Source organism: Kribbella amoyensis (genome assembly GCF_007828865.1).
Taxonomy (GTDB): domain Bacteria; phylum Actinomycetota; class Actinomycetes; order Propionibacteriales; family Kribbellaceae; genus Kribbella; species Kribbella amoyensis.
In genome coordinates this window covers 5,398,315-5,513,657 of the sequence record NZ_VIVK01000001.1, presented here as the reverse complement: position 1 = coordinate 5,513,657, position 115,343 = coordinate 5,398,315, and the positions used below count along the sequence as shown (strand labels likewise).

Below are 115,343 nucleotides of genomic sequence, written 5' to 3'. Positions count from 1 at the left end.
GCCGACTCCCTCCGTCACCTCGAAGCCGAGGGCGCGGAGCCGGTCCGCGACGACCCGAGCGGTGCGGACCTCCTGCAGCGACAACTCCGGGTGCGCGTGCAGATCCTTGTACAGCTCGGACAGCTCGATCAGGTCGTACATGGTGACCTCCAGGTTGGTCCCACCGACTTCATCAACTGCTCGCTCGACGGTAACACCGGACGACCTCCCGTGGTCCGCATCGACGAAAGCGCCCTCTTTGTTGCATTAGGCAACTTCCAGCCGACCCGGCGCCCGGGCGGCGGATCGCCGGTGATCCCAGCGCGGAACTCACCCTTATCGGACGAGGCTCGGCACGCCTCCGCTTGCTGGGATGGAGGGGCAGAGGAGGAGCCTTCTCCGCCGGACGGGGCGGTGGAGGCTCCGGCCTCGCGTGCCTGCAGATGTCCTGCGCTCCCGGCGGAGCGGCGGCCAGAGGAGAGCTTGTGAAGACTGCGCCAGACGACTTCGATCCGATCCCCTCGACCAGAAACCGGGCCGAGGTCGGCGTCGGGTCCTTGGACCAAGCGCGCCAGGCGGCGGCGGCCATCGCGGTTCCGGTCTCCTCGGCCCTCGAACCGCCCGAAGAGCTCGGCACGGACGCCGCCGGGCTCGCAGCGGCCGGCTTCACCGGAAAGCGGGGCGAGACACTCGTCCTGGCGGTGTCGCCCGGGTGATGGTGGCTGTCGGTACCGGAGCGGCCGACGAGGTCGATGCGGCCCTGGTGCGCGACCTGGCCGCTGAGTTCGCGCGGGCCGTCCCTTGGCACAAGCGGCTGGCCGTCGAGGTCCCGGCGAAGGTGCCGTCGCTCTCCGCCGCGGACTTCGCCCAAGCGGTCACCGAGGGCGTCCTGCTCGCTCGATGGCGGTACTTCGTCGGCCGCGGCGCTGACGAGCCGACCCTGGAGTCCCTGCTGGTGGTGGCCCCCGACGAGCTCGCCGACGAGGCCCGCCGCGGGGTGGAGCGAGGGCTGGTCGTGGCGCGGGCCTACTCCCTCGGCCGCGATCTGGCGAACTGCCCGGCCGCCACGCTGTCCGCGGTCCGGATGGCCGAGGTCGCGCTGGAGGTGGGCGCGGCGAGCGGTCTGAGCGTCGAGGTCTTCGACAAGGACCAGTTGATCGAACTGGGCTGCGGCGGTCTGCTCGGGGTCAACCGCGGCAGCGTGGATCCACCACGGATGATCCGGTTGCGCTACGAGCCCGATGACCCGACAGGCCGGATCGCGTTGGTCGGCAAGGGGGTCATGTACGACTCCGGCGGCATCAGCCTGAAGCCGAGCGACGAGTCGCATGCGCAGATGAAGAACGACATGACCGGAGCCGCGGCTGTGCTGGCCTCGATGACGGCGCTGCGCGATCTCGGCTGCACCGCGGCCGTGACCGGGTACCTGATGTGTACCGACAACATGCCCTCCGGTTCGGCGATGAAGCTCGGCGACATCCTGCGGATGCGCAACGGCAAGACTGTCGAGGTACTCAACACCGACGCCGAGGGGCGGCTGGTGATGGCCGACGCGCTGGCGCTCGCGACCGAGGAACCGGTCGACGCGATCGTGGACATCGCGACACTGACCGGCGCCTGTCTGCGGACCTTCGGCGTCGAGGTGGCCGGCTTGATGGGGAACAACCCCGCTCTGATCGACCAGCTGAAGCGGGCCGGTACCGCCTCCGACGAGCTGGTCTGGGAGCTTCCGCTGTACCGGCCGTACCGGTCGCAGCTGGACTCGTCGGTCGCCGACTTCACCAACATGGGCGGCGTCAACGCGGGATCGATCACGGCCGCGCTGTTCCTGGAGGAGTTCGTCGACGGCCACCCGTGGGCGCATCTGGACATCGCTGGGACCGCCCAACTGCCCGCGCCGAGGACCTGGCGCAACAAGGGCGCGACCGGCTTCGGGACCAAGCTGCTGATCGAGTTCGCCCTCGGCTTCCGCCGGCCGGCCGACGACCAGGCGGCAAGCTCGTGACCGCCAAGGCCGCCGCCACGAAAGAACCGCGCAAGGGCGGCGTCCAGCGGATGCTCGACGGCATCGAGCGGGTCGGGAACAAGGTTCCGCATCCCGCCCTGATCTTCCTCGCTCTGATCCTCCTCGTCATCGTGCTCTCGCAGATCCTGGCCTGGGCGGGCACCAGCGTGACCACCGAGGTCGCCGAGCCGACCACGGTCGAGGTGATGCCGGAGTACCCGGGCGGCACCAGCGTTCCGGGGTCGGACACGCCACCGGCCCCCGCCGTCCCGGACTTCGAGACCAAGACCGAGACGATCACCGCCGAGAGCCTGCTGTCCGGTGACGGCATCCGCTTCATCTTCACCACGGCCGTGCAGAACTTCAACGACTTCGGCGTCGTCGCGGTGATCCTGGTCGCGATGATCGGCGTCGGGGTCGCCGAGGAGGCCGGCCTGATCGCCGCGCTGATCCGCAAGATGGTCAAGGTCGCGCCGCCGGTGACGATCACGTTCATCATCGTCCTGCTCGGCGGCATCTCCAGCGTCGCGTCGGACGCGGGCTACCTGGTCCTGATCCCGCTCGGGGCAGCGGCGTTCGTGTCCCTCGGCCGGCATCCGCTGGCGGGGATCGCCGCGGCCTACGCGGGTGTCAGCGCCGCCTTCTTCGTGAACATCCTGATCACGCCGGCCGACGGCATCATCACCGAGGTCACCAACGAGACGATCCAGCTGGTCGCCCCCGACGTGACCCTCAACGTCACCAACAACTTCTACTTCAGCATCGCGGCGACGATCTTCTGCGCCATCGTCATGACGATCATCACCGAGCGCATCCTCGAGCCCAGGCTGGGCAAGTACGATCCGGCCGAGGCGCCGCCCGACGCGCCGGAGGACCACCACGCGACCGACGAGGAGATGGCGCTGGAGTCGCGCGGACTGCGGTGGTCCGGGATCTACCTGCTGGTGGCCGTCGTCATCGTCTCGGCCCTGACGTTCATCCCCGGCGCCCCGCTGCGCAACCCGGACACCGGTGAGATCTTCGGGAACTCACCGTTCATGAGCAGTCTGCTCTTCATCATCTCGATGCTGTTCCTGGCCGCGGGTCTGGGGTACGGCCGTGGGTCGAAGTCGCTGACCGGCAGCACGAACGTGATCAACGCGATCGTGAAGACGTTCAACGGCCTCGGCGGCCTGATCTTCCTGATGCTGCTGATCGCCCAGTTCATCGCCTACTTCAACTACTCCAACATGTCGACGCTGGCCGCGACCGGTCTGGCCGACCTGCTCGAGCGGGCCGACATCGGCGCCCTGCCGCTGCTGATCGGCTTCATCCTGCTCGTCGTGGTGATCGACCTGATCATGCCGGGTGTGATCCCGAAGTGGGCGATCCTGGCACCGATCTTCATCCCGCTGTTCTACCGGCTCGGGATCGCTCCGCAGACGGTGATCGCGGCGTACCGGGTCGGCGACGGTCCGGTGAACGTCATCACGCCGTTGATGGTGTACCTGCCGTTCATCGTGCTGGTCTGCCAGAAGTACCGGAAGAAGGCCGGGCTGGGCACGGTGGTATCGATGATGCTGCCGTACACGATCATCGTCCTGGTCGCGTGGACGCTCTTCTACGTCGCCTGGTACCTGATCGGGATCCCGTGGGGCCCCGACGCCCCGGTGCACCTCGGCTAACCGGATATGGACGACAGCACGATCAGCCTGATCATCCTGGCCTGCGTTGTCGCACTGTTCGTCTGGAACCGCCTGCCGGTCGACCTGGTCGCCGTCCTCACGGCCCTGGCCCTCTGGATCAGCGGGGTGCTCGACTTCACCGCCGTGCTGGCCGGTTTCGGCGATCCGGTGGTCATCTTCATCGCGTCGTTGTTCGTGGTCAGCGAAGGGATCGACGCCACCGGGGTGACGACCTGGGCCGGCCAGACCCTCGTCCGGCACGTCGGCACCAACCGGACCCGGCTGCTGCTGGCGCTGACCGGTCTGTGTGCCGTGATGTCGGCGCTGATCACCTTGAACGGCGCGGTCGCAGCCCTGTTGCCTCTGGTCGTGATGCTCGCCGGCCGGATCGGCGAGGTGCCGTCGCGCATGCTGATGCCGCTGGCCTTCAGCGGCAGCGCCGGTGCTCTGCTCGTCCTCACCGCGTCGCCGGTCAACGTGATCGTCTCCGATGCGGCGAGCGAAGCCGGTGAGGGCACGTTCCGGTTCTTCTCCTTCGCTCTGGTCGGCGTGCCGCTGGTCCTCGGAACGATCGCCCTGTCGGTCCTGCTCGGACCACGTCTGCTGCCCACGATCCGGCCGGTCCACACCTTCACCAACCTGGCCCGCCACGCCGACACGCTCGCGCTGCACTACCCGCTGAGCGAGGGCTTCTACCGCCTGCGCGTCGGTGCGCGGTCACCGGTGCTCGGCTCGGTCTCGGGCGAGATCGACCTGACGACGTACCCGGACGTGGCGATCGTGGGAACAGAGGACGGTCGGGGACGCTCACTGGACAACGAGGTGCTCGCCGTCGACGACGTCCTGGTAGTGACCGGACCGCCGGAACAGGTCGACCGACTCGTGGCCGACGCGGCGCTCGCGACCACGATGACCCCGACGCCGATCAGCGAACTGCTCACCGGAGAGACCGGGGTGGCGGAGGCCGTGGTCCCACCGAGGTCTTCCCTGGTCGGAGAGACCGTGTTCCCCGGGATGCGCCGGGACAACGACGTACTGATCGTCGCGGTCCAGCGGATGGGGAAGGATCGCGGCAGCAGGCCGACCGCTCTGGCCGAAGGCGATGCGCTCGTCGTACACGGTCCGTGGCCCGCCCTCGAGGCGCTGGCCCGGGACCGGGATGTCCTCCTGGTGGATTCGCCCGAGCTGGTCCGGCGCCAGGCCGTGGCCTGGGGACCGCGAGCGTCCGTGGCCGTCGCCATCGTCGCCGTCATGGTGATGCTGCTCGCCACCGGTCTGGTACCGCCCTCGATGGCGGGTCTGGGGGCCGCGACCGCGATGGTGCTGACCAGGGTCGTCGGACCGCAGCAGGCGTACCGGGCGGTGTCGTGGCCGATCGTGGTCCTGATCGGCGGCCTGATTCCGTTGTCGACGGCCATCCAGACCAGCGGTGCGGCGGACCGGATCGCCGAGCTGGTCATCGACGCGGTCGGGGCCGGCCGGCCGTACCTGCTGCTGCTGGCGTTCTTCCTGCTCACCGCGACGCTCGGCCAGGTGGTCAGCAACACCGCGACGGTCCTGATCGTGACCCCGATCGCGGTCGCCGCGGCGCAAGGGACCGGTACCTCGGTCCGGCCGCTGCTGATGCTGATCGCGGTCGCCGGCGCCGCGTCGTTGCTGACCCCGGTCGCCACGCCTGCGAACATGATGATCATGAGTCCGGCCGGCTACCGCTTCGGCGACTACTGGAAGCTCGGCCTGCCCGTGATGCTGTGGTGGCTCGCGGTGGCGCTCGTGATCATCCCGCTCGTCTGGCCGTTCTGAGCAAGGAAGCAGCTTCGATGTCGTCCGAGGCCCCGAGGTACGTCTCCACCGGCCACCTGCCCGCGTCGCCGACGGTGAGCGAGCTCGTCGCCTCCGCGTACGAGCGCTTTCGGGATCACCGTGAGGGGCAGGTGTCCCAGGTGTACCCCGCTCTCGCTGCGGTCGAGCCGGACTCCTTCGGCCTGTGCGTGTGCGGAACCAACGGCGAACTGGTCGAGCACGGGGACTCCCGCCGGACGTTCACGATCATGAGCGTGGCCAAGCCGTTCGTGTTCGCGCTGGTCTGCCAGCAGGCGGGGATCGACGCCGTCCGGCGACTCGTCGGCGTCAACGCCACCGGATTCCCGTTCAACTCAGTCGAAGCGGTCGAACGGTCGACGACCGGGCAGACGAATCCGATGGTCAACGCGGGCGCGATCGCCACGACGAGCCTGGCGCCCGGAAGTTCGCGGGCCGAGCGATGGCAGTTCCTCGCCGACGGCCTGTCCCGGTTCGCCGGCCGGCCGCTCGCGCTCGACGTCGACGTCCTGGCGTCCGCACTGGCGACGAACCACCGGAACCGCGCGCTCGCCGCCCTGCTGCGCAGCTACGACGCGTTGGCCGGCGATCCGGACGAGGCCATCGACCTGTACACCCGGCAAAGCTGCCTCAGCGTCTCGGCGGCCGACCTGGCCGCGATGGGCGCCACTCTGGCCGACGGCGGCGTCTGCCCGACCACCAACGAGCGCGTGGTGGACCAGGACGTAGCCCGCGTCACCCTGGCCGTCATGGCGATCGCGGGCCTGTACGAAACCTCCGGCGACTGGCTCCTCGACGTAGGCGTGCCGGGCAAGAGCGGAATCGGCGGCGGCATCGTCACGGTCTCCCCCGGCAAAGGCGCCCTCGGCACCTTCGCGCCCCGACTGGATGCCGCAGGCAACAGCGTCCGCGGGCAACTCGCGGCCCAGTACCTCTCCCGCCACCTCGGCCTTGACCTCCTCGCCTCCCAACCCGTCCACCCGACGAAGAGCGGATCATCCACTGCTGTCCGGTGACCCACGGTCGTGCTGTATTGAGTCACCGTCCAGGCCGTCCAGGTTCTTCAGCTCGAAGGGCAGCGGTTCGAACGGAAGCAGTACGGCGGTGAACGATCGTGAACTGGAGGTCGGACCCGGCTGCATCACCATCGAGAGATCGTCCTTGGCGAGGTGGATCGCCTGAACGCCGAGGCGCGCGAAGGCGGGAAGGGGATCCCAGCGAACATCACCGCCTGGGCGGGAGATCGTGCCCACCAACTTGCGCTTACCTCTCCACCGGTAGGCCCGCGATGGACCATTCGGGGAAGCCGTCTTCGAGCCGATAAGCCGTCCGGCCGTTCTTCGTGAGGAGCCTGACCGCGTCGTCGGCGTAGACGCAATAGGGGCCGCGGCAGTACGCCACAACCTGCGCTCCACTGCGCACTTCCCCCAAACGCTCCTGAAGCTCGTCGACCGGCAGCGAGATCGCCCCGGGCAGATGACCGGACGCGTACTCCGGCACCGGCCGGACGTCCAGGACGACGATGTCACCCGTACGAAGGCGTTTCGCCAACTCGTCGCGGGTCATGGTCTCGAGCGAACCCCGGTCGCCGAGGTAGTCCTGGGCGAGGCGCTCGAGGCCGGAGGCATGATCCTCGGCGGCTTCCCGCATCGCGCTCCACAGCTTCGCGACGGCGGGGCCGGCGAGCGCGTAGTAGATGCGCGTCCCGGACCGGCGAGTCCGGACCAGGCCAGAGCGCAGCAGCCGCTGCAGGTGATGCGACGTGTTCGCGACGGACTGCTGGATCTCGGCCGCGAGTTCCTCGACGGGCCGCTCCCCCTGGGCCAGAACGTCGATCAACTCGGCACGCCGGCCGTTCCCGAGCGCCTGCCCCACCTCCGCGAGTGCGTCGAACAGCCCCGCCTTCGCCGCGTGGTCACCCATCCCAGCCTCCTGACCTGCCTATTCAAGTCCTCACTTGACAATACAGCACACCCCGGGGTCTTATTCAAGTAACTCCTTGAACAAGGACGGAGGAGGGAACGATGGCCACCATGCCGGACACCGCGCAGCTGGTGACGAAGGTCAGACAGCTGTATCGCCAGGTAGCAGAGAATCCGCGCGGCGACTTCCACTTCGAGCTGGGCGAGCAACTTGCTCTCCGCCTCGGCTACGAACCGGTCCGGCTGGCCGCCCTCCCCGGGCCGGCGGTGGAGTCGTTCGCCGGTGTCGGCTACTTCTTCGATCTGGCCAACCTGCAGGCAGGTGAGACCGTCCTCGACCTCGGCAGCGGCTCGGGCATGGACGCGTTCTACGCGGCCGGACTCGTCGGTGCCGCCGGCAGAGTCATCGGTGTCGACTTCACCCCCGAGCAGACCGACAAGGCGCGCCGCCTGGCCGGCGAGGCCGACCTACATCAAGTGGAGTTCCTCGCCGCCCCGATCGAACGCCTGCCCTGGCCCGACGAGACCGTCGACTGCGTGATCTCCAATGGCGTGATCAACCTCTGCGCGAACAAGGCTGCCGTGTTCGCCGAGGCCGCGCGGGTGCTCAAACCCGGAGGCCGAATGGCGATCGCCGACATCATCAGCGAGGCACAGCTCACGGAGTCGATCGTGGGCAACGCCGACCTCTGGGCATCCTGCATCGGCGGTGCCACTCAGGAGCAGCAGTACCTCGCCACGATCGAGGCGGCCGGATTCACCCTCCGAGAGGTTCGGGACAACCCGTACGAGTTCCTCTCCGAACAGGCGCGCACCGCGGGCAAGACGTACGGCGTGAAGAGCGTGTCGGTGCTCGCCGTCAGGAAAGGACCACGATGACCGTCGTCCCCGTGGTCGATGAAGGGCTTGGCAACTCCTCGTACCTCGTGGATCTGGGCGACGGGCGGGCCATGGTGGTCGACGTCAGTGTCGACCTGCGATCTCCGGCGGCGGCACTCGAACGGCGCGGGTTGACGGTCGCGTTCGCGGCCGACACGCACCTGCACGCGGACTTCCTCTCCGGCGCCCGCCGGCTCTCCGTCCAGCAGGGCGCACAGGTGCTCGCGTCGGCGGACGGACATCGCCAGTTCGGGCATCGCGGCCTGCACGACGGCGACGAGGTCGACCTCGGCGGACTGCGGCTCCGTGCTCTCGGTACGCCGGGTCACACGCACGAGCACCTGGCCTTCCTGCTCCTGGACGGCGATCGACCGCTCGGCGTCTTCACCGGCGGCTCACTGATCGTCGGCGCAGCGGCTCGGACGGACCTTGTCTCCCCCGACCAGACCGAGTCGCTCGCGCGGGCCCAGTACGCCTCTCTGCAACGCCTGATCGAGTTTCCCGACGACGTGGCCGTGTGGCCCACCCATGGTGCCGGCTCGTTCTGCTCGGCCCCGCCGGGCGCGGATCGGGTCAGCACGATCGGACGCGAGAAGGCGACGAACTCCCTGCTCCAGGCCGACAGCGAGGACGCGTTCGTGAAGGAGCTGCTCGGATCGCTCGGCAGCTTCCCGCCGTACTTCCTGAAGCTCGCCGAGACCAACCGCCGTGGACCGACCGTGGTCGACCCCTCGATCGAACGGCTGCCGGCCGCCACGGTTCGCTCGATGCTGGCGCAGGACGCGGAGCTGATCGACGTACGCCCGACGTGGGACTTCTCGGCCGGACACATCCCCGGTGCGTTGTCGATCCCGCTCCGGGCGGTGTTCGCGTCGTGGCTCGGTTGGCTGGCGCCGGACGACCGGCCGCTGATCGTCGTTCGGCGACCCGATCAGGACGCCGCGGAGATCGCGTGGCAAGCGGCGAAGATCGGCTATCGCCTGGCTGGAGAACTCGAGGGCGGACTGGAGGCGTGGGACGGGGAGCTCACGCGCACCCGGCTGGTCGGTCCGGGTGAGATCGACGGCGCGGTGCTGGATGTCCGGCAGGACTCCGAGTTCGAGGCCGGCCACCTCCCGCGGGCTCAGCACATCGAGCTCGGCGCGCTCGCCGGCCGGACCGACGAGGTACGAGGTGGGTCGTTGGTGGTCATGTGTGGACACGGCGAGCGGGCGATGACCGCGGCCAGCCTGCTCGAACGCGCCGGCCACCGGGACCTCGCCGTACTCGCGGGTGGCACAGAGGACTGGGCCGCCGTGCGCGGTCGCGACCTGGAGACCACCTGATGCGGCTGGGGATCCGCGCCAATCTCGCCCAGTTCAGTTTGCTGGTCGCGATCAACGCGTTGGTCGGTGGCATGCTCGGCCAGGAGCGGACCGTGCTGCCCTTGCTCGCCGACGAGACGTTCCACCTGACCGGTTACACCTTCCTGCTCACGTATGTGCTCGCCTTCGGCGTGACCAAGGCGGCCGCCAACTACTTCGCCGGCACCTGGTCGGACCGCTTCGGCCGCAAGCCGGTGCTGCTGGCAGGCTGGCTGATCGCCGTCCCCGTACCGCTGATCCTCATCTGGGCGCCGTCCTGGGGCTGGGTGGTCGCCGCGAACGTGCTGCTCGGCATCAACCAGGGCCTGACCTGGTCCACCACGGTGATCATGAAAATCGATCTCGCCGGTCCGGAGCGGCGAGGGCTGGCGATGGGCCTCAACGAGGCCGCCGGGTACCTCGCGGTCGCGGCCACCGCACTCGCCACCGGCTACCTCGCCGCCCACTACGGACTACGGCCGGCACCGTTCCTGCTCGGCCTGTCGTACGCCGCCCTCGGGCTCGGCTTGTCGGCATTCGTCGTCCGCGAGACTCGTGGGCACGCACAGCTCGAGGCCGCCGGACACCTGGCCCCAGGCGAACTCAGCGACCGGGAGGTCTTCGTCCGGACGAGTGTGCGAGAGCCGGCGTTGTCGTCGGCCAGCCAGGCCGGCATGGTCAACAACCTCAATGACGGCCTCGCTTGGGGCCTGTTACCGATCCTGTTCGCCACTGCCGGGTTGCCGGTGTCCCGAATCGGGATCCTGGCCGCCCTGTACCCGGCTGTTTGGGGCCTTGGGCAACTTGTCACCGGACCCCTGTCGGACCGGTGGGGACGCAAGTGGCTGATCACCGCCGGAATGTTCGTCCAGGCGGTCGCGTTGGCCGGCGTCGCCCTGGCCGACGGCTTCACGGGCTGGGCGGTGGCGGCCGTGCTGCTCGGGATCGGCACCGCGATGGTCTATCCGACGCTGCTCGCCAGCATCGGCGACGTGGCTCATCCGGCCTGGCGGGCGCGGGCCGTCGGGGTCTACCGGTTGTGGCGCGACGGTGGCTTCGCGGTCGGCGCGATCCTGGCCGGGGTGGTCGCGGACGTCTGGGGACTACGGGCGGCCGTCTGGGTCGTGGCTGCCGTCACCGCGCTGGCGGGCCTGGTCGTCGCGGTCCGCATGTACGAGACGCATCCGCGCCGTACCAGCGAGCTCCGGGCAGGCACGCGATGATCTACCTCGACCACAACGCCACCACCCCGATCGACCCCGAGGTCACGGCCGCGATCCTCCCCTACCTCGGTCGCGCCTTCGGCAATCCGTCCAGCGACCATCAGTACGGCACCAAGCCACGAGCCGCGCTCGATCAGGCACGCCGGGAGGTCGCCGCGCTCATCGGCGGGATCGACGGCCAGATCGTGTTCACCGGTTCGGGCTCGGAGGCCGACAACCTCGCGATCCGGGGTGCCGTGCTGGCTGCGAAGGCAGAGCGGCCGCACGTGATCACGCAGGTCACCGAGCACCCGGCTGTCCTGCAGACGTGCCGAGCCCTGGAGCGGTGGCACGGCGTGGACGTCACCTACCTACCGGTCGACAGCTCCGGGCTGGTCGATCCGGGAGACCTAGACGCGGCGATGACCACGCGTACCGCCCTGGTGTCGATCATGGCGGCCAACAACGAGACCGGGGCCCTGCAACCGATCGCCGACCTCGCCGGCGTCGCCCGGGACCACGACGCGCTGTTCCACTGCGACGCCGCCCAGTTCCTCGGCAAACTGCCGTTCGACGCCGATGCCCTGGGCATCGATCTGGTGACTGTGGTCGGGCACAAGATGTACGCACCCAAGGGCGTCGGTGCGCTCTACGTCCGGCCGGGCGTACCCCTGGAGCCGCTGGTCTACGGCGGCGGACAGGAGCACGGCCTGCGAGCCGGAACCGAGAACGTCGCTCTCGCCGTCGGGCTCGGCGTTGCCGCCCGGCTGGCGTCCGAACACCTGGGTGATGCGGAACGGGTCCAGGGACTCCGCGACAACCTTCACGACCGCCTCGCCGTGGCGTTGCCCGGCCGGGTGCAGCTCAACAGCCCGTCAGGGGTACGACTGCCGAACACCCTGAACATCAGCATCGACCGCACCGTCGGGTCCGAGTTGCTCCGCAACGCGCCGGACATCGCGGCGTCCACCGGCTCCGCCTGCCACAGCGGCGATCCGGAACCGTCACCCGTACTGTCGGCGATGGGAATCGACCGGCCTCGCGCCCTGGCCGCGATCCGCTTGTCGCTGGGTCGCCGGACCACCGTCGAGGAGGTCGACGTGGCCGTCGACCAACTCACGGCAGCCGCGCTGATCGGCGGCGGCTGATGTCGATCGACGACTGGGTGACCAGGATCCAGGCCGGGCTCCCCCGCCTCACAGCGGTCGAGGCGTACGACACCGTGCGACGGGGCGAGGCGTTCATCGTGGACACGCGACCGGAGTTCCAGCGACGGGCCGGCGGTGAGGTGCCGGGCGCGATCGTCATCGAGCGGAATCACCTCGAATGGCGGCTCGATCCCCGGAGCATCGCCCGGATTCCCGAGGCCGTGTCCTACGACCTCCAGTGGATCGTCATCTGCGAAGGCGGATACTCGTCGAGTCTGGCCGCCGACTCCCTCCGGAATCTCGGGCTGCACCGCAGTACGGACATCATCGGCGGATTTCAGGCGTGGCAGTCCGCCCAGCTGCCGGTCGACCACCCGGACACCCCGCGCCGACCACGCACAGCGGACCCCTAGACCTCAGATCCACCACGGCACGGGCAACTCGGCCAGCCCTCCGGTGAGCACGTCACGCCGCATCTGCAGGTGTACCGCCGTCGCCGCAGCACCTCGAGCAAGCCGCCGCGTTGCCGGAGCCGGCGGTAGGAGGTCTAACGCCTGTGGCTGAGCGCAACTAGGAGCACGGCGAGCGCGACCCCGCTGCCTGCGCGAAACGCGGAGTGGGGAGGCGCCTTCAGCACCTCGTGATCGCCCTCACTGCTCAACAACGACCAGCGAGACCGAGCTGAGAGCGCCGAACCGAAGGAGAGCACCGAGCCTGCGGAGAAGGCGGACAGAGTCGATCCCACCGACCCAATCGACAGCGCAGAACCGACGGACCCGATGCTGAGCACCGATCCAACCGATCCGATCGACAGAATCGATCCCCGACTTGCGATCGAAAGGAACGAGTCCTCCGACTTCAATGACAATCCGCCGCCCATGTTCGGCATTCTGACACGAGCCAAAGCCAAGGGCCTATAGGCGATGTGCCGTCCAGACTGACCAACACCAGCCGCGATCGAGGGCGGAGGCCAACGCGAATGGCAGATGCCGCGTGACGCGCTAGAATCGCGCTCGACGGACGGCCGGCAGTTGCGGGCCCGTTCCTTGAATCCTCGTGGAGAGGCTGATCATGGCGGATGGCGTCTGGGGTCGGGTGCATCGCGACCTACCCGGCCGGCGGGGCACGCGCTGACACGGTAGGTACGGACGTGTTGTCGCGTGCTGCGCAGGTATGCAGCAATGCGATGCCGCCGGGAGCTTCGTGATCGCGGGAAGCCTTGCCCGGTGGCCAATTTGGCGTTGCGTGGCGTTCGTGAGAACCCAGCAAGCTCCGCCGAGGCGTCCTTGATCCTGCCGTGTCGCAGAAGGTCATTTGCCAGCTTCGATACCACGGCGCAGACAGCCCTCAGGTAATCGAATCTGGCACCACTGCGACTCTGCGAGGTGTCATGTACCCCCACGAAACGCAACGCCGCATCGTCGTCACCGGGATGGCTGGATCCGGGAAATCCACGTTCTCCCGGGCGCTTGCGGTCAAGTCCGGCCTGCCGCTCATTCATCTGGACCTCCACTTCTGGAAGGCGGGCTGGACCGAACCGTCGGAGGCCGAGTGGCGCGAGAAACAACATGTCCTCCTTGCCAACGACGCATGGATCGCCGATGGCAACTACACGGAGACGCTCGATCTCCGGCTCGAACGCGCCGACACCGTGGTGGTCCTGGCCACGCCGTGGTGGCGGTGCGCGGGACGAGCGCTGCTGCGCGGCTGCCGAATGCCGGACACGCTGCCTGAAGGATGTGAGTACTCGGCCTGGCAACGGCTGCGCGATGAATGGCGCCTCATCCCCCGGATCTGGCGGAACCGGCGCGCGGAACCCGAACGAGAGAAAGCGATCATCGCGCGACACGGGCAACACGCGACCCGGCACGTGCTCAGGTCCAAACGGGCGATCAGGCAATTCCTCGACGGGTCAGTCGACAGCGCGGGAAGGGGGCACGGAGATGGAAGCAACTGACGCGCGGCGTGCGGTGGCCGCGGCGATGGCGACCGCATCAGAACTCGACTTGGCCGTTGACGACGCGATCGTTCTCAGCGACTCCAACCGACTCGTCATCCGCCTGACGCCCTGCGACACCGTCGCCCGAGTCACGCCCATGACGCATTTCGCAAGCGCCGAGCAAGAAGTTGAACTCGTGCGACGGCTGGCGTCGACGGACAGTCCTGTCGCTCCGCTCGAGCCTCGGGTCGAACCACGCGTCTTCGTGCAGGACGGCTTCAAGATCGCCCTGTGGGCCTACTTCGAACCTGTGCAGTCTCGAATGCTTCCGCCGGCCGAGTACGCGCAGGCGCTCGCGCGCCTTCATGCCGGCCTGCGGCAGATCGAGGTCACGACGCCACACTTCATGGATCGAGTGGCTGCCACTCAACGCGACGTTGCCAGCCGTGAAGTCACTCCCGATCTCGGGGATACGGACCGGGCCCTGCTCGCCAACGCGCTGCACGATCTGGGGCGATCAATCGTCGACCGGCACCGCACCGAACAGTTGCTGCACGGCGAGCCACACCCGTTCAACATCCTCACCACGAAGGACGGACCCCTCTTCATCGACTTCGAAAACACCGCCCGAGGCCCAGTCGAGTACGACCTGGCCTGGGCGCCCAGCGAGGTCAGCCGGCACTATCCCGACGCCGACCAGGACTTGGTCGGCGAGTGCAGGGGCGTCGTCCTCGCGATCATCGCTGCGCATCGCTGGAGTCTCAACGACGAACACCCGAGCGGCAGAGCATCGGGAGTGGCGTTCCTTCGCGCTCTGCGGGACGGTCCGCCGTGGCCGGCACTCGACGAAGTCGTCTGGTAGGCGACAGCCCTACCAACCGTACTCATCGCTGGGCTACCGAACCCCACGTGCCTACGCCGCGATCTGTACCGATTAATCGGCTCTCACGCGTTTGGTGTCGTAGGCCCACATCGCGATCTCGACGCGGTTGCGGGCGCCGAGTTTGGTCAGCAAGGAGGCGACGTGGGTCTTGACCGTGCTCAGGCCGACAAACAGCTCGGTGGCGATCTCGGCGTTGGTGCGGCCCCGTGCCACCAGCGCGAGCACCTCCTCCTCGCGCTCGGTGAGCGGGTCGATGGGCTGGACCGGTACCACCGGCGCCTGGTCGGCGAAGGTCGCCAGCAGTCGGCGGGTGACGTTGGGGGCGATCAGCGCGTCCCCGTTGGCCGCCGCGTGGATGGCCTGCACGAGCAGCTCCGGCCCAGCATCTTTGAGCAGGAAGCCTCGGGCGCCGGCCCGGAGGGCGCCGAGGACGTACTCATCGAGGTCGAAGGTTGTGATCACGACGACCGCCATCGGGTCGGCAACACCCTCCCCGGCCAGGCGCCGGGTCACTTCGATGCCGTCGAGCCCGGGCATCCGGATGTCGACGAGGAGGACATCGGGACGCAGCCGGGTCGCCAGGTCGAGCGCTTCGAGCCCGTCTGCTGCCTCCCCCGCGACCTCGAGGTCGGGTTGGGCACCGAGGATCATGACGAGCCCGGTCCGGACCAGGTCCTGGTCGTCGGCTACGACTACACGGATGCTCATGCCCGCGCCTCCACCGGCAGCACGGCCTCGACCACCCAGCCACCGTCTGGCCCCGGCCCCGCGGAGAGCGATCCGCCGAGGAGCTGGGCGCGTTCGGCCATGCCCTGCAGGCCGAACCCAGGCTCCGGGGCCGGCCCTGGCTCGGTCCGTCCATCGTCGCTGACACGCAGCCGGACGGCGTCGCCCTCCCGGCGTACATCGATCCCGACGCGGGTCGCGCTCCGAGCGTGCCATACGGCGTTGGTCAGCGACTCCTGCGCGAGCCGGTAGAGCGCGGCGTCCACGGGTCGTGCCAGCCGGGTCAACGAACCGTCCAGCGAGACCGCGACGGTGGGTGTCGCGTCGGCGCGCGCCAGAGCAGGCAGGTCCGCGACGCCCAGTTGCGGTGAATAGGCGACGGCTTCCTCGTCACGCAACACTCGCACCATGGATCTCATCTCCGCCAGGGTTCGGGACGCTTCGGACTCGATCGCGGCCAGGACCTCGGCAGCCTTCTCAGGCTGGATGGCGGCGACCACGCCACCGGCCTGCGCCTGCACCGCGATGGCCGAGACGTGGTGGGCCACGATGTCGTGCAGCTCGCGAGCCAGCGCCACCCGCTCCTGATTGCGGATCTCGCGCTGTTGGCGATGCCAGAGGGCCGCGCGGTAGCGGAACACCGCCGCGAGGGCGACGAACAACAGCAAGAGGACGATCCCGCCGAAAGCGTCGGCCCAGCCCGCGGAGGAGACGTACATCCCCAGCACGACGACGACTGTCACGAACGCCGTCCCCACGACGATCTCCCGTCCCGAGCCCCACCGCACCAGGGAGTAGAGCAGGATCAGGATGGCCATCATGGAGTAGAGGCCGAGGTCCCCGGCCTGCGCAGTCAGCTGAATGGCCGAGAGCAGCCCGGCGACGCCCCATCCGACCAGGGCGGCCATCAGAGGGCGGGCCCGCCGCCAGAGCAGGGCAGGGATCAGCGCCAGGGCGAGCACCGTCACGAGGGGCCGCCAGGCCAAGCCCGGCCGAACGATGCCCTCGACCAAGGTGGCGGCCGTGAACACGCCCACCAACAGCCAGTCGAGACGACCGATCGGTGGGGCGTCAGCAGGCCGCGGCTCATGCCAGATGGAGCGCCGGACAGTGTCCACGGCTCCAGGGTAGGGATCGGCGCCCCTCGGCGTACCCACCGAAAGAACTAGACAGAGACCATGCCATCGGCCAGGTGACCTCCAGCCTCCGGGCCGAGGTGCCCGACGCAGGGCTCGGTGATCGTGGACGTACCGATCCTCACCACACACGGAGCCCAGGATGAGTACACGTCAACCCACCACAACGCTGCAAGACCAGCCGATCCCGGTGAGAGTCAAACTCGCCGCAGCGTGGACAAGCTTGGGACTGCCCCGGGTTTAGTTGACTCGCGGGGTGTGGTGGTTCAGGCCGCGTGTGCGGCGGGTTGGATCATCTCAAACTCGATGGGTGTGAGTTTGCCGAGGCGGCGTTGTCGGCGTCGTCGGTGGTAGCTGGTTTCGATCCAGGCGACGATCGCGAGTCTGAGTTCGTGGCGGCTGGTCCAGCGTTGCCGGTCGAGGACATTCTTTTGGAGTAGGGCGAAGAAGGATTCCATCGCGGCGTTGTCGCCGCAGGCACCGACTCTGCCCATCGACCCGCGCAGTGCGTGGGCTTTGAGTACGCGGATGTACTTCTTGGACCGGAACTGGCTACCGCGGTCGCTGTGGACGATGAGTCCGGCAGCAGGTGTGCGTTGGGCGATCGCGTTGCGAAGGGCCGACACCGCCAGCTGTGCCTTCATCCGCGAATCGATGGAGTAGCCGACGATCCGGTTGGAGTAGACGTCCTTGATCGCGCATAGATACAGCTTGCCCTCGGCGGTGGCGTGTTCGGTGATGTCGGTCAGCCAGACCAGGTTCGGTGCCGGGGCGGTGAACACCTTCTTCACATGGTCGTCGTGGACCGGCGGGCCGGCCTTACGGTTCAGGCCGCGTTTCTTGGCGTGGACCGACCAGATCCGCTCCTGGCTGCATAACCTCGCAACCCGGTTCTCGCTGGCCACATGGCCTTGGCCTGTGAGTTCGTCGGCGATGAACCGGTACCCGAACGCCGGGTCGTCGGCATGGATGTCACGGGCTGCGTTGATCAGGTAAGCGTTGTCGAAATCTCTTGGTGTGACAGGATCTTTACGCCATTTGTAGAAGGCTTGCTTGGAGAAGCCGAGCACCCGGCAGGTCACCGCGACAGGGACGCTGTCGGCGGCTAGATCGAGGACCAGCGGGTACATCATTTTGGGTTGATGTCGCGGGCGAAGTAGGCCGCGGCCCGGCGCAGGATCTCGTTCTCCTGTTCCAGTTGCCGGACCCGCTTCCTGGCCTCCCGAAGTTCGTCGGACTCGGCCTGGGTCGCTCCGGGCCGGTTGCCGTCTTCGATCTCGGCCAGTTTCAGCCAGCGCCGCAGGCACGATGGAGAGATCCCGAAGTCCTTCGCGATCTGGCTGACCGGCGCCTCACCTTTGCGGGCCAAGGCGACCACATCGCGGCGGAACTCCTCAGGCAACGCTTTCGGCATGACAGACATCCTTCCAGCAAGGACCCAAGTCCTCACAGATCAGGAGTCAACCGAACCGGGGGCAGTCCCATGTGGTCCAGGTGGCGCTGAACCTGCTCCGCCAACTGGCCCACACCGAGTCGGTATTGCTCGATGCCGGACTCGATCGACTTCACCTCGACATTCACCAGCATCGTGCCGCAGCGAAAGCTCGCGTCCTGACCTACATCCCACACCTCCGTCGTGTGACCGCCACTTCGAGCCGCCTGACGAAGCTCGCGCACCAGACTCATATGCCGGACTGTGCTCGCATGTTGAGCTTCGGGATCAACCAGGGCTGGAGGCGACCTCTGCCGGATTCGGAGTTGTCTCTGGGCTGAAATCACCCAGCCTCCCTGGCCGATCCAGGACCGTTGGCGGCGCGCCATCGGTACTGAGCGGGCGCATCGAAGGCGGTAAGGTTCCGCGGACACGAGCCATTCGGTGCTTTATCGCAGCAGGTGTGAGATCCAGTTGCTGCGCCATCGTGTACGTCGTCACGCCACGCGCCTCACCAGCGAAGTAGATGTTCATCAACTCGCCGAAGGCGCGTCCGACTTCCGAATCCGGAGGTGTCGGCGCTCGGTGGCGAGCAGCGACAGGGATGAGCTCCCGCGCGCGAGCGACCTCCTCAGCTGTCAGCCATGCACGTGGCCGTTCCAGGAGTGGACTTGGCGTCTGACGCATCGTCGATGCGTCCGGCAGGATGTGCGACAGTAACTCGTCAGGCACCTGTTCTGTCTTCTGCCGAACCGCCTCCCGAGACAAGTCAAGAATCTCGGCCATTGCCTGCAAACTGTAACCGCGCCGACGCAACTGTGCGCATAGCAAGTTGAGCGCAGAGCGTGCGCTTGTGTCGCGAGGGGATTCGAGGATCCGCAACTGCAGTTCAAGCATCATGTCTGCGTCTTTGGCCGGAACGGGATGACGCTCCGCTGCGGGCACCCCGAATTGGAGGGGCTCGTTGTGCGGCGCATCCTCGACGAGTCCTGCCAAACTCTCCGCAGGTGCCCGCGCCGCCCACGCAGCTATGGTCTGTGGCGTCACTCTGGCGGCTCGGCTGATTGCGGCGTAGGTGTAGCCCCGCACGACCAACCGTCCTGCTTGGACAGCGGCCGCGGCCCGCTTCTGCTCTGCCTCGTTGCGGTCAGCCTCCGCAACTGCCGTGGACCTCCGGAGCATCTCCTCAGCGTCTCTCGCCGGCAATTGCCGCCGCCAATACTCGCGTCCGCTCGTACTCGCGTGGGCGTTGTGCACTGCGGCCGTGGCGGTGCGCCCGAGTCCTTCGTCGTCGTCTGCCAACTACGCTCCACCCCAGCATCTCCGGCGCGCCAATTCAGTGACCAAGACCACGTACCCCTTCGACGAGGTTCTAGCGACTTGCAAGAGTAGACCCCTTCAGCAGGCCAACGCCGCGCTTCGGGAGCAACTTTCTCTGGCACAGAGACGGCTGATCAGCGAGTTGCCGTGGCCTAGGCGGCCGTATGGATCTTGGACATGACCCTGGCCTGTCGATGCGCTGACCTCGGTATTGGCCCGGCGGGCGTTGGCATAACCCTTTGACCAGGACCGGTTCATCCGAGACAGGCGAAGGGGTTGGCCGAGTCCGTGCCGCCGGCCCTGAGGCACGCGAGAGTTCGACGCGTTCTCCGCCAGCAGACGCGTGTACATCAGAACGCGGTGTGCAGGCCCACTCAACGATGTCCACGCCACCCGGACTCCCGCGGATGGCGCGTATGCGCGAGCGTTGGCAGCCCGAAGTGCTCCGTGGCTGAGGTGAGTCAGTCGTCGAGCCACTCGTCGCCGGCCTTGTCCCGATGCGGTCCGCGGTGATAGCCCAGGAGGCAGGGTTCGTTCGTGCGAGGGTTCCTGCCGTCGCAATCCAACTCGTGGGCTGCACGGAGCACTGGCCAGTCCCGCGCTTGCTGCTCGGTTGCGTTCACTCTTCCTCCGACAGAGCCATTGTTGGAGCGGCCAGGGCGACAGGGCAGGAGAACGCGCTCAACCGCAGCCCTGGCCGATGACTACAACGCTAGGGAGCGGTCCGCGCGAGTTGAAGAAAGTTGCTTGCAATTTCTCGTGAAGGTGTTGACTGTTGCGCGAGCGTTCCCGCACGCTGAGTGAACAGCCGGATCGCCTCACCCAGGAGATTGCACATGGATCACAAGCAGCCCCAACAGCTCGAACACATCGCCACTGACCCGAACACCGGAAAGGACGGCTGCCCGTCGTACTACGCGACCGACGACGGCCGATACATCGTGCAGGGCTACAAGCTCACCAGCGACCACGCCCGCGGCCAACTCGTGAACTTCCCCGACGGCGAGGACGCGGTCATCATCACGAAGGGCCTCGCGGACCTGATCGTTGCTCACCACACCGGTACGACGGCGTGACCGACTCGACCTTCGTCAGCGCCGGACCGGAATTCGTCCAGTTCGCCCGCAGCTACCAGCACACGGCGTACCGGCTGGAGGTGCGGGACAACTACGCCGACCCCGGTGAGGCCGAACACGTCCGGAAGTTCGTCGCAGGACAGCCCGGCGACGACTCCTGGATGGAAGACTGGATGGGCCTGATCCTCCGGCGCACGCTGGAGGGCCAGCGCATCGAGCGCGTCCGCGTCGTCACCGAACCGTGGTCCGACTACACCCGCTTCGGACTCAACCTGTCCCGGCTCAACACCGCAGCAGGCGAAGACATCCGATACATCGCACGCGACCGCGCCGACGAGCTCGGCCTACCGACGTACGACTACTGGCTGCTCGACTCGCACAAGATGTGCATCCTTCGCCATGACGACCAGGACGTCCTGCTCGGCGCCGACGTGATCCATGACCCCGCGGTGCTCGTCGAACACGCCCACTACCGCGACGTCGCGCGGCGCTTCGCGTTGCCCCGGGCCGACTATCTTGGCACCTTCGACGACGAGTTCCTCCGCAAGAACAACATCAACAAGTAAGCGAGCGTGGGTGTCCAGTTTCCAGCGAGCGCGCGAAGCGCTCGGCAACCGACTTCGGGAGATGCGGCTGGACGCCCACCTCACCGGCCGCCGCCTCGCCAGCGAGGCCGGCTGGCCGCCGTCCAAGATCTCCAAGATCGAAGCCGGCAGGCAGACACCGTCCGACACCGACGTCACCACCTGGGCCCGGATCTGCGATCGCGAGCAACTCGTCCCGGAACTCGTCGCGAGCCTGCGGTCACTGGAGCAGCAGTACGTCGAGTTCCGCCGCATGTTCCGGACCGGACTCCCTTCCCGGCAACGATCGATCGGCGAGATCGAGTCGAAAACCGAACTCACCCGCAACTTCGAGCCGTGCTTCGTCCCCGGTCTGCTCCAGACAGCCGAGTACGCCAGGTACCGATTCGCAGAGGGCGATCCCGACGAGTCCGAACGCGGCGTACCCAAGAGCGAAGCTGAACTCGAAGAAGCCATCGCCGCTCGCATGGACCGACAACGAGTCCTGCACCGCGGCGACAAGAGATTCCACTTCGTCATGACCGAAGCCGTACTCCGCTACCAGGTCTGCCCACCCGACGTCATGACCGGCCAGGTCGGCCACCTCATCTCGATGACCACACTTCCGACCATCCGCGTCGGCATCATCCCGTTCGGCGCACCACTAAGCGTCGGCCCACTCCACGGCTTCTACCTCTACGACAACAAACTCGCGATCGTCGAACTCTTCACCGCCGTACTCAACATCAGCCAGTCCGACGAACTCGCAGCCTACGAAAGGGTCTTCGGCCACCTGGCCAATGCAGCTGCCTACGGCAACGACGCCCGAACCATCCTCACGCGAACGCTCGGCCAGTATCAGGAAGCCCACCACACAACCGCCGGCGAGTGAGGAACGAGGGCAGCATCTCACTTACTAAGCCCGAGCCGGCCATGTGGCGTGACTCTGAAAGTACTGTGTGGCCTCCGGTGCCTCTGAGAACTCGAGCAAGCTGCCGACCTTGGCGGCAAGGATCTCTCGCACCTCAGCCGGTGTTGCGAAGAAGAACTCTCGCCGGAGATTGACCTGGTTCAGCCGCCGATCCGCAAATGCTGCGTGGAGTTCGTTCTCCAATGTGACCGCATCATCGGAGAAGTACAGTGCGTGAACGTCGAACGGAAAGGGAACCGAGGCGTCGCCCAGCTCCCGGATCCGGTCGAGCGGCTCGAGCCTCCGCGTGAGCCCGATCTTGACGACATCCTTGCCGAATGCACCGATATTGCTGATGACATAGACGTACCCGGCCCGGATGTTCGCGGCCCGGAAGTCATTCAGCTCGATCGCCTTGTCGATCTCCCCCAGCCGGGCTTCGAGCTCGACGGCCTCCTCGAGCTTGCCCTGTTCCCTCAAAGCCTGCAGCGCGTTCAGGTAGTGGGTTCGCTCCTTGTCGAGGCGTTCACGCTCGGCCGCAAGTTCCTGTTCTGCTTTGCGCTCCTCACGGAGTCGCTCGCGTTCCTCGCGCGCTTGCTCGCGCTCCTCCTGCACCTTCATCAGGTAGTCCGCGGTGAGTTCGATCTCCTCGAGTCTCAGAGCGTGATAGTCCGGGGAGATCCTCATCTCCATCATGCTGCCCAGCCGCGCGATGGTCTCAACCGAGGCTTCGAGACGCTTCTTCGCCGTTGCCACGGCACCGGCTCGCAGGGACCGGACGCAGTTGTCCGCCTCGGCGTTGTAAGCCCGGAGCATCAACTTGGCGAAGTCAGATGTCATCTTCCTCCCCTTCGCCAGGGAGTTGTTGTACGAGAACATGTCCGATGCGAGTACAGCTTCCTTGGAGCGAACGCGCGTCTTGATCTGCTCGCGCAGGCCGGCAAGCCGTTCTCTGTAGGCGTCGGCGTTCTCCAGCGGATGGTGGTACTCATAGATGCCCACTTGCTGCAGCAGCAGCGCATCGTTCAGCTCCACCAACTGTGCGCGGAGATCCGCTGCCGACTGCTCCAACTCGTCGCGCAGATCCGGCGGGTCCTGGCGCTGCAGATTGTCGGCAGACGCACGCAGATCGGCCAGAATCTTCGTTGCTTCAGCGATCTCATCTTGCACCGCAGCCAGTCTGTCGCGCTCAACCGTCAAAGCGTTGTCTGCGGCGAGCGGCGCCGTCGACTCAGTCGCGATGTGCTCTACCGGGACAGGTTCAGCGTTAGCTGGTGGGACTTCGGCGGGCTCGGTCACTGGCGTAGGAGCACGGTGCTTCGCTTCCAGCGAGTCAGCCTGCTCATGATGGTCCGGAACCCAGAATGTCCATTCGGGTGGGGCCGGTGGCCAGGACGGGTCCGGCAACCAGCCGTCTGGCGGCTCCCATCCCTCAGGAGGCGGCGGCCAGCCCGGAGGAGCATTGAACCTGAAGCCTCGCATGTCCCCCTCCTCTCAGTGCCCGCGTACGCCGGCCGAAGTGTCGATGCCTGCGAGGGCATGAGGATTCTTCGAGACGACCGCCTTGAGGTACTTCAACGTCTCCGCAGGCGTGACCCGGGTCAGATCGATCGCGCAGAACGTCGTACGATCCACAGCTACCGCGATGAGCGGCGTAAACGCCTCCTGCCCCGTAGCAGGGTCGATATGCGCGACTCCACCAGCGAGGGAGATGCTGTCGATCTTCCCGTCGCGGTCCGACTCCCAGACCTCGTGCAGCGTCCTCAGAACCATGTTCTCGACCACCGACGAGTACCGGTCACGTTGCTCCTTCACCGTCTGCAGGGACTCGGTGATCTCGTCCTTGGCCTTCACATACTTGTACTGGCGGACCGTAGGGAGGGCACTCGGTTGCGGGAAGGTCAGGCTGACGCGAAGCTCGCGCGATTCCTGGTCGTACTCGTAGTCGACGCCCCAGGGGAAGCTGTCGGGATACACCGAGTTGCCGAATACAATCCCGACGTACTCAGTCACCGCCTCCTGCTTCCCCGCCTGGAAGTTGTGAATCAAGGTGTCGAGCTCAGCATTCGCGGCATCAACCTCGGCCTGGCGGGCCTGGCACTCCTTGTCATATTGCGACCGATCCGAGGCGAGGTGCTGAAGCCTCTGCTCCTCGGCGGCGGTGTGCGCCGTCAGTTGCTCCAGCTGTCGCATCGGGATCGATGCCGAGTACGCCTGCCACTGCCGATGCTGCTCTTCGAACGCTGCCCGCGCCGCAGCCACCGATGCAGCATGCTTTTTCTTGCCGGTGAGTGCGGACAGGCCCTTTCGGGCCTCCGGCTGCACGAACACCGGCTCAGGCGGCACCTGAATCGGAGCCGGCGAAGAAATCGGAGCGAGGTACTTCGATTCGAACGGCGGATGCGAGGCTGACTTCCGCAACTTCTCCAGGTCGACGTAGTCGTCGACCTTCAGCGTCGCTTCGAGGATGCTGTCGATCTCCTCCAACTGCATCTCCAGGTGTGCGTTCATCGCCGCCACCTTGGACTCCTGTGCGGCGATGTGAAGTCGTTTCGCCTCCCGCTCAGCCTCCGCAGCAGCCCTCGCGTCAGCCTTGGCTGCCGCGGCCATGGCCCTCTGAGCAGCATTGAAGGCACGCTCGGCCTCCCGCTGCGCTCGCAACTGCTCCCTAACAGCCGCAGCTTGCGCCCGCTCACGCTCGCGCTGCGCAACCGCAGCCTGGTGTTGCAGCTCCGCGAAGAAACCACGCCTTCTACCCATTTCCACCCCATAGGCACACGCGTCTGACCGACGCTCCATCCCCTAGGCCCACACCCCATGAGCCTCCTGCGCAACGTGCACCATAGTTGCAATCCGTGACCAAATCCACCCTTCAAGCGACCGCTTCAGCCAAAGAGCTCCTTGGTTCTCGATTCCCTCTCCGCTCCGGACGTTGAGCATCCGCACATCGGGGACTGTCCGTCTAACGGTGTTTCTGGCCCGACGCGCCGACTGTGGTGGTTGGTGGGAAAGGTGCGGCAATGACCGCGACACTGCCGGATGTGGCAGGTAAGAAGAAGCAGGGTAAGGCGTCGGCCGAGGAGCTTGCTGCGGCTGAGTTGGTGCGGCTGGCGAAGGAGCAAGGGCTGTCGCTGACGGGCCCGGACGGGTTGTTGAAGCAGCTGAACAAGGCGGTGCTGGAGACCGCGTTGAACGAGGAGCTGACCGAGCATCTGGGTCATGAGAAGCACGGCGAGCCGGTGGCGGGCAATGTCCGTAACGGCACCCGGTCCAAGACGGTGCTGACCGAGACGTCCGGCCAGGTCGAGCTGGAGGTGCCGCGGGACCGGGCCGGCACGTTCACTCCGCAGATCGTGAAGAAGCGGCAGCGCCGGTTGAACGGTGTCGACGAGGTGGTGCTGTCGCTGTATGCCAAGGGCTTGACCACGGGTGAGATTTCGGCGCATTTCGCCGAGATTTACGGTGCCTCGGTCAGCCGGGAGACCATCAGCCGGATCACTGACAAGGTGATCGAGGAGATGACCGAGTGGGCGAGTCGGCCGCTGGACGAGGTGTATGCGGCGGTGTTCATCGACGCGATCGTGGTCAAGGTCCGCGACGGGCAGGTCGCGAACCGGCCGTTCTATGCCGCGATCGGTGTCACGCTGGCCGGGGAGCGCGAGATCCTCGGGTTGTGGGCTGGGACTGCGGGCAGCGGTGAGGGCGCGAAGTTCTGGATGGCCGTGCTCACCGATCTGCGCAACCGGGGCCTGCGGGATGTGTTCTTCGTGGTCTGCGACGGGTTGAAGGGGCTGCCGGAGGTGGTGGCGAACGTGTGGCCGCCGGCGATCGTGCAGACCTGCATCATCCACCTGATCCGCAACACCTTCCGGCTCACCTCCCGCAAGTACTGGCCCGAGCTCAAAGGTGACCTGAAGCCGATCTACACCGCCGTCAACGCCACCGCCGCCCGCGCGGCGTTCGACGACCTGACCGAGAAGTGGGGGCAGCGCTACCCGGCGGTGATCCGGCTGTGGGATAACGCCTGGAACGAGTTCATCCCGTTCCTGGACTACGACGTCGAGATCCGCCGGGTGCTGTGCTCCACGAACGCGATCGAGTCCCTGAACGCCCGCTACCGGCGCGCGATCAAGGCCCGCGGCCACTTCCCGACCGAACAGGCCGCGCTGAAGTGTCTCTACCTCGTGACCCGGTCATTGGACCCCACCGGCACCGGCCGGGCACGATGGGCGATGCGGTGGAAACCAGCACTCAACGCGTTCGCGATCACCTTCGGCGACCGATTCCCGGCAGCCGAAACCTACTGATGAACACCGCCGGAAACACCGTTAGCGAGATAGACCCGCACATCGGCGACGGGCGGAGGCGCGGCAATGGCGTACGTGAAGGATCAGTGGACTCGGGGTGTGAAGCAGGCGGATGGGTCGACGGTGCGGGTCCGGAATGCCAGGTGGGGACATGGGAAGCGATGGCTGGCGGGATGGATCGATCCGGAGGGGCGGGAGCGGACCAAGGCTTTCACCACCAAGGCGCCGGCTGAGCGGCATGCGAATGCTATGGAGACGGACCGGGAGCGTGGGGAGTACATCGATCCGGAGGCTGGGAAGGTTCGGTTCGGGGTGGTTGCCGAGCGGTGGTTGGCGTCGCGGGTGGTGGATCCCGCGACGGCGATCAGGTACGAGTCGTCGCTTCGGTTGCATGTGGATCCGGTGTTCGGTCGGAGGCAACTGCGGACGATCAAGCCGTCGGAGATTGCTGCTTGGCTCGCTGACCTGGGGTTCGCGGTTCGGGCCGTCGACCGCGCGTGCGGCGTTCCTCGTCCTGCACGGAACGCTCGAACTCGCGGTGGATGACGAGGCGATCAAGCGCAATCCGGCCAAGGCGCGGGGGGTCAAGGTGCCGACGGAGAAGAGCGGAAGAACCGTCGTGTGGAGCGATGATGTGGTGCTGCGGATCGCCGAAGGCCACCCTCCCGAATACCGTCCGATCGCGTCGATCGGCGCGGCGTGCGGCCTGAGACAGGGCGAGCTCTTCGGGCTGGCAGGGGAGGATATCGACTTCGGCGAGATGGTCATCCAGGTACGTCGACAGGTGAAGAAGCTAGGCAGCGAGTTCGTGTTCGCGCTGCCGAAGAATGACACCGAGCGGACCGTTCCGATGTCCGATGGGACGGCCCTGATCCTCAAGGAACACATCGAGGCAACCAAGCCGCGTCCGTACACGTTGCCCTGGGAGAAGCTCGACGGCGATGCGCTGACGGTCCGCCTCTTGTTCCGCTGGACTGACGACAAGCACATCCGGGCTCGCACCTACGACGAGTTGGTCTGGAAGCCGGCGCTATCCCCACGCCGGCGTTATCCCGAAGCCGACGAAGGACGCGCGACACAGACGGCACTACGTCTCCAGCCGAGAGAACGGGATGCACGCGTTGCGCCACTACTACGCGAGCATCACGCTCGCAGACGGTGTCAATATCAAGGAGTTGGCTGCGTACCTGGGCCACGGAGATCCCGGTTTCACCCTGCGGCTCTACACCCACATGCTGCCCTCGTCGTACGAGCGGGCGCGGAAGGCTGTGGACTCCAGACTCTCTCGCCTGTTCTCTCTCAAATCTCACGTAGCAGTCACGGAGCAGGCCGCCGTACGCTCTCCCACTACCTCTTGGGAGCCGGACGACGGCCTGTACCCCGACCAGCCTCAAATCACCGTCTGACCTGCACAAACACCTACCTGATGCGCATGCCCGAGATCGCCCGAGCGATCACCAACCTCTGGATTTCGGAGGTGCCTTCGAAGATGGTGTAGATCTTGGCGTCCCGGTGCATTCGCTCTACTGGGTACTCGCGGGTGTAGCCGTTGCCGCCGAGGATTTGGATTGCTTCTTCCGTCACCTTGACCGCGACCTCGCCGGCCTTCAGCTTGGCCATGGAGCCTTCGCCGTTGCGGTAGTCGGGAGTTTCGCCTCGCATCAGGGCTGCTGACATGTTGGCGGCTCGCCAGACCAGGAGGCGGGCGGCTTCGATCTCCATCGCCATGTCGGCGAGTTTGAAGGCGATGCCCTGGTTGTCGATGATCGGGCGGCCGAACTGCTCGCGGCCCTTGGCGTACTCCAGGGCGAACTCGTACGCCGCGCGCGCGATGCCGACGGCCTGGGCTCCCACGATGTGACGGGTCATCTCGAACGTCGCCATCGAGGCGTTCCGGCTCGTCGTCCCTTCGCGGGCCTTCGCCAGTCGCGCGTCCAGCTTCTCCTTGCCACCAAGCACGTTCGCCGCCGGGATGCGGACGTTGTCGAAGAAGACGTCCGCGGTGTGCGACGCCCGCAGACCGTGCTTGCGCAGCTTCGTCCCCTGCTCCAGGCCGTGGACCTCCGAGCGAGGTACCACGAACGCGGCCTGACCCTTGGTCCCCAGCGACGGGTCGACGGTCGCCACCACCACGTGGATGTCGGCGATGCCGCCGTTGGTGGCCCACGCCTTCTGGCCGTTCAGCACCCACTCGTCAGACTTCTCGTCGTACGTCGCGCGCGTGCGGATCGCGGAGACATCAGACCCGGCGCCCGGCTCGGACGAGCAGAACGCGGCCACTCGTACGTCGTCCGGGGTGCCGTAGCAGCGGGGCAGCCACTGGCTCCACTGCTCGGGAGTTCCGTTAGAGAAGATGGCCGAGCTCGCCAGGCCGGTACCGACGAGCGACATGCCGATGCCGGCGTCACCCCAGAAGAGTTCCTCGTGGACCAGGGGCATCAGCAGGCCGGACGGGTCGACGAAGAGGTTCACGTTGGAGTCCAGGCCGTACAGCCCGATCTTGGCGGCCTCCTGGATCACCGGCCACGGGGTCTCCTCGCGCTCGTCCCACTCGGCGGCGGCCGGGCGGATCACGTCGGCGGCGAAGGAGTGGGCCCAGTCGCGGATCTCCACCTGGTCCTCGTTCAGGGCGAGCGAGAAGGTGCTCCAGCCCGGCTTGGACCGCTCGGCGCCGAGTTCGCCGGCCAGCGCCATCACATCGGCGGAGACCACAGGAGACGGCTTCGGGTCGGTCATGGTCATCAAGTCCTCCGGACCGGACGCAGGGGCAGACTGGGTACCACGGAACAGCGATGTTACCCACGAGTGTAACCGTCGTTTGCACCAGGGGGTACCGGTATGACTAAGATCGGTGCATGAGCTCCGCGCTGCTCGCGATCGGACGCCGCCGGACCACGGCGGAGCGTCGGCGCGACCGGGAGCGGGACATCATCCGGGCCACCCGCGAGCTGTTCGACGAGCGCGGCACGATCGACGCCCAGATCGACGACATCGCCAAACGGGTCGGGATCAACAAGGCGCTGATCTACCGCCACTTCGCCGGCAAGGAGGAACTGTTCGCGCTCACCCTCGTCGACTACCTGGGCGAGCTGGACGAGCGACTCCAGGCGGTCGACGCGCCCCGCAAGGCCCCGATGAACAGGTTGCGCGCGCTCAGTGAGGTGTTCGTCGACTTCTGCCTGGAGTACCCGGCCTTCACCGACTGCGCGATGAGCCTGCTCCGGCGGACCGGCGACGAGCTGTTCGGCGAGATCACCGAGCCGGTGATGACCAAGCTCGGCGCCGCGATGGCCCGGGCGCTGGCGCGGATCTCGGCGATCCTGCAGGCCGGCCAGCGGACCGGGGTCTTCGACGAGGTCGACACCGCGTACCTGGCCAACCACCTCTACACCCAGACGCTCGGTTCGCTGCACATGGCCCGGATGGGCCTGATCGTGTCCGGCGCACCCAGCGGCAGCACCCCCAGTACGGACGCCGGGCACCCGGTCGTCCACCATGCCGACGTCGCCACCGTCCGGGCGACCGCGATCACCGCCACCCTCGCGACCGCGGTCGGCCGGAAAGCGCTCACCCCCACCCGACGCTCCAGCAGCCGCAAGGCAGGAGAGAAACCGTGACCGAGATCCGCAAGGTGGCCGTTGTCGCCGGCAACCGAATTCCGTTCGCCCGGCAGGACAAGACGTACCGGCACGCCTCGAACTCCGATATGCTCACCGCCGCCGTCAACGGCCTGGTCGACCGGACCGGCCTCGGCGGCCAGGAGCTCGGCGAGGTGGTCGCCGGGGCGGTGCTCAAACACGCCCGCGACTGGAACATGGTGCGCGAGGTCGTCCTCGGCTCCAAGCTCGCGCCGACCACCCCGGGGTACGACCTCCAGCAGGCCTGTGGGACCGGGCTCGAGGCCGCGATCCTGGTCGCGAACAAGATCGCCCTCGGCCAGATCGAGGCCGGTATCGCGGGGGGCGTGGACACCGCCTCGGACGCGCCGATCGCGGTCAACGACAAGCTGCGCTCGATCCTGCTCGACCTGAACCGGGCGAAGTCGGCGCAGGACCGGCTCAAGGTACTGGCCCGGGTCCGGCCGAAGGACATCGTCCCGGAGATCCCGCGCAACGCCGAGCCGCGGACCCGCAAGTCGATGGGTGAGCACGCCGCCCTGACCGCGCTGGAGTGGGGCATCACCCGGGAGGCGCAGGACGAGCTCGCGTACCGCTCCCACGTGAACCTCGCGGCCGCCTACGACCGGGGCTTCCAGGACGACCTGCTCACGCCGTACCTCGGGTTGGAGAAGGACCAGAACCTGCGCCCGGACACCACGGTCGAGAAGCTGGCGAAGCTGAAGCCCGTGTTCGGCAAGGGCGAGACGGCCACCATGACCGCGGGCAATTCGACGCCGCTCACCGACGGCGCGTCCGCGGTGCTGCTGTCGACCGACGAGTGGGCCGCCGAGCACGGCCTGCGCCCGCTCGCGTACCTGACTCACTCCCAGACCGCGGCGGTCGACTACGTGAAGGGTGCCGAGGGTCTGCTGATGGCGCCCGCGTACGCCGTGCCACGGATGCTGGCGCGAGCCGGTCTGACCCTGCAGGATTTCGACTACTACGAGATCCACGAGGCGTTCGCGTCGCAGGTGCTGGCGACCCTCAAGGCCTGGGAGGACCCGATCTTCTGCAAGGAACGGCTCGGCCTCGACGCCCCGCTGGGCGAGATCGACCGGGACAAGCTGAACGTGAACGGCAGCTCGCTCGCGGCCGGGCATCCGTTCGCCGCGACCGGCGGGCGGATCGTGGCCGCGCTGGCCAAGCAGCTGGACAGCAACGGCGGCGGCCGCGGTCTGATCTCGATCTGCGCGGCCGGCGGCCAGGGCGTCGTCGCCATCCTGGAGAAGTAGGAGCCTGTGACCATGACGGACCGCTACCAGACCTTCACCCGGACCCCGGTCGGCCGGACCCTGGTCAAGAACCTCGGCCTGCCCGACCCGACCCCGCTGCCGCGCTGGACCCCCGGCTCGGCGGTGGTCGACGGCCCGGTGGTGTTCGGCGCGATCGGCGAGACCGACACCGGCAAGGCGATCCAGTCCCTGCTCCGCGACATCGGCGCCTCGTTCAGTACGGCGGCCGAGGGCGTGGCGTCGTCCGAGCTGCGGCCGAAGGCGCTCGTGTTCGACGCCACCGGCGCCCGGAGTACGGCGGATCTGAGCTCGCTGCAGCGGTTCTTCTCCCCCGTGATCCGCCAGCTCGGTCCGGCGGGCCGCGTCATCGTCGTCGGCCGTACGCCGGAGCTCGCGGAGAGCCCGGAGCAGCAGATTGCGCAGCGCGCCCTCGAAGGCTTCACCCGTTCACTCGGCAAGGAGGTGAAGCGCGGAGCCACGGTCAACCTGGTGTACGTCGCCCCCGACGCGCACGACCAGCTCGACTCGACCCTGCGGTTCTTCCTCTCCCCCAAGTCCGCGTACGTCGATGCGCAGGTGACCCGCGTCGGCACGGGCCCACTGGTCGGTACCGATCCGGCGGCGCCGCTCACCGCCAAGGTCGCGCTGGTCACCGGGGCCGCGCGGGGTATCGGCGCCGCGATCGCGAAGACGCTGGCCCGCGACGGCGCGACCGTGGTGGGTGTCGACGTACCGCAGAACGCGGACGCCCTGCGCAAGGTGATGTCGTCGATCGGAGGCAGCGAGCTCCTGCTCGACGTCACCGCGATCGACGCGCCGCAGCGGATCGCGGCCCATGCCGAGGAGCACCACGGTGGCCTCGACATCGTCGTCCACAACGCCGGCATCACCCGGGACAAGCGGCTCGCCAACATGCGTACCGACGCGTGGGACGCCGTCCTCGACGTGAACCTCCGCGCCCCCGAGCGGATCACGGCCCACCTGCTCGAGTCCGGCGCCCTCCACGACGGCGGCTCGGTCATCGGCGTCTCGTCGATCGCCGGCATCGCGGGCAACAACGGCCAGACCAACTACGCCACCTCGAAGGCCGGCGTGATCGGGCTGGTCCAGGCGTACGCGCCGAAGCTGGCCGAGCGGCAGATCCGGATCAACGCGGTCGCCCCCGGGTTCATCGAGACCGAGATGACCGCGAAGGTGCCGTTCGCGATCCGCGAGGTCGGCCGGCGGATCAACTCGCTCCAGCAAGGCGGCCAGCCGATCGACGTGGCCGAGACCATCGCCTGGTTCGCCGACCCGTCGTCGGCGGGTGTCACCGGCAACGTGGTCCGCGTCTGCGGCCAGAGCATGCTGGGGGCCTGACGTGACGACGCGGAAGTACGACGACTCCCCCGGGTTCGGCTCGCTCTACGCCAAGACCGTGAAGGCGACGTTGCGGCGCGCGGAGTACGAGCCGGACTCCGACGGTCTGACCCTGGAGCTCCCCCAGGCGACGGTCGACCAGGACCACCTGGCGGCGTACCGGGAGGTGACCGGGTTCGCGGCCGGGCCGGTGCTGCCGGTGACGTACCCGCATGTGCTGGCCTTCCCGTTGCACCTCGACCTGATGTCCGACCCATCGTTCCCGTACAAGCCGATGGGCATCGTGCACCTGGCGAACACGATCACGCAGCTCCGCCCGATCCCGATGCACGCCGACCTGGACATCCGCGTCCACAGCGGCCCGGAACGCCCGCACCCGAAGGGCACCATCTTCGACATCGAGAGCGAGGTCCGCGTCTTCAACGAGCTGGTGTGGACCGGCTCGACGACGTTGCTGAGCCGATCCCCGGGCGATCCGTCGGCGCACGCGGATCTGCTGCCGGATCCGGAGCTGGACGCGTCGGCCTGGTGGGATCTCCGCGGGAACCTGGGCCGCCGGTACGCCGCGGCGTCCGGGGACCGTAATCCGATCCACCTGTTCAAATTGACCGCGCAGGCGTTCGGCTTCCCCCGCCAGATCGCGCACGGGATGTGGGCGAAGGCGGCGTCGCTGGCCTCGTTGCAGCGGGCCAAGGGTCTGCCGGACGCGTTCGCGGTCCGCGTCGACTTCCGCAAACCGCTGCTGCTGCCGTCGCGGGTGCAGTTCGGGTACAAGGTCGGCACCAACGAGACCGACTTCGCCCTGTACGACGAGAAGCACACCCTCACGCACCTGATCGGCAAGCTGACGGCGCCCTGAGTCAGCCCAACCGGTCCTCCAGCCAGCCCATGAAGGCCGCGTAGTCCGCGCTGACGGACAGGACGATCTCGGTCCCGTCCTCGTCACGAGTCATCCGGGCCAGGTGATCCAGCGCGACGCGTTCCCTGGCGAAGCGGATGCCCGGCCAGAAGGTCGCGGCCGCCAGGGTGAGCGCGTCGTGCTGCATGCTGCCGGGGTACCGCTCCATCCAGCGATCGGAGTGCGTTCGGAGAACCGTCGCCCACGGTGGTGCGTCGGGCTGCGTCCACTTCTTGTAGATCGGCGTCTCGGGCGTGATCTCGATGGCCGGGTTGAACGTCACGTCCGACACGACGAACGTCGGCGACCGCGGCGCGAGTACCGGGAGCAGGTCGATCGCCGCACCAGGATCCATCCGGAAGTTGTGCTCGGCCCGCGACGGATCCCGGTAGTTGATCGCGCCACCCATCTGCGTGACGACCAACTGCGCGACCAGCTCCGGTCGTTCAGCCTGCACGGCCGCGAGATTCGACAGCGGACCCAGCCCCACCCAACGGACCGGCCCAGATGTCGTCGCACAAACGGCCGCCACCGCGGACACCACATCGCCGCCCTGCCGAGGCGTGTCCGACGGGAACAGTCCGTCGACGAAGTACAGCCGGCTGTTCCCAAGATCCGCGCCGGCCACCACGGGGACGTCAGGACGGCCGGTGAGATGCAGCAGATACCGCACGAACCGCGCCCGCTCACCCCCGTACTCGTCGCCGGTGATCACCAACGCAAGCTCCGGCACACTACGAGCCGCAGCCACCAAGGCCACGGTGTCATCCGGATCCCCACCAGCATCCGTATCGATAATCACCGGCGCCCGAACAACCTGTGATGGCCCAACCGCGGGCGGCGGTCCACCGGCCGTCAGCGAATCCGACAGCTCCGAGAACTCTTCAAAGCTCTCTCCCAGCCCCGCGACTGCCAACCACTCGCCGACCGAATCCTTCTCGCCCCGATTGTCGCCCATCCAAACCTCCACTTGTCTGTACCGAGCTGAGCACATTCTCTACGAACACACGCTTGTCGTCGTCGCTGCCCCAGCCGTCGTAGGCAGCCCAGATTGCAGCCCGCTCACCCTCGGAGACTCGGCCCCTCTCCAGCGTTCGTTGCAGGAGCTCAGCCTGGTGCTTATCGCCCCGATGCACGAAAGAGTCGAGAAACTCCTTCAGCCGTGGGTCAGTCTCGTCCTCGCCGATCCACGCACGAACCTCGCTGCGGTACCGGTCGGCGCCGGCCTCCAACCACGATCGATAGTCTCCGCCGGAGTCACGGACTGAGGCCGCCTGTCGCGCACAATCCACGACTGCGAGGAGATTCACCACTTTGACCCCTTCGCGCACCCGGAGCGATCGAAGCCTCCGTGAGATGCGTCCCTCGCTCAAACCCACGAGCAGACCTGGTTCGTTGCGCTGACCGGTCTGTGCCGGACCGCCCGTCCCGATCCTGACAGGACTGGTCATCGGTCCGTCGAGCAACTCTTCGACGCTGTTGATCGCGAGCTAATGGGCGAAGGTTTTCGAATTCTCCGCGGGCAGAACATAGAACGGGCGCCCTTGTCGAGTCTCAGAAGCCGCCAGGTGCAGTTCGTATCCCACCTTGCTGCCGGGATGAGGATCGTGAGGTGACTCGCCGAGGAATGCGTACCTACCTGTGAAGGCAGTCTCCGGATACACAGCCGCCAGCAGCTCCTGAACAGTGCCCTTGAAGCTCGTGTCGAACACGGTGACACGACTTCCGGGCCGACCCACTGGCACCTGGTGTGCTTGAAGGTAGTCGCTGAGCGCCCGCAGCCCACCGACGGAATCTGCGGGATCGACGCGGGGCGCCACGCGTCGATAACCATGGATCTGCGGGAAGTCGAGGCCCTGATGATGCTCCAGGTCCTGCACGGCGTTCTCGACCAATGCGCGAGAAAGCACGACGTTCGAGATGTGCCGGCGGAAGAACGATTGATCGAGTCCCGCCATCGCGAGGGCGAGACTGTGACCATCGCGTCCCAGGGCAACGATTCGGTCGGCACGGCTGGCTCCCACATCGGCACGCAGGTCGGCCAGCATGTCGTCGGCGATCCTGACTATCAATGGCGCAGGAAACTCGTAGGCGACCGAATAGGCATCACACAATGCCTGGTACTCGCGAACGTCAGTAATAGACAGCTTGTCCGCAACTCGTCGAGCTGACGCCGCACCTCTTTGCTGGACGATATCTCTGCTGTTGGGCGCCATGCACCAAGTACCTCATGGTTGGCGATGGCGCGGCGGGAGTTATCCACAGGCCGCAAAAGCGCGAACGGGGACGCCTGGAGCAGGCGTCCCCGTTCGGGGGTCAGGGGCGGGGGCCGCCGGCTGGGGTTGGGGCCGGGGTTGCGAGGGTGGCTTCTTCTTCGTCGATGTCGACGACCGCGCCCGCGAACTGGGCGTTGTACAGGCGGGCGTACGCGCCGTCTGTCGCGAGCAGTTCCTGGTGGTTGCCTTGTTCCACGATCGCGCCGTCCTCCATCACCAGGATGAGATCCGCATCGCGGATGGTGGACAAGCGGTGGGCGATCACGAAGGAGGTCCGGTCGGACCGCAGGGCCGCCATCGCGCGCTGGACCAGGACCTCGGTCCGGGTGTCGACCGAGCTCGTCGCCTCGTCGAGGATCAGCAGCTGCGGGTCGGCCAGGAAGGCTCGCGCGATCGTCAGCAGCTGCTTCTCGCCGGCGCTGACGTTGCTGCCCTCTTCGTCGATCACCGTGTCGTACCCGTCCGGCAGGCTGTGGACGAAGCGGTCCACGTACGTCGCCTTGGCCGCCGCCAGCATGTCCTCCTCGGTGGCCTGCAGGTTGCCGTAGCGGATGTTGTCGCGGATCGTCCCGCCGAACAGCCAGGTGTCCTGCAGGACCATCCCGATCCGGGACCGCAGGTCGCGCCGGGTGAGCTCGGTGATGTCGACGCCGTCCAGCGTGATCCGGCCGCCGTTCAGCTCGTAGAACCGCATGATCAGGTTGACCAGGGTGGTCTTGCCCGCGCCGGTCGGGCCCACGATCGCGACCGTCTGACCTGGTTCGGCGACCAGGCTCAGGTCGGTGATCAGCGGCTTCTCCGGGTCGTACGAGAACGACACGTGCTCGAACTCGACCCGGCCGCGCGCGTCGGTGACCTGCTCCGGGGTCGCGTCGTCCGGGACCTGCTCCTTGGCGTCCAGCACCTCGAAGACCCGCTCGGCCGACGCGACGCCGGACTGCAGCAGGTTCGCCATCGACGCCACCTGGGTGAGCGGCTGGGTGAACTGCCGGGAGTACTGGATGAACGCCTGCACGTCGCCGAGCGACATCCCGCCGGAGGCGACCCGCAGACCACCGATCACCGCGATCACGACGTAGTTCAGGTTCCCGATGAACATCATCGACGGCATGATCAGGCCGGAGATGAACTGCGCGCCGAACGACGCCTGGTACAGGTCCTCGTTCTTCTTCGCGAAGCTGGCCTCGATCTCCTTCTGCCGGCCGAACACCTTGACCAGCTCGTGGCCGGTGAACGCCTCCTCGATCTCCGCGTTCAGCGCGCCGGTGTGCCGCCACTGGGCGACGAACCGGGACTGCGAGCGCTTCGCGATCGCGGCGGTGAGGATCATCGAGATCGGGATCGTGATCAGCGCGATCAACGCCAGCAGCGGCGAGACCACGAACATCAGCGTCACCACCCCGATCACCGTCAGCAGCGAAGTGAGCAACTGGCTCAGGGTCTGCTGCAGGCTGGTGGAGATGTTGTCGATGTCGTTCGTCACCCGGCTGAGCAGTTCGCCGCGCGGCGCACCGTCGAAGTAGCTGAGCGGCAGCCGGTTCAGCTTGTCCTCGACCTCGGAGCGCAGCCCGAAGATCGTCTGCTGGACCACCCCGTTGAGGATGTACCCCTGCAGCCAGGACAGCAGGAAAGAGCCCACGTACAGGCCCGCGACCAGCATCAGGACGTTGCGCAGGGCATCGAAGTCGATCCCGACTCCCGGGACCAGGTCGATTCCGGTGACCAGGTCGGCGAACCGGTTGTTGCCGCTGGCCCGCAGGTTCTCGATCACCTGCTCCTTGCTCACGCCGCTCGGCAGCGTCTTGCCGATGGCGCCGGCGAAGATGATGTCGGTGGCGCGACCGAGGATCTTCGGCCCGAGCACCGACAGCCCGACGCTGCCGATCGCGAGCAGGAACACCCCGAACACCTGGACCCGGTGCGGCCGCAACCGCCGCAGCAGCCGCTTCGCCGACGGGCCGAAGTTCATCGACTTGTCCCCCGGGATCCCACCCGGAGGCCCGAAGGCCCGGCCCGTCGTCGGCCGCTCGGTCGCCTTCACCGTCACGGCCGGCTGCCCGTCCGTCGGGCGTGCCTGTCCGTCGGTCGCCGCGTTCTCCGCTTTCTGGTCGGTCATGCTGCTTCCTCCGCGGACCGCTGGGACTCGACGATCTCGACGTACGTGGGACAGGTCTCGAGCAGTTCGTCATGGGTACCGCGGCCGACGATCGCGCCGTCCTCGAGGACCAGGATCTGGTCGGCGCCGATGATCGTGGAGACCCGCTGGGCCACGATCACCACACACGCGTCGGCGGTGACCGGTGCGAGCGCCGCCCGGAGCCGGGCGTCCGTGGACAGGTCGAGCGCCGAGAACGAGTCGTCGAACAGGTAGATCTCCGGTTTGCGGACCAGCGCCCGGGCGATCGCGAGCCGTTGCCGCTGACCGCCGGACACGTTCGTACCACCCTGGCTGATCGGCGCTTCCAGGCCGGCCGGCATCGCCTCGACGAAGTCCTTGCCCTGGGCAATCTCCAGGGCCTCCCAGAGCTCCTCGTCGGTGGCATCCGGGTTGCCGTAGCGCAGGTTGCTGGCGACCGTGCCGGAGAACAGGTACGGACGCTGTGGCACCAGGCCGATCCGCTCCCACAGCATCTCCGGCTCGATCTCGCGGACATCGGTACCGTTCACCAGGACCTGGCCGCCGGTGGTGTCGAACAACCGCGGTACCAGCGACAGGAGCGTGGTCTTGCCCGCGCCGGTGCTGCCGATGATCGCGGTCGTCTGCCCGGCCGACGCGGTGAAGCTGAGGTCCCGCAGGACCGGCTCGGCCGCGCCCGGGTACTGGAACTCGGCGTACTCGAAGGCCAGCTCGCCACGGCCGGTGAGCTCGCGGATCGGGGTGACCGGCGGCCGGACCGAGGACTCGGTGTCGAGGACCTCGCTGATCCGGTCGGCACACACAGCGGCGCGGGGCACCATGATCATCACGAACGTCGCCATCATCACCGAGAACAGGATCTGGATCAGGTAGCTGAGGAACGCGGTCAGCGCGCCCACCTGCATCGACCCGCTCTCCACCCGGGAGGCGCCGAACCAGAGCACCGCGATGCTCGACACGTTCAGGATCAGCATCACCACCGGGAACACCAGCGCCATCAGCCGGCCGGCCCGGATCGCGGTGTCGGTCAGGTTCGTGTTCGCCTCGCCGAACCGCTCGGTCTCGTGCGGCTCGCGGACGAACGCGCGGACCACCCGGATCCCGGTGATCTGCTCGCGCAGGACCCGGTTCACGCCGTCGACGTTGACCTGCATCTTGCGGAACTGCGGCACCATCCGGCTGGCGATCAGCCCGATCGAGGCCGCCAGCAACGGGACGGCGACGGCGACCAGCCAGGACAGCCCGACGTCCTCGTTGACCGCGGCGATGATGCCGCCGATCATCGTGATCGGTGCGGCCACCAGCAGGGTGCAGGTGGTGACCACCAGCATCTGGACCTGGGTGACGTCGTTGGTGCTGCGCGAGATCAGCGTCGGTGCGCCGAAGCGGTTCACCTCGCGGGCGGAGAACTCCCCGACCCGGTGGAACACCGCGGCCCGGACGTCGCGCCCGAACAGCGCGGCCGTCTTGGCGCCGAAGTACACGGCGGCGAAGATGCAGAGGACCTGGACCAGGCTGACCCCGAGCATCCAGCCGCCGGTGCGGAGGATGTAGCCGGTGTCGCCCTTGGCCACACCGTTGTCGATGATGTCGGCGTTCAGGCTGGGCAGGTAGAGCGAGGCGATCGTCCCGACGAGTTGCAGGACGACCACCATGGACAGGTTGCCGGCGTACGGACGCAGGTGCGTACGCAACAGGCGAATGAGCATCAGCGATCCCCAGAGTGGTGGTGTCGGACACCGTCGAGCGCGAAGTCGACGATCTCCTCGGCGGTCATGGTCTGGCCGCCGGAAATCATTGGGTGGGTGGCGGAGAAGGTGATCATCCGGATCCGGCGGACCGCCTCCTCGGGCGAGCAGGACAGCTGGTCCGCGTCCGGCCGGAGCAGGTCGGCGAAGATCCGGTCGGCCTCGTCGGCGTCGGCCTTCCGCCGGGCCTCGTCCTGCGGGTCCTCGTTGCGGAGCACCGGCGGCCGGGCCACCCGCAGCGCGAACAGCAGCTTGAAGACGGCCCGGAGCCGGCTCTGCGAGGCCTCGACCCCGGCGATCATCCGCTCCCGCAGCGGCAGCGTGGTGTCGATGTCGTGCAGGAGCTTCAGCAGCGGCGCGGAGTCGAACGCCGTCCGAAGTGCCGCGTCGACCAGCGCGTCCTTGCTCCCGAAGGCGCGGAAGATGGTGCCCTCGGCGATCCCGGCCGCCTCGGCGATCTGCCGGGTGGTGACATCGGGTCCGTACTCCTCGAGCAGGGGCAGGGTCGCTTCGACGATCGCGGCGCGGCGCTCGTCGGGCGGTAGCGGGGTGGCACGTGGACTCACGAGATCCGAGATTAACTGAGTGAGCACTCACTCACAAGCTCGTTTCCGTTGCGGTCTCACGGACAGTGATCCCCGTGTACGCCGGGCCTCCAGCGTCCCCGGACAGGCCTAAACGGAGTGAGTCATCGGTTTCCCACTCACTCGTCCAGGCTGACGAATCAGCGTTCCGCGAGCAGTGCCGCGATCCCGTCCAGCACCCGGGCCAGGCCGAACTCGAAAGCGTGCTCTGAGTCGTACGGCGCGCCGAACTCCTGGCCGACCGTGGTCCCGACCCGCGACGCGAGCGGGAACTCCCGGGCGTCGCCGATCCTGTCGAGCAGCGGCTCGTGCGTCTCCCACCACTGCCGGTCCGTGATCCCCGACGACTGGATCACCTGCTTCGCGTCGACGGCGCTGCGGACCGCCCCGTGCACGTACCCGTTGACCAACGCGACCGCGGCGTCCATCTCGACGTCGGACAGCCCGATCCCCTCGACCGCGGCCAGCTCGTACTCGTACTTGGCCATCACCCCCGGGCCGAGCGGCGGCCGGCTCGTCGCGACGTACAACATCCACGGATGCCGCAGATAGACCTCGCGGTTCTCCCTGGCCACCTCGTCGAGGCGAGCCCGCCAATCACCCTCGACGGTGCGGCGCGGCATCTCGGCGTACGCGCTGTCGAGCATCACGTCGAGGAGCTCGCCCTTGCCGGGGACGTAGCGGTACAACGTCATCGCGCCGACCCCGAGTTCGTCGGCGACGCGGCGCATCGACATCGCGGAGAGACCCTCGGCGTCCGCGATCTTCACGGCGGCGCCGACGACGCGGTCGACGGTGAGCGCCGGCTTCGGGCCACGGGTGGGGCGGGCCTGGAGTCCCCAGAGCAACTCGAGGCTCCTCGCCGGATCGCCGCTGCCGCTGTAGTCCTGGTTCACCCGCTCGATTCTTCCCTCATGTGCGTTCGTCCCGCGGATTGGCTACACTCCTGCGGCTACCTCGTACAGCGTACTCAGAAATAATCGACTTGACCTAGAGCAAAGTTGAGGTTCTACGGTCGGAAACTGTCGGTGGTCTCCGCGATCATCGACGGATCCTGGCCGACCGAGACTCCGGAGCACCGCCGTGAGCATGGAAATGACCGCGTGGACGTCGATGTACCACGCGATGCACCAACAGGACGAGAAGCGACCCTTCTCGAAGGCGACGCTGAAGCGCATCCTCGCGTTCGCGCGGCCGCACCGGTCGTTGCTGATCGCGTTCCTCGTGCTGAGCGTGGGGGCGGCGGTGCTGGCCGTGGCCACGCCGGTGCTGGCCGGCCGGGTCGTCGACGCGATCGTCAACGGCACCGACGTCAGTACCGTGCTGTGGCTGGCCGGGCTGATCGCGGTGATCGCGATCGCCGAGGCGGCACTCGGCCTCTTCACCCGCTGGCTGTCCGCGCGGATCGGTGAGGGACTCATCCTCGACCTGCGGACCGCGGTGTTCGACCACGTCCAGAAGATGCCGATCGCGTTCTTCACCCGGACCCGGACCGGCGCCCTGGTCTCCCGGCTGAACAACGACGTCATCGGGGCGCAGCGCGCGTTCAGCGACACCCTGTCCGGCGTCGTGAGCAACCTGGTCATGCTCGTCCTCACCCTGATCGTGATGCTGGGGGTGTCCTGGCAGATCACACTGCTCGCGCTCGTCATCCTGCCGGTGTTCGTGATCCCGGCGCGCCGGATGGGCAACCGGCTGGCCTCCCTCGAGCGCGAGGCGGCGAACTACAACGCCACGATGAGCACCCAGATGACCGAGCGGTTCTCCGCTCCCGGCGCGACGCTGGTGAAGCTGTTCGGGCGGCCGGCGCGGGAGTCGGACGAGTTCGCGGTCCGGGCCGCGCGGGTGCGGGACATCGGGGTCCGGACGGCGATGGTGCAGTGGGTCTTCGTCACCTCGCTGACCCTGGTCTCCGCGCTCGCGCTGGCCGTGGTCTACGGGCTCGGCGGCTTCTACGCGCTGCGCGACCAGCTGGACGCGGGCGACGTGGTCGCCATGGCGCTGCTGCTGACCCGGCTGTACTCCCCGCTGACCGCGCTCGCGAGTGCGCGGCTCGAGGTGATGACCGCGCTGGTCAGCTTCGACCGCGTCTTCGAGGTGCTCGACCTGGAGCCGCTGATCAAGGACAAGCCGGACGCGCGGACGGTGCCGGCCGGTCCGGTGTCGGTCGAGTTCGACAAGGTGCGGTTCGCGTACCCGTCGGCCGACAAGGTCTCGCTCGCCTCGCTGGAAGAGGTGGCGAAGCTGGACACCCGCGGCGGTGTCGAGGTCCTGCACGAGGTGTCGTTCCGGGCCGAGCCGGGTCAGATGATCGCGCTGGTCGGATCCTCCGGGGCCGGCAAGTCGACGATCGCCCAGCTCATCCCCCGGCTGTACGACGTGGACGCCGGCGCGGTCCGGCTCGCGGGTGTCGACGTCCGCGACGTGACCGCGGAGTCCCTGCGCGACACGCTCGGGATGGTCACCCAGGACGGGCACCTCTTCCACGACAGCATCCGGGAGAACCTGCTGCTCGCGCGGCCCGAGGCGACCGAGGACGAACTGTGGGACGCCCTCACCCGGGCGCGGCTCGGCGACCTGATCCGCTCGCTGCCCGATCAGCTGGAGACGGTGGTCGGCGAGCGCGGGTACCGGCTGTCCGGTGGTGAGCGGCAGCGGCTGACCATCGCGCGGTTGCTGCTGGCGCAACCGCGGGTGGTGATCCTGGACGAGGCGACCGCGGCGCTGGACTCGACGTCCGAGGCGGCCGTCCAGGCGGCCCTCGGCGAGGCGCTGGCCGGCCGGACCGCTGTGGTGATCGCGCACCGGCTGTCCACGATCCGCGCCGCCGACCTGATCCTGGTGATCGAGGAAGGCCGCGTGATCGAGCGCGGTACGCACACCGTGCTGCTGGCGGCGGGCGGACGGTACGAGGAGCTCTACCGCACGCAGTTCGACCAGCCGGGAGCGGCGTCGTCCTCGGCGGAGGAGGTTGCTGTCGGTCGGTCGTAAGTGCGGTGGGTCGGGAATCACGGGGCGAGGAAGGTAGCGGGTTGGCGCAGGTAGGACTGGACGGGCTGACGGGATCTCTGCGGGCCGGTGGATCGGCGGCTGGATTGCTGGGGTCGGCGGCGGGGTTGTCGGGGTTGTCGGAGTTGGGTGGGCTGGCCGCGGTGTTCCGGCCGGCTGATCCGCCGAGGGCCGGCACGGTCACCTTCTGGGATCCGGCGGGTGAGCCACTCCCCCTCGGGGCCGGCGAGGTCACCGAGCTCGACGTCCTGGTTGCCGCTGGCAACGGTGAGGCGCCGGAACCGCGGCGGGTGCGCGGCGTCGAGGTACCGGTTGCCGAGGCGGTACCGGTCCTCGGGCGGGCGCGGCGGGATCGGCGGGCGCATCCGGCGGCGGCGTTCTGGGGCGCGGCCTCGGTGGTCGCGCTGCAGCTGGTCGCCCGCGGCCGGCTGCTGCCGGGCGTCTCCGCGGCCGGTCACGACGCCTGGCGGGTCGGTCCGCTCGATCAAGCCGACGTCGAGCGAGTACTCCAACTCGCCGAAGCGATGCCGCCCGAGGCGCGAGCTGTTCTTCAGCCGAGCCCATCCGTTGCGGAGCAATCGGCGGACCAGAACCGGGCCGAGGTCTACGGCCGCGACCGCGCGGCAACTGCCGACGGTGCCGACGATGCCCGCGGTCGTGGTGGCGGGCCTCAGGTGGTGGTGGCTGAGGACCTGGTGCGGGGGTTCTTGGACGCGGTGGCTGATGGGATGCCTCGGTCGCCGGCTGCGGTGAAGGCTCATGGGACCAGCTTGTTCACCGCGAGAGCGCCGCAGTCGGCGCAGCGGCTGCGGGGGTGGGCCGACGAGGTTTCGGCCGGGCTCGATTCCGGGGTCCGGATCTCTCTGAGGATCGAGCTGCCTGAGGCCTCACAGCCGACGCTGGAGTCGGCCGGGCCGGAGACCGTACTCGGGTTCCGGGCTGTCGTGCAGTTGCACAGCTTGCAGGATCCGACGCTGGTGCGGGATGCGGACGAGGTCTGGTCCGCGGAGGTTCCCGGGTTCGGGCCGCGGGCGCGGATCGACGCCACGCTCGCGATTCGCCGGGCCGCGCGGGTCTGGCCGCCGTTGAGTCGGCTGCTCGACTCGGCCGTCCCGGACCGGATCGACCTGTCCGACGAGGAGGTCGGCGCACTGCTCGCCGGATCGGCGCAGCGGTTGTCGGCGGCCGGTGTCGACCTGCATTGGCCGCGCAGTCTCGGGCGCGCCCTCACCTCGCGGGCGGCGATCAGTTCGGCGGACGGACCGCCGTCGGACCTGCCGGGGTTCTTCGGTGGGGACAGCACGCTCGACTTCCGCTGGGAGGTTGCGCTTGGCAACGATCCGCTGACCGAGGAGGAGCTGGACCGGCTGGCGGAGGCGACCCGCCCGGTGGTGCGGTTGCGCGACCAGTGGATGCTCGTCGACCCCGAGCTCGCCCGCCGAGCCCGCGAGCGCATCCTCAAACCGGTCACGGCCATCGACGCGCTCGGCGTCGCGCTCACCGGGACGGCCGAGCTCGACGGCGAGCGGATCGCAGTCACGCCGGCTCGCTGGCTCGACGACCTGCGCGCCCGGATCGCCGACCCGGACCGCCCCGACGGACCCCTCGAAGCCCCGGCCGCTCTGCGGGCCACGCTGCGCGACTACCAACTCCGCGGACTGCAGTGGCTGGTCCGGATGACCGAGCTCGGCCTCGGCGGTTGTCTCGCGGACGACATGGGTCTCGGCAAGACGATCACGCTCATCTCGCTCCACCTCCACCGCCAGACCGCGGCCGGTACGGAAGGCCCGACCCTGGTCGTCTGCCCGGCCTCGTTGCTGGGGAACTGGGAGCGCGAGGTGCAACGGTTCGCCCCCGGGACGCCGGTCCGCCGCTTCCACGGACCAGGGCGGACGGTCGAAGGCGCGGACCGCGGGTTCGTGCTCACGACCTACGGGACGTTGCGCCGGGACGCGGCCAAGTTGGCGGCGCATCGGTGGGGGTTGCTCGTCGCCGACGAAGCCCAGCATGTGAAGAACCCGTCCTCGGGCACCGCGAAGGCGCTGCGGACCGTTCCGGCGCAGGCCCGCGTCGCGCTGACCGGGACGCCCGTGGAGAACAACCTCTCCGAGCTGTGGGCGATCCTGGACTGGACGACGCCCGGACTGCTCGGCAAGCTCGGCACGTTCCGCAATCAGTGGGCGACGCCGATCGAAGCGGACAAGGACCAGGAGGTCGCCGACCGGCTGGCGAAGCTGGTCCGGCCGTTCCTGCTGCGGCGCCGTAAGTCCGATCCGGGGATCGCGCCCGAACTGCCGCCGAAGACCGAGACCGACCAGCCGGTGTCGCTGACTCGCGAGCAAGCCGCGCTGTACGAAGCCACGGTGCGCGAATTGCTCAGCGAGGTGCAGGCGAGTAACGCGATGGCCCGGCGTGGGTTGATCGTGAAGCTGTTGACCGGGCTCAAGCAGATCTGCAACCACCCGGTCCAGTACCTCAAGGAGCCGGCCGGCGCTCGCCTGTCCGGCCGGTCCGGCAAGCTCGAACTCCTGGACGAACTGCTCGACACGATCGTCGCCGAGGACGGGGCCGTGCTCGTCTTCACGCAGTACGTCGAGATGGCGCGGCTGCTCGAGCGGCATCTCGCGGATCGCGGGATCGGGGCCCAGCTCCTGCACGGTGGCACCCCGGTGCGGACGCGGGAGGAGCTGGTCGAGCGGTTCCAGGCCGGCGAGGTGCCCGTGTTCCTGCTCTCGCTGAAGGCCGCGGGGACAGGGCTCAACCTGACCCGCGCCGATCACGTGGTCCACTTCGACCGCTGGTGGAATCCGGCCGTCGAGGACCAGGCGACCGACCGCGCGTACCGGATCGGGCAGACGAAGCCGGTCCAGGTGCACCGGTTGATTGCCGAGGGCACCATCGAGGACCGGATCGCGGCCATGCTCGCCGGCAAACGCGAACTGGCCGACGCGGTCCTCGCCGCCGGGGAGGCCGCGCTCACCGAGCTCACCGACGCCGAGTTGGCCGACCTGGTCGAGTTGCGGGGTGCGCGATGACCGAGGCGCGAGGATTCCCGGCGTTCGCGGCCCAGCGCGGGCGCAGTACCAGGGGACGGTCCTGGTGGGCGAGGGCGTGGATCCAGGCGATGGAGGACACGTCGCTCGACAACGACCAGTTGCGGAAGGGACGGCGGACGGCGAACTCGGGCCAGGTCGGCACGATCACGATCAGCCCGGGACGGATCGCCGCGATCGTCATCGCGCCCGAGGACACGTACGAGTCCGTCGTGGTCGTGGACCGGTTGAGCGACGACCAGTGGGCGCGGTTCCTCGACCAGGTCGGGGCCAGGGCGGGTCACATCGCCGCGCTGCTCGACGGGGAGATGCCGCATGACCTGGTGACGGCGGCCGAGGACGCGGGCGTGCCGTTGTTGCCGGGGATCGGCGATCTCGATCCGTCGTGTACGTGCGAGGCCTGGGAGCTTCCGTGTCAGCACGCGGCCGGGCTCTGCTACCAGGTCGCGTGGCTGCTCGACCAGGATCCGTTCGTGCTGCTGCTGATGCGCGGGCGCTCCCGCGAGAGCCTGCTGGACGACCTGCAACAACGCATGACCCGGAGCATCTCGGACGAGACCGGCCAATCCGCCGCCGGCGCTGACGCGTCGACGGTCGGGCCTACGGATGCCGGGAGCGCCGCGGTCGTCAGGACCGAGACGGTGGGGAGCGCGGAGGTCGGTGCATTGCCGGCGGATCCGGAGCTGCCGGGGAGGATCGGGCTGGACGAGCTGGTTGTCAGCGGCATCGATCCGCTCACCGAGTTGCCGCTGCTCCCGTTGCTCGCGCTCGACGCGGCCCGGCGAGCACGCGCCCAGCTCGCGGCGGTACTGGCGGGTGCGCCGGAGCCGTGGATCCTCGACGAGTGGCAGGACGCCGTACGCCTGGCCGCCGACTTCCCGGAGCTGGCCGAGCCGCTCGCCTCCGCATCGGGTCGAGCTGACGCACTCGCACTTGGCGTGCAGGCGTGGTCGTACGGTGGGGCGCCCGGCCTCGACGTTCTCGAGCACACGTGGTCCCCGGACCCGCAAGACCTCGCCCGAGCGCGGACCGAGCTGCAAGCGGCCGCCGACGAACCACTCGAGCTCACCACCGAGGACAACAGGCTCACCGCGTTCGTACCTGTCCCCCGCCAGCTCCGCCTGGACAAGGTCGGCCGCTGGCACCCGTACCGCCAGGACGACGAACATTGGATCCCCGCCGGCCCCGCCGACCGCGATCCCACTACCGCCTTCGCCTCGTCCGACGACTGGTAATTCCTGTGCGTGGGCCGCGGTGGCGCAGTAGGGTCGCGGTGGACCTCCGACGATCGGGAAGGGAGTGGAGCTGATGACCGCGCCGAGTTCGCGCGCCGCTACTGGTGTGCCTTCGCTTGTCCTGCTCCGCTCCTGGAGTCCAGCGGCCTGAACGTCTCAGGCAACCGCTGGATCCCTTGGTTTGAAAGGGTTTCCCGTTGTCCACTCCTTCCTGGATCACCCGTGCCGAGACCACGGCCGACGTCGCCGCGGTCCGCGAGGTCAATCTGCAGGCGTTCGGCCGGACCTACGAGCCCGACATCGTCGACGCTCTGCGGGCCGACCCGGCCGCCTGGTTGCCCGGCTTGTCGATCATCGCGACCACACCGGACGGCGACGTCGTCGCGCACGCCTTGCTGAGTCGGTGCCACGTCGATGACGTCGCCGTCCTCTCCCTCGGCCCCGTCGCGGTCCGACCCGCGTACCAACGGCAGGGCGCCGGTAGTGCGGCCATCCGCGCAGCGCTCGATGCTGGACGCGAAGCCGGTGAGGCGGCTGTCGTGCTGCTCGGGCATCTCGAGTACTACCCGCGGTTCGGGTTCGAACCGGCCGCGTCGTTCGGGATCACCCACGCCGACGTCACCGGGCCGAACGTGATGGCGTTGCAGCTCGACCCCGCCAGGGCGATGCCTTCCGGCCAGATCCGGTACCCGGCGGCCTGGGACATCTGACCGACGGCACCAACTCGATCACACGCCGTACCCGCGGCCACGTTCTGTATACGAACCCCGCGGGGCGGCGTGTTCCCGACGAGTCCCTCGATCGGGCGAGAGCCCCGGCACAACCCTCATCGGACAACGGCCCGCAAGTATCGAGGCACGCTCGATCGTCAAGTAAACAGGCAGGTCTGAGCCACCGAGCAACTCGCCACAAGAACCTCGTGACGTCGGTCGGTGCTCCGCGTAAGGGGTTCGATAACAGTCTGAGGCAAACTCGCCGAATCACTTGCGCACCCTCCTTGTATACATGAAACAGTCGACGGAACCGCTCATCCCCTGGAGGACGCCATGCTCCGTCGAACCGCGTCGCGGCCGATCCGCCCCCGTCGAGGCTCCCGGCACCGGTTGGCCGGTTCGGTCGCGGTCCTCGCCCTGGTCGCCGCGGCGACGGCCTGCTCGCCGGTGGAATCCAGCGGCGACCAGACCGGCGGAGACAGCGGGGACCAGGCCGGTGCGACCCAGGACGTGTTCGGCGACAAGGCCGATCCGGCGCAGGTGAAGCCCGGTGGGACGTTGACCGTGGCGTTGTCGGCCGATCCGGACAAGCTCGACCCGTCGCTCTCGCGCAGCCTGTACTCGCGGTACGTGTTCCACACCATGTGCGAGAAGCTGTACGACCTCGGCCCGGACGCGAAGGTGGTGCCGCAGCTGGCGACCGCGTTGCCGACCATCTCGGCCGACGGCCTCAGCCTGACCATCCCGCTGCGCGAGGGCGTGAAGTTCGCCGACGGCGGGACGTTCGACTCGGCCGCCGTGAAGGGGTCGATCGAGCGCGGGCTGACGATCGCCGGTTCCGGCCGCAAGAGCGAGCTCGGACCGATCAGCTCGGTCGAGACGCCGGACCCGAAGACGGTCGTGATCAAGCTGACCAAGCCGTTCGCCCCGTTGACCGCCGCGCTTGCGGACCGGGCCGGGATGGTGCTCAGCCCGGCCGCGGTGAGCAAGCTGGGGGCCGACTTCTCCACCGGGCCGGTGTGTGTCGGCCCGTTCAAGTTCGCCAGCCGGGTCGCGCAGAACTCGATCAAGGTGGTCAAGGATCCGCTGTACTACGACGCCGCCAAGGTCCAGCTGGACGCGATCGAGTACCGGATCATCACCGACTCCAGTATCCGGTCGGCGAACCTGCGCTCGGGAGACGCGCAGATCGCCGACTCGCTCTCGACCCAGGACGCGCCCGAACTGCAGAAGGACGGCAGCCTGTCCGTGCTGCAGTCGCAGTCCCTCGGGTACCAGGGCCTGACGATCAACATCGGCAACGCCACCGGCATCGGGAACCCGGTCAAGCAGCTGGACACCCCGATCGCGAAGGACCCGCGGGTCCGGCAGGCGCTGGAGGCGTCGATCGACCGGGAGGCGCTGGTCAAGTCGATCTTCAACGGGCTGAACACGGTCGCCTGCTCGCCGATCTCGCCCAAGAGTGAGTTCACCAGCGACGCGGCCCAGACCTGCCCCGGGCACGACCCGGCCAAGGCGAAGGAACTGCTCGGCCAGGCCGGCGTCAGCACGCCGTACAAGGTCAGCATGATCACCTCGAACAACCCGGACAGTCTCCGCCTCGCCCAGGCACTGCAGGCGATGGTGAAGGAGGGTGGGTTCGACCTGGTGATCAAGCCGGTCGAGTACGCGTCGCTGCTGGACCAGCAGGACCGCGGTGACTTCGAACTGCTCCAGCTCGGCTGGTCCGGCCGGGTCGACCCGGACGCGAACATCTTCAACTTCGTCGGTTCCAAGGGCAGCCAGAACGTTGCCGGCTACAACAACCCCGAGGTGGACCAGCTGCTCACCGACGCCCGTCAGTCCAAGGACCAGGCGGAGCGGATCGAGCTGTACGGCCAGGTGGTCGGCAAGCTGCAGCAGGACGACCCGCTGATCTACCTGTACCGGCAGCGCAACCTGACCGGGGTCTCGAAGAAGGTGCTCGGCGTCCAGACCTATCCGGACGGGGTGATCCGGACCGCGTTCGCCGGCTTCGCCAAGTAGGGCCGCCGGATGAGGCGCTACCTGCTCGGCCGGCTCTGGCAGTCGCTGGTCACCTTGCTGTTGGCAACGATCGTGGTGTTCCTCGGGGTCCGGGCGCTGCCGGGTGATCCCGCCCTCGCGCTCGCCGGGGAGGACCGCGATCCCGAGTCGCTGCGCGCGATCCGTGAGCAGTACGGGCTGGACGACTCGCTGCTGGTGCAGTTCTGGCAGTTCGTCAGCCACGCGGTCCGGGGCGATCTCGGCGACTCGATCAGGACGGGCGAGAGCGTGGTCGGGATGCTCAAGAGCGCGCTCCCGGTCACCCTGGAGCTGTCGGCGCTGGCGATCCTGATCGCGAGCCTGATCGGGGTCGGCGCGGGCGTCGTCGCAGCCGTACGCCGCGGCCGGCCCGCCGAGTGGGCCGCCAACGGGCTGGCGCTGCTCGGCTTGTCGGTGCCGAACTTCTGGCTCGGCCTGATGGCGATCCTGTACCTGTCGGTGGCGACCGGCCTGTTCCCGGCGTCGGGGTTCGTGCCGTTCTTCGAGGATCCGGTCCGCAATCTGCACCACCTGGTCCTGCCGGCGGTGATCCTCGGGACCGGGCTCGCCGCGGTGATCATGCGGCAGACCAGGTCGTCGATGCTGGACGCGCTCTCGGCCGACTACATCCGCACCGCCGAAGCCAAAGGGCTGCCACCGCGCGCTGTGATCGGCCGGCATGCACTGCGCAACAGCCTGATCGTCGTCGTGACGATCGTCGGGCTGCAGCTGGGCGCGTTGATCTCGGGGGCGGTCGTGACCGAGAGGATCTTCGCGTTGCCGGGATTCGGCAAACTCACCGTGGATGCCGTGTTCCAGCGCGACTACCCGGTCATCCAGGCCGTCGTGCTGGTCACGGCCACGGCGTACATCGTCATCAACCTGCTGGTCGATCTGCTGTACTCCGTGATCGATCCGCGGATCCGGGTCCGAGGTGAGGTGTGATGGCAGTCGCCGATGTGACCGTGACCGCGGCCGCCCCGCTGTCGTCGCGGCGCCGCAAGGTGGTGCGCCGCCTGCTCCGCAATCCGCTCGCGATCGCGGGACTCGTCGTCCTCGGGATCGCCGTCCTGGCCGCGGTGTTCGCACCCTGGCTGGCTCCACACGAGCCGACCGAGACACATCTGAGTGAGGCGTTCGCGTCGCCCGGCACCGCGGGGTACGTGCTCGGCACCGACGATCTCGGCCGCGATGTGCTGTCCCGGATCATGTACGGCCTCCGTGCGTCCTTGCACGTCGGACTGCTCGCGGTCGCCACGTCGCTGGTCGTCGGGGTGCCGCTCGGGTTGATGGCCGGGTACTTCCGCGCGATCGACGCGCTGATCTCGCGGTTCACCGACCTGGTACTGGCGTTCCCGTTCCTGATCCTGGCGGTCGGGCTGGCCGCGATCCGCGGTGCCAGCCTCGGCAACGCGGCGATCGCGATCGGGGTCGCGCAGATTCCGGGGGTGATCCGGATCGTCCGGTCGGAGACGTTGCGGCTGAAGTCGCTCGACTTCGTCGCGGCCGCGATCGTCGAGGGTGCCGGCGACCTGTGGGTACTCGGCCGGCACATCCTGCCGAACGCGGCGTCGGTGATCATCGTCCAGGCCACGGTCGCGATCCCGGCTGCGATCCTCGGCGAGGCCGTGCTGTCGTTCCTCGGGCTCGGCATCCAGCCGCCCGCGCCGAGCCTGGGCACGATGTTGTCCGACGCGCAGCAGTTCGCCACCAAGGCCCCGTGGGCGGCGGTGATGCCGGGCCTGGCGATCATGTTGCTGACCCTGGCGTTCAACATCGTCGGCGACAGCCTGCGCGACGCCGTCGACCCGAGAGCGAGCCGCCGATGACGGAGCACCGTACTGATTCCAGCCCCGTGCTGAGCGTCCGTGGTCTGTCGGTCAGCTTCCGGACCGAGGACGGCCGGCTGTCGGCCGTGGACGGTGTCGACCTCGAAGTCGCCGAACGCGAGGTGCTGGCCGTCGTCGGCGAGTCCGGCTGCGGCAAGAGCGTCACCGCGATGAGCCTGGCCGGCCTGCTCCCCCGCTCCGCGTCCGTCGACGGCTCGGTCCGGCTGGACGGGGTGGAGCTGATCGGCGCCGGCAAGAAGACACTGCGCTCGATCCGGGGCCGCGAACTCGCGTACATCTTCCAGGAGCCGATGACCTCGCTGAACCCGGTGTTCACCGTCGGCCACCAGATCGGCGAGGTGCTCCGCGTCCACAACGGCCTGTCCCGGACAGCCGCGAGGAAACGGTCCGTCGAACTGCTCAAGCTGGTCGGTATCCCGTCGGCCGAGCGCCGGGTCGACGACTACCCGCACCAGCTGTCCGGCGGAATGCGCCAGCGGGTGATGATCGCCATGGCGGTCGCGTGCGACCCGAAGGTGCTGATCGCGGACGAACCGACGACGGCGCTCGACGTGACGATCCAGGCCGGCATCCTCGACGTACTGCGCGGCCTGCGCGAGCGGCTCGGGACCAGCGTCGTCCTGATCACGCACGACCTCGGCGTGGTCGCGGATCTCGCCGACCGGGTCGCGGTGATGTACGCGGGGCGCGTCGTCGAGACCGCCGACGTGCACGACCTGTTCGCCCGGCCACAGCACCCGTACACCGCGGGGCTGCTGTCCGCCTCGCCCTCGGCCGGACGGCACGCGGGGACGCACCGGCTCAACGAGATCCCCGGGTTGGTCCCGGTACTCACCGAGCAGCCCGACGCCTGTACGTTCGCCGACCGCTGTCCCCGCGCCGTGGACACGTGCACGACGCAGCAGCCCGTCCTCGCAGCGAACGGGAACCCGCAACACCAGGTGGCGTGCTGGAATCCCGTCCGCGAACCGGTGGAGGTCTGATGTACGCGCTGGAGCTGGAAGACCTCGTCATGCATTTCGGCCCGGTCCGTGCGGTGGACGGGGTGTCCCTGCGGATCCGCAAGGGCACCGTGGTCGCGCTGGTCGGCGAGAGCGGGTCGGGCAAGTCCACGGTCGGCCGCTGCATCGTCCGGTTGCTCGAACCGACCGACGGGACGATCCGGCTTGCCGACAACGACATCACCCACCTGAGCCGGCGGCAGCTCCGTCCGCATCGGCGGGACGTGTCGATCGTCTTCCAGGACCCCGCTGGCTCACTGGATCCACGGCTGTCGGTCGGCGACATCGTGGGCGAACCACTGCGGCTGATGAAGCAGCGCGACACCGCAGGACCTGTCGCTGACGCGCTCCGCCGAGTCGGGCTGCGCCCCGAGGTCGCCCAGCGCTCACCGCACGAGCTGTCCGGCGGACAACGTCAGCGGGTCAGCATCGCGCGCGCCCTGATCTCCTCACCACGGCTGCTGGTCGCCGACGAGCCCACCAGCGCGCTGGACGTCTCGGTGCAGGCGTCGGTGCTCAACCTGCTCGCCGATCTCCAGCGGGACCTCGGATTCGCCTGCCTGTTCATCACCCACGATCTCTCCGCGGTGGAGTACCTCGCCGACGAGGTCGCCGTGATGTACCTCGGCCAACTGGTCGAGCAGGGTCCGCGCGAGCGCATCTTCGGTGCGCCGGCGCATCCGTACACGCAGGCGTTGCTGTCTGCGGCGCCCGTCCCCGACCCGACCACCCAGCGGTCCCGGAACCCGGTCCTGCTCGGGGACGACCTGCCGTCGCCGATCGACCCGCCGTCCGGCTGCCGCTTCCACACTCGGTGCCCGGTCGCCGTGGAGAGATGCCGGACCGTGGTCCCCGAGTCCCGGGAGATCGGTGTGGGCGGACACCAGGTGGCGTGTCACCTGGTCGCCGACGACGGCACCGGGCCCGACGTACGCCTGGACCAACCAACTCACAGGGGAGCTGCTCGATGAACTTCACCACCCGGCCCACGCTGCGCGGTACGTTCGGGATGGTTTCGTCCACGCACTGGCTGGCGTCCCAATCGGCGATGCGGATCCTGGAGCTCGGCGGCAACGCGTTCGACGCGGCCGCGTGCGCCGGGTTCGTGCTGCACGTGGTGGAGCCGCACCTGAACGGTCCCGGTGGTGAGGTCCCCGCGATCATCGCCACCGCCGAGGACCCGACGCCCCGTGTCCTCTCCGGTCAAGGGGTCGCTCCCGCCGGGGCGACCATCGAGCACTTCCGTTCCCTCGGGCTGTCGTTGATCCCTGGTTCGGGCCCGCTGGCTGCCGCCGTACCGGGGGCGGTCGACGCGTGGCTGCTGCTGCTCCGCGACCACGGGAGCCTCCCACTGCGTACCGTGCTGGAGCCCGCGATCGGGTACGCGCGGAACGGGCACCCGGTGGTCGGGCGGGTCGGGGACACGGTCCGTACCGTGCAGGAGTTGTTCACCGAGCACTGGCCGACCTCCGCCGCGCTCTGGTTGCAGGGCGGAAAGGCGCCCGAGACCAACGCGCTGTTCAAGAACCCGGCGTACGCCGACACGCTGGAGCGCCTCGTGGTCGCCGGGGAGGCTGCCGGTGCGGACCGAGTCGCCCAGATCGAGCGGGCGCGATCCACGTGGCGTGAGGGGTTCGTGGCCGAGGCGATCGACGAGTTCATGCGGCAGCCGCACCGGGATTCGAGCGGCAAGGACCACGCCGGCCTGGTCACCGGGGACGACGTCGCCGGGTTCGAGGCGAGCTGGGAGGAGCCGGCGACGCTCGACTGGCACGGTCACACCGTCGCCAAGACGGGCGCGTGGGGACAGGGACCCGCGCTGCTGCAGTCGCTGGCCGTCCTCGCGGAACTCGGCGACCCGGCGGACCTGGACCTCATCAGCGCGGAGGCCGTGCACACCACGGTCGAGGTGACCAAGCTGTCGTACGCCGACCGCGAGGCCTGGTACGGCGATGGGGCCGAGACCCCGCTGAAGACGCTCCTCTCCCCCGCGTACGCGAGGACCCGCGCCGCCCTCGTCGGTGAAACCGCCTCGCTGGATCTCCGGCCGGGTGCACCCGACGGCCGGACACCGACGCTGCCCTCTCTTGCTCTCGGCAACGATGTCGGGGTGGACGCGACCGTCGGCGAACCGACCGTGGCCCCCGAGGGCGTGACGCGCGGCGACACCTGTCACGTCGACGTGATCGACCAGTGGGGCAACGTGGTGTCCGCGACCCCGAGCGGTGGCTGGCTGCAGTCGTCGCCGACGATCCCCGAGCTCGGCTTCTGCCTGGGGAGCCGCTTGCAGATGTTCTGGCTGGAAGAGGGCCTGGCCTCGTCCCTCGCTCCCGGGCGGCGTCCTCGGACCACCCTCACGCCGACCCTCGTACTGCGGGACGGCGTGCCCGTGCTCGCCTGTGGTTCGCCTGGTGGTGACCAGCAGGACCAGTGGCAGTTGCTGTTTCTGCTGCGGAACCTTGCGGGCGGACAGGATCTGCAGGAGGCGATCGACGCACCCGCGTGGCACACGACGGGCTTCCCCTCGTCGTTCTACCCGCGGGCGATGGAGCCGGGCAGCCTCGTGATGGAGAGCCGCCTGGGGACAGCGGTGCGCGACGAGCTGGTACGACGTGGGCACGTGGTCACCGACGCGGACGCGTGGAGCCTCGGCCGGCTCTGTGCAGTGGGACGGGAGCCGGACGGCGTGCTCACCGCGGCTGCGAATCCCCGTGGCATGCAGGGCTACGCGACCGGGCGGTGACCCTGACTACTTGAGCGGGAGTGCAGCGGCGGCAGCAGCCTCGATGTGGGCGCGAGCTGCTTCCGTCGCGGCCTCCCGGTCACCGGCGGCGATCGCGTCCACCACGCGGATGTGCTCCTCCCACGAGTGCGGCGCACGCTGGGCGGCACCGACGCGGAACACCCAGTGGACGTGGTGGTACATCGCCCCCGACAACGACGCCAGCCAGCGGTTGCCGCTGATGTCGAACACGGCCAGGTGCAAGGCACTGTTCAGCTCCGCGACCCGGTCGAAGTCCCCCGCCTCGGTCGCGGCCTGCGCCTCCTTCAGCAGACCACGCAGCCGCTCCACATCCTGCTCGGTCGCCCGCTCGGCCGCGAGCCCCGCGGCGAGTGTCTCCAGCTGCCTGCGCACCGCGAACAGGTCCCGGATCGCGGTGTCGTCCAGCGTCGCCACCACGGCACCGCGGCGCGGCAGGATTTCCACGAACCCCTCGGTCTCCACGACCCGCAACGCCTCGCGGACCGGGTTCCGGGACACCCCGAAGTCGTCGGCGAGCCGGTTCTCGGTCAGCCGCTCACCCTGCTCGTAGTCGCCGTCCACGATCCGCCGGCGCAACTCGTTGAGCACCTGCTCGCGGAGCGCGATGTGGTCCGCACCGATCGTCCGTACCTGTTCTCCCCCAAAGCCCTGGTTCACCCCGGCTCCCCTCGTCCCCGCGGCCCCGTGCGGTCGCAGCATCAGCACGGTAGCCGACACCCGGTCCCGCCCAGGCCCTGGTGGTTGCCCGGTGAGCTGGTTGCCCGGTGAGCTGGTTGCCCGGTGAGCTGGTGGTTGGTTAGGTTGCGGGCTTGGCCATCACGATCACTCCCCTGACCGATCCGGACTACCGCGCGTTCAGCCGTCGACTCGCGTGGCTCGCTGCCGACGCGGACGGCAACCCGGTCGGCTCGGCGTACCTCCGACTCAACAGCAAGCCGTCCCAGGCGCACTTGACCGAGCTGGAACTCACGGTGCATCCCGCGGAGCGCAGGAAGGGCGTCGGCTCGCTGTTGCTCGACGCTGCGACCACAGCGGCGTGGGAGAACGAGGCGCGCATCGTCCTCGCCGACGCGGTCGCGGAGTCGCCTGGTGACCACTTCCTCGCCCGGCACGGATTCACGGTCGGGCTGACCCTCGTCTTCACCAGGCTGCCGCTGCGAGACACCGACGTACCCTCGGTCGCGCCGCCCACGGGGTACGAGCTGGTGGCGTGGCAGGGTGCACCGCCCGACAACCTGATCGAGTCGTTCACCGTGACGCGCGCCGCGATGAACGACGCCCCGATCGGCGACATCTCGTACGGCGTGGAGGCGTGGGACGTGGAGCGGTCCCGGTTCGTCGCCGAGGTGGTGGCGCAGCGCGGCGACCGCCTGCACACGGTCGCCGCGATCCACCAGGAGTCCGGTGACGTGGTCGCGTTCACCGAACTCGTCGTACCGGGTGACGGGCAGGCGGATGCGCAGCACTACGGCACCGCGGTACGCACGGAGCACCGCGGACACGGCCTCGCTCGCTGGGTGAAGGCCGAGCAGATCCGCCAGGTGCGCGCCGACTACCCCGAGCTGCGCGGACTGCTGACCGACATGGCCGAGTCGAACCACGCCATGCGGGCCGTGAACGATGCCCTGGGCTACCAAATCACCCACCGCACCCACCGGTACCGCCTGGATCGGCCCGGCCAGCCGGTCAGCGAACCGAGACCTGGCGCTAGCCCTTGGACAGCTCGAGCACGGTGACGGAGTGCGCGGCGAAGCTGTACTCGAAGTCGCCGGACCCGGCCTTCGCGGTGCTGTGTTCGAGCTGCACGTCGTCGGGATTCTCGATCCCGTTGAACGAGGTGAAGTCCTCCCCCGCGATCGTCGAGACCTTGGCCTGCCCCGTGTGCCGGTACCCCGCCGGTACCACCTTCGCGGTCACCGCCTGGTCCGGGTGCCGGTTCACCACCACGATCCGGAGCTTGCCATCGGCACCGACCGTCGCGGTGGCGGTGAGGGCGTCGTAGGAGGGTCCGAATCCCGGCTCTGGCTCGACCGGGACGACCTGCGGATTGCCGTCGAGGCTGGTGCGGACCGAGGCACCACCGGCGCGCAGCATCGGCGCCAGTTGTTCCCGCACCAGCGCGTCGACCGTGTAGACGTAGGTCGAAGGGCCGCCGAGGACCGCGCGAAGGCCCGTCGGGGCCTCCGAGATCAGTGTGTTGCCCAGCACCCAGGGCACGCCCAGCTGGGCGTACCGCGTCCATTGCGAGGCCATGTAGGTGGCGTGCGACATCGCCGTCGTCCAGGACGGGTAGGCCGATACATCGCCTTGACCGCCGAACCACAGAGCGCCGAACTCCGAGATCCCGACGTAGGCCTGACCGGTGCTGTGCTCGGCCAGATCCGCCTGCAGGTCGCGCACCAGTGACGTGGCTCGCGCCTCACCCAGCATGTGCTCGTCGTGGCCTTCCCGAGCCGTCTCCCAGTCGGCGTCCCCGAAGTCACGCAGGAAGTTCGTGTACGGGTGGATCAGGACGCAGTCGTAGTCGCCGGCCCGGCCGGCCCGCGCCATCAACTCGGCGAACGAGGCGTTTCCGAGCCCGCTGGCCACGGTGACCGGCGCCCAGCTGGCGCAGACGTCGATCGCCGGATCAGCCTGCTTCATCGCGTCGTAGAAGTCGGCGAATCCAGGCTTCGGCCCGGAGGTGTAGTCCGCGCGGACCTCCGCGTCGTCCGGTGGGATCGCACCGTGGACCCCGTCGCCGAACCGCACCGCCCCGGTCTTCGGGTCGAAGGCGTAGACCTTCTCGTCCGGACCGACGGCACTCAGATCCGCCACCTCGCTCCAGACCGCGCCTCCCACCTTGATCGTCTGCGATCCGGGCACAGCCGGCGGATAGTACAAGGTGAGCTGCTGCCCTGGCTTGCCGTCACCCGCCGACGCGGCCGGCCGACGGTCACATCCGCGCGCGAGTCGCTGGCCGACCTGTGCCTGGCTCCCGCCGAACGCGTACTGGCGGGCCGCGATCACCGGGTCGGTGCTGCGCCAGTAGTTCTGCGAGTTGACCCGGTCCGGCTCGTTGCCCACTTCCCAGAACTTCACCCCGTACGGCGCCGGGTGCCCGTTGTCCGCCCGGCGTTGGGCCCACGCCACACCGCCGCGGGGATTGGTGCCGACCGCGGCGTTCATGTACTCGACCCAGTCCGCCGCATCGGCCGGAGTCGAGTTCGCCATCGGTGTCATGATCTCCGGCTCGGTACCGGTGGCGGCGACGAACTCCATGTACTCGTCCGGGCCGTAGACGCTGTCGAGCACCCCGGCGCCGCCGTTCGCGCTGCCGTCGGTCTGGCAGCCCCGCTCCGCCGTGGGTCCGATGCCCTTCTTCCAGTCGTACAGGTTCGCCGAGGTGCCGCCCGGGAAGCGCACCATGCCGAGCCCGGTCCGTCTGGTCTTGGCGACCACCTCCGGGTTCGGGGCGTCGCGGACCGGATCCCAGAGGCCGTGGGAGTTGCCGAACCACTGATCGATGTTCACGCCGGTCAGGTACGGCGACAGTGGCGCCAGCCGATCCTTCGCCTGGACCCGCACGACCGGTCCCTCGTCGGCCGGCCGAGTGCCCGCACGGGCCGGGCGATCGGTGGTGGAGATCAGGCCTGCGGCCAGCAGGCCGGCCGCCACCAAGGGGACGACGGCTGATCGGAGCAGGGCGGGACGGGTTGTTCGCTCGGACACCATGACTCCCCTTCGGGCGGCACCTGGACAGGGTTCGTCGCCGAAACTGGATAACGTTGTAAACGCTGGTCTAGCAGGTGATCCAGGCTCTCCGCAACAGCTCGGACCGATCGTCGGCCAAGGAAATTTACTACGTTGTAAGCCGAGACCTGTACACCCTGGTGCACCGCGCGCATAATCGCAGCGACGCCAGCGCCGGCCCTGACGGCCGCCGGCTCCGACCCGTGCGGCAACGAACGAAGGAGTTGACGATGAACCGGCGCAGGAAGGCAATCATCGGTGGGCTCGGCCTCGGTCTGGTCGCCGCGGCGGGCTGCCTCGGCGCCCCGGCGGCCGGCGTGGGGACCGGCACCGGTGCGCCTGGGGCCGACCCCGGCAGGCCGAACGTGATCATGATCCTGGCCGACGACCTCGGTTTCGCCGACACCTCGCTGTACGGCGGCAGCATCGACACACCGCATCTCGCGGCCCTCGCCGACGCCGGTGTCACCTTCACCGACGGCTACGCGGCGGCACCGGTGTGCGCGCCGTCCCGGCTCGGGCTCATGACCGGCCGCGACCCGGCGCGCTGGGGCGCGGACAGCAACGTCTCCGCTCGTCGCCTCCCGACCGATCTGACCGGCGACCGCGCGCCCGGCCCGGCGATGGGCAAGCTACTGCAGACCGCGGGGTACTCGACCAAGGCCGTCGGCAAATGGGACCTGTCCGGTATCGACCGGTTCATGGGTGAGGACGAGGTGCAGGACAAGCCGAACCTGCCGCACCAGTTGGGGTTCGACGAGTTCTACGGTGTGCTCGCCGGGCTCGCTCAGTACTGCCCGGAGAACGACAACTCGACCTTCGCGTGGGATGCCGCGGCCGGGCGCTACCGCAGCCAGGACCCCGATCAGTACCTCACCGACGAGTTCAGTGAGCAGGGGGCGGACTTCGTCGGGCAGCATGCCGCGCAGCAGGATCCCTTCTTCCTGTACCTGTCCTACAACGCACCCCATGTACCCCTCCAGACCCGGACCGCGTGCTCGTTGCCGGCTCCGGTCCAGGATGAGCGGGCCCGGTACGAGGAGATGGTGCGCATCGTCGACGAGGGTGTCGGCCGGGTGATGGACGCGCTGGACGCCGCCGACGGCATCACCGGCAACCACAGCAGCGATCCGAACGTCCGCAACACCATCGTCGCCTTCACCTCCGACAACGGGCCGGAGCACGACTGGCAGACCGGCCCGCTGAACGGCCGGAAGTACTCCGCGTTCGAGGGCGGCGTCCGGGTGCCGTTCGCGATGGCCTGGCCGGCCCGGATCCCAGCCGGTACCGAGTACAACGAGATGGTGAGCGCGCTGGACCTGTTGCCCACCTTCGCGACGGCCGCGGGCGCGCCGTGGCAGGACGGGGACCGGCCAGGGGTCGACCTGGTCCCGCACGTCCTCAGCGGCCGGCCCGCTCACACCAGCCTGCACTGGCGCTATTACGGCGACAACGTCCAGGGCGGCGCACCGGTGGGCAGCGCCCGGCTGGCGATCCGGGCCGGCGACCTCAAGTACCTGCGCGATGTGACCCCGACCGGTGAGACCAGCGAGCAGCTGTACGACTTCGATCGCGACTACGACGGCGACGGAACCCCTGACGGTCACACCGAGCGGCACAACGAGGCGACCAGTCCGCGATACGGCGAGGACAAGCGGCGCCTGATCGGTACCTGGCAGGACTGGGCCACTCGGCTGCCGGTGGCTGAGCCGTTCGAGGTCTTCCGACCGGCGACGGGACTACCGGACGGATTCGCGTCGTACGGGGGGACATGGCGCCAGACCGACGATGCCAGACTGGCAGTGAGCACCGATGCCGCTGCGGATGTGGCGGCGTCGGCGACCTACTTCCGTGACAGCAGCAACGAGGTGGAGGTGGAGTTGTCCGGTTCCGGGTCGGCCGGCCTGGTCACGCGGGCCGAGGCCGGGCCGGTCGGCTCCCCCGCGGCCACAACGCTGAACGGCTACCGGACCGAACTCGTCACCGGCTCGGACCAGGTGCGGCTCAGCCGCGTCGAGGCCGGGGTGGCCAAAGAGGTTGCCCATGGCACCTTGCCCGCACCGGTGACGGCCGGCACCCGGTACCGGTTGAGAACCGTGCATGCCGGCAGCCGGATCGAGGTGTACGTCGACGAGGCGAAGGCGATCAGCTGGCGTGACGGCAGGCCGCGGACCGGCGGTAGCATCGGCCTGCACGCGAGCGAGAACGCGATCTTCGACCAGCTGAGGGTGCGTCCCTGACCGAGGAGGACCAGATGCGGACCCGACTCAAGGATGTCGCCGAACGAGCGGGCGTGTCCGTCAAGACGGTGTCCAACGTGGTCAACGGCTACCAACACGTGTCGCCGGCGCTGCGAGCCAAGGTGACGGTGGCGCTGGAGGAGCTCGGCTACCGGCCCAACCTCTCGGCCCGCACCCTGCGTCGGGGACGGTCCGGGATGATCGCGCTGGCCCTGCCCTCGGTCCGCGGTCCGTACTTCAGCGAGCTGGCACACCTGATCGTCAGGGAGGCCGAGCAGCACGAGCTCACGGTGCTGATCGACTGCACGTACGGCGACCTGACCCGCGAGCAGACCGTGGCCGAGGGGTTTCGTACCCAGCTCATCGACGGGATGATCCTGTGTCCGTGGCAACTGGGTGCGACAGACCTGCGCAGGCGGGAGGACACCACGCCGCTGGTGCTGCTCGGCGAGCGGGTCTCCAACGGAGTGGACAGCGTCGCGGTGGACAGCCGGGCGGTCGGAGAGGCAGCCACCGAACACCTGCTGTCGATCGGCCGTCAGCGGATCGGTGTCCTGCGAAGCCTGCCCAGCAACACCGGTGGCGTGGTCAGCAAGATCCGCCTGGACGGCTACAAGCGCGCGCTCGCCGCGGCCGGTCTGGAGTTCGACCCTGCCCTGGTCGTCGACGTCGACCGGCCGCACGGCGTGGACCCGAGGGTGGCGACCGACGCACTGCTCGACCTGCCGGAGCCGATCGACGCGATCTTCTGCTTCAACGACGAACTCGCGCTGGTCGCGATGCGCCGGCTGTACGAGCAGGGCTATCGCGTCCCGGACGACATCGCGGTGATCGGAGTCGACGGCATCGCCGCCGGTGCCACCATCACCCCGACGCTGTCCACCATCGTTCCGGACAAGCAACAGATCGCTGCCGAAGCAGTCCGCATGCTGGTCGAACGGATCGAGGGTGACTCAGCGGCCGCCCGCCGTCGGGTGAAGGCCGGATTCACCCTGCTTCCGCGGGAGAGCACCATGGGCCTACAGCGGGTCCGGCGCCGCCCCCGCACCCGACCGGCGAGACAGGCGACCCGGAGCTGACGTCCAGTGTCGTTTCAGCGGTCCGTCGTCACGTTCCTGACCCGAGGATCTTCTGCACGGCCGCTGTCGTGATCGGGTGGTACCCGGGCTTCGCCGCGGCGAACACCTCTGCGGCGAACGCGCGCCCCTCGTCCGTCGCGCTCAGCGCCTTGTAGACGGGCAGGACCAGCTTCATCCGGCCCACCCGCGTCAGGAAGCCGGCCAGCTCGTCGTACGCCGCGATGTACTCGCTGGTGGCCGCGATCGAGTACCAGCGGCGGGCGATCTCACCGTTCGCCGTGCCGGTCAAGGTGAACTCGCGGTCGAGCTGCTGCAACTGGATGACGCTCAGCTGGTCCGGGGCCGCGTCAAGGAAGCGGAGCCACTCCTGCGTAGTCCAGCTCTTCCCACCACTCGGCAGCTCACCCGTACGGAGCCACGTGTCGCGTGCCTCGTCCACGGCGGTGAACCGCGCCGACTCGGCCCGCTGCGCGAACGCCGGAATCCCCGGCTCGTCCAGCCAGGCGGCGACCTCTGCCGCGGTCACCACGTCCGGGTGCGGCGTGAGCAGGTGCTCGTGGAGATGCTGGACGAAGTCGGTCGAGTTGATGCTGCGGAACGCGAACCGGTCGAAGTACCCCTGCAGGAACGGGTCGAACACGTCCCGCCCGAACCGCTCCTCCAGCCACGACAGGAACCAGGATCCCTTGAGCGGACCGAGCCCGGTGGTGCCGTGGTACTCGGTGCCGTGGTTGAGGCCCGGCAGCTCCACCACGAGCTGTGCCGGCGTGAACGGCTCCAGCTTGGCGGTGGAGTGCTGCTTGATCGCGGTCTCCATCACCGCGGTCTCGGTGCCGTACACCGCCTCGACGATGCGGTTCTCCACGTACGACGTGAAGCCCTCGTTCAGCCAGATGTCGTCCCAGCTGTCCTGGGTGACCAGGTTGCCGGACCAGCTGTGCGCCAGCTCGTGCGCGATCACGTTCACCAGCGACTTGTCCCCGATCACCACGGTCGGGGTCGCGAACGTCATCCGCGGGTTCTCCATCCCGCCGTACGGGAACGACGGCGGCAGCACCAGCAGGTCGTACCGGCCCCAGCGGTACGGGCCGAACAGCGCCTCGGTGACCCGCATCATCTCCTCGGTGTCGGAGAACTCCGCGGCGGCCCGCTTCGCCATCTCCGGCTCGGCCCACACCCCGGACCGCTCCCCGGTCGGCTCGAACACCAGGTCACCGGCCGCGATCGCCAGCAGGTACGACGGGATCGGCTCCGGCATCACCACGTCGTAGGACCCGGTCCGGCGGGACTCGGTGCCGTTGTCCGCGCTCATCAGCACCATCAGCTCGGGCGGAGCGGTCACGTGCGCCGCGTAGCTGAACCGGACGCTCGGCGTGTCCTGCACCGGTACCCAGCTGCGCGCGTGGATCGCCTGCGACTGGCTGAACATGAACGGCAACAACCCGCCCGCCGTCATCGACGGCTCCAGCCACTGCAGACCCGTTGCCGTGGGCGCCGTCCGGTAGCTCACCCGGACCTGCTCGTGGCCCGCGGTACGGATCGTCAGCGCGGACCCGAGCTCCTCGTCCGGCAGCGCGAGGCTGAACTCCAGCGGCTCCCAGCCGTCCGAGGTCGCGCCGTCCACGGCCGTGACCGTGATGTCGCGGGTGTCCAGGACCAGGCGCTCACCCGGACTGGTCCAGGCGAGCGTATGGGTGGCACTCCCGGCCACGACCTTGGCGTCGAAGTCCAGCTCGAGCTCCAGCGCGAGGTGGGTGGTCCGGACCAGGGCAGGTTCGGCATAGGAGTGGCGGTCGTGCGTCACAGGAGGCTCCCGAAAGCAGAGGTGGTCCGCAGACACTACCCACACATCCGATGAATCAAGCGACCAATCAGGGCCACCGGCAGCACCGTGCCAACCCAGCCCACCTCGGCTTGGGTGTCCTGGGCAGGATGGAGGTATGCGGGCCGCCACTCCAGCCCTGGCCACGCTGCTGTCCCTGCTGGCCACCACCGCCTGCACCAGCAGCCCACCCGAAGCTGAGCCCCCGCCTTCCCCACCAACGCCCTCAGCGTCTTTCCTGCCTTCACCCACGGTGACACCGCCGCCGACGGTCCCTTCCCCGTCGAGCACCGCCCCTCGCAGCTTCGACCGGGCGGCGGCACTGACGACCGTGCGCCACCTCGCCGGGATCGGCCCGCGCGAGGGGACCAGTACCGCGTACCGGGCCGCGCTCGGCTGGCTCGAACAACAGTTCCGTGCCGCCGGGTACCAAACGCGCCGCCAGCCGGTCCCGGTCCCCGCCGGAACCTCCTGGGGCATCCCCGTCCGCGCCGGCACGTCCTGGAACCTGATCGCCACCCGCCCCGGCTTCGACCCCGCCGCGCCACACCGGATCGTCGGCGCCCACCTGGACACCGTCCCTCAAGCACCGGGCGCCGAGGACAACGCCTCCGGTATCGCCGTCCTCCTGGAGACCGCGAGACTCCACCGGGACCGCCCGACCCGCTTCCCCACCGCGTTCATCGCCTTCGGCGCCGAGGAACCACGCGGCCCCGGCGACAGCCGCCACCACTACGGCTCCCGCGCGTACGTCGCGTCCCTCCCGCAGGCTCACCGGACAGCGCTGCGTGGCATGGTCTCCCTGGACCGAGTAGGCGTAGGCGCCGTCGTCCCGATCTGCGCGGGCTCCCCCGATCAGCTCGCGCTGCGCACCCAGGTCCGCGCGGTCGCGGCCCGACTCGGCGTACGGAGCCGGGTATGCGTGAACAGGTCGAGCGACCACTGGTCCTTCGTCCGCGCCGGCCTCCCCGGCGTGCGGCTCGGCAGTACCCCCTACGCGGAGTACCACAGCGCCCGTGACCTCCCCGGCGTCGTGGACCCGGCCCAGCTCGAACGGATGGGCCGCGTAGCGTCCGGATGGCTCCTAACGGGCTGAGCGGAGGTCGGCAAGGATCTGCTCCGCCCTCGTCCCCGTGACCACGCGCGGGCCGAAGTCGGCCCCGATCACGTACGGCGTGAGGCGCGCGGCCTTCAACGTCTTGCCCCAGTAGGTGAGCTCCAGCAGGACCCCCTCCCGGGTCTGCTGCGCGAAGTCCATGTCGAACACGAGGTTGCCCAGCGAGTGAGCGACCACCTTGCCCGCCGGGAACTCCACCGCCTGGACCCAATGCGGGTGCCCACCGATCACCAGATCCGCACCCGCGGTGGTCAGCGCTGCCGCTACCGCCCGCTGCGCCGGTACCGGGTCGTGGGTGTACTGCTGACCCCAGTGCGGCAGCACCGCGACCACGTCGACCGAGGTCTTGAGTGCCCGGATCGCCCTGGTGACCGCGGCGAGGTCGCCCTGGTTGAGCGGCCCCGTCCTCGGCGGCATGCGCACCTCGACCACACCGGGGGTGGTCGCCGTGGCCCGCGGCGTCTCACCGATCGCGTTGAAGGCCAGGAACCCGAACCGGACCCCGTCCCGCGTGACGATCACCGGACGGGCCGCCTCCTGGAGATTGCTCCCGGCACCGACCGGCTGCAGCCCGCCCGCCTTCACCAGCCGCACGGTCTCGACGAGAGCGCGTCGCTGGAAGTCCCCGGTGTGATTGTTGGCCAGCGAGACCACATCGATGCCGACGTCCCGCAGTCCGGCGACCACGCCAGGCGGAGCCGCGAAGGAATCACCGCCTTGTTGTGGCTCACCCGCTGTGGAGAGCGTGCTCTCGAGATTCACCACGGTGAGATCAGGGGCCTTCAGCCGCGGCCCGATCGCGCGCAACGGCCGGGAGACGTCGCCGGCTCGCGCCGAAGCCGCTCCGACCCTCCTCCCGAGCATTAAGTCCCCACCGGCAGTCATCGCCACGACCTGGGCGGGTGGCTGTGGCCCCTTGATCCGCAACGGGTACCGCGCCGGCTCGTCGAACGGATCCACCCCACCAACCGTGAGCGGCCGGACCGAAGGCCCCACTCTTGAGGTCGGCACCACGGCAAGCGCTCCAGCAGAGCGCTCCACGGCCCGGACGTCCCGGACCACCCGGAATCCCCGCCACGAACTGACCGCCCCATCAGCGATCCGCCGGGCGGTGGCCAGATCGAGATCCTGTTCGGCCCGCGTCGGATGAACCACGAGCGCCAACGGCTCGCTGCTCTCCACCGTCGACCCCGTCGGCCTGGGCGACGGCCGATGACTGGCTACCGGCTCGCTGGATGCCCCAGCTGTCGGCACTCCGCCCGGCTCTGGCCCGCGTCCATCGGAGCACGCTGCAGCCAGGGCACCGCAGCACCCCAGGACCAGCAAAGCCCGAGCCCGCCCTGCCATACCGTCACGCTAACGGACCGCCGAAACCCCGAACGCCGTCACGAACGCTGTGGCGAGCCGGTTGCGGAGCGTACGAGCCGGTCCACCAGACTGGGGGCATGATGCCCGAGGGTCGCCCCGAGGTGGCGCTGCGCCGCCGGCCGTTCGGTTCCTGGTTGCTCGGTCCGGCCGACCAGAGTCCGCGGGCGCTCCGGATCCGCGTCCAGACCCTGCTCACCACCTTCTCCATCGGTACCAACGTGATCGGCGCGATCGTCGTCTTCGTGCTGGCCGTCTTCGTCCTGCCCGGCCCGTCGGCCACCGACGACCTGGTCCTGATCCGGACCGTCGCCTTCCCGGCGTACTTCCTCGCCGCCCTGCTGATCGGCGCGGTCTGGAGCACCCGGCTCGCGCTCCGCGTCACCAACTGGGTCCTCGAGGGTCGCCCGGCCACCCGCAACGAGCAGATCGCGACCCTGCAACTGCCGTTCCGGCTGACGATGATCGAGGTCCTGCTCTGGTTCATCGCCACCGTGTTCTTCAGTGTGCTGACCGCGTTCCTGCAGCCGGAGAGCGTGCTGCGGGTCCTGGTCACCACCCTGGACGGCGGCATCGTCACCTGTACCGCGTCGTACCTGCTGACCGAGTTCGCGCTCCGCCCGATCGCTGCGCGCGCCCTGCTCGACCAGCCGCCGCCCCGCCGCCTGCTCGCCGCCGGGCTCAAGGCGCGGACGGTCTTCTTCTGGGCTGTCGGATCCGCCGTACCGGTGCTCGGCCTGATGCTGACGGCTGTGCTCGCCCTGATCGAGAAGGACGTGTCCGCGACCCGGCTCTCGGTGATCATCCTCGTCCTCGGCACCGTGGTCCTGGTCTGCGGCTGGCTGCTCACGATGCTCTCCGCACGCTCGGTCGTCGCGCCGGTCCGCTCGGTCCGGTTGGCACTCACCGTGATCGGCGACGGTGACCTCGACGTCCGGATCCCGGTTTTCGACGGTACCGAGCTCGGGTCCCTGCAGGCCGGGTTCAACCGGATGGCCGTCGGCCTGGCCGAGCGCGAACGCCTCCACGACCTCTTCGGCCGGTACGTCGGGACCGAGGTGGTCCGCGAAGCTCTCGACAAGGACTCGCTCGGCGGCCAGGAACGGTTCGTGGCGGTGCTGTTCGTCGACCTGGCCGGCTCGACCAAGATCGCGGCCGCCCGTCCCCCGGCCGAGGTCGTCGAGCTGCTCAACCGCTTCTTCGCCGTCGTGGTGGACGAGGTCGACCGGCACGGCGGCTTCGTGAACAAGTTCGCCGGCGACGCCGTCCTCGCCGTCTTCGGCGCCCCGGCCGAACTCCCCGACGCGGCCGGCAGCGCGCTACGGACCGGCCGGGCCCTCGCGACCCGCCTCGCCGACGAGTTGCCGGAAGCAACAGCCGGGATCGGGGTCACGGCCGGCATCGTCGTCGCCGGCACGGTCGGCGACGTCCGCCGGCACGAGTACACCGTGATCGGCGACCCGGTCAACGAGGCCGCCCGGCTCAGCGACCTGGCGAAGACGACCACGCAGCACCTGATCGCGTCGATGACCGCGGTGGAGAAGGCCGACCCCGAGGAAGCGCCGAACTGGCGGCCCGCCGAGAAGACCACGCTCCGCGGCCGGCCCCGCCCGACCCACCTCGCGTACCCGGCGGAGAGTTAGGTCAGCGACCGCCGGAGACGTCGACCATGGTGCCGGTCATGTAGGAGGACCGGTCGGAGGCGAGGAAGGCGATGAGGGCCGCCACCTCCTCGACCTTGCCGGTGCGGCCCAGCGGCGGGGTCGTGCCGATGCGGTCCAGCCGGCCTTCCTCGTGGATGTCGGTCTCGATCAGGCCGGGGCGGATGCCGAGGACGCGGATCCCTTCCTTGGCGACCTCGTGCGCGAGGCCGACGGTCAAGGTGTCCACGGCCGCCTTGCTCGCCGCGTAGTCGACGTACTCGTTGGCCGAACCCAGGACCGCGCCGCGCGACGACACGCTGACGATGACACCGCCCGCGCCACCACGGGCCGTGGACATCCGGCGGACCGCGGCGCCGGCGACCAGGAACGCTCCGATCGCGTTGATCCGGAAGACCCGCTCGAGCCGCTCGACGTCGTACTCCTCGACGCGTGCCGTCGGCGCGACCACGCCCGCGTTGTTGATCACGGCCCCGATCGGACCGAGCTCGGCCGTGATCGCGTCGAACAACCGCTCGATATCGGCCGACTCGGCCACGTCGGCCTGGACGGCGTACGCCCGGCGGCCGAGCTGCTCGCAGGCGGCGACCACGCGGTCGGCCTCGTCCTTGCGAGTGCGGTAGCTGATCCCGACGTCCCACCCGTCCTCGGCCAGCGCGATCGCGGCCCCGGCACCGATCCCCCGGCTGCCACCGGTCACCAGCGCGACGCGGGGTACGGATTCCTTCTCACTCATGACGGCAGCCTTTCACGGCGGTCACGGCGCGGGCTTGGTGAGCTGGATCTGGACCTCCGAATCGGTGAACCCGAGCGAGCGGTACAGCTTGATCGCGAGGTACCCGGGGTCGGCGACCATCACCACCGTGTGCGCTCGCAGCTCGGTCAGCCCGTACGTCGAGGCTCGGTGGACCAGCGTGCTCGCGATCCCCTGTGCTCGATCGTCGGGATGCGTCTGCACGTTCTGGAACCGGGCGACCCCGGATCCGTCGGTCACGAGTCCGAGCGAGGCTTGCAACCGCGGCCCGTCGAACGCCCCGAACCAGCGAGCATGCCCGTCGTCCACCAGGCGTTTGTCGGCGAGAACCTTGCGCCGGTTGAACTCCTCGTACCCGTCGACCTCCATCGGCGAGGCGGCGAGCGTCAGGCCGACCAGCTGTTCCCAGTCGTCGTCGGTGCTCAGGAAGCGGTACTCCGAGGTCGTGTTCGGCCGCTTCGGCGGGACGACGGTGGTTGCGGTCATGACGGCGTTCCGCTCGACCTCGAACCCGGCCGACGTGAGCTCGTCCTCGGCCCCGACGATCCCGTCGGTGGTGTCCAGCCCGAACGCGACGTGCTTGGCGTCGGGGAACTCGCGGTGGAAAGTCTCGAGACGGCGGCGCAGGTCGCCTTGCGCGAACGGAGTACGGAACAGCAGGTAGTTACCCCACCAGAAAGTCGGATTGGCCGGGGTACGGACGACGAGATGGTCGTCGTGCTCCACGACAGAGCTACCACTCAACCGCAACAGAAGAACATCAGTCCGAAACCCAAGACTCCCGCTAGCCACCCCTCCATGGTGACCACCAGGTCAAGACCATTTCAGAGGAACCTCGCGCCATCAGAGGGCGGCGGCCGCTCGGCGTTCGTGCTGACGCGGACCGGCAGCACTCACCAACCGCCCAACCACCCCACCGCCCGACGCCGTCCACGCCTGACTCACCGGGCAAACCACCCGAGCCCGCGAGTTGGCAAGTGCTGCAGGTCCGCCACCCGACCAACCCCACCACCTCCCGTCCGCTGCGCGCGACCTCTACTGGCGGGAGGGTTTCCAGCGGGGGTCGTCGGTGGTGGATTCGGCTTTGGTGGCTATGTTGCGCTGCATGCCGCCGAAGACGATGCCGTGGAAGGGTTTGACGGCCCACCAGTAGAGGTGGCCGGGGAGGCCGTGGGGGTGGAAGAGGGCTCGTTGGCGGAAGACGGTGCTGCCTTCGGCGTCCTGGTCGATCACGAGTTCGAGCCAGGCCAGGCCGGGGAGGCGCATTTCGGCGCGCAGGCGGAGGAGGCGGAGGTCCTCGATCTCCTCGACGCGCCACCAGTCGAGCGGGTCGCCGACGGACAGGTCGTTCGGGTTGCGGCGGCCGCGGCGGAGTCCTGGGCCGCCGAAGACCCGGTCGAGGAGACCGCGGGCCCACCAGCCGAGCCGCCAGGAGTACCAGCCGTTGCGGCCGCCGATTCCTTCGATCACGGCCCACAAACGCTCGCGCGTGGCCGACACCGCACTCGACCGTTCGTCCACGTACAGCGAGCCACCGGACCAGTCGGGGTCGCTCGGCAACGGGTCGCTCGGGGCACCCGGTGTCGCGGCCGACGCCCAGCTCGTGGTCACGTCGAGGGCCTGGACCCGCTTCAACGCCAGCTCGACAGCGCGGTCGAAGCCGGTCAGCCCGGGCTCCGGATCGGGGACGTACTCGGCGATGTCGTGTTCCTTGCAGACGACCTCGTGGATGAGGCTGTCGACCAGGGGGCGCGCGATGCTGCTCGGGACCGGGGTGACCAGGCCGACCCAGTGGCTCGACAGGGACGGGGTCAGCAGCGGCACCGTGACGATGCGTCGGTGGGTGAGGTTCGCGACCGCGGCGTACCGCTGCATCATGTCCCGGTACGTGAGCACGTCCGGGCCGCCGATGTCGAAGCCGCGGCTGACCTCGGGCGGCATGGTGGCGCTGCCGACGAGGTAGTGCAGGACGTCGCGGACGGCGATCGGCTGGATCCGGGTACCGAGCCAGCGCGGTGTCACCATCACCGGTAGCCGGTCGGTCAGGTACCGCAGCATCTCGAACGACGCCGAGCCGGAGCCGAGGATCACCGCGGCCCGGAGGACCGTCGTCGGCACCCCGGACGCGAGCAGGATCTCGCCGACCTCGCGCCGGGAATCCAGGTGCGGGGACAACTCCTCCTGCTGCGGGTACAACCCGCCGAGGTAGACGATCCGCCCGACCCCGGCCTCCCGCGCCGCGGTCCCGAACGTGAGCGCCGTATGCCGATCCCGCGACTCGAACCGTTTTCCGGTGCCGAGGGCATGGATCAGGTAGTACGCGACGTCGACACCCTCCATCGCGGCGTCGAGCTGGTGCCGGTCGGCGGCGTCGGCCTCGACCACCTCGACCTGGTCGTACCACTCGCGATCCCGCAACCGTCGCGGGTTCCGCGCCATCGCCCGGACGCGGTACCCAGCTTTGAGCAACTCGGGTACCAGCCGGCCGCCGATGTACCCCGTCACCCCCGTGACCAGCACAAGTTGTCCATCCACCCACCCACCGTGCCCTATCCGCCGCCGAACATTCGGCCCGTGCATCAGTTCGGCGACCTGAGCACCGACTGATTCACCTAGTTCCCCGGCACTAGCAGAGTCAGTGCGCTTGGCCTAAGTCGTGGGCGGCGGTGATCCCTAGCGTCGAGGGTGTGCTGATCCGGAGAGCGTTCCGAACCGCCCTGGCCCTTGTCGCGGCTCTCGTACTGGCGGGGGCGCCGGCTGGTCCCGCGCACGCGCACGGGGTCAGCGCGAGCGCGGATCTGTCGATTGCGCTCACCTTCGGCGGGAACGAGCTGACCGTCATCCTCCGGCGCACACCCGAGGTACCCGGGCCGCTGCAGGTCGACGTGGTCGCCCATACGCCGGTCAACCCGCTCACCGCCGAGCTCGCTGCTCGCGGTGTCGACCAGGGCGCGCTGTCGAAGACCGCGATCGCGTTGCGCGTACCGGGGATCACCACGGCTCGGCTGCACGTCGAGCAGGCCGGGCCGCATGAGCTGGAGCTTCGATCGGGACCAGAGCGCGCTGCCATACCCTTCCGGGTCCTCGTTCCCGAGCCGGCCGGCTGGGAGTACTTCACGTACGCCGCGTTCAGCCTGGCCGGGGTGTTCGTGCTCGGTGGACTCGGGTGCGCCGTCCTCGGTGCACGCCGTCCGCGGGTGCGGGCGTTCGCGGTACCCCAGGCCGTACTCGTCCTCGTGGCGCTCGTGGCCGCGTCGACGACCGCGGTGCTCTCCAAGGATCTGCCGCCCGCCTCCCCCACGGGTGCGCCGGAGACCACGCGGCAACTGGTCGACCCCGCCGACGGGTCAGCACCGGCTGGCCGGCCGTACGCCAACCTCACCCTGCGAACGACGCCGGCGCAGCCTCGAACCGGGCAGCCGTTCACCCTCTCGCTGCGCATCACCGACGGGAATACCGGCCGACCGGTCGACGACCTCGTCGCGCATCACGCGGCCCTGCTCCACACCGTGATCACCAGCCAGGACGGATCCGAATTCCGTCACGTCCACCCCGTCCGGACCGGACCCGGCGAACTCGAACTCCGCCTGACCGCGTCCACCCCCGGACGCCACCTCCTGTACGCCGAGTTCGAGCGCGCCGACAGCGGTGCCCAACTCGTCACCGGGTCCTTCGACGTCACCGGCCGGCCGCTCCCGAACCAGGCTGCAAGTACCGGAGGAGGTTCGGAGCCGAAGGCAAGCATCAAGGTCGTACCGGAGCACGTGGTCGCCGGCCGGCCCGCGTCGATCACCGTCCAGGTAGGCGTCGACGGCAGGCCGGTCCGGGATCTGCAGCCGTGGCTCGGGATGGCCGGGCACCTGGTCCTGCGGGACGAGCGCGGCACCGTCTTCGGGCACGTTCACGAGCTGGCGTCGATGGCGGCCCAGGCGAACGACCCGCAGCGCGCGATCCCGGACGAGTCGGTGGCGGCCGAAGGCCCGGAGTTGCGGTTCACCTTCAGCTTCCCGACGGCCGGGCGGTACCTGGCCTGGGTGCAGTTCGTACGGGACTACCGGATTCACACCGTGCCGTTCACCGTCACCGTCTCGAAGGGACAACCATGAGAACCACACTGCCTGTCCGCCGACGATCCGCGGCCCTGCTGGCCGTCGCCGCGCTGGCCGTTGCCGTCGGCCTCTTCGCCGTGATCCATCGCCTCGGAACCGACGAGCCGGCCGGGATCCGGGCCACCTCGGCGCAGTACCAGGTCGAACTCCAGCTCGGCGAGGACCGGACCGGGGTCATCGACGCCGACCTGCTCATCCACGACGCCGAGGGCGAACCGGTCGATCCGCAGACGGTCACGGTCGAGTCCGCGATGCCGAGCATGGGCCACGCCACCGCGGAGGTCACGGCGACCCGCGCCGACGCGGGCCGGTACCGGTTGCACGGCGAGCTGTTCCCGATGACGGGCGCGTGGGAGCTCACCATCCGCATCACTGGCACCGCCGGACCCGATGAGATCACCCTGCCCGTCACGGTCACCCGATGACGCCCAACTCGAAAGGGATCCCCGACATGTTGCGCGAACTCCCCAGGCGCGAGCAGCTCGGTCCATGGCTCCTGCTGCTCGGCACCACGCTCGGCGGTCTCGGCATGGTCTGGGACGTCCAATGGCATTCCGACGTCGGCCCCGACACCTTCTTCACCGCGCCGCACCTCCTCCTCTACCTCGGCATGGCCACGTCCGGGATCACCTCGCTCGTGATCGTCCTGCTGAATACCCGGGCCAGCCACACGTCCCAGTACGTCGACGGCTCGCCTGCGGTGACGGTCCTCGGCACGTTTCGAGCGCCGCTCCCCTATCTGCTCTGCGGATGCGCCGGGGCCGGTGGGTTGCTGTTCGGGCTCGCGGATCTGTGGTGGCACGAGGTGTACGGGTTCGACGTCACGCCGACCTCGCCGCCGCACGTCGCGATGTCGTTGATGTCGCTGTTCGACACCGCCGGGCTGTTGCTCGCGTTCATCCTGCTCCGCTCGACCCGGGCCGGACGACTCGGCCTCACGATCGCGATCGGCGCGTGCGTGCCGAACCTGGTCTTCCTGCTGTACTCCACCCCGCCGATCCCCGGCATCGCCACCGTCGTTCTCGCGATCTCCGCTGCCGGCGTCCTGCTGCTGTCCGTCTTCGCGGGCGCCCTCCGCCGACCGGCCCTGGTCGCCTCGGTCGCGCCCGGGTTGATCCTGATCCACGCCGCGCTGTGGTTCTTCGCACCCGCCGCGACCCGGATCTACGCCGACTCCCTCGGACTCGGACTGCGCGACTACGCCCTCGGCGTACCGGCGATGCCGATCACGCTCCCGTTCGCGCTACCGCTCGCCGCTCTCTTGTACGCCGGGGGTCTGCGGCTCGGGCGCGCTCGCGGGTGGTCGCCGAAGGTGGTGATCCCGGTCCTCGGCGCGCTCGGTACGACGCTGGTCGTGGCCGGCTATCTGTCCGTCCCGCTGGGCACCACGCCGTTGACGCTGTTGCCCGCAGCACCGATCGGCGCCGTGGCCGGGTGGATCGGCTGGCAGCTCGGCTCACTCGGCCGGATCGCGGGCGCCGGCCTCACGACCGAACCGCCCATCGCTCAGCCCGGCCGGACGGCGTCCCGCCTGCTCACCTCGGAGGCCTGAACCATGCGAACTCGAACCATCCTCGCCGCCGCAGCCGCGTTCGTTGCCCTCGGCAGCTTCACCGCCGTCCCCGCGGCCGCCGCCCCAGCACCGGTACCGGTCGTGCACTCCGAGATCACCAAGGTCGGCCCGTACGAGGTGCGGACGTCGTTCAGCGAGTGGCCGTTGCGGGCTGATCGGTCCCTCGACTTCCTGTTCGCACCGGCCAACGGGATCCAGGGCATGAAGGGCCGGATCAGGCCGGTTTCACCAGCTGGCAAGGTGTTCCGGCCGCAGTCGCAGTCGAAGGCCGACGGGACGGATCTGGCCAGGCACCCACGCGCCTTGGACGACTGGGGCTTCGACGTGGTCGCGCTGCCGACGCCCGGGACGTGGCGGTTCGAGTTCACCCTGGACGGGCCGGACGGTCGCGGCACCGGGGTCCTCGAACTCCTCGTCGGCAGTCGGCCTGGACCACCCGCGGCACTAGCCTGGTCGCTCGGTCTGCTGCCGTTGGCCGCCGTCGTACCGATCGGGGGTTACCTGTGGTTCAGGACGAGGCAGGCCCGGCGCCGCGACGTCTGGACGTGGAGCTGACCGGCCGGCGCCGCCGTGGGGACTTGTGGGGGCTCGTCCCGGTCGACCAGGTGCACCACCTGGTCACGGCGGCGTTCCCGATGCTGGTCGGATGGACCCTGTTCCAGGAGAACGACCTGCGCGGCTGGATCGGAGTCCTGTCCGGGCTGGCCCAGACCGTCGCGCTGACCTGGGGCCGGCGGTTCCCGGTCGCGGTCCTGCTCGTTGTCATCGGCATCGACCTGGTGACCGAGCAGGTCGGCAGCCAGCTGATCGGCTTCGGTGTGATCATCGCCGGATACTACGTGGCCGCGTGGGGCAAGGCCTGGGAGCGCAGTACCGCGCTGGTGCTGGGCATCGCCTTCGCGATCTTCACCGGCATCCTGGCCGGCGGAAGCGCGGCCCTGCTCGGGGTGATCATCGGGCTCGGGTTCCTGGCGTTCTGGGTGAGCGGCCGGTTCGAGGCGGAGCAGCGTGGCCGGATCACCGAGCTCAGCGAGGAGACCGATCGGCTCGCCCAGGAACGCGCGGTCGCCGAGGAACAGGCTGCCGACCGCGAACGCGCCCTGCTGGCCCGCGAACTGCACGACATCCTGAACCACTCCCTCACCCGGATCGTGCTCACGGCCGAAGCGGGTGCGGAGACCGGGACCGAATCCGATGCCCGCCGGACGTTGCGCGGCGTCGCGGACACCGGCCGCGACTCGCTCGCCGAACTACGGCGTCTGCTCGGCGTACTCCGGACGAGTACGCCGGACGAGTTGCGGCCGCCGCCGAGTCTGGATCAGGTGGACGAGTTGGTGGCGCAGATCCCGCCGGGTGGTCCGGTCGTGACTGTCGAGCGACAAGGCGAGGTGCGGGCTGCGGACACGAGCATCGAGGTCGCGGCGTACCGGGTGGTGCAGGAGGCGCTGACGAACGTGGCGAAACACGCAGGCGCGGTCCGGACGACGGTGCGGCTGACGTACCTCGCGGACACGCTGGAGATCGTGGTCGGCAACGAGCTGCGGACGCGGAACCACGGGCGCTCCGCGGTCCGCGGCACCGGCCTGGTCGGGCTCCGCGAACGGGTCGAACTCCTCGGCGGCACCCTTCACGCCGGCGAGAACCCGATCGGCGAGACCTCGTTCGGCGAGAACGGGACTCATCCCAACGACGACGTGCGCCGCGTCGGTGAGCAGCAGGCGGCCGGGGTGTTCACGGTGTACGTGACGTTGCCGTTGCGGCAGCTGGCGGGAGCCGGTGGCGGCCGATGAGCGAGATCTTGGCGCCGGTCGACGGGCGGGCCGTGCGGGTGGTCGTCTGCGATGACGAGGCCTTGTTGCGCGAGGCGCTGAGTCGCCTGGTCGACGTCGCGACCGACCTCGATGTCGTCGGCGTAGCGGGGAACGGCGCCGAGGCAGTGGACGTGGTCGCGCGGCACTCGCCCGACGTCGTCCTGATGGACATCCGGATGCCGGTGCTCGACGGGATCGAGGCGACCCGGCGGATCGTCCGGGCGCACCCGCGCACGCGGGTGCTCATCCTCACCACGTACGACCTGGACAGCTACGTGTACGCCGCGTTGCAAGCCGGGGCGAGCGGGTTCCTGTTGAAGGACGCGCCGAGTGAACGCCTCCGGGACGGCATCCGCATCGTTGCCGCTGGCAACTCCGTGCTCGCGCCGGAGGCGACCACCCGGATGATCGAGGCGCTCCGCCCCGACCTCCCCGACGACACCGACCGGGTCGTGCTGGACGCGATCCGCCGGCTCACCGACCGTGAGCGCGAGGTCTTCGACCTGGTCGCCGCCGGACTGTCCAACCAGGAGATCGCCGACCGGCTCACCCTCAGCCGGTACACCGTCAAGGTGCACGTCTCCAACCTGCTCGCCAAACTCGGCCTCGCCGACCGCATCCAGGCCGTCCTCGCCCACTCCCGCCTCCGCAACCACCTGTAGCGGACCGCTGGATTGACAGGCAGCCGGAAGGCTGCCTATGGTGAACAGGCAGCCGAACGGCTGCCTATGAGGAGTGGGCGTTGATGGACGAGGTCTTCAGAGCGCTGGCGGATCCGAGCCGCCGGCGGCTGCTCGACTCGCTGAACGGGCGGAACGGGCAGACCCTGCGCGAGCTCTGCGGCGAGCTGGAGATGGCCCGGCAGTCGGTGAGCAAACACCTCGCCGTGCTCGAGGAAGCGAATCTCGTCACCACGGTCAAGCGCGGCCGGGAGAAGCTCCACTACCTCAACGCCGAGCCGATCAACGCGATCGCGGATCGCTGGATCACCCGGTACGACCGTCGGCGGGTGCAGCTGTTCGCCGATCTCAAGACAGCATTGGAGTCCGACGACATGAGTGACAACGACTTCGTCTACACGACCTACATCCGGACCACGCCGGAGCGGCTCTGGCGCGCGCTCACCGATCCGGAGTTCACCCAGCAGTACTGGGGTGTCACCCACGAGACCGACTGGCAGCCCGGCTCACCGATGGCGTGGCACATGGGCGAAGTGACGATGGTGGGCGAGGGCCAGGTCGTGCTCGAACACGACCCCTACCGGCGGCTCGCGTTCACGTGGCACCGCATCACACCGGAGTTCGCGAAGGCGGTGGAGCTCGGTGACGAGGACTTCGCCACCATGAGCGCCGAACCGCTGTCCCGGGCCACCTTCGACCTGGAGCCGGACGGCGACCAGGTCAAGCTCACCGTGGTGCACACCGGCTTCGAACCGGGCAGCAAGCTCCGCTCGATGATCGACGACGGCTGGACCCGGCTGCTGTCCGACCTCAAGTCGTTCGCCGAGACCAACCCTGAGCTGCAGGCCGTCTAGCCCTGGCACGAACTCGCCGGCCGTCGCGGCGCACTGCCCGAGGCGGCGTCACGGCCGGCGGTGCACCAGCAGGGGTAGCACCGCGGCGGCCCCGGCTTCGCGGAGTTTGGCGGCGGCGACCGTGATCGGCCACTGCGAGGACGACGCGTCCACGACCAACAGGACAGAGCGTTCCGCGATGGCCTGGCCGGTCAGGTCGTCCACCGTGATGCCGTCACGCCACACCTTCGCCTCCTCGGCCGAGGAGAGGTCGTCGCTGAAGCCCCGCGGATCCACGGTCAGCGCGGCGCGCTCCAGCCGGCCGACCTCGGCCAGGTGGTCCGCGATCTCCGTGGTCAGCCGTTGGTGCCCGGCCGCGGCCAACGTGATCACCACGTCGGGCCGCCGGGACCAGGCATCCCGCCAGCGCGACAAGGCGGCCACACAGCCGGCCTTCAACGCTTCGAGCGCGTCCGGGTCAGGCGTATCCACCCCGAACGTGGCCCGCAGGACCTCCCGCCACTCGGGCGCGTCGGCGTAGACGATGGCTCGTCCCTGGTCCGCCATCAGGGCCGGTGGGATCCGGCCCTTCGCCCCGAACGCACCGCCGGGCCACATCTTCCGCGGTTCCAGGAGGTGCGTCTCGCCGCGCAGCAACCGGGTGATCGCCTGCACGGTCTCCGCCGAGGGTCGCGCGGTCAGCGGCTCCGGCAACAGGCCGAGGCAGACCGAACACCGGCCACACGGCTCGGCCGACGGATCGTCCAGCGACTCCTGCAGCAGTTGCATCAGGCAACGTTCACCGCGGGTGTAGGCGCGCATGATGTCGGCCTCCCGACGGCGCACCGCCACGATCCCGTCGTAGTGCGCCGCGTCGAACGACCACTCGGCCCCGGTCCGCAGCCAGCCCCGCTCGACCCGCTCCACCGCGCCGTCGACCGCGAGCTGCTTCAGCATCAGCTCGACCCGGCCCCGTCGCAACCCGGTCTCCGCCTCCAGCGCGGGCACGGTCGCCGGCTGGTCCGGACCGTACGACTCGAGTCCGCGGAGCAACCGGTTGACCTGGTCGGGCACCGGGATCGTGGCCGTCGCGAAGTAGTCCCAGACGCCCGAGTCCGCGTCCGACGGCAGCAACGCGACCACCGCATGATCGATCCCGCGGCCCGCCCGACCGACCTGCTGGTAGTACGACACCGGCGAAGGGGGTGAGCCGACGTGGACGACGAAGCCCAGATCGGGTTTGTCGTACCCCATCCCCAACGCCGAGGTCGCGACCAGCGCCTTCAACTCGTTCCCGCGCAACGCGTCTTCGAGGCGCTCCCGCTCGGCCGCGTCCAGCCCACCCGTGTACGCAGCGACGGGGACCGCTGGTCCGTGCACCTCCTGGATCGCGGCGGCCAGGCGTTGCGCGTCCGACACGGTCAACGTGTAGACGATGCCCGACCCCGGCAACTTCGGCAGGTGGTCGACCACCCAGGCGAACCGGTCCAAAGGCGACAACGCGTCCACCACCGCCAGTTGCAGACTCGACCGTGCCAATGGGCCCCGCAGCACCAGGGTCGACTCCCCCAGTTGGTGGGCGACGTCCTCGGTGACGCGCGAGTTCGCCGTCGCGGTGGTGGCGAGCACCGGGGTCTGCGGGTTCAGCCGCTGCAGGACGTCGGACACGCGCCGGTAGTCCGGACGGAAGTCGTGCCCCCAGTCCGACACCGCGTGCGCCTCGTCGATCACCAGCAGGCCGATCTGCCCCGCGAGCCCGTCCAGCACGCGCCGGCCGAAGCCCGGGTTCGCCAGCCGCTCCGGCGAGACCAGCAGCACGTCGATCGCGCCGGACCGCAGGTCGCCCTCGATCGAGGACCACTCGTCCACGTTCGACGAGTTCAGCGTGGCCGCGCGCAGACCGGCCCGGGCCGCGGCAGCCACCTGGTCCCGCATCAGCGAGAGCAGGGGTGAGACCACCAGCGTCGGACCCGCGCCCTCCGACCGGCGGATCGCGGTCGCCGCCCAGTACACCGCGGACTTGCCCCAGCCGGTCGCCTGGACCACGAGGACCCGCGCCTGCGGCTCGCACAACGCCGCGACCGCGGTCTCCTGGTCGTCCCGCAACCGCGCGGCGTCGCCCGCGATCGCGCGGATCACGGTCGCCGCGGTCTCGGCCCGCTCGGCGCCCAGCGTCAACGAGTCAGCCACGCGAACCACCCCACGCGCCGACGAACGGACGGTTGGACCAACCCTGCGAAGAACCCATGACGACGACCCTAGACGCCCGCTCCCCCAATCCGCGGACGGCCGCCGCCGGCCTGTGGACAAACTCAGCTCGCGACGCAACTCCCGGGGTGACACGGCTGACCCGATTCGTCCATCAACCGTTGCGGACCAGGCCCCTTCGCGCCGAGCACGTCGTACGGGTTGGCCAGCGTGCAGCGGTCGAGCGAGAGGCAGCCGCAGCCGACACAGTCCTTGAAGTCGTCGCGCAGTTGCTCGAGTTGGAGGATCCGCCGGTCCAGCTCGGCCTGCCAGCACTCGGAGATGCGCTCCCAGTCCTGCCGGGTCGGCGTCCGGTTGCCGGGCAGGAGCTCGAGCACGGCGGCCACCTCGGCGAGCGGGATCCCGACCCGTTGCGCGATCCGGATCATCGCGACCCGGCGCAACGTGTCCCGCTTGTACCGGCGCTGGTTGCCCGTGGTGCGGCGGCTGACGATCAGGTTCTGCCGCTCGTAGAAGTGCAGGGCCGAGACGGCCACCCCGCTGCGCTCGGACAGTTGCCCGACCGTCATCTCACCCGGCTCGATGTCCATGGCGCCGCCTCCTTCTGCAACCTCAACAAAGGTCGAGGCTAGCCGGCCCGATCAGGCCGGCTGCGGGCGCCGTCCGATACTCGCCGACATCAGCGCGGCCGCCGCGCACAGGCCACCCGCGAGGTACCAGGCCAGGTCGTAGTTGCCGTGCGCGTCCCGGATCGCACCGGCGCCCGTGGCCGCGATCGCCGCCCCGATCTGGTGCGAGGCGAACACCCAGCCGAACACGATCGGCCCGTCCACCCCGAACCACTCCCGGCACAGCGCGACCGTCGGCGGCACGGTCGCCACCCAGTCGAGTCCGTAGAAGATGATGAACACCCAGATACTCGGCTGCGCGGTGGGCCCGAGCAACGACGGCAGCACCAGCAACGAGAGTCCGCGCAGCGCGTAGTACGCGATCAGCAGGTACCGCGGGTCCCAGCGGTCGGTCAGCCAGCCGGACACGATCGTGCCGCCGACGTCGAACACCCCGACCAGCGCGAGCAGCGAAGCGGCCGTGGTCGCGGGCATGCCGTGGTCGTGCGCGGCGGTCACGAAGTGCGTCCCGATCAACCCGTTCGTGGACGCACCGCAGATCGCGAACCCGCCGGCCAGCAACCAGAACGCCGGCCGGTGCATCGCCTTCCACAACGCGGTCACCGCCCGCAACGCGCTGCTGCCCGTCGTCTCCACCCGCTGCCCGGCCGTACTCCCCTCGGGCGCACCGTACGCACGCAGGCCCACGTCGCTCGGGTAGTCCCGCAGGAACAGCAGCACCAGCGGTACGACGGCCAGCGCGGCCGCGGCAGCCACCAGAGCCGGTACCCGCCAGCCGAAGTTCGTCGCCAGGGACGCGATCAGCGGGAGGAAGATCAGCTGACCCGTCGCCCCGGCCGCGGTGAGGATCCCGGTGACCAGGCCGCGGCGCCGGACGAACCAACGCCCGGTGATCGTCGCGACGAACGTCATCGACATGGACCCGGTCCCGACGCCGACCAGCAGGCCCCAGCACAGCAGCAACTGCCAGGCCGAGGTCATGAAGATCGTCAGCCCGGAGCCGAGCGCGATCAGGACCAGCGCCCCGCTGACCACCTTGCGCAGCCCGAGCCGGTCCATCAGAGCGGCCGCGAACGGCGAGATCAGGCCGTACAGCAGCAGGTTGATCGACACCGCGGCCGAGATGGTCGCGTGCGACCAGCCGAACTCCTCGTGCAGCGGGTCGAGCAGCACCCCGGGCACCGAGCGGAACCCGGCCGCCCCGATCAGGGTGACGAAACCGACCGCGGCGACCGGCCAGGCGCGGTGCAGCCGACGACGCGTCGGCTGGTCCAGGATCTGAGTCACCAGGAGAGTTTGCGGGAGCCGAACCCCGCGAACCAGTGGCCAGAATGACATCATGTGGCAAGATCTGGCCATGAGTTCCGCTCGATCCCCGCATCGCATCGCCGTCCTCGCCCTGGAACCGGTGGTCGGGTTCGACCTGACCATCGCGCCCACGGTGTTCAGCTGCGCGACGCTCGCCGACGGCACCCCGCTGTACGAGGTGCGGATGTGCGGGATCCGCGCCGAGCCGGTCCGCGCGAGTCTCGGGTACACGATCGTCCCGGACCACGGCGCCGAGATCCTGGCCGAGGCGGACACGGTGATCGTGCCCGGGACGTACATCCCGCAGCCGCGGCACGAGGGCACGCTGCCCGCCGACGTGGCCGAGGCGTTCGCCCTGATCCGGCCGGGCACGCGGATCGCGTCGATCTGTACCGGGGCGTTCGTACTCGCCGCGGCCGGGCTGCTCGACGGCCGACCCGCGACCACGCACTGGCGGCGGGCAGCGATGTTCCGCGACCTCTACCCGAACGTGAAGCTGGACGAGGACCTGTTGTTCGTCGACGACGGCGACGTGGTCACCTCGGCCGGGCTCGCGGCCGGGGTCGACCTGTGCCTGCACCTGATCCGCCGGGACTTCGGCAGCGAGGTCGCGAACCGTGCCGCGAAGCATTGCGTGGTGCCACCGTGGCGGGACGGCGGCCAGTCCCAATTCATCGAGCGGACGATCCCGGAGGAAGGTACGGACGGTACCGGCCCGACTCGCGCGTGGGCGCTGCAGCGGCTGGCCGAGGAGCTCAGCCTGCCGACGATGGCCGAGCACGCGCGGATGAGTGTGCGGACGTTCAGCCGCCGGTTCAAGGCCGAGACCGGACAATCGCCAGGTACGTGGCTTCAGCAGCAACGGATCCGGCACGCGCGTCAGTTGCTGGAGACCACCGATCTGTCCGTCGACCGCGTCGCCGAAGCCGCCGGCCTCGGGACCGCCGCGTCGCTGCGCCACCACCTCCGGACCGAGCTCGGTGTCGCCCCGCTCGCCTACCGGAAGACGTTCCGCGCGAGCTAGTGCCCCGTGTTGGAAGTTTCTTGAGTGATTGCGGTGGTCAGGTGCGTGCATCGCGGTGCCGGACGAGCGTCCTCGATGCGGTGCCATCGTGGATGATCGGCCGGTGCCGCGAGGTGCGTGCCTGGGCGCCGCAAGCGCCAAGCAACTTCCAACACGGGGCACTAGGACCTAGACGATCACCAGGTCGTGCGGCTGGTTGTTCAGCGACTCCACGCCGGTCTCGGTGACGACCACGATGTCCTCGATCCGGGCGCCCCACCGGCCCGGCTGGTAGATCCCGGGCTCCACGCTGAACGCCATCCCGGGCTCCAGCACGAGGTCGTTGCCGCCGACGATGTACGGCTCCTCGTGCACGTCCAGGCCGATCCCGTGCCCGGTCCGGTGGATGAAGAACTCACCGAACCCGGCCGCCGCGATGACCGACCGCGCCGCCTCGTCGATCGACTGCGCGGTCGCCCCGGGACGGACCGCGTCCACCGCGGCCCGCTGAGCCTCCTGCAGTACCCCGTACGTCGCGGCCACGTCGGCATCGCGTGGCGTACCGACCGCGTACGTCCGGGTCGAGTCCGAGTTGTACCCCGAGGGCAGCGGACCGCCGATGTCGACCACCACGACGTCGCCCGCCTCGATCACCCGGTCGGACACGTCGTGGTGCGGGCTGGCACCGTTGGGACCACTCGCGACGATGACGAAGTCGGCCTCGACGTGCCCCTCCGCCACGATCGCGGCGGCGATGTCGGCCCCGACCTCGGCCTCGGTCCGGCCGGCCCTCAGCAGGCCCGGAACGCGGGCGTGGACCCGGTCGATCGCGGCGCCCGCGGCCCGCAGTTCCGCGATCTCGCTCGCGTCCTTGCGCATCCGGAGCTCACGCACGATCGGCCCGGCGAGCACCTGCTCCGCCGCCGGCATCGCATCCCGGAGCGCGAGGACGTGCAGCGCCGGCGCGAAGTCGCTGACCGCCACGCGATCCGGCTTGCCCAGCCGATCGGCGACCAGGGCGTACGGGTTCTCGCCGTCGACCCAGGTCAGCACCTCAACCCCCAACGCGGTCACCGGCACGTCGGCGAATCCGGGCGCCTCCAGCTTCGGTACGACGAGCGCCAGGTCGCCGTCGGCGGGGATGACGAGCGAGGTGAGCCGCTCGAACGAGCCGCCCGCCTGGCCGAGCAGGTAGCGCAGATCCGACCCCGGCGCGATCACCAGACCGGTCCCGGCGGCAGCCGCCCGGGCTCGGTCCAGGCGGGCACGGAGTACAGCGCCGTCGGGGGCAGGAAGGTGCAGGGAGCGTCGCGACATGGCGACAAGCCTAGGCCTCCCACGATTGGCTACCTGCCGGTAATGTCAGCGGGCATGGAGAAGCGTCCGATCGGCTGGCCTCTGCTCGTTGCGCTGACCAACGGGCGGACCCGGATCCCCGACGACCGGCTCACCGCCGCGGTCCGGGACAAGGTCGTACTGGTCACCGGGTCGTCGTACGGGATCGGCGAGGCGACGGCGAAGCGGCTGGCCCGGGCCGGGGCGACCGTCCTGCTCGTCGCCCGCACCGCGGACCAGCTGGAGGCCGTCGCCGAGGAGATCCGGATTGCCGGCGGCCAGGCGCAGGCGTACCCGGCGAACCTGGCCGACCCGGCCGCGATCGAGGATCTGGTCGCGAGGGTGCTCGACGACCACGGCCACGTCGACGTGCTGGTGAGCAACGCGGGCAAGTCGATCCGCCGGTCCGTCGCCGACTCGTACCAGCGGTTCCACGACATCGAGCGGACCAACGCGGTCAACTACCTGGGTCCCGCCAAGCTTGTCCTCGCCCTGCTCCCGTCGATGCGCGAGCGCGGATCCGGTCACCTGGTCAACGTCTCGACGGCCGGTGTCCGGACGCCCCCGCTCGCCCGCTGGTCGGCATACCTGGCGTCCAAGGGCGCGTTCGACGTGTGGCTGCGGTGTATCGCCCAGGAGATCCGGCCGGACGGCGTCACCACGTCGACCGTGTACATGGGCCTCGTGCACACCCGGATGAGCGAGCCGACGCCGTTGCTCACCAAGCTGCCCGGGCTGTCTCCGGAGCAGGCGGCGGACCAGGTCTGTGCCGCGGTCGCCGATCGGCCGCACAACATCACTCCGCCGTTCGTCCGACCTGCGGATGCCCTGGGCAACCTTTTCCGGGTACCGACGGACCGGCTGTTCGAGCAGTACTACCGCCGCACGACCAGGGCGGAACCGTGAGGCCGATCGGTCCGATGCGGCCGCCCGAGTGGTTGCTGCGAGGCGCCGTCGAGGTCGGCACGGTCTCGGCCGCGCTGATCCGGTCGGGCGTGTGGCGGAACGTGGGTCCGACGCAGCTGGTCGGGATCGAGCGGGCGCTGCGGCGCTGGGGTCAGTCGATGGCCGCGCTCGGAGCGGTCGCCGCGATCCGCTGGCCGGACCGTCCGGCCGTCGTCGACGAACGCGGCAGCCTGACCTATCGGGAGCTGGACGAGCTCGTCGCCCGGCTCGCGGCGGGGCTGCGCGCGGAGTACGGGATCGTTGCTGGTGGCAAGGTTGCCGTGCTGTGCCGGAACCACCGCTGGTTCCTCGCGGCGACGCTGGCGGCCTCGCGGATCGGGGCGGACGTGCTGTTCGTGAACACCGAGTTCGCCGCGCCGCAACTCAGCGCGGTCCTGACGAAGCATCCGCCGGATCTGCTGGTCCACGACGAGGAGTTCGCGGTGGAGACCAGCGTGCCGACCTTGCTGGGTTGGCGGGAAGCTGGTGGGAGCGCCCTCGACGACCTCGCCGCGACGGACGCGCCCGAGCCGCCGGCACCCGACCGGCCGGGGCACATCACGATCCTCACGTCCGGCACGACCGGGACGCCGAAGGCAGCGCCGCGAGCCCCGACCGCACTCGGGCTCGCCGGTCTCACCGCGAGTGCGCTCGACCGGCTCGGGCTGCGATCCGGCGAGCCGATGGTGATCTGCCCGCCGTTGTTCCACGGGTTGGGGCTGCTGCACTCGATGCTCGCGCTCTTCCTCGGCTGCCCCGTGGTCGTGTCCCGCCGGTACGACGCGGCCGCCGTGCTCGCGTCGATCGAGCCGAACCGGGCCGGCTCGGTGGTCGCGGTCCCGGTGATGCTCCAGCGGCTGCTCGACCTCGGTCCGGCGGAGATCGCGCGGTACGACCTGCAGTCGGTGCGCGCCGTCATCTCGGGCGCGTCCGCGTTGCCGCCCGCGTTGGCCGAGCGGTTCATCGAGCGGTTCGGGCCGGTGCTGTGCGACGCGTACGGATCGAGCGAGATCGGGATCGCCACGATCGCGTCCTCGAAGGACCTGCTCGCCGCGCCCGGGACGGTCGGGCGGCCGTGCCTCGGGAGTTCGGTGCGGATCCTCGGCCCGGACGACCGGCCGGTTCCCACCGGGACGGCGGGCCGGATCTTCGCCGGTGGTGGTCTCGTCTTCGGCGGATACTCGGACGGCAGCAGCAAGACCGTGGTCGACGGCCGGATGAGTACCGGCGATCTCGGGCACCTGGACGCGGCCGGCCGGCTGTTCGTGGACGGGCGCGAGGACGACATGATCGTGTCCGGCGGCGAGAACGTGTACCCGGCCGAGGTGGAGGACTGTCTGCTCCACCACCCGGCCGTCGCCGACGTGGCCGTGATCGGTGTGGCCGACGAGGAGTTCGGCCGGCGCCTGGTCGCGTACGTCGTCCTGACCGCCGAAGCGACCGAGGACGAGTTGATCGACCACGTCCGGGCGAACCTCGCGCGGTACAAGGCGCCGCGTCAGGTCGTCGTGATCGACCAGCTGCCGCGCAACGCGACCGGCAAGGTGGTCAAACGCGACCTGCCGGAACCCTAAGGAAGGTCCCGAGGCGGCGGACCCGTGTACGTGGGGATGACCGACTTCGGCAGCGGGCCCTTGATCCGGGTCGGCTCGTTGCGCTGCTCCCAGGAGTGCGCGAGCAGCCCGACCGAGCGGGACAGGACGAAGAGGCCACGGGCCAGCTCCGGGGCGAAGCCGAGCTCGGCGTGGATCGTCGCGGTGGCGCCGTCCACGTTCATCGGGACCGGCTTGGTGCCTTCGGCAAGGACTTCCTCGAGCGCGAGAGCGAGGCGCAGGTACTCCCCGGAAACGGTGCCCGCCTCGGCCGCCTGCCGGACGGCGCCGATCAACGGATCACGCCGCGGATCGCGCGGGTGGAAGCGGTGTCCGAACCCCGGCACGAACGCCTTGCGCGCCTTGTGGTCGGCGACCAGATCGCGCGCGGCCTGCTCGGGTGCGACGCCGTCGTCGGTCGTCGCCCTCAGCTGGTGCAGGACCTCCAAGCACTGTTGGCCGGCGCCGCCGTGGACGTCGCCGAGCAGGTTGACCCCGGTCGCCATCGCGTTGTTGAGGTCGAGCCCGCAGGACGCCGCCATCCGGGCCGCCGCGATCGACGGTGCCTGCGGGCCGTGGTCCACCGCCGCGACCAGGGTCAGCTCCAGCAGCTCGGCCTCGGCCGACGTCGGCAACTCGCCGCGGACCATCAGCCAGACCAGCTCGGAGAAGCTGACCGACCCGATCAGGTCCTGGATCGCGTACCCGCGCAGCCGGATCGACCCGGGCGCGATGTCGGTGATCCCGGTCGCCCACCAGTCCGCCGCTCGATCGGTCCCGCTCATACGACTCCTTCGCTCCGCAGCGCCGCGATCTCGTCCGCTGTATAGCCGGCTTCGGTGAGGATCTCGTCCACGTGTTCGCCGAGTACGGGCGGTCGCGCGGCCGGCCCGACCGCTTGACCGTCGACGTGCACGCTGCTGCCGAGTACGCGCAGGGGTCGCTCGCCGGGCGCCGGCATCGGTACCTCGTGCAGCAGGTCCCGCTCGGTGACCTGGTCGAGGGTGAGCGCCTCCTGGACCGTGAGCACCGGCGCGACCGGGACGCCGGAGGTCGCGAGGAGCTCGTCCCACTCCACCGCCGAGCGCTCGCGCAGGGTCTTCTCCAGCTCCTGCTTCAGCTCGCCACGGTGCCGCTTCCTGGCTTCGCGGGTCACGAACCGCTCGTCGGTGATCAGCTCCGGCCGGTCGAGTACGGTACACAGCTCGACGTACTGCTCCTGCTTGTTGGCCGCGATGTTCAACACGCCGGACGCGGTCGCGAACGTACCGGACGGCGCCGAGGTGACGTTCTCGTTGCCCATGGCCCGTGGTTCGCGGCCGCCGATCAGGAAGTCGGACACCACCCAGCCCATCGCCGCGATCGCGGTCTCCAGCATCGACACGTCCAGGTAGCTGCCCTGGCCGGTCCGGGACCGTTTCACCAGCGCCGCCGAGATCGCGAACGCCGCCGCGTACCCGCCGAGCGTGTCCGCGATCGGGAACCCGGTCCGGGTCGGCGCGGTCTCCGGGGTCCCGGTCACGCTCATGATCCCGGACAGCCCCTGGATGATCTGGTCGTACGCCGGCCGCCCGCGCATCGGCCCGGTCTGGCCGAAGCCGGACACCGCGCAGTACACGAGGCCCTCGTTCAGCGAGCGGAGCACGTCCGGGCCGAATCCGAGCCGGGCGAGCACGCCGGGCCGGAAGTTCTCCAGCAACACGTCGGCCCCGCGGACCAGGCGCTCGAACACCTCACGTCCCCTGGGCGTCTTCAGGTCCAACGTGAGCGACCGCTTCCCCGCGTTCTGGGCGAGGAAGGAGACCCCGAGTCCGCGGTCGCTCAGCGCCGGATCCGCGCCGAGGTTCCGGGCCAGGTCGCCGGTGCCGGGGACCTCCACCTTGACGACGTCGGCGCCCATCAGGGCCAGCTGGTACCCGGCGAAGGGCCCGGCCAGCACGTTGGTCAGGTCGAGCACCCGCACCCCGGCGAGCAGGTCCGCGTCAGGTCGCACTGAAGCCGCTCCACCCGGTCCCGGAGATGGCTTCCGCACACCGCCGGACCGCCCGCACGTACGACGCCAGCCGCTCGTCGTTGAACCGGGTCGTCGGTCCGCCGATCCCGATCGCGGCGACCACGCGGCCGTCCGGACGGCGGACCGGTGCCGAGACCCCGGAGGCGCCGAGCTCGCGTTCACCGTGGGTGATGGCGTACCCGCGCTCGCCGGTCAGCGCCGCCGAAGCGCGCAGCCGCTTGCCGAAGTCGGCGCTGTGCGGCGACTCGGCCGCCACCTCGTCGATGACGGACGGGTCCGCCTCCACCAGCGGCGGATCGCTGAGCAGGACCTTCGACGCCGCGCCGGCCCACAACGGCAGCGACGAACCGACCGCGATCGTGTGCCGGACGCTCAACGTGCCCTGGGTCTGGGCCAGGCAGACCCGGGACCGGCCGACCCGGATGTACAGGTTCGCGGTCTCACCGGTGTCGGCGGCCAGCCGGTTCATCGCCACCCGGACCACCGGCGGGATCTCCATACTCGCGCTGCTCAGCCGGGACCAGCGCAGGAAGCCCGGGCCGATCGCGTACCGGCCGGGGCCGATCGCGACCACCAGGCCGCGCTGCTCCAGGGTCGTCACCAGCCGCAGCACCGTGGTCTTCGGCAGGCCGCTGGCGTTGGTCAGCTCGGCCAGCGTCCAGGCCGGGTGCTCGTCGTCGAAGCGCTCGAGCAGATCCAGGGCGCGGTGCACGCTGCGCACGCCGGGGAGTTCACCTTCCGTCATGCCACGACGGTACCCCGTCGGTCCGCACAACGGAATCTCTGTACCTCCTGATGGAATGCTGCTACGGTCCCAGGAAATCCAGGCCATCACGCCCCGTGCCTGAGGAGGTACCCCATGTCGCGCACCGCACTCGTCGCCGCCGGGTTGTCCGTCAGTCTGCTGCTCAGCGGCTGCTCGGCCCTGGAGGGCGGCAGCGTCGCGGGCGACTTCCCGTCCCGCAACCTCGAGATCATGGTGCCCGCCGCCCCGGGCGGTGGCTGGGACCTGACCGCGCGCCAATTGCAGCACGTCGTCCAGGAGGAGAACGCGCTGCCCGGTCGTTCGGTCTCGGTGGTCAACGTGACCGGCGCCGGCGGGGCCGTCGGCATCTCCAAGCTGGTCACCAAGAACCGCAAGGACCCGCACACGTTGATGATCACCGGGCTGGTGATGGTCGGCGCGCTGACCCTGAACCAGTCCCAGATCACGCTGTCCGACACCACCCCGATCGCCACCCTGACCGCCGAGCAGGAGGTCTTCGTGGTCAAGGCCGACTCGCCGCTGCGGACGGTGAAGGACCTGGTCGAGAAGTACCGCGCCGACCCCGCCTCGGTCAGCTGGGGTGGCGGCACGATCGGCGGCACGGACCACATCGCCGCGGGCACCCTGGTGAAGACCGCCGGCCTGGATCCCGCGCAGGTGAAGTACATCAGCTACTCCGGCGGCGGTGAGGCGACCGCGGCGATCCTGTCCGGGGACGTCACCGTCGGCATCTCCGGGCTGAGCGAGTTCGAGGAGCAGATCACCGCCGGCAAGATGCGGGTACTCGCGACCACCGGGACCGACCCGATGACCGTGAACGGCAAGAAGCTGCCGACGCTGAAGTCGGAGGGCTACGACACCGAGGTCCTGAACTGGCGGGCCGTCGTCGCGCCGCCGGACATCCCCGAGGCCGACCGGCAGCGGCTGGTCCACTTCGTGGCCAAGGTCAACAACTCGTCCGAGTGGGCCGAGATCCGGAAGAAGCAGGGCTGGACCGACTTCTTCCAGACCGGCGACGAGGCGACGAAGTTCATCGCCGACGAGACCATCCGGGTCGAGGCCCTGCTGAAGGAACTGGGGATCGTATGAGCACCGACGAGAGACCCGAACCGGCCACGGACCCCGCGGTGGCCGACGAGCCGGTCCGGACCGCGGACGTCGAGGTCGAGGCGTCGCGCACGGTACGGATCGTCGCGGCCGTCGTCCTGATCGTGCTGAGCGGCACCTTCCTGGTGGGAGTGTTCGACATCCGCAGCCCCGACGGACTCGATCCGCAGGGGCCGAGGTTCTTCCCGTTGCTCGTGACGGCCGCGTGGCTGGTGCTGTCGGTCGCCTACCTGGTCGAAGGGTTGCGCTCGCCGCGGACGACCAAGCAACCGGGCGACCGCGCCTGGTTCGAACCGGTGGCTGTGTCCGCGTTGCTGATCCTCTACGCGTTCCTGGTCGTGCCGCTCGGCTACATGATCGCGACCGCGTTGCTGTTCTTCGCTATCGCGCGCGTTCTCGGCAGCCGGAACACCGTCCGGGACGCCGTTGTCGCGGTCGCGCTCGCGGTCGTCGTCTACGTCGCGTTCACCCGGTTCCTCGACATCTCGCTGCCGGAAGGGGTGCTGGGCCTGTGATCAGCCAAGCCGTCTTCGGCGACCTGCTGCACGGATTCGGCACCGTGCTCGATCCGATGAACCTGCTCTGGGCCGTGCTCGGGGTCACCCTAGGCATGCTGGTCGGAATCCTGCCCGGGATCGGCCCGGCACTGACGATCGCGCTGCTGCTGCCGATCACGTTCAACTTCTCCGACCCGATCGGCGCCTTCATCATGTTCGCCGGGATCTACTACGGCGCGATGTACGGCGGCTCGACCACGTCGATCCTGATCAACACCCCCGGCGAGTCGGCCTCGGTGGCGACCGCGATCGAGGGCCACAAGATGGCGTTGCGCGGCCGGGCCCGGGCCGCGCTGGCCACGGCCGCAATCGGGTCGTTCGTGGCCGGCACCATCTCGACGATCCTGCTCACCTTCGTGGCGAAACCGATCGGGCAGCTGGCCAGTGAGTTCCAGGCCACCGACTACTTCGCGATCACGTTGCTGGCAATGGTCGCGGTGACCGCGATCGTCGGCCACTCGATGGTCCGCGGTCTGCTCTCGCTGACGGTCGGCCTGTTCATCGGGCTGATCGGCCTGGACAGCCTGTCCGGCGCGCAGCGGTACACGTTCGGCACGTTGCGGCTGCTCGACGGGGTGGACGTGGTGATCGTGATCGTCGGCCTGTTCGCGATCGGCGAGACGTTGCACGTGGCGTCGAAGTTGCGCAGTACGCCGGACCGGCCGGCCGTGCTGGAGAAGGGCCGGCTGCGCACGGGGTACCTGAACAAGTCGGACTGGGCTCGGTCGTGGGCGCCCTGGTTGCGCGGGACGGCGCTCGGCTTCCCGTTCGGCGCGATCCCGTCCGGTGGTGCCGAGGTGCCGACGTTCCTCTCGTACACGCTGGAGCGGCGGCGGGCGCGGAAGGCGGGCCGCAAGCACCCGGACGAGTTCGGCGACGGCGCGATCGAGGGCGTGGCCGGACCGGAGGCGGCGAACAACGCGTCCTTCTCCGGTGTCCTGGTCCCGCTGCTGACACTCGGCCTGCCGACGTCGGCGACGGCCGCGGTGATGCTGGCGGCGTTCCAGATCTTCAACGTCCAGCCGGGGCCGCAGTTGTTCGAGGACCAGGGCACCCTGGTCTGGACGCTGATCGCGTCGCTGTACGTCGGGAACCTGCTGCTGCTGATCATGAACCTGCCGCTGATCCAGGTCTGGGTCCAGGTGCTCAAGGTGCCGCGGCCGCTGCTGTACGCGGGGATCCTGGTGTTCGCCTGTCTCGGCGTGTACTCGCTGTCCGGGTCGGGGTACGAGGTCCTGCTCGCGCTGCTGATCGGCGTCGTCGGCTTCTTCATGCGCAAGCTCGACTTCCCGATCGCGCCGGTGATCCTCGGGGTCATCCTCGGGCCGACGATGGAGGAGCAGTTCCGGCGCGCGCTGGTGATCTCGAACGGCGACGCGAGCGTGTTCTTCACCCGGCCGCTCAGCCTGATCATCATCGTCCTCACCGTGCTGGCCCTGTTCGTGCCGTACATTCCGCGTCTGGTGGCCCGGATCCGCGGTACCCGGCCGACCCGGGATCGGTTGAGCTTCGGCGAGGACGACTGAACCCGCGTCGGCGTGGGGACCTGACAGGAGCGGGCCGAAGGCGATCTGATGGCCTGGCCACTGGGGCGACGGATGGGAGTGAGCAGCATGATGATCCTGGTCGGGTACGTGCCGACGCCGGAGGGCGAGGCCGCCCTGGAGGCGGCGGCCGCCGAGGCGAAGCTGCGCGGTGGGTCCGTGCTGCTGCTCAACACCAGTCGCGGCGACGCCTACATCGACTCCCGGTACGCCAACCAGGAGGAGCTCGCCGCGGCCGAGGCGAAGCTGCGCGCGGAGGGTGTCGACGTCGCGATCCAGCAGGCACTCGCCAGCGGTGACGTCGCCGCCGAACTGCTCCGCGCGGCCGCCCAGGACGACGTCGAGCTGATCGTGCTCGGCCTCCGGCGGCGCAGCCCGGTCGGCAAGCTCATCCTCGGCAGCACCGCCCAGCGCGTCCTGCTCGAGTCCCCGGTCCCGGTCCTCGCCGTCAAGGTCGCCCAGCCGCGCGACTGACGGCAGGCCGCCGCGGTGCTGATCCGCCGGCGGTGAAATCCGTGTGAGGCGTTGGGGCCTGGCGCCTAAGCTAGTGGGCGCCATGCCTGATGCCCGGACCGAGTCCCCGAGTCCCTCCCCCGCTACCGGTCCCACCCAGGACCCCGCGGCCCGCCGTCGTCGGCGCCGCGGCCGGAAGCCGGGAGGCGGCCAGAAACCCAGCACCCCCGCTGACAGCGCGGCCGACGACCCGCCGGCCGAGAACGCGGTCAGCCTCGCCGAGGTCCTGCCGCGGCTCGACGCGCTGATGGTGCACGACCGCGAGCAGCTCGGCCGGCGGCTGGAGCGAGTACGGACCTCGAAGGACGAGCGGAAGCGGTCGCAGGCGCTGCAGAGCGTCCTCGGCGCGATCGAGGCGGCCGAGCACAAGGTCGAGCAGCGCCGGCTCGCGGTCCCGGAGATCTCGTACCCCGAGCAGCTGCCGGTCAGCCAGCTGAAGGACGACATCGCCACCGCGATCCAGGACCACCAGGTCGTCGTGATCGCCGGCGAGACCGGATCCGGCAAGACCACCCAGATCCCGAAGATCTGCCTCGAGCTCGGCCGCGGGGTGACCGGGCTGATCGGTCACACCCAGCCCCGCCGGCTCGCCGCCCGCACGGTCGCGGAGCGGATCGCGGAGGAGCTCGGCACCGAGCTCGGCGACACGATCGGGTACGCGGTCCGGTTCACCGACAAGGTCAGCGACCGCTCGCTGGTCAAGCTGATGACCGACGGCATCCTGCTGAACGAGCTGCAGCGCGACCGCGACCTGAGCCGGTACGACACCCTGATCATCGACGAGGCGCACGAGCGCAGCCTGAACATCGACTTCATCCTCGGCTACCTCAAGCAGTTGCTCCCCCGCCGCCCCGACCTCAAGGTGATCATCACCTCGGCGACGATCGACCCCGAGCGGTTCGCCGAGCACTTCGCCGACGCCCAGGGCGAGCCGGCCCCGATCGTCGAGGTGTCCGGGCGCACCTACCCGGTCGAGGTCCGGTACCGGCCGATCAACGACCCGGACGACCCGGCCACGCTCGAACGGGACCAGACCCAGGCGATCCTGGACGCGGTCGACGAGCTGTCCCTGGAGGCGCCCGGCGACATCCTGGTGTTCCTCAGCGGCGAGCGGGAGATCCGCGACACCGCCGACGCGCTCAACGACAAGTTCGCCGCCCAGCGCGGCCGCCCCGGCGCGTCCGTCGAGGTGCTCCCGCTGTACGCGCGGCTGTCGAACGCCGAGCAGCACCGCGTCTTCCAATCACACAGCGGCCGCCGGATCGTGCTCGCGACCAACGTCGCCGAGACCTCGCTGACCGTGCCCGGGATCAAGTACGTGATCGACCCCGGTACGGCCCGGATCTCGCGGTACAGCCATCGCACGAAGGTCCAGCACCTGCCGATCGAATCGGTGTCGCAGGCCAGCGCGAACCAGCGCAAGGGCCGCTGCGGCCGGACCAGCGACGGCATCTGCGTCCGGCTCTACTCCGAGGAGCACTTCGAGAACCGGCCCGAGTTCACCGATCCCGAGATCCTGCGGACCAACCTGGCCTCGGTGATCCTGCAGATGACGTCGATCGGGCTCGGCGACATCGCCGCGTTCCCGTTCATCGACGAGCCGGACAAGCGCAGCATCACCGACGGCGTCCAGCTGCTGACCGAGCTCGGCGCGCTCGACGGCGCCCGCGGTACCGACCGGAACCGGCGGCTCACCCAGGTCGGCCGGCAGCTCGCGCAGATCCCGCTGGACCCGCGCCTGGCCCGGATGATCGTCGAGGCGGACAAGCACGGCTGCGTCCGCGAGGTGATGGTGATCGCCTCGGCGCTGTCGATCCAGGACCCGCGCGAACGCCCCACCGACGCGGAGGCGCAGGCCCAGCAGCAGCACGCCCGCTTCCGCGATCCGAACTCGGACTTCCTCGGCTTCCTGAACCTGTGGAACTACCTGAAGAAGCAGCAGAAGGAGCTGTCCGGCAACCAGTTCCGCCGGATGTGCCGCAGCGAGTACCTGAACTATCTGCGCGTCCGTGAGTGGCAGGACATCTACGCCCAGCTCCGCCAGGTGGCGAGCCAGATCGGCGTCACCCTGAACAGCGGCAACCCGGCCGACCCGCAGAGCGTGCACGTCTCGCTGATGGCCGGGCTGCTGTCCCACCTCGGCATGAAGGACCCGGCGAACCAGCACCAGTACCTCGGCGCCCGCGGCACCAAGTTCGCGATCTTCCCGGGTTCGGGGCTGTTCAAGAAGCCGCCGCAGTTCGTGATGGCGGCCGAGCTGGTCGAGACGTCGCGGCTGTGGGCCCGGGTGAACGCGAAGATCGAGCCGGAGTGGGCCGAGGACCTGGCCGCGCACCTGATCAAGCGGAACTACTCCGAGCCGCATTGGGAACGCAAGGCCGGCGCCGTGATGGCGTACGAGAAGGTCACCCTGTACGGCGTCCCGATCGTGGCCCGGCGCAAGGTGAACTACGGCAAGGTGGATCCGGAGGTCAGCCGCGAGCTGTTCATCCGGCACGCGCTGGTCGAGGGCGACTGGGACACCCACCACAAGTTCTTCCACGAGAACCGGCGGCTGATCCAGGAGGTCGAGGAGCTCGAGGAACGGACCCGGCGGCGGGACCTGCTGGTCGACGACGAGACGTTGTTCGCGTTCTACGACGAGCGGATCGGTGCCGAGGTGGTCACCGGCCGGCACTTCGACACCTGGTGGAAGACGGCCCGGCAACGCGATCATGACCTGCTCGACTTCGAACGCTCGCTGGTCGTCCGCGAAGGCGCCGAGGTCAAGGAGGAGGAGTTCCCGCTCACCTGGACGCAGAACGGGATGACCTTCGACCTGACGTACGCCTTCGAGCCGGGGACCGACGCGGACGGCGTGACCGTGCATCTCCCGCTGCTGGTGCTGAACCAGGTGAGCGCGGACGGGTTCGAGTGGAGCGTGCCCGGATTCCGCGAGGAGCTGGTCACGACGCTGATCAAGTCGCTGCCGAAGGCGATCCGGCGCACCATCGTCCCCGCCCCCGACAACGCCCGGCGGGTACTCCCCCACCTCGACCCGGCGTCGGGGCCGTTGACGGACGCGCTGTCCCGCGAGCTGCGGCAACTGCGCGACGTGGTGATCGAGCCGGCCGACTGGGACTGGACCCGGGTGCCGGAGCACCTGCGGATGACGTTCCGGGTGGTCGACGACCGCGGCAAGACCGTGGCCGAGGGCAAGGACCTGGCCCGGTTGAAGGAGCGGCTGAAACCGAAGACCCAGGCGGCGATCTCGCAGGTGGCGTCCAAGGCGGTCAGCGGACTGGAGCGGTCCGGCCTGACCGACTGGACCATCGGCGACCTGCCGCGCAGCTTCTCGGAGCACCGCAACGGCCTCACCGTCGCCGGGTACCCGGCGCTGGTGGACGAGGGCAAGACGGTGGCCGTCCGCTTGCAGGAGACCGAGCGGGATCAGGCGGCCGCGATGTGGGCCGGGACGCGCAAGCTACTCCTGCTGACCATGCCGTCGGTGGTGGAGGTCGTGCAGCGGAACCTGACGAACCAGCAGAAGATGACGCTGCTCGCGGGTCCGCATCGCACTGTCGGCGACCTGCTCGACGACGCGATCGCGGCGGCCATCGATCAACTGATGGCGGCGGCCGGTGGTCCGGCGTGGAACCTGACCGCGTTCTCGATCCTCCGCGACGCGGTCCGGTCCGACCTCGCGGACACGGTGCTGACGATCCTGCAGCAGGTCGAGCAGGTGCTCGGCCACGCGCGCACGGTCGACAAGCAGATCTCCCGCGCGTCGAGCCCGGCGTTGCTGGCCGCGCTGTCCGACGTCCGCGGTCAGCTCGAAGGGCTGGTCCATCGCGGGTTCATCACCGAGACCGGTGCGCGGCGGCTGCCCGACCTGGTCCGGTACCTGCGCGGGATCGAGCAGCGGCTGGACAAGGTCGGTGCGAACGCGATGCGGGACCGGTCCGGGATGGCGATCGTGCAGACCCTCACCGAGGAGTACCAGGCCCGGCTGCGCGCGGTACCGACCGGGAAGTCCCCGAGTCCGGAGCTCCTCGACATCCGCTGGATGCTGGAGGAGCTCCGGGTCAGCCTCTTCGCCCAGACCATCGGCACGCCGTACCCGGTCTCCGAGAAGCGGATCCGGAAGGCGCTCGCGACAGCCTGACCCCTGGATCGGACGGTGGGTCTGGCAGAGGTACCGGCGAGCGTCACGACCTTCCTCTCGGCGACCGCGTCGGTGAAACCGGACATGTCCACATGCCTGATCCTTGGTGCCACGCGTCAGCCGTCGAGCAGGCCGGCGCGCAGTGCGGCCGCGACGGCGGCGGCGCGGTCCTTGACCTCGAGCTTGGCGTAGAGGTGGAGCAGGTGGGTCTTGACGGTGGCCTCGGTGATGAAGAGGGTGGCGGCGATCTCGCGGTTGGTGGTGCCGCGGGCGACCAGGTCGAGGACCTCGAGCTCGCGCCGGCTGAGGGGTGTGGCAGCCTCGACCTTCGGTGTACGGGTGGTGTTGGCGAGGACTCCGGCAACGGTCGGCGAGAGCACGCTCTCCCCCCGGGCGGCGGCCTGGACCGCCCGGCGCAGTTCGGCGCGCGGGGTGTCCTTCAGGAGATAGCCGGTCGCGCCCTCGGCGAGCGCGGGGAGGACGTCGGCGTCGTCGTCGAACGTCGTGACGACCAGGATCCGTACGCCGGGTTGCTGGTCCCGCAGCCGGCGGATCAGCTCGCGGCCGGACAGCTTCGGCATCCGCAGATCCATCAGCACGACATCCGGTTTCGTCCGGGCGGCGAGGACGAGTGCCTCGGGTCCGTCGCCCGCCTCGCCCACCACCTCGAACCCGTCGTCCACGGCGAAGATCCCGCGTAGGCCGTCGCGGACCACCGGATGGTCGTCGACGATGATCAGCCGGATCGGCACGTCAGTCCCCCTCGTCGTCCGGGATGGCCGGGATGGCCGGGATGGCCGGGATCGTCGCGGACAGCGCCGTCCCCTGCCCCGGCCCGGTCTCCACCTCGAGTGTCCCCGCCAGCCGGGCCACCCGCTGCCGCATCGCCACCAACCCGAACCCACCAGCCGGCCGGCTCTCCACGGGCGCGGCCGGTAGAACGAAGCCGGTGCCGTTGTCGCGGAGGTCCAGGGCCACCACGTCCTCCATGTACGAGAGGGTGAGGCCGACCCAGGTCGCGCGAGCGTGCTTCGCGACGTTGGCCAGCCCTTCCTGGGCGACGCGGAGCAGTGTGTTCTCGACCTCCGGGTGCAACGGCCGCGCTTCGCCGGTCAGGTGGAACTCGGCGGCGATCGCGTTCGTGCGCGACCACTTCGCGACGACCTCGTCCAGCGCGGCCGACAACCGCGCGTCGGCCAACGGGGCCGGGCGCAGGGCGTGGATCGAGCGACGGACCTCGCTGAGGTTGTCGCGGGCCAGCGTACGGATCGTGGTCAGCCGGGCCTGGGTCGACGGGTCGGCGGGCGATTCCTCGGCGGCTTCGAGCTGGGTCAGGATGCCGGTGAGTCCCTGGGCGACGGTGTCGTGGATCTCGCGGGCCATCCGCTGCCGCTCGGCCAGGGTGCCGGCTTCGCGGGCGCTGGTGAGTAGTTCGGCCTGCAGGCGGGCGTTCTCCTCGGCGAGCTCGGCCAGCTCGGCCGTGGTCCGGCGGAGCTCGGTGATCAGCAGGCGGCGTTGTTCGCTCTGCCGGGAGATCGCGGAGAACAGCAGCCCGGTTGCCGACGCCACCAGGAGTGCGACGAGGAACGAGGCGACCAGCTCGCCGAGATGCCTGCCGTCGCGGGGTCGCGCCACCACCAGTACGGCAGCGGTGGCGGCCACCCCGCAGTACGCCCGCCAGCTTGGCAGCAGCGTGAAGATCTGGATGAAGACTCCGACGCCGGTCAGCGTGAACAGCGAATCGAGGTGCACGAGTCCCGCGAGCAGAGCCAGCGTGCCTGTCAGGTAGACGATCGGGATGAGCAGCCTGCCCGTGGTACGAGGGCGAGAGAGCAAGGCAGTCCAGAGCAGGAGCGCGACGGTCAACGCGAGGACCACCGGCCGCCACTCGCGCAGGAGAGCGAAGGTCGCCGGCAGCAGGAGGAACAGGTACGGCAGCGCGGCGGCCGCGCGTTCCCACCCGGCCTCCTCGCCGAGATCCAGCCGACCACCTCCGGCCGCGTTCGAGCCGGTGGTGGTCAGGGCGTCGGAGGCGTCGGTCATCCGCGGAAAACCTTGGCGGCCGCGGTGGTGGCGAGGGCGGTGATGGTCGCCATGACGATCAGGGTAGTGGCGGAGACGGGCGTACCGGACCAGGCCGCGCGGATCGTCTCGACCACCGGAGCCATCGGAGTCAGGTCGCCGACGGTGCGCAGCGATCCCGAGGTCAGTTCGCGCGGCACCATCGCACCGGACACGAACACCATCGGGAAGAAGACCGTCAGCCCGACCAGCATCGCGCTGCGGTTCGTCGGGACCACGGCACCGATCAGCAGCCCGATCGCACCGAGGCAGCCGGCCCCCAGGATCCACGCGAGCACCACCTTCCCCGGACTCGCCGGCGCGGTCAGGTCGAACGCGAGCCCGCCGATCACCACCAGGACGACGGTCCCGAGCACGGCCAGCAGCAGATGGGCGACCCACTGCGCCCCGAGCAACATCCCCGGTGCCGCGGGAGTGGCCCGCAACCGCTTGAGGATGCGGCGTTCCCGGTACTGGGCCAAGGTGCTCGGCAGGATCACCAGGCTCGCCAGCCCGATCACGAAGACGGTCAGCATCGGCACGTTCGCGTCGATCTCCCGGACCCCGCTCGGCAACGGCTCGGGGTCGCGCATCTTGACCCAGAGCAGCACGGCCGGGAACGCCAGGGCGAAGAACGCCGCCATCGGATCGCGGACGATCAGCCGGAGCTCCACCGCGACGACCTGCAGGATGCCTTTCATGCCACGTCCTCCCCTGTCCGCGTGCCGTCGACGAGGACGAGGTACGCGTTGTCGAGCGAATCGGTCCCGGCCCGGGCGGCCAGGGCGGCCGGGGCGCCGGACGCGATCACCCGGCCGTGGTCGACGATGGCCACCTGGTCGCAGAGCGCCTCGGCCTCGTCCATGAAGTGGGTCACCAGGACCACCGTCAGCCCGCGGTCGCGCAGTGCGCGGATCAGCGACCAGGTGGTCCTGCGAGCGACCGGGTCGAGTCCGGTGGTGAGCTCGTCCAGGAACACGAGCTCGGGATTCCCGACCAGCGCGAGCGCGATGAACAGCCGCTGCTTCCATCCACCCGACAGACCGCCGAAGCGGACGCGCTGCTTGTCGGCGAGATCCCACTGCTCCATCAGGGTCCGCCAGTCCGCCGGCTCGGCGTAGAGCGAGGCGTACAAGCGGAACGCCTCCCCCACCCGCAGCGCGTCCGGCAACGCCGACTCCTGCAGCTGCACGCCGATCCGCTGCTGCAGTGCCCGCCGATCGGTCCACGGATCCAGGCCGAGGACCCGCAGGTCGCCGCCGTCACGATGACGCAGGCCGGACATGCACTCGACCAGGCTCGTCTTGCCGGCGCCGTTGGTCCCGGCGATGCCGTACACCTGGCCACGCTCGACGCGCAGCGAGACGCCGTCGACGGCGACCTTGTTCCGGTACCTCTTCGTCAGGTTCTCGATCTCGATGACTGTCATGGCATCGAGCATCCCGGCGAGCACCGCGGCCGGACATCAACCGATCGGTGGATCCCCGCCCGACGGCCTACGGTACGAACGCCCGCTGGGACCGGTGCCGGAAGGTGCGGGGCGAGACGTCGTGGGCCGCGGTGAAGCACCTGGTGAAGTAGGACTGGCTCGCGTACCCGCAGCGGGTGGCGATCTCGGCGATCGGGCTGGTGGTTGCTGCGAGCAACGAAGCCGCGTGTTCCAGGCGCAGGTCGGCGACCAGGTCGGTCGGCGTCGTCCCGTACGCCGCACGCACCGACCGGGACAGGTGCGCCGGACTGACCCCGGCCAGCTCCTGCAACCGCGGTACGCCGCCGCGCAGGTTCTCCTCGGAGCGCATCGCCGCGCACGCATCGGCCAGCCAGCCGGGCGCCCTGGAGACCGAGGCGGTGGCCGGCAACTCCTCGGGGGTGACCAGCGGCAGCAGGTCGATCCAGAAGCGCATCAGGTCGAACTGGGCCGGCTCGCGCTGGAACCGGGCCAGCGCGTCCTCGAAGACCGCGACCGCCGCGGCGACGTCGTCCGGCCGGAACGTCACGGGTCGCCGGGACGCGTCCCAACTGCCCGTCGGGTTGGTCCGGGTCAGGGTGAGGAACCCCTGCCAGGCCGAACTCGGGAACGCGACGTTGACGAACTCCAGCCCGTCCGGCGCCGAGCCGCGCATCGCATGCCGGTCCCGCGGCCGGACCAGGACCACGTCGCCGGTTCGCAACGGCATCGTCCCGGTCGAGAGCAGGTGTTCGCCATGGCCGGCGACGACGCCCATGAACTCGTGGAAGTCTGCATGGGTGTGCAACTCCGAGTCCCGCGTCCTCGGCGCGAACCGGACCCGCGCCGCGTGGTACGGCCGGCCCAGCGCCGAAGTGGCGAAGCGCAGTACCTGGCTCACATCAACACGCTACAAGTTCCCGCGTCCTCGCTACTAGTCCCGCAGGACCTCGCCGATCGAGGATCGAACCAGGCCACGGCGAAGGAGATCGGCATGACGACTGGCACGGATCACCAGGTGTCCGGTGAGGCGCTGGAGCAGTTCGAGCGGGACGGGTACGTCATCTTCCGCGACGTGCTCGACCAGGACCTGATCAACGAGGTGAACGGCCACGTGGAGTGGCTGCAGGAGCGGCATCCGGACGTCCGGCCCGAGCAGCTGGGCCACGTGTTCCTCCGCGACGACCCGTTCTGGGTACGGCTGATCAGCGACCCGCGATTGCTGCGGATCGCGGAGTTGTTCGTCGGGCCGGACCTGGCGTTGTTCGCGTCGCACTACATCTCGAAGCCGCCGTACTCCGGCCAGCCGGTGCTGTGGCACCAGGACGCCGCGTTCTGGCCGCTGGACCCGATGCAGGTGGTGACACTCTGGCTCGCGGTCGACCGCTCGACCCCGGAGAACGGGTGCGTGCGGGTGATCCCGGGCAGCCACCGGAACCAGGTCCTGCAGATGCGCGACAACACGGCTGTCGAGAGCGTGCTCGGCAAAGAGATCGCCGTCGAGGTGGACGAGGACCGCGCGGTCGACATGGTGCTCGCCCCCGGTGACGTCGAGGTGCACCATCCGAACATCGTGCACGGCAGCAACGCCAACACCTCGCCGCACCGGCGCTGCGGACTGACGATCCGCTACATCCCGACGTCGACGCGGATCACCGACCCGGAGACGCCGTACCCGAGCGCGTTCCACCTGCAGGGTGCACCGGGAGTGAACAACTACCAGCCGCGGCCGCGGTACGCCGAGGGCCGGCACTACCCGTTCGCGGACAGCGCCGACTGGGCCTGACCCCGGGAACGACGAACGGCCGGTCACCCCGTCGTGGGGTGACCGGCCGTCGGTCGACCTGTCAGCGGTCGTCTGCCGGGATCACTCCAGGCAGATCCGGAACGGGTGGCCCGCCGGATCGGCGTACACCCGCCAGCCGCGGTCGTGGCCGGCCGGCGGGGCGTCGATCGGGTCGAGCGGCACCGCTCCGAGCGCGGTCACCCGCGCGTGGCCGCTGGCCAGGTCCTCGACGATGAGGTCGAGATGGAGCTGCTGCGCGTCGGTTCCCGGCCAAGTGGCGGGAACGTAGTCCTCCGAGCGCCGGAAGGCGATCGTCGAGACGCCGAGCGACGCGCCAGGGCCGGTCAGGCTCTGCCAGTCGTCGTCACCGTGCTCGTCGATCTCCAGACCCACCAGCGCCGAATAGAACTCGGCGAGCTCGAGTGGGTCCGGGCAGTCCAGCACCACCGAGCCGAGCCGCCCGGCACTGAGGCCCGGCTGCTCTGCCACCTGCGTCATCTGTCCTCCAACTTCCCTTTGTCAGGAGCTGTCTCCTGGCGTGCGGGCCCGTCCTGGTCAGAAGGCCCGACCGGTAACGATGACAGGTCGGACCGGCAATGTGCACCTTTCGACACGCCCGGTACCGAGCTGAGACCGAAGTTGTCCCGCCGGCCCGCTGATCGGCTGCCCCGGAGAGCTGGCAGAGTGCCCGGCATGACGGTCCCCGCCTTCGTCAAACAGCGGCCCGGCGCCCCGCCCGGATTCTTCGAGGTCGAGGCCGCCGGTCTGCGCTGGCTCACCGTCCCCGGCGGGGTCCCGGTGGCCGAGCCGCTCGAGGTCTCGGCGGACCGGCTGTCGACGCGACGCCTCGAACCCGTGGCCCCGACGCGGGCCGCCGCCGAGGAGTTCGGCCGACGGCTCGCCCGGACCCACGAGGCCGGGGCGCGCTGGTTCGGCGCGCCCCCGGACGGCTGGGACTCCGACGGCTACATCGGTACCGTGTCCCTCCCGCATGCCCACGCGCCGACCAGGTCGTGGGGCGAGGTCTTCGCGGACCTGCGGATCCGCCCGTTCGTGCGGGCCGCGTTCGACCAGGGCACGCTGGACCACCGCGAGACCGAGGTCTTCGAGCGGATCTGCCGGGACCTGGCGGCCGGCCGGTACGACGATCCCACGGAGCGGCCCTGCCGGATCCACGGCGACCTCTGGTCGGGGAACGTGGTGTGGGCGGCCGACGGCGCCCACCTGATCGACCCGGCCGCGCACGGGGGCCACCGCGAGACCGACCTGGCCATGCTCGCCCTCTTCGGACTACCCCACCTCGACCGGGTCCTGGCCGCGTACGACGAAGTCCGGCCGCTCACCGCCGGGTGGGAGAGCCGGATCGGGCTGCACCAGTTGCACCCCTTGCTCGTCCACGTCGTCCTGTTCGGCGGCGGGTACGTCTCCCAGGCGCTCGCGACCGCGCGGGCCTGTTAGGAGCCGGTGAGGATCCGGTCGAGCAGCCAGGCGGTCGTCTCGTCCAGGTCCTGCTCGGCCACGGTGTACGTGACCGGCTCGGCGCTCGGCTCGGTCCGGACCTCGAGCCGGTAGACGTACCGGTCGGCCTGCGGGCGGCCGGTCCCGAGGCGGGCCTGGTCCAGTCCGTGCGCGGCCGCCTCCAGCCGGTTTACGTCGGGCTCGCCGGTCGTCTCCAACTCGCCGGAGGCTGTCAGCCCGGCGAAACCACCGCTGCGTCGTACGGTCAGGAACACCCGGACCTCCCTGGGATCGCCGTTGACCGTCAACCCTTCCGGGTGCGGCCGGACCTGTCCAGCTTCGCGCGACACGCCGGGCAATTTGGCACTGATCACCCGGTGTACAGACCGGGCTGTCCTACCTTGTCGGGTTCGCGGAACCGGCACCGCCCACCGGCCGCACAGCAAATCAGCAGGTCGGCGGGGGTTTCGTTGTCTCCGCAGCGTGCCCTCGCGCGCGCCCGCACGGACGCGCACGAGCTTCAAGGCCGGCCACGGAGGGTAGCGACCGGCGACTTTCCGCGACACGTGTTCCCGATCACCCCTTCCCGCAGGCCCCAAACCGGCTACAGTTATGCCGTTGCAGTTTTGGACTCCCACTGACTTTCGCTGTGCTGCATGGCCGGTTTTGTCGTCTGGGGCCTTTCGGCGACGCGTGGCCCATGAGGTGTGGGTCACGGATTGTTACAAGCCATCGAGGAGATAGACAAATGGCTGTCGGTACTGTCAAGTGGTTCAACGCTGACAAGGGCTTCGGCTTCATCACCCCGGATGACGGTGGCGCGGACGTGTTCGCGCACTACTCGGCCATCCAGATGTCGGGCTTCCGCTCGCTGGACGAGAACCAGCGGGTCGAGTTCGAGATCACCCAGGGCCAGAAGGGGCTGCAGGCGGAGAACATCCGCGCGATCTGACCTGAGGAGTCAGACCCTTTCAGGAATCCTCGAACGGGCCGCACACCGGTGGGTGTGCGGCCCGTTCGCCGTGTTCGGCCCGGCCCGTTTCCTGCCGGCTCAGCTTGGGGTACCAAGGAGCTACCGCCGAGGGGACAGGAGAACGATGACCGAACATGACAGGGGCGGCGACTACCATCGCCCGGACGAGGACGAGGGCGAGCGGCTCGACCGGCACTGGAACGAGCTGCTCCAAGAGCTGCGGCTGGCCCAGACCGGCACCCAGATCCTGTTCGCCTTCCTGCTCACCATCGCCTTCCAGAGTCGCTTCCAGGAGGCCGACCAGTTCACCCACGACGTGTACGCGGGCACCCTGGTCGCCTCGGCGCTCGCGGTCGGCCTCTTCCTGGCGCCGGTGTCCTTCCACCGGATGGTCTTCCAGCAACGGCTGCGCGACCGCCTCGTCCCGATCGCGAACCACCTCGCCAGCGCCGGCCTGGTCTTCCTGATCGCGGCGATCTGCGGCGGCGTCCTGCTCGCCCTGGACGTGGTTCTCAGCCGAACCGTCGCGCTCGTGATCGTGGCCCTCGTCCTGGTCTGGTTCGTCGGCTTCTGGTACGTCCTGCCCGCCTACGTCCGGCGCACTAGCCGCGGTACCGGGGAATGACCTCGGCGACGACCCGCTCCAGCGTGTCCTCGGTGCCGGCGTAGACCCCCTCCGCGCGGGGCCAGTGGGTGATGACGTCGGTGAAGCCGAGCTCGGCGGCGCGGCCGACCGCGTCCTCGAAAGCGGCCACGCTGGTGAGCGAGTACTGGTGCGAGTCCAGCGACAGGTAGCGGTCGAGCGGCCGGCCGTCGCGGAGGTCGTCCAGCCGGCGACTCAGCTCGGCGACCGAGGCGAACCAGCTGTCCAGGTCGTCGGACCTGCGGCCGGTGGTGACCCAGCCGGCGCCGTACCGGGCGGCCAGCTGCAGCGACCGCGGACCGTTGGCCGCCATCACGAACGGGACCCGCGGTTGCTGGACGCAGCCGGGCAGGGTCCGGCCGTTCACCGTGGCGAAGTACTCGCCGCGGAAGTCGACCCCGTCGGTGGTCAGCAGCCGGTCCAGCAGCTCGGTGAACTCGGCCAGCCGGTCGACCTTCTGCCGCGGGGTCAGTTCGGGGCCGCCGAGGATGGTCGAGTCGATCCCGCCGCCCGCGCCGATACCGCAGACGAACCGGCCGTTCGACACGTCGTCGAGGGCGAGGATCTCACGGGTCAGGGCCAGCGGGTGCCGGAAGTTCGGCGAGGTCACGAAGGTCCCGAGCCGGACCGTCGAGGTGATCAGCGCGGCCGCGGTGAGGGTCGCGGTCGTGCTGTACCAGGGTGAGTCCTGCAGGCCGCCCCAGGTCAGGTGGTCGTAGGTCCAGGCGTGGTCGAAGCCGAGTTCCTCGGCGCGGCGCCAGCGCGGGGCGGCGTCCGCCCAGCGGAACTCCGGCAGGATCGTGATTCCGAAACGCATGGCCCGCACAGTACGGGGTACTGGGTACACGATGCGGTACGCCGTCCGTCGGGCCGCGCCGTGACCTGCCTGCGCAAATGTGGCCGATCACACGATAGTTGCGTTCTGCCACGAACTTCGACACGGTCGTAAGGCACTTCTCCCCTAACCCAAGGAAACGGAGGCGCGCCGAAGCGAGGCGTGACTTATCTGTGGCCATCGATATGGACAGCCGCCCGGACCACTCCGACCAGGACCCCGCGTCGAATCACGACCATCCAGCACTCGCAGCACCACCACCGCCCGGTAGCCGAAGTCGCGATTCAGGACTGGACCGGGTCGTCTTCGGCGTCACCGGACTGATCGCCCTCGCGTTCGTCGTCTGGGGCTTCGTCGACTCGGCCGGCCTCGGCTCCGCCTCCGGTTCGGCCCTGACCTGGGTCGAGAGCAACACCGGCTGGCTCTTCGTCCTGCTGGCCTCCGGCTTCGTCGTCTACGTGCTCTGGCTCGCGGCCGGGCGCTACGGCCGGATCCCGCTCGGCGCCGACGACGAGCAGCCCGAGTTCAAGACCGTCTCCTGGGTCGCGATGATGTTCAGCGCCGGGATGGGCATCGGCCTGATGTTCTACGGCGTCAGCGAACCGCTCACCCACTTCACCGCCCCGCCGCCCGGGACCGTCGAGGCCGGCTCGTCCCAGGCGCTCGAGACGGCGATGGCGACCACGCTGTTCCACTGGACCCTGCACCCGTGGGCGATCTACGCGGTGGTCGGCCTGGCGATTGCCTACGGCACCTTCCGGCGCGGCCGCTCGCAGCTGATCAGCTCCGCGTTCGCCCCGCTGCTGGGCCGCCGGACCGAGGGCCCGATCGGCAAGCTGATCGACGGCCTGGCGATCTTCGCGACCCTGTTCGGCTCGGCCGCCTCGTTGGGTCTCGGGGCCCTGCAGATCGGCTCGGGCGTGCAGATCCTCGGCTGGCTGGACAAGGCCGGCAACGGCCTGCTGGTAGCCGTGATCGCGATCCTGACCGCCGCCTTCGTCGCGTCCGCGGTGTCCGGTGTCGCCAAGGGCATCCAGTGGCTGTCGAACATCAACATGGTGCTCGCGGTCGTCCTGGCCGTGTTCGTCTTCGTGGTCGGCCCGACCGTGCTGATCCTCAACCTGGTCCCGACCGCGATCGGCGACTACTTCCGCGACCTGGCCGACATGGCCGCGCGGACCGAGGCCAGTGGTGGCGACGCGATGGCCGAGTGGCTGTCCGGCTGGACCGTCTTCTACTGGGCCTGGTGGATCTCCTGGACGCCGTTCGTCGGCATGTTCATCGCCCGGATCAGCCGCGGCCGGACCATCCGGCAGTTCGTCACCGGCGTGCTGCTGGTGCCGTCGCTGGTCAGCCTGCTGTGGTTCTGCATCTTCGGTGGTGCGGCCATCCACACGCAGCGGACCGGTACCGATCTGGCCGGCCAGTCCACGGCCGAGGGCCAGCTGTTCGGGCTGCTCGACCAGTTGCCGCTCACCTCGATCACCACGATCCTGGTCGTCGTCCTGGTGGCGATCTTCTTCGTCTCCGGCGCCGACGCCGCCTCGATCGTGATGGGCACGCTGTCCGAGCGCGGCGCGATCGAGCCGAAGAAGCCGCTGGTGATCTTCTGGGGTGTGCTCACCGGTGCCGTCGCGGCGGTGATGCTGCTGGTCGGCGGCGGCGGCGAGGAAGCACTCGCCGGACTCCGGGACCTGACGATCGTCGCGGCGTTGCCGTTCGCGCTGGTGATGGTCGGGCTCGCGGTCGCCCTCGCCAAGGACCTCAGGACCGATCCCCTGATGCTCCGGAACGCGATCGGCAGTGAGGCCGTCGAAGCCGCCGTCATCGAAGGTGTGTCGACGCACGGTGAGGACTTCACCCTGGTCGTGTCCGGCAACGGGCACGACCAGGAGGCGCCGCCGGTGCCCGAGTCGCCGCAGAAGCGCGACGAGGTGCCGCCGCCGAAGCCCTGACCAGGCCGTTGGTGACCGACCGGGCGCCGTGGATCCTTCCGGATCCGCGGCGCCTCGTCGTTGCCCCGGCCGGGGGGCTGGGAATAAATTGAGGGTTCAACTACATTGGAGAGTGCAAGACTCTTTCCGAGAGGTAGGACCCGTGATGACCGAGACGCTGGAGCGCAGCCGGACCCCCGTGCTGTACCTGAGCCACGGCGCGCCGCCGCTGGCCGACGACACCACCTGGAAGGCCGAGCTGGCCGCCGTGTCCGCGCGCCTGGCGAAGCCGACCGCGATCCTGATCGTCTCGGCGCACTGGGAGGCCGCGCCGCTGACCCTCGGGGCCACCGAGACGGTGCCGCTGCTGTACGACTTCTGGGGCTTCCCCGAGCGCTACTACCAGGTGCAGTACGCCGCACCGGGTGCGCCCGAGCTCGCCGCGCAGGTCCGCAAGCTGCTGCAGGTCCCGGGCACGCCCGTGTACGACGACCCGGCGCGCGGCCTCGACCACGGCGCGTACGTGCCGTTGAAGGAGATGTACCCGGACGCGGACATCCCCGTGCTCCAGGTGTCGATGCCGACCCTCGACCCGGCCCAGTTGTACGCGATCGGGCGGAAGCTGGCGCCGTTGCGCGACCAGGGCGTGCTGATCGTCGGGAGCGGGTTCACCACCCACAACCTGAGCGCGATCAACCTCGGCGGACCGTCCGACGCGACGGCACCGACCTGGTCCATCGAGTTCGACGACTGGGCCAGGCGGGCGCTCGCGAACCAGGACGTGGACTCGCTGATCGACTTCCCGCACAAGGCCCCGGCGGCCGGGCTCGCGCACCCGCGGACCGAGCACTTCGCGCCGTTGTTCGTCTCGCTCGGGGCGGCCGAGGAGTCGCTGCGCTCGGCCGAGACGGTCGTCGACGGATTCTGGTACGGGCTGTCGAAGCGCTCCTGGCAGATCGGCTGACCGCTACTTCACCGCGCGTCCTTCACCGGCGTCGGGAACGTCGCCAGGTGGGTCGTCCCGATACTGCTGAGCCACACCTTGCCGTCCCGCTCACGCACCCCGGTCGGCATGTGGAACCGGGCGTGCCGGCCGCGCAGATCGTGGACCAGCGTGCCGGCGTCGTCGTACGCCTGGATCTCGATGACGTCGGCCGCCTTCGGTTTGAGCGCCTCCGGCAACGCCCAGACCGCCTGCCGGAGTACCGGGGCCTTGGGCAACAGGTTGTCGAGCAGCGGGTTCCGGGGCGAGCCGATCGCGACCCAGATCAGGCCGTCGGAGCCGCGGGCGATGTTGTCCGGCAGACCGGGGATCGACCGGAACAGTTCGGGCTCGGCGTCCTCGGCGGTCAGGTCGAGCTTGTACAGCCCGTAGCTCGCGGTCTCGGCGAAGATCAGCGTCTTCTGGTCGCCGGTCAGCGCGACACCGTTCGGGAACGCACGGCCGGTGGCGAGCTGGGTCACCTCGCCGTCGGGGCGGAGCCGGTACAGGCTGCCCGTGCTGGTGTGTTCGAGCAGGTCGGCCATCCACTCGTCGATCCCGAACCGGGTGGACGAGTCGGTGAAGTAGATCGTGCCGTCGTCGGCGATGGCGGCGTTGTTGCAGAACCGCAGCGGGCGGCCGCCGATCTCGGCCAGCAAGGTGGTGATCCGGCCGTCCTGGTCGAGGGTGAGGAGCCCGCGGTTCGCGTCGCAGACCAGCACCTTGCCGTCCGGCAGCCACTCCAGCCCGAGCGGCCGGCCGCCGGTGTCGGCGAGGGTGGTGATCGTCCGGCCGTCGGCGCTGACCCGCAGGATCCGGCCGTCGCACAGCCCGGTGAGCACGCTGCCGTCCGCGTCGATCAGCGTGTCCTCGGGCCCCTCCCCCGGCAACGCGACCACCTCGACCTCCAGGTGGTCGGGCCGCCGCGCGGCAGGCGTGGGCGGAGGCGTCCAGCGGACCGGTGCGATACGCGACTTCATGGACCGAGCGTAGTGGCCCCAGCACAGTTCCGGGAGACATCAGCAATCAAAAGGCGTGGGCGAGAGGTGGGAAGAGGGCTCGGGTGTCGCCGCCACCGAACCAGATGCCGATCGCGAACGCCGCCGTTGCCTCTAGCAACCGTGCCCGCGCCAGTCCACCGGCCCGGACCGGCTCGCCTCCGAGTGCCCGGACCAGCTCCTCGACCTTGACGAGCGCCGCCTCGTCGTCACCACAGAGCGGTACGCCGAGTGGCCGGCCCTCGAACGTCTGCGGCGTGCTCCGCCAGACCGGATCCGCGGCGAGGTTGAACGCCTTCACCACCGCCGCTCCAGGCGAGAGCTCGCTGATCCGCTCGGCCATAGCCGGCTCGGCGAGGGTGAGATCGCGCTGGTCGACCGAGTTGGTGCAATCGATCAACGGCCGCCCCGCGAGGCTCCCGTCCGGGGCGCCGACGGTGCGCAGTACACCGTCGGCCGCTTCGGCGGAGACCGCGAGCAAGGTGACCTCGCCGAACTCGGCCGCGTCCTGCAACGTCCCGTGCTGACTGCCGATCCGCAACGCCAGCTCCTTGGCCCGCTCGGGCGACCGGCCGCCGACGAGGACTTCGTGTCCTGCTTGGGCCCAGCGGCCGCCGAGTGCGTCCGCCATCCGCCCGCTGCCGAGGATTCCGATCCGCATGTCCACTCCTGAAGGTTGTTCGGTGAGGTTGGGACGGTAGGCCGTTCGACAGGCACAGATCGGTGCGCATCGGCAAGCGACAATGGGCCGCATGGAGCAACCGTTCTTCGCGGACTGCCGGGCGCGGGTCGCGGTCGAGCTGATCAGCGGCACCTGGCCGATGGTGGTGATCTGGGCCCTCGCCGACGGCCCCGCACGACCCGGCGAACTCCGCCGGCGGATCGGTGGCATCAGCCAGAAGGTCCTCACCACGACGCTGCGCCGCCTCGAAGCGAACGGCGTGGTCGAGCGGCAGCGGTACGCGGAGGCGCCACCGCGAGTCGAGTACTCCCTGACGCCGGCCGGCCGCGACCTGCTGACCCCGATCCGCGCCCTCGGCGACTGGGCCGACGCACACGCCGACACCGTCCTCACCGCCCAGGACACCGCAGGCTGAGCCGGGTCACGCCGAGCGGTGCGCGACCGGGTTGCGGACCGTACCGGAGGGTCCTCCGATACGGCGTATAGGATTTCGGTATGACATCGCCTGAGTCCACCGACCGCCCGTACAGCGCCTTCCCGGTCCGGATCGGTGTTCAGATCCAGCCCCAGCACGCGCAGTACGCCGACATCCGCCGCGCCGTGGCCGCGGCCGAGGAGCTCGGCGTCGACGTGGCGTTCAACTGGGACCACTTCTACCCGCTGTCCGGTGAGCCGGAGGGGCTGCACTTCGAATGCTGGACGATGCTCTCCGCCTGGGCCGAGGCGACGGAGCGGATCGAGTTCGGCGCCCTGGTCACCTGTAACTCGTACCGCAATCCCGAGTTGCTCGCCGACATGGCCCGCACGGTCGACCACATCTCCGACGGCCGGCTGATCTTCGGGATCGGGTCGGGCTGGTTCGAGAAGGACTACGACGAGTACGGCTACGAGTTCGGCACCGCCGGCGGCCGGCTGGACGCGCTCGGCGAGGCACTGCCCCGGATCGAGCAGCGCTGGGCCAAGCTCAACCCGCGCCCGACCCGCGACATCCCGGTGCTGATCGGCGGCGGTGGTGAGAAGAAGACCCTGAAGCTGGTCGCCCAGCACGCCGACATCTGGCACGGCTTCGGCGACGCCGAGACCATCGCCCACAAGCACGAGGTCCTCGACGCCCACTGCGAGTCCATCGGCCGCAACCCCGGCGAGATCGAAAGAAGCGCGGGAGTCGGCGACAAGTCCCCCGAAGAACTGGGCAAGTCCCTCTACGAAGTCGGCACCAGACTCTTCACCGTCCACACCTCAGGCCCCGACTACGACCTGAGCCTCCTCCGCGACTGGATCACCTGGCGCGACGAAATGAACAACCAGTAGCAGCCGGTACCCAAAAGCCAACCCCAACCGGTACACCCTTGAGCTAGGGCGAACCCCGATTCCACGGCACCCCGGGCTGCCGTTCAACAGCTTGCTTGCCCAAACCGCCGACCCGCACCCGCAAACCGACGGGGATAGGCAAGAAGCAGGAGAACGGCAGCTACGGAAAGCCGAAGACAAACCCGCGGCCGCCACCCGCGAGGGCTGAACCACCTGAACCGTAGGCACAACGGCCAACCCAGCTACGCACAACGGCCAACCCAAGCAGCCACCGTCACCGCAGACCCCAACCCAAGTCCCACCCACCAGCACCCTCGCCGCTAGGATTCCCCGCATGCCTAAGCTGCCTGAGAACGGGTCGGTGCTGCCCATCACCCGCTGGGGTGAGGACGTCATGCACCGGCTCAACCGGCCGGTCACCGACTTCGGCGACGACCTGCACAAGCTGGTCGCCGACATGGTCGCCACGATGCGCGCCGCGGAGGGTGTCGGCCTGGCCGCGAACCAGGTCGGCGTCGACCTGCAGGTGTTCGTGTTCGACTGCCCCGACAAGGACGGCCAGTACCACCAGGGCGTGGTCTGCAACCCGTCGCTCGATCTGCCCGAGGGCAAGGACCGCCGCCTGGACGAGGGCGACGAAGGCTGCCTGTCCCTGCCCGGTGCGTTCACCAAGTGCGCCCGCCCGGACTTCGCCAAGGTGACCGGCGTCGACGAGCACGGCAACCCGGTCACGTACGAGGGCACCGGTCTGCTGGCCCGCTGCCTCCAGCACGAGACCGACCACACCCAGGGCATGGTCTTCGGCGACCGCCTGTCCAGGAAGTACCGCAAGCGCCTCTACGCCGAAGCCGAGGAGTTCGCTCCCGACTACCCCACCGACTGGCCGGTCTCCCCCATGAACAACCCCGAAGACCACGAGAACGAACCCCCCGCGGAGTAGCTCCGTGGTGTTACCAGCGGGAGGATTTGAGGTCGTTCTCGAGGATTGCTTCGACTGATTGGCCGGGGGTCTGGCCGGTCGTGTCGAGCCAGAGGCCGCGGCGGGGGATCTGGTCGAGGCCGGCCTCCAGGGCGCGGACCGCGTTCGCCAGGTCGCCGGACTCCGGTTCCCAGTCGCGGTACGACGCCGCGCCGCGGCCGACCTCGCGCGCTACCACCGCGTCCACGGACGGCTTGAGTACCACGAGGTGGCACTCCACGTCGCGGAGCTGGGCGAACCACGCGGCCACGTGGTCGCCGAGGATGATGTCGGAGCAGACGAAGTCGAAGCCCGCGTCGGCGTAATGTTGCGCGACCATCGCGCTCGCCGCGTACCGCAGTTCGAGTTGGCGGACGGCTTCGGGTGACGGGTCCGGGGTCATCACCTCGGCGCCCGCGACGACCGCCGCGTAGAAGACGTCGCCGTCGAGGGTCGCCGCCGGTGGGCCGAGGCGGGCGGCGAGCAGTGGGGCGATCGTGGACTTGCCCGAGGCCTGGACACCGGTGACGAGGACGACTTTCCGCATACGGCCAATCCCATCACGCGCGTCCACCGGTTTACGGCGCCGGCGAACTGGCGTTCAGGGACGCGTGGCGTAGAACGCGACGGCGGCCGACGACGCCACGTTGAGCGAGTCGACGCCACCGGCCATCGGGATCCGGACGGTCAGGTCCGCGCGCCGCAGGACGTTCGGCTTGAGCCCGTGGCCCTCGGTCCCGAAGATCAACGCCAGCTTGTCGTCCCGCCGAGCGGCCAGGTCGTCCAGCGTGATCGAGTCGTCGGTCAGCGCGAACGCGGCCGTCACGAAGCCGTGGTCCTGCAGGACGTCGAGATCCCCGGGCCACGAGGTGAGGCGAGTCCACGGCACCTGGAAGACCGTACCCATCGACACCTTCACCGACCGCCGGTACAGCGGATCCGCACACGTCGGCGTCACCAGTACGGCGTCCACCCCCATCGCCGCGGCCGCGCGGAACCCGGCACCCACGTTCGTGTG

General features: G+C 69.3%; 104 protein-coding genes (2 of these 104 only partly in view). 61 read left to right on the top strand and 43 right to left on the bottom strand.

Translation table 11 applies throughout. The features are described from left to right. Positions 1-141, bottom strand: the start of a protein-coding gene (locus FB561_RS25760; RefSeq protein ID WP_145811093.1) for an amidohydrolase. It extends 1,101 nt beyond the left edge of the window; 141 of the gene's 1,242 nt are visible here — the first part of the coding sequence; it begins with the start codon at positions 139-141; the stop codon falls past the left edge of the window. A 323-nt stretch (positions 142-464) separates the two neighbouring features. Here FB561_RS25760 and FB561_RS38305 point away from each other — a divergent pair, with 323 nt between their 5' ends. From FB561_RS38305 to glsA, 5 genes are read left to right on the top strand one after another with little or no spacing between them, the layout of a single operon-like run. After that, on the top strand, positions 465-695 hold the full coding sequence (locus FB561_RS38305) for a hypothetical protein (RefSeq protein ID WP_202880735.1): 231 nt from the start codon (positions 465-467) through the stop codon (positions 693-695). Further along, positions 695-1,984, top strand: coding sequence for a leucyl aminopeptidase family protein (locus tag FB561_RS25755; RefSeq protein WP_202880734.1), 1,290 nt, complete (start codon positions 695-697; stop codon positions 1,982-1,984). Before FB561_RS38305 ends, FB561_RS25755 begins: the two co-directional genes overlap by 1 nt. Next, a complete protein-coding gene (locus FB561_RS25750) occupies positions 1,981-3,648 on the top strand; it encodes an AbgT family transporter (protein WP_202880733.1) in 1,668 nt (555 codons plus the stop codon). The genes FB561_RS25755 and FB561_RS25750 overlap by 4 nt, the downstream gene beginning before the upstream one ends. 6 nt (positions 3,649-3,654) lie before the next feature. Further along, a complete protein-coding gene (locus FB561_RS25745) occupies positions 3,655-5,451 on the top strand; it encodes an SLC13 family permease (protein ID WP_145811092.1) in 1,797 nt (598 codons plus the stop codon). A gap of 17 nt (positions 5,452-5,468) precedes the next feature. Beyond that, entirely contained in the window at positions 5,469-6,485 is a 1,017-nt protein-coding gene (glsA, locus tag FB561_RS25740) for a glutaminase A (protein ID WP_145811091.1), read from the top strand. Here glsA and FB561_RS25735 read toward each other — a convergent pair. After that, positions 6,465-6,722 (bottom strand): hypothetical protein, encoded by a 258-nt coding sequence (locus tag FB561_RS25735; RefSeq protein WP_145811090.1) that lies wholly within the window; start codon positions 6,720-6,722, stop codon positions 6,465-6,467. The two genes, glsA and FB561_RS25735, sit on opposite strands and share 21 nt — an antisense overlap. A 10-nt stretch (positions 6,723-6,732) precedes the next feature. Next, positions 6,733-7,392 (bottom strand): ArsR/SmtB family transcription factor, encoded by a 660-nt coding sequence (locus tag FB561_RS25730; RefSeq protein ID WP_145811089.1) that lies wholly within the window; start codon positions 7,390-7,392, stop codon positions 6,733-6,735. Between the two features lie 101 nt (positions 7,393-7,493). On the opposite strand from FB561_RS25730, the gene FB561_RS25725 reads away from it, so the two are divergent. The 7 genes from FB561_RS25725 to FB561_RS25690 all read left to right on the top strand — a co-directional run bounded on the left by FB561_RS25725 (position 7,494) and on the right by FB561_RS25690 (position 14,764). Continuing rightward, positions 7,494-8,270 (top strand): methyltransferase domain-containing protein, encoded by a 777-nt coding sequence (locus FB561_RS25725; protein ID WP_145811088.1) that lies wholly within the window; start codon positions 7,494-7,496, stop codon positions 8,268-8,270. Further along, a complete protein-coding gene (locus FB561_RS25720; RefSeq protein WP_145811087.1) occupies positions 8,267-9,595 on the top strand; it encodes an MBL fold metallo-hydrolase in 1,329 nt (442 codons plus the stop codon). Before FB561_RS25725 ends, FB561_RS25720 begins: the two co-directional genes overlap by 4 nt. After that, the gene (locus FB561_RS25715) at positions 9,595-10,836 is read left to right on the top strand and encodes an MFS transporter (protein WP_145811086.1); all 1,242 of its coding nucleotides are present in this window, start codon (positions 9,595-9,597) and stop codon (positions 10,834-10,836) included. The genes FB561_RS25720 and FB561_RS25715 overlap by 1 nt, the downstream gene beginning before the upstream one ends. Next, on the top strand, positions 10,833-11,963 hold the full coding sequence (locus FB561_RS25710; protein ID WP_145811085.1) for a cysteine desulfurase family protein: 1,131 nt from the start codon (positions 10,833-10,835) through the stop codon (positions 11,961-11,963). The genes FB561_RS25715 and FB561_RS25710 overlap by 4 nt, the downstream gene beginning before the upstream one ends. After that, positions 11,963-12,376 (top strand): rhodanese-like domain-containing protein, encoded by a 414-nt coding sequence (locus FB561_RS25705; RefSeq protein WP_145811084.1) that lies wholly within the window; start codon positions 11,963-11,965, stop codon positions 12,374-12,376. The genes FB561_RS25710 and FB561_RS25705 overlap by 1 nt, the downstream gene beginning before the upstream one ends. A gap of 977 nt (positions 12,377-13,353) precedes the next feature. Then, positions 13,354-13,920 (top strand): P-loop NTPase family protein, encoded by a 567-nt coding sequence (locus FB561_RS25695; RefSeq protein WP_145811082.1) that lies wholly within the window; start codon positions 13,354-13,356, stop codon positions 13,918-13,920. Further along, on the top strand, positions 13,907-14,764 hold the full coding sequence (locus tag FB561_RS25690) for an aminoglycoside phosphotransferase family protein (RefSeq protein WP_145811080.1): 858 nt from the start codon (positions 13,907-13,909) through the stop codon (positions 14,762-14,764). The genes FB561_RS25695 and FB561_RS25690 overlap by 14 nt, the downstream gene beginning before the upstream one ends. Before the next feature lie 72 nt (positions 14,765-14,836). On the opposite strand, the gene FB561_RS25685 is transcribed toward FB561_RS25690, so the two are convergent. From FB561_RS25685 to FB561_RS25665, 5 genes are all read right to left on the bottom strand, one after another. Then, positions 14,837-15,493: a response regulator gene (locus FB561_RS25685; protein ID WP_145811078.1), complete on the bottom strand. Its 657-nt coding sequence runs from the start codon at positions 15,491-15,493 to the stop codon at positions 14,837-14,839. Next, complete coding sequence (locus FB561_RS25680; RefSeq protein ID WP_145811076.1) at positions 15,490-16,629, bottom strand: sensor histidine kinase; 1,140 nt, start codon at positions 16,627-16,629, stop codon at positions 15,490-15,492. The genes FB561_RS25685 and FB561_RS25680 overlap by 4 nt, the downstream gene beginning before the upstream one ends. A gap of 284 nt (positions 16,630-16,913) precedes the next feature. Next, a protein-coding gene (locus tag FB561_RS25675; protein ID WP_145811074.1) for an IS3 family transposase occupies positions 16,914-18,061 on the bottom strand; the annotation gives its coding sequence in 2 pieces (ribosomal slippage) (positions 16,914-17,791 and positions 17,791-18,061; 1,149 coding nt in all). A 32-nt stretch (positions 18,062-18,093) separates the two neighbouring features. Further along, positions 18,094-18,333, bottom strand: coding sequence for a hypothetical protein (locus FB561_RS25670; protein ID WP_145811072.1), 240 nt, complete (start codon positions 18,331-18,333; stop codon positions 18,094-18,096). A gap of 34 nt (positions 18,334-18,367) precedes the next feature. Further along, complete coding sequence (locus FB561_RS25665) at positions 18,368-18,979, bottom strand: hypothetical protein (protein ID WP_145811070.1); 612 nt, start codon at positions 18,977-18,979, stop codon at positions 18,368-18,370. A gap of 1,256 nt (positions 18,980-20,235) precedes the next feature. Here FB561_RS25665 and FB561_RS25660 point away from each other — a divergent pair. From FB561_RS25660 to FB561_RS25655, 3 genes are read left to right on the top strand one after another with little or no spacing between them, the layout of a single operon-like run. Further along, positions 20,236-20,475, top strand: coding sequence for a hypothetical protein (locus tag FB561_RS25660; protein WP_145811068.1), 240 nt, complete (start codon positions 20,236-20,238; stop codon positions 20,473-20,475). Further along, positions 20,472-21,041: a DUF6879 family protein gene (locus tag FB561_RS37980; protein WP_170284763.1), complete on the top strand. Its 570-nt coding sequence runs from the start codon at positions 20,472-20,474 to the stop codon at positions 21,039-21,041. The genes FB561_RS25660 and FB561_RS37980 overlap by 4 nt, the downstream gene beginning before the upstream one ends. Next, positions 20,992-21,930 (top strand): helix-turn-helix domain-containing protein, encoded by a 939-nt coding sequence (locus tag FB561_RS25655; RefSeq protein WP_170284762.1) that lies wholly within the window; start codon positions 20,992-20,994, stop codon positions 21,928-21,930. Before FB561_RS37980 ends, FB561_RS25655 begins: the two co-directional genes overlap by 50 nt. A 24-nt stretch (positions 21,931-21,954) precedes the next feature. On the opposite strand, the gene FB561_RS25650 is transcribed toward FB561_RS25655, so the two are convergent. Further along, positions 21,955-23,247, bottom strand: a complete 1,293-nt coding sequence (locus FB561_RS25650) for an SNIPE associated domain-containing protein (protein ID WP_238335056.1) — start codon at positions 23,245-23,247, stop codon at positions 21,955-21,957. 195 nt (positions 23,248-23,442) lie between these two features. Next, positions 23,443-24,708 carry a hypothetical protein gene (locus FB561_RS25645; RefSeq protein WP_145811062.1) on the bottom strand — a complete coding sequence of 422 codons (1,266 nt, stop codon included), beginning with the start codon at positions 24,706-24,708 and terminating at the stop codon, positions 23,443-23,445. Between the two features lie 260 nt (positions 24,709-24,968). Here FB561_RS25645 and FB561_RS25640 point away from each other — a divergent pair, with 260 nt between their 5' ends. From FB561_RS25640 to FB561_RS37975, 3 genes are all read left to right on the top strand, one after another. After that, positions 24,969-26,255, top strand: a complete 1,287-nt coding sequence (locus FB561_RS25640; RefSeq protein ID WP_145806194.1) for an IS256 family transposase — start codon at positions 24,969-24,971, stop codon at positions 26,253-26,255. 66 nt (positions 26,256-26,321) lie between these two features. Next, on the top strand, positions 26,322-26,801 hold the full coding sequence (locus tag FB561_RS39275; RefSeq protein WP_145811060.1) for a tyrosine-type recombinase/integrase: 480 nt from the start codon (positions 26,322-26,324) through the stop codon (positions 26,799-26,801). After that, positions 26,701-27,753, top strand: coding sequence for a tyrosine-type recombinase/integrase (locus FB561_RS37975; protein WP_170284539.1), 1,053 nt, complete (start codon positions 26,701-26,703; stop codon positions 27,751-27,753). Before FB561_RS39275 ends, FB561_RS37975 begins: the two co-directional genes overlap by 101 nt. Here FB561_RS37975 and FB561_RS25625 read toward each other — a convergent pair. Beyond that, positions 27,675-28,991: an acyl-CoA dehydrogenase family protein gene (locus FB561_RS25625; protein ID WP_238335055.1), complete on the bottom strand. Its 1,317-nt coding sequence runs from the start codon at positions 28,989-28,991 to the stop codon at positions 27,675-27,677. The genes FB561_RS37975 and FB561_RS25625 overlap by 79 nt on opposite strands. Before the next feature lie 119 nt (positions 28,992-29,110). Between FB561_RS25625 and FB561_RS25620 the strand changes: the two genes are divergently transcribed. From FB561_RS25620 to FB561_RS25605, 4 genes are read left to right on the top strand one after another with little or no spacing between them, the layout of a single operon-like run. After that, positions 29,111-29,872, top strand: coding sequence for a TetR/AcrR family transcriptional regulator (locus FB561_RS25620; RefSeq protein WP_145811053.1), 762 nt, complete (start codon positions 29,111-29,113; stop codon positions 29,870-29,872). Further along, the gene (locus FB561_RS25615; protein ID WP_145811051.1) at positions 29,869-31,146 is read left to right on the top strand and encodes an acetyl-CoA C-acetyltransferase; all 1,278 of its coding nucleotides are present in this window, start codon (positions 29,869-29,871) and stop codon (positions 31,144-31,146) included. The genes FB561_RS25620 and FB561_RS25615 overlap by 4 nt, the downstream gene beginning before the upstream one ends. A 12-nt stretch (positions 31,147-31,158) precedes the next feature. Beyond that, complete coding sequence (locus tag FB561_RS25610) at positions 31,159-32,505, top strand: 3-oxoacyl-ACP reductase (protein WP_145811049.1); 1,347 nt, start codon at positions 31,159-31,161, stop codon at positions 32,503-32,505. Between the two features lies 1 nt (position 32,506). Next, positions 32,507-33,364, top strand: a complete 858-nt coding sequence (locus FB561_RS25605; protein ID WP_145811047.1) for a MaoC family dehydratase — start codon at positions 32,507-32,509, stop codon at positions 33,362-33,364. 1 nt (position 33,365) lies between these two features. Here FB561_RS25605 and FB561_RS25600 read toward each other — a convergent pair whose 3' ends face one another. The 6 genes from FB561_RS25600 to FB561_RS25575 form a co-directional block, all read right to left on the bottom strand. Next, the gene (locus FB561_RS25600) at positions 33,366-34,361 is read right to left on the bottom strand and encodes a nucleoside hydrolase (RefSeq protein ID WP_145811045.1); all 996 of its coding nucleotides are present in this window, start codon (positions 34,359-34,361) and stop codon (positions 33,366-33,368) included. 532 nt (positions 34,362-34,893) lie between these two features. Beyond that, positions 34,894-35,619 carry a hypothetical protein gene (locus FB561_RS25595; protein WP_145811043.1) on the bottom strand — a complete coding sequence of 242 codons (726 nt, stop codon included), beginning with the start codon at positions 35,617-35,619 and terminating at the stop codon, positions 34,894-34,896. 100 nt (positions 35,620-35,719) lie between these two features. Continuing rightward, positions 35,720-37,795: an ABC transporter ATP-binding protein gene (locus FB561_RS25590; RefSeq protein WP_145811041.1), complete on the bottom strand. Its 2,076-nt coding sequence runs from the start codon at positions 37,793-37,795 to the stop codon at positions 35,720-35,722. Then, entirely contained in the window at positions 37,792-39,525 is a 1,734-nt protein-coding gene (locus FB561_RS25585; protein ID WP_145811039.1) for an ABC transporter ATP-binding protein, read from the bottom strand. The genes FB561_RS25590 and FB561_RS25585 overlap by 4 nt, the downstream gene beginning before the upstream one ends. Next, positions 39,525-40,130, bottom strand: coding sequence for a TetR/AcrR family transcriptional regulator (locus FB561_RS25580; protein WP_145811038.1), 606 nt, complete (start codon positions 40,128-40,130; stop codon positions 39,525-39,527). The genes FB561_RS25585 and FB561_RS25580 overlap by 1 nt, the downstream gene beginning before the upstream one ends. Before the next feature lie 158 nt (positions 40,131-40,288). Then, entirely contained in the window at positions 40,289-41,044 is a 756-nt protein-coding gene (locus tag FB561_RS25575) for a TetR/AcrR family transcriptional regulator (RefSeq protein ID WP_145811035.1), read from the bottom strand. A 199-nt stretch (positions 41,045-41,243) separates the two neighbouring features. Here FB561_RS25575 and FB561_RS25570 point away from each other — a divergent pair, with 199 nt between their 5' ends. The 10 genes from FB561_RS25570 to FB561_RS25525 all read left to right on the top strand — a co-directional run bounded on the left by FB561_RS25570 (position 41,244) and on the right by FB561_RS25525 (position 55,795). After that, positions 41,244-43,139: an ABC transporter ATP-binding protein gene (locus tag FB561_RS25570; RefSeq protein ID WP_202880916.1), complete on the top strand. Its 1,896-nt coding sequence runs from the start codon at positions 41,244-41,246 to the stop codon at positions 43,137-43,139. A gap of 134 nt (positions 43,140-43,273) precedes the next feature. Next, entirely contained in the window at positions 43,274-46,192 is a 2,919-nt protein-coding gene (locus FB561_RS25565; RefSeq protein ID WP_238335053.1) for a DEAD/DEAH box helicase, read from the top strand. After that, entirely contained in the window at positions 46,189-47,445 is a 1,257-nt protein-coding gene (locus FB561_RS25560) for an SWIM zinc finger family protein (RefSeq protein WP_145811030.1), read from the top strand. The genes FB561_RS25565 and FB561_RS25560 overlap by 4 nt, the downstream gene beginning before the upstream one ends. 197 nt (positions 47,446-47,642) lie before the next feature. Further along, positions 47,643-48,155 carry a GNAT family N-acetyltransferase gene (locus FB561_RS25555; protein WP_145811028.1) on the top strand — a complete coding sequence of 171 codons (513 nt, stop codon included), beginning with the start codon at positions 47,643-47,645 and terminating at the stop codon, positions 48,153-48,155. A gap of 336 nt (positions 48,156-48,491) precedes the next feature. Beyond that, entirely contained in the window at positions 48,492-50,183 is a 1,692-nt protein-coding gene (locus FB561_RS25550; RefSeq protein ID WP_145811026.1) for an ABC transporter substrate-binding protein, read from the top strand. Between the two features lie 9 nt (positions 50,184-50,192). Beyond that, positions 50,193-51,146 carry an ABC transporter permease gene (locus FB561_RS25545; protein WP_145811024.1) on the top strand — a complete coding sequence of 318 codons (954 nt, stop codon included), beginning with the start codon at positions 50,193-50,195 and terminating at the stop codon, positions 51,144-51,146. Then, positions 51,146-52,030 (top strand): ABC transporter permease, encoded by an 885-nt coding sequence (locus tag FB561_RS25540; protein ID WP_145811022.1) that lies wholly within the window; start codon positions 51,146-51,148, stop codon positions 52,028-52,030. Before FB561_RS25545 ends, FB561_RS25540 begins: the two co-directional genes overlap by 1 nt. Next, positions 52,027-53,034, top strand: coding sequence for an ABC transporter ATP-binding protein (locus FB561_RS25535; RefSeq protein WP_145811020.1), 1,008 nt, complete (start codon positions 52,027-52,029; stop codon positions 53,032-53,034). Before FB561_RS25540 ends, FB561_RS25535 begins: the two co-directional genes overlap by 4 nt. Continuing rightward, positions 53,034-54,023 (top strand): ABC transporter ATP-binding protein, encoded by a 990-nt coding sequence (locus tag FB561_RS25530; protein WP_145811018.1) that lies wholly within the window; start codon positions 53,034-53,036, stop codon positions 54,021-54,023. The genes FB561_RS25535 and FB561_RS25530 overlap by 1 nt, the downstream gene beginning before the upstream one ends. Then, positions 54,020-55,795 (top strand): gamma-glutamyltransferase family protein, encoded by a 1,776-nt coding sequence (locus FB561_RS25525; RefSeq protein ID WP_145811016.1) that lies wholly within the window; start codon positions 54,020-54,022, stop codon positions 55,793-55,795. The genes FB561_RS25530 and FB561_RS25525 overlap by 4 nt, the downstream gene beginning before the upstream one ends. 6 nt (positions 55,796-55,801) lie before the next feature. Here FB561_RS25525 and FB561_RS25520 read toward each other — a convergent pair whose 3' ends face one another. Further along, a complete protein-coding gene (locus FB561_RS25520) occupies positions 55,802-56,473 on the bottom strand; it encodes a GntR family transcriptional regulator (RefSeq protein WP_170284761.1) in 672 nt (223 codons plus the stop codon). 152 nt (positions 56,474-56,625) lie between these two features. Here FB561_RS25520 and FB561_RS25515 point away from each other — a divergent pair, with 152 nt between their 5' ends. After that, on the top strand, positions 56,626-57,552 hold the full coding sequence (locus tag FB561_RS25515) for a GNAT family N-acetyltransferase (RefSeq protein ID WP_145811012.1): 927 nt from the start codon (positions 56,626-56,628) through the stop codon (positions 57,550-57,552). Here FB561_RS25515 and FB561_RS25510 read toward each other — a convergent pair. Beyond that, a complete protein-coding gene (locus tag FB561_RS25510; RefSeq protein ID WP_145811010.1) occupies positions 57,524-59,527 on the bottom strand; it encodes a hypothetical protein in 2,004 nt (667 codons plus the stop codon). The two genes, FB561_RS25515 and FB561_RS25510, sit on opposite strands and share 29 nt — an antisense overlap. 251 nt (positions 59,528-59,778) lie before the next feature. Here FB561_RS25510 and FB561_RS25505 point away from each other — a divergent pair, with 251 nt between their 5' ends. Both FB561_RS25505 and FB561_RS25500 read left to right on the top strand, forming a co-directional pair. Next, the gene (locus tag FB561_RS25505; protein WP_145811008.1) at positions 59,779-61,788 is read left to right on the top strand and encodes a sulfatase-like hydrolase/transferase; all 2,010 of its coding nucleotides are present in this window, start codon (positions 59,779-59,781) and stop codon (positions 61,786-61,788) included. A 14-nt stretch (positions 61,789-61,802) separates the two neighbouring features. Next, positions 61,803-62,867 carry a LacI family DNA-binding transcriptional regulator gene (locus FB561_RS25500; RefSeq protein WP_145811006.1) on the top strand — a complete coding sequence of 355 codons (1,065 nt, stop codon included), beginning with the start codon at positions 61,803-61,805 and terminating at the stop codon, positions 62,865-62,867. 28 nt (positions 62,868-62,895) lie between these two features. On the opposite strand, the gene FB561_RS25495 is transcribed toward FB561_RS25500, so the two are convergent. Then, the gene (locus FB561_RS25495) at positions 62,896-64,671 is read right to left on the bottom strand and encodes a M1 family metallopeptidase (RefSeq protein ID WP_145811004.1); all 1,776 of its coding nucleotides are present in this window, start codon (positions 64,669-64,671) and stop codon (positions 62,896-62,898) included. 349 nt (positions 64,672-65,020) lie between these two features. On the opposite strand from FB561_RS25495, the gene FB561_RS25490 reads away from it, so the two are divergent. Continuing rightward, complete coding sequence (locus FB561_RS25490; protein WP_238335052.1) at positions 65,021-65,785, top strand: M28 family metallopeptidase; 765 nt, start codon at positions 65,021-65,023, stop codon at positions 65,783-65,785. Here FB561_RS25490 and FB561_RS25485 read toward each other — a convergent pair. Further along, positions 65,774-66,766 carry a CapA family protein gene (locus FB561_RS25485; RefSeq protein ID WP_170284760.1) on the bottom strand — a complete coding sequence of 331 codons (993 nt, stop codon included), beginning with the start codon at positions 66,764-66,766 and terminating at the stop codon, positions 65,774-65,776. The two genes, FB561_RS25490 and FB561_RS25485, sit on opposite strands and share 12 nt — an antisense overlap. A 485-nt stretch (positions 66,767-67,251) precedes the next feature. Here FB561_RS25485 and FB561_RS25480 point away from each other — a divergent pair, with 485 nt between their 5' ends. Beyond that, complete coding sequence (locus FB561_RS25480) at positions 67,252-68,814, top strand: adenylate/guanylate cyclase domain-containing protein (RefSeq protein WP_145810999.1); 1,563 nt, start codon at positions 67,252-67,254, stop codon at positions 68,812-68,814. Position 68,815: 1 nt separating this feature from the next. Here the strand turns inward: FB561_RS25480 and FB561_RS25475 are convergent, their stop codons facing one another. From FB561_RS25475 to FB561_RS25465, 3 genes are all read right to left on the bottom strand, one after another. Continuing rightward, positions 68,816-69,568, bottom strand: a complete 753-nt coding sequence (locus FB561_RS25475) for an SDR family oxidoreductase (RefSeq protein ID WP_145810996.1) — start codon at positions 69,566-69,568, stop codon at positions 68,816-68,818. 21 nt (positions 69,569-69,589) lie between these two features. Next, positions 69,590-70,330: a GNAT family N-acetyltransferase gene (locus FB561_RS25470; protein ID WP_238335051.1), complete on the bottom strand. Its 741-nt coding sequence runs from the start codon at positions 70,328-70,330 to the stop codon at positions 69,590-69,592. Between the two features lie 291 nt (positions 70,331-70,621). Continuing rightward, positions 70,622-72,121: an SDR family oxidoreductase gene (locus FB561_RS25465; RefSeq protein WP_238335050.1), complete on the bottom strand. Its 1,500-nt coding sequence runs from the start codon at positions 72,119-72,121 to the stop codon at positions 70,622-70,624. A 152-nt stretch (positions 72,122-72,273) separates the two neighbouring features. Here FB561_RS25465 and FB561_RS25460 point away from each other — a divergent pair, with 152 nt between their 5' ends. The 7 genes from FB561_RS25460 (at position 72,274) to FB561_RS25430 (ending at position 78,613) form a co-directional block, all read left to right on the top strand. Next, positions 72,274-73,692 carry a hypothetical protein gene (locus FB561_RS25460; RefSeq protein WP_145810990.1) on the top strand — a complete coding sequence of 473 codons (1,419 nt, stop codon included), beginning with the start codon at positions 72,274-72,276 and terminating at the stop codon, positions 73,690-73,692. Beyond that, positions 73,689-74,120 (top strand): FixH family protein, encoded by a 432-nt coding sequence (locus FB561_RS25455; protein ID WP_145810988.1) that lies wholly within the window; start codon positions 73,689-73,691, stop codon positions 74,118-74,120. The genes FB561_RS25460 and FB561_RS25455 overlap by 4 nt, the downstream gene beginning before the upstream one ends. Next, positions 74,117-75,247 (top strand): hypothetical protein, encoded by a 1,131-nt coding sequence (locus FB561_RS25450; RefSeq protein WP_145810986.1) that lies wholly within the window; start codon positions 74,117-74,119, stop codon positions 75,245-75,247. Before FB561_RS25455 ends, FB561_RS25450 begins: the two co-directional genes overlap by 4 nt. Before the next feature lie 3 nt (positions 75,248-75,250). Further along, on the top strand, positions 75,251-75,823 hold the full coding sequence (locus FB561_RS25445; protein WP_170284759.1) for a hypothetical protein: 573 nt from the start codon (positions 75,251-75,253) through the stop codon (positions 75,821-75,823). Then, positions 75,772-77,058, top strand: a complete 1,287-nt coding sequence (locus FB561_RS25440) for a histidine kinase (protein WP_170284758.1) — start codon at positions 75,772-75,774, stop codon at positions 77,056-77,058. The genes FB561_RS25445 and FB561_RS25440 overlap by 52 nt, the downstream gene beginning before the upstream one ends. Then, positions 77,055-77,741: a response regulator gene (locus FB561_RS25435; protein ID WP_170284757.1), complete on the top strand. Its 687-nt coding sequence runs from the start codon at positions 77,055-77,057 to the stop codon at positions 77,739-77,741. The genes FB561_RS25440 and FB561_RS25435 overlap by 4 nt, the downstream gene beginning before the upstream one ends. A gap of 83 nt (positions 77,742-77,824) precedes the next feature. Continuing rightward, positions 77,825-78,613: an ArsR/SmtB family transcription factor gene (locus tag FB561_RS25430; protein ID WP_145810983.1), complete on the top strand. Its 789-nt coding sequence runs from the start codon at positions 77,825-77,827 to the stop codon at positions 78,611-78,613. Between the two features lie 48 nt (positions 78,614-78,661). Here FB561_RS25430 and FB561_RS25425 read toward each other — a convergent pair whose 3' ends face one another. From FB561_RS25425 to FB561_RS25415, 3 genes are all read right to left on the bottom strand, one after another. Continuing rightward, positions 78,662-80,782, bottom strand: a complete 2,121-nt coding sequence (locus FB561_RS25425; RefSeq protein ID WP_145810981.1) for a RecQ family ATP-dependent DNA helicase — start codon at positions 80,780-80,782, stop codon at positions 78,662-78,664. A 122-nt stretch (positions 80,783-80,904) separates the two neighbouring features. Then, positions 80,905-81,390, bottom strand: coding sequence for a redox-sensitive transcriptional activator SoxR (gene soxR / locus FB561_RS25420; RefSeq protein ID WP_145810979.1), 486 nt, complete (start codon positions 81,388-81,390; stop codon positions 80,905-80,907). 51 nt (positions 81,391-81,441) lie between these two features. Further along, on the bottom strand, positions 81,442-82,716 hold the full coding sequence (locus FB561_RS25415; protein ID WP_238335049.1) for an MFS transporter: 1,275 nt from the start codon (positions 82,714-82,716) through the stop codon (positions 81,442-81,444). Positions 82,717-82,786: 70 nt separating this feature from the next. Here FB561_RS25415 and FB561_RS25410 point away from each other — a divergent pair, with 70 nt between their 5' ends. After that, positions 82,787-83,761 (top strand): GlxA family transcriptional regulator, encoded by a 975-nt coding sequence (locus FB561_RS25410; protein WP_145810975.1) that lies wholly within the window; start codon positions 82,787-82,789, stop codon positions 83,759-83,761. Positions 83,762-83,929: 168 nt separating this feature from the next. Here the strand turns inward: FB561_RS25410 and FB561_RS25405 are convergent, their stop codons facing one another. Then, entirely contained in the window at positions 83,930-85,057 is a 1,128-nt protein-coding gene (locus FB561_RS25405) for a M24 family metallopeptidase (protein ID WP_145810973.1), read from the bottom strand. A gap of 54 nt (positions 85,058-85,111) precedes the next feature. On the opposite strand from FB561_RS25405, the gene FB561_RS25400 reads away from it, so the two are divergent. Further along, entirely contained in the window at positions 85,112-85,981 is an 870-nt protein-coding gene (locus FB561_RS25400) for an SDR family NAD(P)-dependent oxidoreductase (RefSeq protein WP_145810971.1), read from the top strand. Continuing rightward, positions 85,978-87,594 (top strand): AMP-binding protein, encoded by a 1,617-nt coding sequence (locus FB561_RS25395; RefSeq protein ID WP_238335048.1) that lies wholly within the window; start codon positions 85,978-85,980, stop codon positions 87,592-87,594. The genes FB561_RS25400 and FB561_RS25395 overlap by 4 nt, the downstream gene beginning before the upstream one ends. Here the strand turns inward: FB561_RS25395 and FB561_RS25390 are convergent. The 3 genes from FB561_RS25390 to FB561_RS25380 are packed head-to-tail and all read right to left on the bottom strand — an operon-like array spanning position 87,591 to position 90,371. Continuing rightward, positions 87,591-88,397, bottom strand: coding sequence for a citryl-CoA lyase (locus FB561_RS25390; RefSeq protein WP_145810969.1), 807 nt, complete (start codon positions 88,395-88,397; stop codon positions 87,591-87,593). The two genes, FB561_RS25395 and FB561_RS25390, sit on opposite strands and share 4 nt — an antisense overlap. Further along, positions 88,394-89,605 carry a CaiB/BaiF CoA transferase family protein gene (locus tag FB561_RS25385; RefSeq protein ID WP_145810967.1) on the bottom strand — a complete coding sequence of 404 codons (1,212 nt, stop codon included), beginning with the start codon at positions 89,603-89,605 and terminating at the stop codon, positions 88,394-88,396. Before FB561_RS25385 ends, FB561_RS25390 begins: the two co-directional genes overlap by 4 nt. Next, positions 89,595-90,371, bottom strand: a complete 777-nt coding sequence (locus FB561_RS25380) for an IclR family transcriptional regulator (RefSeq protein ID WP_145810964.1) — start codon at positions 90,369-90,371, stop codon at positions 89,595-89,597. The genes FB561_RS25385 and FB561_RS25380 overlap by 11 nt, the downstream gene beginning before the upstream one ends. 114 nt (positions 90,372-90,485) lie before the next feature. On the opposite strand from FB561_RS25380, the gene FB561_RS25375 reads away from it, so the two are divergent. The 5 genes from FB561_RS25375 to hrpA all read left to right on the top strand — a co-directional run bounded on the left by FB561_RS25375 (position 90,486) and on the right by hrpA (position 98,257). Further along, entirely contained in the window at positions 90,486-91,481 is a 996-nt protein-coding gene (locus FB561_RS25375) for a Bug family tripartite tricarboxylate transporter substrate binding protein (protein ID WP_145810962.1), read from the top strand. Then, positions 91,478-92,014 (top strand): tripartite tricarboxylate transporter TctB family protein, encoded by a 537-nt coding sequence (locus tag FB561_RS25370; protein WP_145810960.1) that lies wholly within the window; start codon positions 91,478-91,480, stop codon positions 92,012-92,014. The genes FB561_RS25375 and FB561_RS25370 overlap by 4 nt, the downstream gene beginning before the upstream one ends. After that, a complete protein-coding gene (locus FB561_RS25365; RefSeq protein ID WP_145810958.1) occupies positions 92,011-93,582 on the top strand; it encodes a tripartite tricarboxylate transporter permease in 1,572 nt (523 codons plus the stop codon). Before FB561_RS25370 ends, FB561_RS25365 begins: the two co-directional genes overlap by 4 nt. A 48-nt stretch (positions 93,583-93,630) precedes the next feature. Further along, positions 93,631-94,074, top strand: coding sequence for a universal stress protein (locus tag FB561_RS25360; RefSeq protein ID WP_238335047.1), 444 nt, complete (start codon positions 93,631-93,633; stop codon positions 94,072-94,074). Between the two features lie 82 nt (positions 94,075-94,156). Then, positions 94,157-98,257 carry an ATP-dependent RNA helicase HrpA gene (gene hrpA / locus FB561_RS25355; protein ID WP_272952566.1) on the top strand — a complete coding sequence of 1,367 codons (4,101 nt, stop codon included), beginning with the start codon at positions 94,157-94,159 and terminating at the stop codon, positions 98,255-98,257. A 116-nt stretch (positions 98,258-98,373) separates the two neighbouring features. On the opposite strand, the gene FB561_RS25350 is transcribed toward hrpA, so the two are convergent. The 5 genes from FB561_RS25350 to FB561_RS25330 form a co-directional block, all read right to left on the bottom strand. Next, entirely contained in the window at positions 98,374-99,009 is a 636-nt protein-coding gene (locus FB561_RS25350) for a response regulator (RefSeq protein ID WP_145810956.1), read from the bottom strand. 1 nt (position 99,010) lies between these two features. After that, a complete protein-coding gene (locus FB561_RS25345; RefSeq protein WP_145810954.1) occupies positions 99,011-100,300 on the bottom strand; it encodes a sensor histidine kinase in 1,290 nt (429 codons plus the stop codon). After that, positions 100,297-101,019, bottom strand: coding sequence for an ABC transporter permease (locus FB561_RS25340; RefSeq protein WP_145810952.1), 723 nt, complete (start codon positions 101,017-101,019; stop codon positions 100,297-100,299). The genes FB561_RS25345 and FB561_RS25340 overlap by 4 nt, the downstream gene beginning before the upstream one ends. Continuing rightward, positions 101,016-101,747 carry an ABC transporter ATP-binding protein gene (locus FB561_RS25335; RefSeq protein ID WP_145810950.1) on the bottom strand — a complete coding sequence of 244 codons (732 nt, stop codon included), beginning with the start codon at positions 101,745-101,747 and terminating at the stop codon, positions 101,016-101,018. The genes FB561_RS25340 and FB561_RS25335 overlap by 4 nt, the downstream gene beginning before the upstream one ends. A gap of 67 nt (positions 101,748-101,814) precedes the next feature. After that, positions 101,815-102,666, bottom strand: coding sequence for a helix-turn-helix transcriptional regulator (locus tag FB561_RS25330; protein WP_145810948.1), 852 nt, complete (start codon positions 102,664-102,666; stop codon positions 101,815-101,817). Between the two features lie 93 nt (positions 102,667-102,759). Here FB561_RS25330 and FB561_RS25325 point away from each other — a divergent pair, with 93 nt between their 5' ends. Next, positions 102,760-103,551, top strand: a complete 792-nt coding sequence (locus FB561_RS25325; RefSeq protein WP_145810946.1) for a phytanoyl-CoA dioxygenase family protein — start codon at positions 102,760-102,762, stop codon at positions 103,549-103,551. 81 nt (positions 103,552-103,632) lie between these two features. Here the strand turns inward: FB561_RS25325 and FB561_RS25320 are convergent, their stop codons facing one another. Further along, on the bottom strand, positions 103,633-104,049 hold the full coding sequence (locus FB561_RS25320) for a VOC family protein (protein ID WP_145810944.1): 417 nt from the start codon (positions 104,047-104,049) through the stop codon (positions 103,633-103,635). Between the two features lie 195 nt (positions 104,050-104,244). Here FB561_RS25320 and FB561_RS25315 point away from each other — a divergent pair, with 195 nt between their 5' ends. Beyond that, positions 104,245-105,009, top strand: coding sequence for a fructosamine kinase family protein (locus FB561_RS25315; RefSeq protein WP_145810941.1), 765 nt, complete (start codon positions 104,245-104,247; stop codon positions 105,007-105,009). On the opposite strand, the gene FB561_RS25310 is transcribed toward FB561_RS25315, so the two are convergent. Then, entirely contained in the window at positions 105,006-105,359 is a 354-nt protein-coding gene (locus FB561_RS25310; RefSeq protein ID WP_238335046.1) for a protealysin inhibitor emfourin, read from the bottom strand. The two genes, FB561_RS25315 and FB561_RS25310, sit on opposite strands and share 4 nt — an antisense overlap. 398 nt (positions 105,360-105,757) lie before the next feature. On the opposite strand from FB561_RS25310, the gene FB561_RS25305 reads away from it, so the two are divergent. Next, positions 105,758-105,961 carry a cold-shock protein gene (locus tag FB561_RS25305; RefSeq protein ID WP_134100749.1) on the top strand — a complete coding sequence of 68 codons (204 nt, stop codon included), beginning with the start codon at positions 105,758-105,760 and terminating at the stop codon, positions 105,959-105,961. 145 nt (positions 105,962-106,106) lie between these two features. Next, positions 106,107-106,607: a DUF6328 family protein gene (locus tag FB561_RS25300; RefSeq protein WP_145810939.1), complete on the top strand. Its 501-nt coding sequence runs from the start codon at positions 106,107-106,109 to the stop codon at positions 106,605-106,607. Here FB561_RS25300 and FB561_RS25295 read toward each other — a convergent pair. Beyond that, entirely contained in the window at positions 106,585-107,442 is an 858-nt protein-coding gene (locus FB561_RS25295; RefSeq protein ID WP_145810937.1) for an LLM class flavin-dependent oxidoreductase, read from the bottom strand. The two genes, FB561_RS25300 and FB561_RS25295, sit on opposite strands and share 23 nt — an antisense overlap. Before the next feature lie 191 nt (positions 107,443-107,633). Here FB561_RS25295 and FB561_RS25290 point away from each other — a divergent pair, with 191 nt between their 5' ends. Continuing rightward, entirely contained in the window at positions 107,634-109,415 is a 1,782-nt protein-coding gene (locus FB561_RS25290; protein WP_238335045.1) for a BCCT family transporter, read from the top strand. Between the two features lie 145 nt (positions 109,416-109,560). Beyond that, positions 109,561-110,358 (top strand): dioxygenase family protein, encoded by a 798-nt coding sequence (locus FB561_RS25285; protein WP_145810935.1) that lies wholly within the window; start codon positions 109,561-109,563, stop codon positions 110,356-110,358. Between the two features lie 8 nt (positions 110,359-110,366). Here FB561_RS25285 and FB561_RS25280 read toward each other — a convergent pair whose 3' ends face one another. Then, positions 110,367-111,356, bottom strand: a complete 990-nt coding sequence (locus FB561_RS25280; RefSeq protein WP_145810934.1) for an SMP-30/gluconolactonase/LRE family protein — start codon at positions 111,354-111,356, stop codon at positions 110,367-110,369. Between the two features lie 46 nt (positions 111,357-111,402). Continuing rightward, positions 111,403-112,035, bottom strand: a complete 633-nt coding sequence (locus FB561_RS25275) for an NADPH-dependent F420 reductase (protein ID WP_145810932.1) — start codon at positions 112,033-112,035, stop codon at positions 111,403-111,405. Between the two features lie 91 nt (positions 112,036-112,126). On the opposite strand from FB561_RS25275, the gene FB561_RS25270 reads away from it, so the two are divergent. From FB561_RS25270 to def, 3 genes are all read left to right on the top strand, one after another. Continuing rightward, entirely contained in the window at positions 112,127-112,471 is a 345-nt protein-coding gene (locus tag FB561_RS25270; protein WP_145810930.1) for a winged helix-turn-helix transcriptional regulator, read from the top strand. Between the two features lie 80 nt (positions 112,472-112,551). After that, the gene (locus FB561_RS25265) at positions 112,552-113,367 is read left to right on the top strand and encodes an LLM class F420-dependent oxidoreductase (RefSeq protein WP_145810928.1); all 816 of its coding nucleotides are present in this window, start codon (positions 112,552-112,554) and stop codon (positions 113,365-113,367) included. 334 nt (positions 113,368-113,701) lie between these two features. Then, on the top strand, positions 113,702-114,307 hold the full coding sequence (def, locus tag FB561_RS25260; protein WP_145810927.1) for a peptide deformylase: 606 nt from the start codon (positions 113,702-113,704) through the stop codon (positions 114,305-114,307). Positions 114,308-114,317: 10 nt separating this feature from the next. Here def and FB561_RS25255 read toward each other — a convergent pair whose 3' ends face one another. After that, positions 114,318-114,872, bottom strand: a complete 555-nt coding sequence (locus FB561_RS25255; RefSeq protein ID WP_145810924.1) for an AAA family ATPase — start codon at positions 114,870-114,872, stop codon at positions 114,318-114,320. Positions 114,873-114,926: 54 nt separating this feature from the next. Further along, a protein-coding gene (locus FB561_RS25250; protein WP_145810922.1) for a TrmH family RNA methyltransferase crosses the window boundary here: on the bottom strand, positions 114,927-115,343 show its 3' portion. The gene runs 390 nt beyond the window's last position; only the last 417 of its 807 coding nucleotides appear in the window; the start codon falls outside the window, past its right edge; its stop codon occupies positions 114,927-114,929.

What these genes read in the sequence shown, in the direction of transcription:
- FB561_RS25300 (WP_145810939.1), top strand. Translation starts at nt 106,107, where the DNA reads ATGACCGAACATGACAGGGGCGGCGACTACCATCGCCCGGACGAGGAC.
- FB561_RS25445 (WP_170284759.1), top strand. Translation starts at nt 75,251, where the DNA reads ATGCGAACTCGAACCATCCTCGCCGCCGCAGCCGCGTTCGTTGCCCTC.
- FB561_RS25755 (WP_202880734.1), top strand. Translation starts at nt 695, where the DNA reads ATGGTGGCTGTCGGTACCGGAGCGGCCGACGAGGTCGATGCGGCCCTG.
- FB561_RS25595 (WP_145811043.1), bottom strand. Translation starts at nt 35,619, where the DNA reads ATGGCGCCCAACAGCAGAGATATCGTCCAGCAAAGAGGTGCGGCGTCA.
- soxR (WP_145810979.1), bottom strand. Translation starts at nt 81,390, where the DNA reads ATGGACATCGAGCCGGGTGAGATGACGGTCGGGCAACTGTCCGAGCGC.
- FB561_RS25670 (WP_145811072.1), bottom strand. Translation starts at nt 18,333, where the DNA reads ATGAGTCTGGTGCGCGAGCTTCGTCAGGCGGCTCGAAGTGGCGGTCAC.
- FB561_RS25550 (WP_145811026.1), top strand. Translation starts at nt 48,492, where the DNA reads ATGCTCCGTCGAACCGCGTCGCGGCCGATCCGCCCCCGTCGAGGCTCC.
- FB561_RS25375 (WP_145810962.1), top strand. Translation starts at nt 90,486, where the DNA reads ATGTCGCGCACCGCACTCGTCGCCGCCGGGTTGTCCGTCAGTCTGCTG.
- FB561_RS25270 (WP_145810930.1), top strand. Translation starts at nt 112,127, where the DNA reads ATGGAGCAACCGTTCTTCGCGGACTGCCGGGCGCGGGTCGCGGTCGAG.
- FB561_RS25725 (WP_145811088.1), top strand. Translation starts at nt 7,494, where the DNA reads ATGGCCACCATGCCGGACACCGCGCAGCTGGTGACGAAGGTCAGACAG.
- FB561_RS25320 (WP_145810944.1), bottom strand. Translation starts at nt 104,049, where the DNA reads ATGACGCAGGTGGCAGAGCAGCCGGGCCTCAGTGCCGGGCGGCTCGGC.
- FB561_RS25505 (WP_145811008.1), top strand. Translation starts at nt 59,779, where the DNA reads ATGAACCGGCGCAGGAAGGCAATCATCGGTGGGCTCGGCCTCGGTCTG.
- FB561_RS25370 (WP_145810960.1), top strand. Translation starts at nt 91,478, where the DNA reads ATGAGCACCGACGAGAGACCCGAACCGGCCACGGACCCCGCGGTGGCC.
- FB561_RS25535 (WP_145811020.1), top strand. Translation starts at nt 52,027, where the DNA reads ATGACGGAGCACCGTACTGATTCCAGCCCCGTGCTGAGCGTCCGTGGT.
- FB561_RS25720 (WP_145811087.1), top strand. Translation starts at nt 8,267, where the DNA reads ATGACCGTCGTCCCCGTGGTCGATGAAGGGCTTGGCAACTCCTCGTAC.
- def (WP_145810927.1), top strand. Translation starts at nt 113,702, where the DNA reads ATGCCTAAGCTGCCTGAGAACGGGTCGGTGCTGCCCATCACCCGCTGG.
- hrpA (WP_272952566.1), top strand. Translation starts at nt 94,157, where the DNA reads ATGCCTGATGCCCGGACCGAGTCCCCGAGTCCCTCCCCCGCTACCGGT.
- FB561_RS25285 (WP_145810935.1), top strand. Translation starts at nt 109,561, where the DNA reads ATGACCGAGACGCTGGAGCGCAGCCGGACCCCCGTGCTGTACCTGAGC.
- FB561_RS25620 (WP_145811053.1), top strand. Translation starts at nt 29,111, where the DNA reads ATGAGCTCCGCGCTGCTCGCGATCGGACGCCGCCGGACCACGGCGGAG.
- FB561_RS25645 (WP_145811062.1), bottom strand. Translation starts at nt 24,708, where the DNA reads ATGGGTAGAAGGCGTGGTTTCTTCGCGGAGCTGCAACACCAGGCTGCG.
- FB561_RS25600 (WP_145811045.1), bottom strand. Translation starts at nt 34,361, where the DNA reads ATGGGCGACAATCGGGGCGAGAAGGATTCGGTCGGCGAGTGGTTGGCA.
- FB561_RS25545 (WP_145811024.1), top strand. Translation starts at nt 50,193, where the DNA reads ATGAGGCGCTACCTGCTCGGCCGGCTCTGGCAGTCGCTGGTCACCTTG.
- FB561_RS25255 (WP_145810924.1), bottom strand. Translation starts at nt 114,872, where the DNA reads ATGCGGAAAGTCGTCCTCGTCACCGGTGTCCAGGCCTCGGGCAAGTCC.
- glsA (WP_145811091.1), top strand. Translation starts at nt 5,469, where the DNA reads ATGTCGTCCGAGGCCCCGAGGTACGTCTCCACCGGCCACCTGCCCGCG.
- FB561_RS25410 (WP_145810975.1), top strand. Translation starts at nt 82,787, where the DNA reads ATGAGTTCCGCTCGATCCCCGCATCGCATCGCCGTCCTCGCCCTGGAA.
- FB561_RS25610 (WP_145811049.1), top strand. Translation starts at nt 31,159, where the DNA reads ATGACGGACCGCTACCAGACCTTCACCCGGACCCCGGTCGGCCGGACC.
- FB561_RS25475 (WP_145810996.1), bottom strand. Translation starts at nt 69,568, where the DNA reads ATGAGTGAGAAGGAATCCGTACCCCGCGTCGCGCTGGTGACCGGTGGC.
- FB561_RS25570 (WP_202880916.1), top strand. Translation starts at nt 41,244, where the DNA reads ATGACCGCGTGGACGTCGATGTACCACGCGATGCACCAACAGGACGAG.
- FB561_RS39275 (WP_145811060.1), top strand. Translation starts at nt 26,322, where the DNA reads ATGGCGTACGTGAAGGATCAGTGGACTCGGGGTGTGAAGCAGGCGGAT.
- FB561_RS25500 (WP_145811006.1), top strand. Translation starts at nt 61,803, where the DNA reads ATGCGGACCCGACTCAAGGATGTCGCCGAACGAGCGGGCGTGTCCGTC.
- FB561_RS25275 (WP_145810932.1), bottom strand. Translation starts at nt 112,035, where the DNA reads ATGCGGATCGGAATCCTCGGCAGCGGGCGGATGGCGGACGCACTCGGC.
- FB561_RS25325 (WP_145810946.1), top strand. Translation starts at nt 102,760, where the DNA reads ATGACGACTGGCACGGATCACCAGGTGTCCGGTGAGGCGCTGGAGCAG.
- FB561_RS25265 (WP_145810928.1), top strand. Translation starts at nt 112,552, where the DNA reads ATGACATCGCCTGAGTCCACCGACCGCCCGTACAGCGCCTTCCCGGTC.
- FB561_RS25560 (WP_145811030.1), top strand. Translation starts at nt 46,189, where the DNA reads ATGACCGAGGCGCGAGGATTCCCGGCGTTCGCGGCCCAGCGCGGGCGC.
- FB561_RS25305 (WP_134100749.1), top strand. Translation starts at nt 105,758, where the DNA reads ATGGCTGTCGGTACTGTCAAGTGGTTCAACGCTGACAAGGGCTTCGGC.
- FB561_RS25380 (WP_145810964.1), bottom strand. Translation starts at nt 90,371, where the DNA reads ATGACGGAAGGTGAACTCCCCGGCGTGCGCAGCGTGCACCGCGCCCTG.
- FB561_RS25590 (WP_145811041.1), bottom strand. Translation starts at nt 37,795, where the DNA reads ATGACCGACCAGAAAGCGGAGAACGCGGCGACCGACGGACAGGCACGC.
- FB561_RS25360 (WP_238335047.1), top strand. Translation starts at nt 93,631, where the DNA reads ATGGCCTGGCCACTGGGGCGACGGATGGGAGTGAGCAGCATGATGATC.
- FB561_RS25640 (WP_145806194.1), top strand. Translation starts at nt 24,969, where the DNA reads ATGACCGCGACACTGCCGGATGTGGCAGGTAAGAAGAAGCAGGGTAAG.
- FB561_RS25625 (WP_238335055.1), bottom strand. Translation starts at nt 28,991, where the DNA reads ATGACCGACCCGAAGCCGTCTCCTGTGGTCTCCGCCGATGTGATGGCG.
- FB561_RS25315 (WP_145810941.1), top strand. Translation starts at nt 104,245, where the DNA reads ATGACGGTCCCCGCCTTCGTCAAACAGCGGCCCGGCGCCCCGCCCGGA.
- FB561_RS25705 (WP_145811084.1), top strand. Translation starts at nt 11,963, where the DNA reads ATGTCGATCGACGACTGGGTGACCAGGATCCAGGCCGGGCTCCCCCGC.
- FB561_RS25400 (WP_145810971.1), top strand. Translation starts at nt 85,112, where the DNA reads ATGGAGAAGCGTCCGATCGGCTGGCCTCTGCTCGTTGCGCTGACCAAC.
- FB561_RS25745 (WP_145811092.1), top strand. Translation starts at nt 3,655, where the DNA reads ATGGACGACAGCACGATCAGCCTGATCATCCTGGCCTGCGTTGTCGCA.
- FB561_RS25540 (WP_145811022.1), top strand. Translation starts at nt 51,146, where the DNA reads ATGGCAGTCGCCGATGTGACCGTGACCGCGGCCGCCCCGCTGTCGTCG.
- FB561_RS25585 (WP_145811039.1), bottom strand. Translation starts at nt 39,525, where the DNA reads ATGCTCATTCGCCTGTTGCGTACGCACCTGCGTCCGTACGCCGGCAAC.
- FB561_RS25730 (WP_145811089.1), bottom strand. Translation starts at nt 7,392, where the DNA reads ATGGGTGACCACGCGGCGAAGGCGGGGCTGTTCGACGCACTCGCGGAG.
- FB561_RS25405 (WP_145810973.1), bottom strand. Translation starts at nt 85,057, where the DNA reads ATGTCGCGACGCTCCCTGCACCTTCCTGCCCCCGACGGCGCTGTACTC.
- FB561_RS25335 (WP_145810950.1), bottom strand. Translation starts at nt 101,747, where the DNA reads ATGACAGTCATCGAGATCGAGAACCTGACGAAGAGGTACCGGAACAAG.
- FB561_RS25660 (WP_145811068.1), top strand. Translation starts at nt 20,236, where the DNA reads ATGGATCACAAGCAGCCCCAACAGCTCGAACACATCGCCACTGACCCG.
- FB561_RS25435 (WP_170284757.1), top strand. Translation starts at nt 77,055, where the DNA reads ATGAGCGAGATCTTGGCGCCGGTCGACGGGCGGGCCGTGCGGGTGGTC.
- FB561_RS25295 (WP_145810937.1), bottom strand. Translation starts at nt 107,442, where the DNA reads ATGCGTTTCGGAATCACGATCCTGCCGGAGTTCCGCTGGGCGGACGCC.
- FB561_RS25690 (WP_145811080.1), top strand. Translation starts at nt 13,907, where the DNA reads ATGGAAGCAACTGACGCGCGGCGTGCGGTGGCCGCGGCGATGGCGACC.
- FB561_RS25665 (WP_145811070.1), bottom strand. Translation starts at nt 18,979, where the DNA reads ATGATGCTTGAACTGCAGTTGCGGATCCTCGAATCCCCTCGCGACACA.
- FB561_RS25280 (WP_145810934.1), bottom strand. Translation starts at nt 111,356, where the DNA reads ATGAAGTCGCGTATCGCACCGGTCCGCTGGACGCCTCCGCCCACGCCT.
- FB561_RS25530 (WP_145811018.1), top strand. Translation starts at nt 53,034, where the DNA reads ATGTACGCGCTGGAGCTGGAAGACCTCGTCATGCATTTCGGCCCGGTC.
- FB561_RS25525 (WP_145811016.1), top strand. Translation starts at nt 54,020, where the DNA reads ATGAACTTCACCACCCGGCCCACGCTGCGCGGTACGTTCGGGATGGTT.
- FB561_RS25715 (WP_145811086.1), top strand. Translation starts at nt 9,595, where the DNA reads ATGCGGCTGGGGATCCGCGCCAATCTCGCCCAGTTCAGTTTGCTGGTC.
- FB561_RS25695 (WP_145811082.1), top strand. Translation starts at nt 13,354, where the DNA reads ATGTACCCCCACGAAACGCAACGCCGCATCGTCGTCACCGGGATGGCT.
- FB561_RS25390 (WP_145810969.1), bottom strand. Translation starts at nt 88,397, where the DNA reads ATGAGCGGGACCGATCGAGCGGCGGACTGGTGGGCGACCGGGATCACC.
- FB561_RS25450 (WP_145810986.1), top strand. Translation starts at nt 74,117, where the DNA reads ATGACGCCCAACTCGAAAGGGATCCCCGACATGTTGCGCGAACTCCCC.
- FB561_RS25685 (WP_145811078.1), bottom strand. Translation starts at nt 15,493, where the DNA reads ATGAGCATCCGTGTAGTCGTAGCCGACGACCAGGACCTGGTCCGGACC.
- FB561_RS25340 (WP_145810952.1), bottom strand. Translation starts at nt 101,019, where the DNA reads ATGAAAGGCATCCTGCAGGTCGTCGCGGTGGAGCTCCGGCTGATCGTC.
- FB561_RS25455 (WP_145810988.1), top strand. Translation starts at nt 73,689, where the DNA reads ATGAGAACCACACTGCCTGTCCGCCGACGATCCGCGGCCCTGCTGGCC.
- FB561_RS25710 (WP_145811085.1), top strand. Translation starts at nt 10,833, where the DNA reads ATGATCTACCTCGACCACAACGCCACCACCCCGATCGACCCCGAGGTC.
- FB561_RS25430 (WP_145810983.1), top strand. Translation starts at nt 77,825, where the DNA reads ATGGACGAGGTCTTCAGAGCGCTGGCGGATCCGAGCCGCCGGCGGCTG.
- FB561_RS25345 (WP_145810954.1), bottom strand. Translation starts at nt 100,300, where the DNA reads ATGACCGACGCCTCCGACGCCCTGACCACCACCGGCTCGAACGCGGCC.
- FB561_RS25480 (WP_145810999.1), top strand. Translation starts at nt 67,252, where the DNA reads ATGATGCCCGAGGGTCGCCCCGAGGTGGCGCTGCGCCGCCGGCCGTTC.